94 protein-coding genes and 2 pseudogenes (1 of these 96 running past the window's edge) are annotated in these 113,638 nt (G+C 72.9%); 43 read left to right on the forward strand and 53 right to left on the reverse strand.

Annotated elements, in window-relative coordinates; translation table 11 throughout:
* A protein-coding gene (locus MQE23_RS21285) for a GNAT family N-acetyltransferase (protein ID WP_243379906.1) crosses the window boundary here: on the reverse strand, positions 1–446 show its 5' portion. Its footprint begins 118 nt before the window's first position; 446 of the gene's 564 nt are visible here — the first part of the coding sequence; its start codon is at positions 444–446; the stop codon falls past the left edge of the window.
* Positions 447–583: 137 nt separating this feature from the next.
* On the opposite strand from MQE23_RS21285, the gene MQE23_RS21290 reads away from it, so the two are divergent.
* Positions 584–5,650, forward strand: coding sequence for a caspase family protein (locus MQE23_RS21290; protein ID WP_243379907.1), 5,067 nt, complete (start codon positions 584–586; stop codon positions 5,648–5,650).
* Between the two features lie 10 nt (positions 5,651–5,660).
* Here the strand turns inward: MQE23_RS21290 and MQE23_RS21295 are convergent, their stop codons facing one another.
* From MQE23_RS21295 to MQE23_RS21305, 3 genes are read right to left on the reverse strand one after another with little or no spacing between them, the layout of a single operon-like run.
* Entirely contained in the window at positions 5,661–6,170 is a 510-nt protein-coding gene (locus MQE23_RS21295; protein WP_020271389.1) for an inclusion body family protein, read from the reverse strand.
* On the reverse strand, positions 6,163–8,013 hold the full coding sequence (locus MQE23_RS21300; RefSeq protein ID WP_020271388.1) for a thiamine pyrophosphate-binding protein: 1,851 nt from the start codon (positions 8,011–8,013) through the stop codon (positions 6,163–6,165). The genes MQE23_RS21295 and MQE23_RS21300 overlap by 8 nt, the downstream gene beginning before the upstream one ends.
* The gene (locus tag MQE23_RS21305; RefSeq protein ID WP_243379909.1) at positions 8,010–10,049 is read right to left on the reverse strand and encodes an FAD-dependent oxidoreductase; all 2,040 of its coding nucleotides are present in this window, start codon (positions 10,047–10,049) and stop codon (positions 8,010–8,012) included. The genes MQE23_RS21300 and MQE23_RS21305 overlap by 4 nt, the downstream gene beginning before the upstream one ends.
* 397 nt (positions 10,050–10,446) lie before the next feature.
* Between MQE23_RS21305 and MQE23_RS21310 the strand changes: the two genes are divergently transcribed.
* Positions 10,447–11,367, forward strand: a complete 921-nt coding sequence (locus MQE23_RS21310; protein WP_020271386.1) for a hypothetical protein — start codon at positions 10,447–10,449, stop codon at positions 11,365–11,367.
* A 6-nt stretch (positions 11,368–11,373) separates the two neighbouring features.
* On the opposite strand, the gene MQE23_RS21315 is transcribed toward MQE23_RS21310, so the two are convergent.
* A complete protein-coding gene (locus MQE23_RS21315; protein WP_243379910.1) occupies positions 11,374–15,183 on the reverse strand; it encodes a WD40 repeat domain-containing protein in 3,810 nt (1,269 codons plus the stop codon).
* 302 nt (positions 15,184–15,485) lie between these two features.
* Between MQE23_RS21315 and MQE23_RS21320 the strand changes: the two genes are divergently transcribed.
* From MQE23_RS21320 to MQE23_RS21330, 3 genes are read left to right on the forward strand one after another with little or no spacing between them, the layout of a single operon-like run.
* Positions 15,486–16,325, forward strand: a complete 840-nt coding sequence (locus MQE23_RS21320; RefSeq protein ID WP_243379912.1) for a glycoside hydrolase family 16 protein — start codon at positions 15,486–15,488, stop codon at positions 16,323–16,325.
* Between the two features lie 5 nt (positions 16,326–16,330).
* The gene (locus MQE23_RS21325) at positions 16,331–16,783 is read left to right on the forward strand and encodes a hypothetical protein (protein WP_243379914.1); all 453 of its coding nucleotides are present in this window, start codon (positions 16,331–16,333) and stop codon (positions 16,781–16,783) included.
* Positions 16,780–18,186, forward strand: coding sequence for a hypothetical protein (locus MQE23_RS21330; protein WP_243379915.1), 1,407 nt, complete (start codon positions 16,780–16,782; stop codon positions 18,184–18,186). The genes MQE23_RS21325 and MQE23_RS21330 overlap by 4 nt, the downstream gene beginning before the upstream one ends.
* Here MQE23_RS21330 and MQE23_RS21335 read toward each other — a convergent pair.
* Both MQE23_RS21335 and MQE23_RS21340 read right to left on the reverse strand, forming a co-directional pair.
* Entirely contained in the window at positions 18,096–18,623 is a 528-nt protein-coding gene (locus MQE23_RS21335) for an ABA4-like family protein (protein ID WP_243379917.1), read from the reverse strand. The genes MQE23_RS21330 and MQE23_RS21335 overlap by 91 nt on opposite strands.
* Positions 18,620–19,540 (reverse strand): hypothetical protein, encoded by a 921-nt coding sequence (locus MQE23_RS21340; RefSeq protein WP_243382700.1) that lies wholly within the window; start codon positions 19,538–19,540, stop codon positions 18,620–18,622. The genes MQE23_RS21335 and MQE23_RS21340 overlap by 4 nt, the downstream gene beginning before the upstream one ends.
* A gap of 190 nt (positions 19,541–19,730) precedes the next feature.
* On the opposite strand from MQE23_RS21340, the gene MQE23_RS21345 reads away from it, so the two are divergent.
* Positions 19,731–20,384, forward strand: coding sequence for a MerR family transcriptional regulator (locus tag MQE23_RS21345; protein WP_020271380.1), 654 nt, complete (start codon positions 19,731–19,733; stop codon positions 20,382–20,384).
* Between the two features lie 147 nt (positions 20,385–20,531).
* Here MQE23_RS21345 and MQE23_RS21350 read toward each other — a convergent pair whose 3' ends face one another.
* The 3 genes from MQE23_RS21350 to MQE23_RS21360 all read right to left on the reverse strand — a co-directional run bounded on the left by MQE23_RS21350 (position 20,532) and on the right by MQE23_RS21360 (position 24,777).
* Positions 20,532–21,212, reverse strand: coding sequence for a response regulator transcription factor (locus MQE23_RS21350; RefSeq protein ID WP_243379919.1), 681 nt, complete (start codon positions 21,210–21,212; stop codon positions 20,532–20,534).
* Positions 21,209–22,462, reverse strand: a complete 1,254-nt coding sequence (locus tag MQE23_RS21355; RefSeq protein WP_243379920.1) for a sensor histidine kinase — start codon at positions 22,460–22,462, stop codon at positions 21,209–21,211. Before MQE23_RS21355 ends, MQE23_RS21350 begins: the two co-directional genes overlap by 4 nt.
* A gap of 107 nt (positions 22,463–22,569) precedes the next feature.
* Positions 22,570–24,777, reverse strand: a complete 2,208-nt coding sequence (locus tag MQE23_RS21360; protein ID WP_243379921.1) for an MMPL family transporter — start codon at positions 24,775–24,777, stop codon at positions 22,570–22,572.
* A gap of 349 nt (positions 24,778–25,126) precedes the next feature.
* Between MQE23_RS21360 and MQE23_RS21365 the strand changes: the two genes are divergently transcribed.
* Positions 25,127–25,330, forward strand: a complete 204-nt coding sequence (locus tag MQE23_RS21365; protein WP_010032345.1) for a cold-shock protein — start codon at positions 25,127–25,129, stop codon at positions 25,328–25,330.
* A 157-nt stretch (positions 25,331–25,487) separates the two neighbouring features.
* A complete protein-coding gene (locus MQE23_RS21370; RefSeq protein WP_020271374.1) occupies positions 25,488–26,921 on the forward strand; it encodes a DEAD/DEAH box helicase in 1,434 nt (477 codons plus the stop codon).
* A gap of 58 nt (positions 26,922–26,979) precedes the next feature.
* Here MQE23_RS21370 and MQE23_RS21375 read toward each other — a convergent pair whose 3' ends face one another.
* The 3 genes from MQE23_RS21375 to MQE23_RS21385 are packed head-to-tail and all read right to left on the reverse strand — an operon-like array spanning position 26,980 to position 31,225.
* On the reverse strand, positions 26,980–28,599 hold the full coding sequence (locus tag MQE23_RS21375) for an SMP-30/gluconolactonase/LRE family protein (RefSeq protein WP_037668057.1): 1,620 nt from the start codon (positions 28,597–28,599) through the stop codon (positions 26,980–26,982).
* On the reverse strand, positions 28,596–30,401 hold the full coding sequence (locus tag MQE23_RS21380; RefSeq protein WP_243379922.1) for an NAD(P)/FAD-dependent oxidoreductase: 1,806 nt from the start codon (positions 30,399–30,401) through the stop codon (positions 28,596–28,598). Before MQE23_RS21380 ends, MQE23_RS21375 begins: the two co-directional genes overlap by 4 nt.
* A 53-nt stretch (positions 30,402–30,454) precedes the next feature.
* Entirely contained in the window at positions 30,455–31,225 is a 771-nt protein-coding gene (locus MQE23_RS21385; RefSeq protein ID WP_020271288.1) for a glucose 1-dehydrogenase, read from the reverse strand.
* A gap of 158 nt (positions 31,226–31,383) precedes the next feature.
* Here MQE23_RS21385 and MQE23_RS21390 point away from each other — a divergent pair, with 158 nt between their 5' ends.
* Positions 31,384–32,004, forward strand: coding sequence for a TetR/AcrR family transcriptional regulator (locus MQE23_RS21390; protein WP_243379923.1), 621 nt, complete (start codon positions 31,384–31,386; stop codon positions 32,002–32,004).
* Between the two features lie 18 nt (positions 32,005–32,022).
* On the opposite strand, the gene MQE23_RS21395 is transcribed toward MQE23_RS21390, so the two are convergent.
* From MQE23_RS21395 to MQE23_RS21415, 5 genes are read right to left on the reverse strand one after another with little or no spacing between them, the layout of a single operon-like run.
* Positions 32,023–33,528 (reverse strand): FAD-dependent monooxygenase, encoded by a 1,506-nt coding sequence (locus MQE23_RS21395; protein ID WP_243379924.1) that lies wholly within the window; start codon positions 33,526–33,528, stop codon positions 32,023–32,025.
* Positions 33,471–34,490, reverse strand: a complete 1,020-nt coding sequence (locus tag MQE23_RS21400; RefSeq protein ID WP_243379925.1) for a hypothetical protein — start codon at positions 34,488–34,490, stop codon at positions 33,471–33,473. The genes MQE23_RS21395 and MQE23_RS21400 overlap by 58 nt, the downstream gene beginning before the upstream one ends.
* Complete coding sequence (adfB, locus tag MQE23_RS21405; protein WP_020271291.1) at positions 34,487–34,792, reverse strand: actinodefensin-associated protein B; 306 nt, start codon at positions 34,790–34,792, stop codon at positions 34,487–34,489. Before adfB ends, MQE23_RS21400 begins: the two co-directional genes overlap by 4 nt.
* A complete protein-coding gene (locus MQE23_RS21410) occupies positions 34,785–36,743 on the reverse strand; it encodes an asparagine synthase-related protein (RefSeq protein ID WP_020271292.1) in 1,959 nt (652 codons plus the stop codon). The genes adfB and MQE23_RS21410 overlap by 8 nt, the downstream gene beginning before the upstream one ends.
* Position 36,744: 1 nt before the next feature.
* On the reverse strand, positions 36,745–37,194 hold the full coding sequence (locus tag MQE23_RS21415) for a lasso peptide biosynthesis protein (protein ID WP_020271293.1): 450 nt from the start codon (positions 37,192–37,194) through the stop codon (positions 36,745–36,747).
* Between the two features lie 631 nt (positions 37,195–37,825).
* Here MQE23_RS21415 and MQE23_RS21420 point away from each other — a divergent pair.
* Genes MQE23_RS21420 through MQE23_RS21430 form a run of 3 tightly spaced genes read left to right on the forward strand, consistent with a single transcriptional unit; the run spans position 37,826 to position 40,538 of the window.
* Positions 37,826–38,713 carry a phytanoyl-CoA dioxygenase family protein gene (locus MQE23_RS21420; protein WP_020271295.1) on the forward strand — a complete coding sequence of 296 codons (888 nt, stop codon included), beginning with the start codon at positions 37,826–37,828 and terminating at the stop codon, positions 38,711–38,713.
* On the forward strand, positions 38,710–39,678 hold the full coding sequence (locus MQE23_RS21425; RefSeq protein ID WP_243379926.1) for an ATP-binding cassette domain-containing protein: 969 nt from the start codon (positions 38,710–38,712) through the stop codon (positions 39,676–39,678). Before MQE23_RS21420 ends, MQE23_RS21425 begins: the two co-directional genes overlap by 4 nt.
* On the forward strand, positions 39,675–40,538 hold the full coding sequence (locus tag MQE23_RS21430) for an ABC transporter permease (RefSeq protein ID WP_243379927.1): 864 nt from the start codon (positions 39,675–39,677) through the stop codon (positions 40,536–40,538). Before MQE23_RS21425 ends, MQE23_RS21430 begins: the two co-directional genes overlap by 4 nt.
* A 42-nt stretch (positions 40,539–40,580) precedes the next feature.
* On the opposite strand, the pseudogene MQE23_RS21435 reads toward MQE23_RS21430, so the two are convergent.
* Positions 40,581–43,388 (reverse strand): annotated as a pseudogene (locus MQE23_RS21435) (AAA family ATPase); the annotation flags it as partial.
* A 308-nt stretch (positions 43,389–43,696) separates the two neighbouring features.
* Here MQE23_RS21435 and MQE23_RS21440 point away from each other — a divergent pair.
* Positions 43,697–43,885: a helix-turn-helix transcriptional regulator gene (locus MQE23_RS21440; protein ID WP_020271300.1), complete on the forward strand. Its 189-nt coding sequence runs from the start codon at positions 43,697–43,699 to the stop codon at positions 43,883–43,885.
* Positions 43,886–43,941: 56 nt separating this feature from the next.
* Here MQE23_RS21440 and MQE23_RS21445 read toward each other — a convergent pair whose 3' ends face one another.
* Positions 43,942–45,078, reverse strand: a complete 1,137-nt coding sequence (locus MQE23_RS21445; protein WP_243379928.1) for a glycosyltransferase family 4 protein — start codon at positions 45,076–45,078, stop codon at positions 43,942–43,944.
* A 6-nt stretch (positions 45,079–45,084) separates the two neighbouring features.
* Positions 45,085–47,214: an FkbM family methyltransferase gene (locus tag MQE23_RS21450; RefSeq protein ID WP_243379929.1), complete on the reverse strand. Its 2,130-nt coding sequence runs from the start codon at positions 47,212–47,214 to the stop codon at positions 45,085–45,087.
* A gap of 180 nt (positions 47,215–47,394) precedes the next feature.
* On the opposite strand from MQE23_RS21450, the gene MQE23_RS21455 reads away from it, so the two are divergent.
* Both MQE23_RS21455 and MQE23_RS21460 read left to right on the forward strand, forming a co-directional pair.
* Positions 47,395–48,648: a sensor histidine kinase gene (locus MQE23_RS21455; protein WP_243379930.1), complete on the forward strand. Its 1,254-nt coding sequence runs from the start codon at positions 47,395–47,397 to the stop codon at positions 48,646–48,648.
* Positions 48,645–49,322, forward strand: coding sequence for a response regulator transcription factor (locus MQE23_RS21460; RefSeq protein WP_020277458.1), 678 nt, complete (start codon positions 48,645–48,647; stop codon positions 49,320–49,322). The genes MQE23_RS21455 and MQE23_RS21460 overlap by 4 nt, the downstream gene beginning before the upstream one ends.
* A 54-nt stretch (positions 49,323–49,376) precedes the next feature.
* Here the strand turns inward: MQE23_RS21460 and MQE23_RS21465 are convergent, their stop codons facing one another.
* Positions 49,377–50,372, reverse strand: coding sequence for a LacI family DNA-binding transcriptional regulator (locus tag MQE23_RS21465; protein WP_020277459.1), 996 nt, complete (start codon positions 50,370–50,372; stop codon positions 49,377–49,379).
* A 314-nt stretch (positions 50,373–50,686) separates the two neighbouring features.
* Here MQE23_RS21465 and MQE23_RS21470 point away from each other — a divergent pair, with 314 nt between their 5' ends.
* On the forward strand, positions 50,687–52,741 hold the full coding sequence (locus MQE23_RS21470; protein WP_020277460.1) for a glycoside hydrolase: 2,055 nt from the start codon (positions 50,687–50,689) through the stop codon (positions 52,739–52,741).
* A gap of 86 nt (positions 52,742–52,827) precedes the next feature.
* Here MQE23_RS21470 and MQE23_RS21475 read toward each other — a convergent pair whose 3' ends face one another.
* The 3 genes from MQE23_RS21475 to MQE23_RS21485 are packed head-to-tail and all read right to left on the reverse strand — an operon-like array spanning position 52,828 to position 54,905.
* Positions 52,828–53,508, reverse strand: a complete 681-nt coding sequence (locus tag MQE23_RS21475; RefSeq protein WP_020277461.1) for a 2-phosphosulfolactate phosphatase — start codon at positions 53,506–53,508, stop codon at positions 52,828–52,830.
* A 27-nt stretch (positions 53,509–53,535) separates the two neighbouring features.
* Positions 53,536–53,949, reverse strand: coding sequence for a glutaredoxin domain-containing protein (locus MQE23_RS21480; protein ID WP_037674214.1), 414 nt, complete (start codon positions 53,947–53,949; stop codon positions 53,536–53,538).
* A gap of 38 nt (positions 53,950–53,987) precedes the next feature.
* On the reverse strand, positions 53,988–54,905 hold the full coding sequence (locus MQE23_RS21485) for an amidohydrolase family protein (protein WP_020277463.1): 918 nt from the start codon (positions 54,903–54,905) through the stop codon (positions 53,988–53,990).
* 211 nt (positions 54,906–55,116) lie between these two features.
* Between MQE23_RS21485 and MQE23_RS21490 the strand changes: the two genes are divergently transcribed.
* The gene (locus MQE23_RS21490; RefSeq protein ID WP_243379931.1) at positions 55,117–55,770 is read left to right on the forward strand and encodes a class I SAM-dependent methyltransferase; all 654 of its coding nucleotides are present in this window, start codon (positions 55,117–55,119) and stop codon (positions 55,768–55,770) included.
* 32 nt (positions 55,771–55,802) lie between these two features.
* Here MQE23_RS21490 and MQE23_RS21495 read toward each other — a convergent pair whose 3' ends face one another.
* Together MQE23_RS21495 and MQE23_RS21500 are read right to left on the reverse strand one after the other, a co-directional pair.
* A complete protein-coding gene (locus MQE23_RS21495; RefSeq protein WP_020277466.1) occupies positions 55,803–56,090 on the reverse strand; it encodes a hypothetical protein in 288 nt (95 codons plus the stop codon).
* Between the two features lie 103 nt (positions 56,091–56,193).
* Positions 56,194–56,700: a hypothetical protein gene (locus tag MQE23_RS21500; protein WP_243379932.1), complete on the reverse strand. Its 507-nt coding sequence runs from the start codon at positions 56,698–56,700 to the stop codon at positions 56,194–56,196.
* 107 nt (positions 56,701–56,807) lie between these two features.
* Between MQE23_RS21500 and MQE23_RS21505 the strand changes: the two genes are divergently transcribed.
* The gene (locus tag MQE23_RS21505; protein WP_243379934.1) at positions 56,808–58,160 is read left to right on the forward strand and encodes a BTAD domain-containing putative transcriptional regulator; all 1,353 of its coding nucleotides are present in this window, start codon (positions 56,808–56,810) and stop codon (positions 58,158–58,160) included.
* Positions 58,161–58,405: 245 nt separating this feature from the next.
* On the forward strand, positions 58,406–58,855 hold the full coding sequence (locus MQE23_RS21510) for an SRPBCC family protein (RefSeq protein WP_243379936.1): 450 nt from the start codon (positions 58,406–58,408) through the stop codon (positions 58,853–58,855).
* A gap of 81 nt (positions 58,856–58,936) precedes the next feature.
* Here the strand turns inward: MQE23_RS21510 and pip are convergent, their stop codons facing one another.
* Positions 58,937–59,905: a prolyl aminopeptidase gene (gene pip / locus MQE23_RS21515; protein ID WP_243379937.1), complete on the reverse strand. Its 969-nt coding sequence runs from the start codon at positions 59,903–59,905 to the stop codon at positions 58,937–58,939.
* An 88-nt stretch (positions 59,906–59,993) separates the two neighbouring features.
* Positions 59,994–61,019, reverse strand: a complete 1,026-nt coding sequence (locus MQE23_RS21520) for an Lrp/AsnC family transcriptional regulator (RefSeq protein WP_037674212.1) — start codon at positions 61,017–61,019, stop codon at positions 59,994–59,996.
* A gap of 114 nt (positions 61,020–61,133) precedes the next feature.
* On the opposite strand from MQE23_RS21520, the gene MQE23_RS21525 reads away from it, so the two are divergent.
* The 4 genes and pseudogenes from MQE23_RS21525 to MQE23_RS21540 form a co-directional block, all read left to right on the forward strand.
* The gene (locus MQE23_RS21525; protein WP_037674217.1) at positions 61,134–62,687 is read left to right on the forward strand and encodes an AbgT family transporter; all 1,554 of its coding nucleotides are present in this window, start codon (positions 61,134–61,136) and stop codon (positions 62,685–62,687) included.
* A 56-nt stretch (positions 62,688–62,743) separates the two neighbouring features.
* Positions 62,744–63,925: a M20 family metallopeptidase gene (locus MQE23_RS21530; RefSeq protein WP_020277474.1), complete on the forward strand. Its 1,182-nt coding sequence runs from the start codon at positions 62,744–62,746 to the stop codon at positions 63,923–63,925.
* A 99-nt stretch (positions 63,926–64,024) separates the two neighbouring features.
* Positions 64,025–64,765 (forward strand): methyltransferase domain-containing protein, encoded by a 741-nt coding sequence (locus MQE23_RS21535; RefSeq protein ID WP_020277475.1) that lies wholly within the window; start codon positions 64,025–64,027, stop codon positions 64,763–64,765.
* Between the two features lie 179 nt (positions 64,766–64,944).
* Positions 64,945–65,325, forward strand: a pseudogene (locus MQE23_RS21540) (VOC family protein); the annotation flags it as partial.
* Positions 65,326–65,329: 4 nt separating this feature from the next.
* Here the strand turns inward: MQE23_RS21540 and MQE23_RS21545 are convergent.
* Entirely contained in the window at positions 65,330–65,833 is a 504-nt protein-coding gene (locus MQE23_RS21545) for a hypothetical protein (protein ID WP_020277476.1), read from the reverse strand.
* A 353-nt stretch (positions 65,834–66,186) separates the two neighbouring features.
* On the opposite strand from MQE23_RS21545, the gene MQE23_RS21550 reads away from it, so the two are divergent.
* The 5 genes from MQE23_RS21550 (at position 66,187) to MQE23_RS21570 (ending at position 74,181) form a co-directional block, all read left to right on the forward strand.
* The gene (locus tag MQE23_RS21550; protein WP_020277478.1) at positions 66,187–67,845 is read left to right on the forward strand and encodes an alpha/beta hydrolase; all 1,659 of its coding nucleotides are present in this window, start codon (positions 66,187–66,189) and stop codon (positions 67,843–67,845) included.
* Between the two features lie 188 nt (positions 67,846–68,033).
* Positions 68,034–70,016: a glycoside hydrolase family 97 protein gene (locus MQE23_RS21555; protein WP_243379939.1), complete on the forward strand. Its 1,983-nt coding sequence runs from the start codon at positions 68,034–68,036 to the stop codon at positions 70,014–70,016.
* 111 nt (positions 70,017–70,127) lie between these two features.
* A complete protein-coding gene (locus MQE23_RS21560; protein ID WP_243379940.1) occupies positions 70,128–72,332 on the forward strand; it encodes an MMPL family transporter in 2,205 nt (734 codons plus the stop codon).
* A gap of 5 nt (positions 72,333–72,337) precedes the next feature.
* Positions 72,338–73,546, forward strand: coding sequence for a sensor histidine kinase (locus MQE23_RS21565; protein WP_243379941.1), 1,209 nt, complete (start codon positions 72,338–72,340; stop codon positions 73,544–73,546).
* Positions 73,543–74,181: a response regulator transcription factor gene (locus MQE23_RS21570; RefSeq protein WP_020269845.1), complete on the forward strand. Its 639-nt coding sequence runs from the start codon at positions 73,543–73,545 to the stop codon at positions 74,179–74,181. The genes MQE23_RS21565 and MQE23_RS21570 overlap by 4 nt, the downstream gene beginning before the upstream one ends.
* Positions 74,182–74,193: 12 nt before the next feature.
* On the opposite strand, the gene MQE23_RS21575 is transcribed toward MQE23_RS21570, so the two are convergent.
* From MQE23_RS21575 to MQE23_RS21585, 3 genes are all read right to left on the reverse strand, one after another.
* Positions 74,194–75,474, reverse strand: a complete 1,281-nt coding sequence (locus MQE23_RS21575) for a VWA-like domain-containing protein (RefSeq protein WP_243379942.1) — start codon at positions 75,472–75,474, stop codon at positions 74,194–74,196.
* Positions 75,471–76,718, reverse strand: coding sequence for a MoxR family ATPase (locus MQE23_RS21580; protein WP_243379944.1), 1,248 nt, complete (start codon positions 76,716–76,718; stop codon positions 75,471–75,473). Before MQE23_RS21580 ends, MQE23_RS21575 begins: the two co-directional genes overlap by 4 nt.
* A gap of 64 nt (positions 76,719–76,782) precedes the next feature.
* On the reverse strand, positions 76,783–78,171 hold the full coding sequence (locus tag MQE23_RS21585) for a hypothetical protein (RefSeq protein WP_243379946.1): 1,389 nt from the start codon (positions 78,169–78,171) through the stop codon (positions 76,783–76,785).
* Between the two features lie 251 nt (positions 78,172–78,422).
* Here MQE23_RS21585 and MQE23_RS21590 point away from each other — a divergent pair, with 251 nt between their 5' ends.
* From MQE23_RS21590 to MQE23_RS21605, 4 genes are read left to right on the forward strand one after another with little or no spacing between them, the layout of a single operon-like run.
* Entirely contained in the window at positions 78,423–78,830 is a 408-nt protein-coding gene (locus MQE23_RS21590) for a Tat pathway signal sequence domain protein (protein WP_243379947.1), read from the forward strand.
* Positions 78,827–79,468 (forward strand): class F sortase, encoded by a 642-nt coding sequence (locus tag MQE23_RS21595; protein WP_020269840.1) that lies wholly within the window; start codon positions 78,827–78,829, stop codon positions 79,466–79,468. The genes MQE23_RS21590 and MQE23_RS21595 overlap by 4 nt, the downstream gene beginning before the upstream one ends.
* Positions 79,465–79,956, forward strand: coding sequence for an RNA polymerase sigma factor (locus MQE23_RS21600; RefSeq protein WP_010032387.1), 492 nt, complete (start codon positions 79,465–79,467; stop codon positions 79,954–79,956). The genes MQE23_RS21595 and MQE23_RS21600 overlap by 4 nt, the downstream gene beginning before the upstream one ends.
* Positions 79,940–80,479 carry a hypothetical protein gene (locus MQE23_RS21605; RefSeq protein ID WP_020269839.1) on the forward strand — a complete coding sequence of 180 codons (540 nt, stop codon included), beginning with the start codon at positions 79,940–79,942 and terminating at the stop codon, positions 80,477–80,479. Before MQE23_RS21600 ends, MQE23_RS21605 begins: the two co-directional genes overlap by 17 nt.
* On the opposite strand, the gene MQE23_RS21610 is transcribed toward MQE23_RS21605, so the two are convergent.
* Together MQE23_RS21610 and MQE23_RS21615 are read right to left on the reverse strand one after the other, a co-directional pair.
* A complete protein-coding gene (locus tag MQE23_RS21610) occupies positions 80,452–81,198 on the reverse strand; it encodes a methyltransferase domain-containing protein (protein WP_020269838.1) in 747 nt (248 codons plus the stop codon). The genes MQE23_RS21605 and MQE23_RS21610 overlap by 28 nt on opposite strands.
* Complete coding sequence (locus tag MQE23_RS21615) at positions 81,185–82,195, reverse strand: cytochrome c oxidase assembly protein (RefSeq protein ID WP_243382702.1); 1,011 nt, start codon at positions 82,193–82,195, stop codon at positions 81,185–81,187. Before MQE23_RS21615 ends, MQE23_RS21610 begins: the two co-directional genes overlap by 14 nt.
* Positions 82,196–82,373: 178 nt before the next feature.
* Between MQE23_RS21615 and MQE23_RS21620 the strand changes: the two genes are divergently transcribed.
* Entirely contained in the window at positions 82,374–83,936 is a 1,563-nt protein-coding gene (locus MQE23_RS21620) for a carbohydrate-binding protein (RefSeq protein WP_243379949.1), read from the forward strand.
* Between the two features lie 190 nt (positions 83,937–84,126).
* Positions 84,127–85,005: a putative RNA methyltransferase gene (locus MQE23_RS21625; RefSeq protein WP_243379950.1), complete on the forward strand. Its 879-nt coding sequence runs from the start codon at positions 84,127–84,129 to the stop codon at positions 85,003–85,005.
* 8 nt (positions 85,006–85,013) lie between these two features.
* Here the strand turns inward: MQE23_RS21625 and MQE23_RS21630 are convergent, their stop codons facing one another.
* From MQE23_RS21630 to MQE23_RS21645, 4 genes are read right to left on the reverse strand one after another with little or no spacing between them, the layout of a single operon-like run.
* The gene (locus MQE23_RS21630; protein WP_243379952.1) at positions 85,014–85,703 is read right to left on the reverse strand and encodes a DUF4328 domain-containing protein; all 690 of its coding nucleotides are present in this window, start codon (positions 85,701–85,703) and stop codon (positions 85,014–85,016) included.
* Positions 85,704–85,724: 21 nt separating this feature from the next.
* A complete protein-coding gene (locus MQE23_RS21635) occupies positions 85,725–86,090 on the reverse strand; it encodes a DUF952 domain-containing protein (protein ID WP_243379953.1) in 366 nt (121 codons plus the stop codon).
* Between the two features lie 35 nt (positions 86,091–86,125).
* Positions 86,126–87,076, reverse strand: coding sequence for a class A beta-lactamase (bla, locus tag MQE23_RS21640; RefSeq protein ID WP_020269832.1), 951 nt, complete (start codon positions 87,074–87,076; stop codon positions 86,126–86,128).
* A 40-nt stretch (positions 87,077–87,116) separates the two neighbouring features.
* Positions 87,117–88,751: a penicillin-binding transpeptidase domain-containing protein gene (locus MQE23_RS21645; RefSeq protein WP_243379954.1), complete on the reverse strand. Its 1,635-nt coding sequence runs from the start codon at positions 88,749–88,751 to the stop codon at positions 87,117–87,119.
* Between the two features lie 85 nt (positions 88,752–88,836).
* On the opposite strand from MQE23_RS21645, the gene MQE23_RS21650 reads away from it, so the two are divergent.
* Positions 88,837–89,811, forward strand: coding sequence for a LysR substrate-binding domain-containing protein (locus MQE23_RS21650; RefSeq protein ID WP_243379956.1), 975 nt, complete (start codon positions 88,837–88,839; stop codon positions 89,809–89,811).
* Entirely contained in the window at positions 89,808–90,713 is a 906-nt protein-coding gene (locus tag MQE23_RS21655; RefSeq protein WP_020269829.1) for a serine hydrolase, read from the forward strand. Before MQE23_RS21650 ends, MQE23_RS21655 begins: the two co-directional genes overlap by 4 nt.
* A 39-nt stretch (positions 90,714–90,752) precedes the next feature.
* Here MQE23_RS21655 and MQE23_RS21660 read toward each other — a convergent pair whose 3' ends face one another.
* The 4 genes from MQE23_RS21660 to MQE23_RS21675 form a co-directional block, all read right to left on the reverse strand.
* Positions 90,753–91,313 (reverse strand): TerB family tellurite resistance protein, encoded by a 561-nt coding sequence (locus MQE23_RS21660; protein WP_020269828.1) that lies wholly within the window; start codon positions 91,311–91,313, stop codon positions 90,753–90,755.
* A 191-nt stretch (positions 91,314–91,504) separates the two neighbouring features.
* Positions 91,505–93,406, reverse strand: a complete 1,902-nt coding sequence (locus MQE23_RS21665; protein ID WP_243379958.1) for a glycine-rich protein — start codon at positions 93,404–93,406, stop codon at positions 91,505–91,507.
* Positions 93,407–93,479: 73 nt separating this feature from the next.
* On the reverse strand, positions 93,480–94,820 hold the full coding sequence (locus MQE23_RS21670; RefSeq protein ID WP_020269470.1) for a serine hydrolase domain-containing protein: 1,341 nt from the start codon (positions 94,818–94,820) through the stop codon (positions 93,480–93,482).
* Positions 94,821–94,981: 161 nt separating this feature from the next.
* Positions 94,982–96,220, reverse strand: coding sequence for a glycosyltransferase 87 family protein (locus MQE23_RS21675; RefSeq protein ID WP_347710141.1), 1,239 nt, complete (start codon positions 96,218–96,220; stop codon positions 94,982–94,984).
* A 459-nt stretch (positions 96,221–96,679) separates the two neighbouring features.
* On the opposite strand from MQE23_RS21675, the gene MQE23_RS21680 reads away from it, so the two are divergent.
* Positions 96,680–97,042: a DUF1304 domain-containing protein gene (locus MQE23_RS21680; protein ID WP_037666690.1), complete on the forward strand. Its 363-nt coding sequence runs from the start codon at positions 96,680–96,682 to the stop codon at positions 97,040–97,042.
* A gap of 9 nt (positions 97,043–97,051) precedes the next feature.
* Here the strand turns inward: MQE23_RS21680 and MQE23_RS21685 are convergent, their stop codons facing one another.
* Together MQE23_RS21685 and MQE23_RS21690 are read right to left on the reverse strand one after the other, a co-directional pair.
* A complete protein-coding gene (locus MQE23_RS21685; protein WP_243379959.1) occupies positions 97,052–97,465 on the reverse strand; it encodes a DUF5994 family protein in 414 nt (137 codons plus the stop codon).
* Between the two features lie 133 nt (positions 97,466–97,598).
* Positions 97,599–98,450 (reverse strand): hypothetical protein, encoded by an 852-nt coding sequence (locus MQE23_RS21690; protein ID WP_243379960.1) that lies wholly within the window; start codon positions 98,448–98,450, stop codon positions 97,599–97,601.
* A 169-nt stretch (positions 98,451–98,619) separates the two neighbouring features.
* On the opposite strand from MQE23_RS21690, the gene MQE23_RS21695 reads away from it, so the two are divergent.
* Both MQE23_RS21695 and MQE23_RS21700 read left to right on the forward strand, forming a co-directional pair.
* A complete protein-coding gene (locus MQE23_RS21695) occupies positions 98,620–98,994 on the forward strand; it encodes a DUF6479 family protein (RefSeq protein ID WP_037674367.1) in 375 nt (124 codons plus the stop codon).
* A 4-nt stretch (positions 98,995–98,998) separates the two neighbouring features.
* Positions 98,999–99,475 (forward strand): hypothetical protein, encoded by a 477-nt coding sequence (locus MQE23_RS21700; protein ID WP_243379961.1) that lies wholly within the window; start codon positions 98,999–99,001, stop codon positions 99,473–99,475.
* Here MQE23_RS21700 and MQE23_RS21705 read toward each other — a convergent pair.
* Positions 99,469–100,206 carry a carboxypeptidase regulatory-like domain-containing protein gene (locus MQE23_RS21705; protein ID WP_243379962.1) on the reverse strand — a complete coding sequence of 246 codons (738 nt, stop codon included), beginning with the start codon at positions 100,204–100,206 and terminating at the stop codon, positions 99,469–99,471. The two genes, MQE23_RS21700 and MQE23_RS21705, sit on opposite strands and share 7 nt — an antisense overlap.
* 133 nt (positions 100,207–100,339) lie before the next feature.
* Complete coding sequence (locus tag MQE23_RS21710; protein ID WP_020277596.1) at positions 100,340–102,001, reverse strand: glycoside hydrolase family 13 protein; 1,662 nt, start codon at positions 101,999–102,001, stop codon at positions 100,340–100,342.
* 316 nt (positions 102,002–102,317) lie between these two features.
* Here MQE23_RS21710 and MQE23_RS21715 point away from each other — a divergent pair, with 316 nt between their 5' ends.
* On the forward strand, positions 102,318–103,259 hold the full coding sequence (locus tag MQE23_RS21715) for an LAETG motif-containing sortase-dependent surface protein (protein ID WP_243379963.1): 942 nt from the start codon (positions 102,318–102,320) through the stop codon (positions 103,257–103,259).
* 54 nt (positions 103,260–103,313) lie between these two features.
* Here the strand turns inward: MQE23_RS21715 and MQE23_RS21720 are convergent, their stop codons facing one another.
* Positions 103,314–104,279 carry a nucleoside hydrolase gene (locus MQE23_RS21720; RefSeq protein ID WP_037674364.1) on the reverse strand — a complete coding sequence of 322 codons (966 nt, stop codon included), beginning with the start codon at positions 104,277–104,279 and terminating at the stop codon, positions 103,314–103,316.
* A 138-nt stretch (positions 104,280–104,417) separates the two neighbouring features.
* Positions 104,418–105,965: a threonine--tRNA ligase gene (thrS, locus tag MQE23_RS21725; protein ID WP_347710166.1), complete on the reverse strand. Its 1,548-nt coding sequence runs from the start codon at positions 105,963–105,965 to the stop codon at positions 104,418–104,420.
* A 23-nt stretch (positions 105,966–105,988) separates the two neighbouring features.
* Between thrS and MQE23_RS21730 the strand changes: the two genes are divergently transcribed.
* Positions 105,989–106,792: a hypothetical protein gene (locus MQE23_RS21730; protein WP_037674359.1), complete on the forward strand. Its 804-nt coding sequence runs from the start codon at positions 105,989–105,991 to the stop codon at positions 106,790–106,792.
* Between the two features lie 52 nt (positions 106,793–106,844).
* On the opposite strand, the gene MQE23_RS21735 is transcribed toward MQE23_RS21730, so the two are convergent.
* The 4 genes from MQE23_RS21735 to MQE23_RS21750 all read right to left on the reverse strand — a co-directional run bounded on the left by MQE23_RS21735 (position 106,845) and on the right by MQE23_RS21750 (position 111,102).
* Positions 106,845–107,636, reverse strand: coding sequence for a GAF and ANTAR domain-containing protein (locus MQE23_RS21735; protein ID WP_037674357.1), 792 nt, complete (start codon positions 107,634–107,636; stop codon positions 106,845–106,847).
* A 310-nt stretch (positions 107,637–107,946) separates the two neighbouring features.
* On the reverse strand, positions 107,947–108,678 hold the full coding sequence (locus MQE23_RS21740) for a TIGR03943 family protein (RefSeq protein WP_020277590.1): 732 nt from the start codon (positions 108,676–108,678) through the stop codon (positions 107,947–107,949).
* Positions 108,675–109,688 (reverse strand): permease, encoded by a 1,014-nt coding sequence (locus tag MQE23_RS21745; RefSeq protein WP_037674355.1) that lies wholly within the window; start codon positions 109,686–109,688, stop codon positions 108,675–108,677. Before MQE23_RS21745 ends, MQE23_RS21740 begins: the two co-directional genes overlap by 4 nt.
* Positions 109,689–109,758: 70 nt before the next feature.
* Positions 109,759–111,102 carry a helix-turn-helix transcriptional regulator gene (locus tag MQE23_RS21750; RefSeq protein ID WP_037674353.1) on the reverse strand — a complete coding sequence of 448 codons (1,344 nt, stop codon included), beginning with the start codon at positions 111,100–111,102 and terminating at the stop codon, positions 109,759–109,761.
* 115 nt (positions 111,103–111,217) lie between these two features.
* On the opposite strand from MQE23_RS21750, the gene MQE23_RS21755 reads away from it, so the two are divergent.
* Both MQE23_RS21755 and MQE23_RS21760 read left to right on the forward strand, forming a co-directional pair.
* On the forward strand, positions 111,218–111,370 hold the full coding sequence (locus tag MQE23_RS21755) for a hypothetical protein (RefSeq protein WP_243379965.1): 153 nt from the start codon (positions 111,218–111,220) through the stop codon (positions 111,368–111,370).
* A 144-nt stretch (positions 111,371–111,514) separates the two neighbouring features.
* Entirely contained in the window at positions 111,515–113,515 is a 2,001-nt protein-coding gene (locus MQE23_RS21760) for an Ig-like domain-containing protein (RefSeq protein WP_243379966.1), read from the forward strand.
* Positions 113,516–113,638 lie beyond the last annotated feature (123 nt).

Below are 113,638 nucleotides of genomic sequence, written 5' to 3' on the forward strand. Positions count from 1 at the left end.
TTGTGGCCGACGACGCGGTAACCGGCGTCCCGGTAGTAGGCGTTGAGCTGTGCGTTGCCCGCCAGGCAGTCCAGGCGGACCCGGGTCCGTCCGGCCTCGGCCACCCGGTGTTCCGCGGCCTCCAGCAGCAGTCGCCCTGTCCCGGGCGGGGCGGTGCTCCGGTCCACCATGAGCCGGTGCACGTACCCGGCCACGGGCGGCTGCGGCCCCCAGGCGGTTTCGTCCTCCCACCACAGCTCCCAGGCTCCGCCGACGCGCCCGCCGGCCTCCGCGAGCCACACCTCGCCATGCGCCATGACCCGGCGGAAGTGCTCCTCGCCCAACTCCCCCGGCCGCCACTGCCCGGTGATACCGCGGGCCAGCATCCAGCGGGCCGCGTCGTCACGGAGGCGGACGAGGGCGGCCAGGTCGGCCTCGGTGGCCGGGCGGAGGAGCAGGTCATTCACCCGAGGATCGTCGCACAACCGTCCGATGACGATCCGTGAGGACTGCTGCCCGTAACGCACTTGACCGATCCGACCCCGCCGCGTCCTCGCCTGATGGAAACTCTTGGGGCAGGTCGGAGGGGGAACCGGGGGAACGAGTGGCGGACGACAGGCGTATTGCCCTGCTCATCGGGGTGGGCGAGAACCCGGGGGCGGAGCGTGTGCTGCCCTCGCTGGCTGCGACGGTCGATGCCGATCTGCATGTCCTGCGCGCCTCCCTGGAGGGCAGCGGCTACGAGGTGCAGGCGCTGGCGGATCCCACCCGGAACGAGATCACCGAGCGCGTCTCCGAGGTGTCCGCGAGCGCGCCGCCCGGCAGCACCCTGCTCCTCTACTTCACCGGGCACGGCGTGCGGATCGGCACCACCGACTACCTGGTGCCCGCCGACGCCCGTGCCCCCGCCGACGACGGTGACGATGCGGCCGGGTGGGAGCGGCCCCACGTACGGGAATCGCTCCTGGAGGCCGACATCAGCCGGTATCTGGCCAACTGCCGTGCCGGCACCGTGCTGTGGCTGATCGACGCCTGCCGCGCGGCGGACGCCGGGCGAGGCGGTGTCTTCGGCAGCAACGTCGTCAAGGGGCCCCCGCACAGCGGCTTCGCCATGATGACGAGCTGCGGCCCCGGCGAGCTCAGCGGCGGCGCGAAGACGGGCAGTTTCTTCACGGCGGCGCTCGCCCGGGCCTTCGACCCGCTGACCGAGGCCACAACGGTCGAGCAGGTGTACGAGAAGGCCAAGCACGGCACGCGGGCACTCGCGGTCGAGGCGCAGGCCGGACCGCAGCAGGTTCTGATCCACTACGGCACCGACCTGGCGGAGCGCACCAAGTCCCTGGTGGTCGCCGAGGGCAGAGGGCTGCTGGAGGCGTGGCAGGACGCCGTGCGCACACCGGCCCTGTGGGAACGGGTCCAGGAGTGCGACGCGGGCACCGTGGCGCATTTCCAGGACTGTCTGTCCGCGCTGGCCACGCAGGCCGCCCGACACGTCCACCACGCCCAGCGGCGGCTGCCCGACCCGTGGACCGACGACGAGTATCCGGTCCGGCTGCTGAGCGACCGCCTCCCCCTGCTGCTGCCCAAGGGCGCCGAACTGTCCGCCCTGGAGGTCACCGCGCTGATCGCCGGTGTCCTGTTGCACGAGACGGCCTGGGCGGAGCGGCTGGGCCAGGCCGCCGGATTCCGTCCGCGGCTGGTGTGGCGTGACGACGAGGCCGACGACCAGCGGCGGCACTACGAGCAGATCACCGAGCACTATCCCCAGATCACCGAGAAGCTCACGGACTCGTACCGCTGGCTCGGGGACCCCGCGGACGACCGGCACGCCGTCACGCTGTGGCTGGTGCACCGCTGGATCGAAGAGCGGTTCGCGACGGACGAGGAGGCCGTGCCCGCGCTGTTCGCCGACCGCTTCACGGCCCGGCTCCTCGACGTTGCACCGCCGGCCGCGGGTGAGCGGCTCGGCGGCCGGGCGGAGGCGCTGTCCCAGGCGCTGCGCACGGTCGCCGCGGGCCTCGCCCTCGGGGCCCCGCCGGAGGACGAGCGGCTGCCGCCGGACCGGCACGTCGTCCGCAGGACACCGTGGCGCCTGCGCGTGCGGCCCCTCGCGGCGCTGCTGCGGCTCGCGGGGCTGCTCGCCTTCGACACCCGGTGCCTGCCCGAGGTCCTGGCCGAACATCTCGCCGTCTCCGACCCGGTGCTGCCGCGCGAGGTGATCACCGTGTTCCGGGACGCCTACTGGGTCCCCGACCGGGACGGAAGCGCTGCCTCGTATCTGCATCTGGACGCGGTCTGCCCGCATCCGGCGCTGCACGCCGCACTGGCCGCCGTCGTCGAGGACGCCGACGACCTCGGTCACCTGCTGCGCGAGTCGGCCCGCCGCCTTCCGCAGGACGAGGCCGAACTGCTCCGGGGACTCCCCGCGCGGCTGTCCGACCACGGCCTCCGGCCGGACCGCCCGGACGGCACGGACGCCTACGACGTGCCGCTCGCCCGTTTCTCACTGGCGCAGACGGAGATCCGCCGCCTGCTGATGGGCGACAAGCTGTACGACGGCGAGCCCGAACTCGCCCTGCGGGAGCTGTACCAGAACGCCATGGACGCCTGCCGTTACCGGGAGATGCGCGTCCGGTACCTGCGGGACCTCGGCCGGGATCCGGTGCCCTGGGCGGGCCGGATCCGTATCGAGACGGGCGAGGACAGCCGCGGACGCTACGTCGAGTGCGTCGACAACGGCGTCGGCATGACCGTCGACCAGCTCAAGAACACCTTCACCCGGGCCGGCCGCCGCTTCGACCAGTCCCACGCCTTCCGCCGGGAGCAGGCCGCCTGGCTCCGGCACGACAGCTCGCTGCGGCTCTACCCCAACAGCCGTTTCGGCATCGGCGTCTTCAGCTACTTCATGCTCGCCGACGAGATGACCCTCGTGACCCGGCCGGTCGGCACGGACGGCCGCCCGGCCGAAAAGGCGCTGCGCGTCGAGATCCCCGTCAGCGGCAGCCTCTTCCGGGTCCGGGAGGAGGACGAACGCGACGGCACGGCACTGCCCGAGGGCGGCACGCGCGTCCGGCTGCACCTGCGCCGTGCCGGGGCGCTGCCCGGGGGCTCCGCCGTGTCGGTGCTGCGCTCGCTGGTCCTGATCAGCGAGTTCCTGCTGGAGGTGCGCGACCAGGACGGCACCGAGGAGATCTGGCTGCCCGGGGACCTCAAGTCCGGTGAGGAACCCGGCGCGTTCTCCACCCGGTTCGCCGTCGAGGCGGTGCCGGGCACGCTGTGGTGGGTCTCCGACAAGGGAGCGATCGTCTGCGACGGCATCGCCACGGACCAGCGGCCCTTCGGGTACGTGCTCAATCTGTCGGGCGCGCACGCGGGCGAACTCAGCGTCAACCGCAAGAAGCTGGAGAGGTACGACGTCCTCTGGGCGCAGGAGCAGTTCCGGCAGGGTGCCCGGGCGTTCCTCGGCCAGGAGACGCCAGGTCTGGAGTGGCTGTGGAGCATGGAGTCGCGCGAGTCCTCGATCGCCCGCGTCCTGTGGGAGGTTCTGCGGGGCCACGGGGTACGCGCGTCGCTCGGCCACGGCCGGCGGATCGACCTTGACGAACTCGGCTGGTTCAGGCTGGACGGCGGCGTGCACGGCGGGCGCGGCCACAGGGAGGGGGAGGAGGCCTCCAGGCTGGTCCGGCCCTGGCGGCTGGCCGCCCTCGGTTCCGAGCACCGCGACCGGCACACAGCGCCGCCGCTGTCCCTCTCGGGCCACCCGGTACCGCAGCCGGGCTGGGCTGACATCGCGGAGAAGGTCGAGGGCGACTGGCGGGTCGCGGTCCGGATGGCCGACGCGCAGAACACGACCGTGGCGGAGGTGCTCCGCGCGACGCGAGGCCTGCGCATCGCGCATCCGCAGCTGGCCGGGCCGGCCGTCCTCGGTGACGGCGACCTGGACTGGGAACCCGGCATCACCGACTGGTACGTCACGACCGGGCTCCTCGGCAGGAAGCGTGATCCGCTGGACGGCTTCGCCGCCCCCTGGGGGAGCCGTGTGGCCAAGCGGCGGGCGGGCGACGACATTCACTACCGGCACCCGCCCGAGGACCTCTCCGGCATCGCCCGCGCCTCCGCCATGTTCCAGAGGCCGCTCGGCGAGCTGGCCGAGGTGTGCGCCCGGTACGCGCCGTTCGTGGGCAGGCCGCTGGGCACCGTCCCGGACCACCACCGGGACCACGTCTGCACCGACGACGAGCTGAAGCTCCTCTACCTCCGGGAGGACAAGTACGACTGGCGGCCCGCCGTCCACCCCTGGGACGTGCCGGTGGTGGCCGACGCCACGGGCCTCGACACGGGCGAGGCGCAACGGCGCATGGCCGGCTTCGGCTGGCTGGGCCGCCCCGTACCCGACCCGGTTCTGACCGCACGCTGGGGCGCCGTACCGGCCGAGCTGCTCGGCGTCCTGCGCACCTACCTCGTCCCCCGCGCCGGCGGCCGCCCCGTGCTGCCCTGGGCCGCCACCATCGAAGTGGCCGCGGAGCACGATCTCTCCGTGTGGGAGGCCGAACGCCTCCTGGCCCGTGAGACGGAGAAGCTCGGAGTGGACCACCGACGGCGCTACACCAGGCGGTCGCCCGGACGGGACGTGTTCCCCTCACCCGACGTCGCCCAACTCGTCCGGTGGCTCCACCAGTCGGACATCCGCCTGGAGAACGGCGTCTCGCTCCGGGACCTCGCGTCGGTCCGCTCCCACAACACGCCGTGGGAGGAAATGTCCTGGTACGCGGACGAGTTGCGAGAGGCAGGGGTGGACATCCCCGACGCCGGAAGCCTGCTGCGCGCCTGGGACGAGCTGCCCACGCCCAGCAGATACGCGTTCTCCGGGGAGGATCCCAACTGGGACGGTGCCGACTATCCCGTGCCGGCCACCTCGGCCGTGCTGTTCACCGCCAGCCAACGGCTCCGGCAGCGGCTGTCGGTCCTGTGGGACACCGCGCACCGGGAGGCCCGCAACCTGGGGCTGGACGCCGGGCTCGTGGCTCCGCGCCCGCCCGAGGCGCTGCGGATGTTCGTCCCGACGTACGACGAGATAGCGGCGCTGGTCGACGCGGGCCCGCACGAGGACGTCGACTACGAGTGGTTCGAGACCCCTCGCTGGATCCCGCTCACCGCGGCGCGTCTCGTGGGCTACGCCCGCGCACGCAATCTCGGTGCGCGGGCGGCCTACCGGGCGCTGGCTCCCCTGCGTGCCATCGGGGCGCTCGTGCCGGAGCTGTCCGCGGAGGCGGAGGCCGCCCTGCCGGACGACGTGCCCACCGCCCACGACGCCGTGGCGGTCGACCCGGCGTACCGCGTCTCCGCGCCCGGGGATCCGCTGCACCCGCTCGACCTGGTCGGCATCGCCGGCCGCCTCGGTGAGCCGGTACGGCACACCTGGGAACGGCGCATCACTCCGTACCTCGCCCTGGAGGCGTCACCCCCGTCGGTCACCGACGTACCGGACGTCGTGCCCGGCTGGCAGGACCTGGCGATCCTCTCCGAGGGCCTCGACGGGCGACTTCCCGCACTGACCGGCCCGGTCGGGCAGGACCGGATCGAACGCTGTGCCCGTGCGGTGGGTGAGACGCCCGAGTGGGTATGCCGGCGCCTGGAGATCTACGCGGGGCTGTTCGGTCTCCGGCTCTGATGCGCCGGCGTCAGGAGTCCTCGATGGTGATGAAGGGATCCCACTGGAAGTAGCCCTTCAACTGGCGGTGGCGGTCCAGGATCTGGAAGTAGAAGTGGTAGGTGACCTTGCCGGGCTGTTTCACGGTCGTGCGCCAGTAGTGGTCCTGGTAACGCTGGGTCTCGAACTCCGGCCTGCCCTCGGTGCCCTCCTTCGGCAGGGGGTAGATGCCGCTGACCACCTCGATCGTCGGCGGCTTGATGAGCTGGTACTGACTGTCGCTGCTGACGTACCGGTAGAGCAGGGCCTTGTACTCGCTGCCGAGCGACAGGGTCGTCTCGCGCCACTTGATGAAGTCCCCTGGTTCGGCGCGCAGGTTCAGCTCGGCGCCCGACGTGCCGATGATGTGATCGTGGCGGGTGGTCATGTAGATCAGGCGCGGGTCGACCTGCGTGGGCGCGTCGGGGTTGCGGGACGCGTTGGGGTTCCGTTCGACGATGGTGGCCGCGTCGAACGAGATCAGTACGTTGAGTTCAGCCATGCTGCTGCTCCTTCTTCGTGGGCACCTTGTAGGCCATCGCCCTCGGGTAGTCGTGGCGGTGCAGGTGGACGCGGACCAGGAGCGGGCCCGCGTTGAGCGGGTCGGACGGGTCGGTGAGGCGGTCCAGGAGGTCGTCGAGTTCCGCGGTGTGCGCGACGGTGACGCCGTGCGCCGGGGTGTGTTTGCCGGCGAAGACGTCCGCGAGACGGTCGTAGTGCCAGGGGTGGAGGACGTTGTAGAAGTCCGCTTCGGTGGCGTCCTCGTCGGCGTAGTACCGCGGATGCACCAGCATCTGCTCGACGCCGTAGAAGTGGCCGTTGTCCATGACGAACACCACCGACCGCAGCCCGTGCCGGGTGTGCGTGGAGATTTCCTGGCAGGTCTCCTGGAAGGCGCCGTCGCCGACGAACACCATCGGGCGGGCGGCGCCGCGCTCGGGGGCGAGCGCGGCGCCGGTGGCCGCCCCGACCGACCAGCCGATGGACAGCCAGCTGACCTGCGAGAGGAACCCGCCCGCGGGCAGGGACAGGTTCATCGAGCCGATGAGGGAGAACGCGGCGTCGGAGACGACCGTCCAGTCCTCCCGTGTCTCGTGGTTGAGGAAGTGGTTGACCCGGTCGAAGACGGCGTCGTAGGTGAGGCGCCGGCCGGCCCCGTGCGGGGCGGCCGAACCGGCGGCGCGGAGTGAGGCGCGGTGGTGTTCGAGGGCCGCGGGGCGGTCGCCGCGCGGCCCGTGGTGGGCGTAGGACTCCGCGTAGTAGTCGGCGGCCAGGCCTCCTGAGCCGTACGTCTTCACCAGCGCGTCCTGGAGGGCGGGCAGCAGCCAGGTGAGCTGGACGTCGGGGAAGTAGGAGGTGCCGACGCTGATGCCGCCGTGCGCGGCCATCACCCAGTCGCCGCCGACGCACTGCTCCCCGCCGAGGTTCTTCGACGTGGACCAGGCGCCGAGCCCGATGCGGCAGGTGGCCCAGTCCTTGAAGACGGCGTGCACGTCCGGGTGACTGGCGCCGCCGTTGTAGACACCGTGGAACTGCTGCAGGTCCTCGTCGACGACGGCCTTGGCGCCGACGGTGGTGCAGAACGGCACGCCCGTCGCCTCCACCAGGTCGGTGAGCTGCCCGCCGAGGCCGAACCGGTCGATCTCCTCGCCGGCCCAGACGATCGGGCGTGGCCTGCCGTCCGGGCCGGGGTGCTCCTCGACCAGGCCGAGGACCGCCTGCACGGCGTGGTCCAGCATGGGCTGGTTGCGCGCGCTGAACGGCCGCTCCCGGGGGACGATCGGCGCCTCAGGGCCGGGGCAGGGCTCGTCCCAGAGGTCCTCCATGACCTCCAGGTAGACCGGCCGGCGCTCGGAGAGGCACGCGGTGAGCGCGGCGTCGATCTGGCCGGGGGCGAGACCCGGGTTGGAGATGACCTGGGCGTCCACGGTGACCTGCCGGTAGACGTCCAGGTTGCTCTCCGGGCGGGGGCTCATGTGCGAGGTGAGCAGGCCGACAGCCCGGTAGTTCTGCCACTGCTCGTAGGGCGGGGAGGCGTTGACGGCGACCAGCGGGACCTGTTCGACGTAGGCGCCGCCGCAGGCGTTGAGGAGGTTGAACGCGCCGACGCTGTAGGTGACGGCGGCGGCGCCGATGCCGTGGATCCGGGCGTAGGCGTCGGCGGCCTGGCCGGCGCCGCCCTCGGTGGGGGTGCCGACCCACTCGATGTCGCCCTCGGCCCGCAGGGTGGTCAGGAACGGGCCGAGGTGGTTGCCGGGGACGCCGAAGAGGTGGGTGATGCCCAGTTCGGCCAGGCGCAGGGCGAGGTAGCGGGCGACCGTGCACCCGGGGTCGATCGCGCTCACGAGTGGCCCCCGTCCCGGTCCGCGCCCGGGGTGGTGACCGGCGGGGCCTGGTGGACGGCGAGGGCGGCACGCACGGCGCTCTCCAGGGCGCCCTCGATCCAGGCGTGCTTGAGGGAGGTGTGCTCTCCGGCGAAGTGCACGGGGCCTTCGGGCCGGGAGACGTCGAGGTGGAAGCTGGTCATCTGGTGCGCGGTGTAGATGGCGGCCTCGCCGAAGGCGTACGGGTCGCGGGCCCAGCTCTGGGTGGCGCCGCGTCCGGTGAAGAACACCTCGATGCGGCGGCCGTGCAGGGCCTGGAGGTTGCGCAGGGCGTAGACGTAGCGCTCCGAACTGCGCATGGAGTCCCAGCGGGCGGCGTCGTCGGACCAGCAGTACGAGGCGAGCACGACGCCGCCGGTGCTGCCCTCGACCCGGTGCGACGGGTAGTACATGAACCGGTTGGGGTTGTCGGTGGCCGAGCCCCCTCCGAAGCAGTGGGTGGCGGGGCGGACGGCGGGGCCGCGCAGCGGCAGGGTGCTGTTGAGCTGCCGCATCTCCTCGGTGACGCTGCTGTCCTTGACGGCGGCCGCCAGCAGGCCGGTGCCCGACCCGGCGAACGTGAGGTCGGGTTCTGCGTCCGCCTGGCCGCCCGGTCGGTAGTACTCGTACAGGCCGGGCGCGATGCGGTCGAGTTCGTCGCGCCAGTCGGCCTCGGTGAACTCCCACCAGCGGTGGCTGAACTCCAGCAGCACCTTGGTGGCCTGGTCGTAGTGGGTCTCGATGATCGCGCGGCGCTTCTTGTACGACATCGAGGGGACGATCTCCACGAAGCGCAGGGCGGAGAACGGGATGGTGACGATCGCCAGGTCGGCCGTCCACAGGCGCGGCGGGGCCTGTGGATCGTTCTCGGCGACGGTCTGCACGGCCACGCCCCAGCCGTCGGGTCCGACCGCGCCGGTGCCCTCGGGGTCGGTGTCGCGGCTGGGGTCGTGGTACTCCAGGCGGATCATGCGGTGGCCGAGCCGCACCTCGTCGCGCAGGCCCTGGTGGAGGGCGTGCGGCAGGCGCCAGCTGCCGCCGGGTATCTCCCAGTAGCGGACACCCGGGTTGATGTCGCTGCGGCTCAGGAAGCTGTGGAAGAACGAAAGGTGCAGCCGCGAGGACATGTTCTCCAGCGTTCCGACGGCCTCGATCGCCTCGTCGCTGAGCCCCGCGTGGTCGCGCAGGAAACCGCCCATCGAGTAGCCGTCGAAGTCGCGGATCACCCGGGCCCAGCCCTCGACCCACTCCTCGAAGGGCTTGTTGACGCGCCGCCCGTCGACGACGTCGGAGTAGTAGTCGCGCACGCACTCCAGGGCGTCGTCGACCATCTTCACGACGGGGGCGCGGACCTCGTCGTCGGTGAGGTGGAAGCCCTCGTTGATCCGCTCTGGACCGGCGGCGTAGTCGGCGCGCCTCACCTGGGTGCGGTTGGTGCGGATCCAGGAGTTGCCGCGCTTGTCGGGTTCGCGGAAGCCGGGGCTGTCGTCGCCGTAGGTCCAGGTGCGGCCGGTGAAGGAGGTGTACGTCACCGGGGGCACGGGGACGTCGGGGCCGCTGCCGGTGCCGGGGGCCACGTCCACGTTGTAGAACTGGCGGCGGCCGAGCCCGAGTTTGTCGACCAGGGCGAGGACGAGCGGGTGGAAGTCGGGCAGCCGCATGGCACCGGCCTCGGCGTACTGGGCCGGGTCGTCGAAGGGCTGCTGGTGTTTGGTGGCGCGGAAGGTCTTGATGCGTCCGCCGACCCGGCCGGCGTTGGCCTCCAGGATGGTGACGTCGTGTCCGGCGTCCTTGAGCAGCCGGCCGGCGACGAGGCCGGTGATGCCGGCGCCGATGACGAGGATCTTCTTGCGCGGGTGCGGGGTGGGGCCGAGGCGGCCCGTGTCGATCAGGGTGTGCAGATAGCCGAGTTTGAGGTCGGTGCCGTCGGGCCCGACGAGGAGGAGTTCACGGGCGAGCCTCAGGCAGGTCTGCCAGCGGGCACGGGCGGCCGAGTCGTCCCGGGGTAAGTCGGTCATAGCTTGCGATCGTAGATATGCCGAAACGATTTCGCGGTTTTTATCGCGCATAAAGTCCGGAAAACAGCGATCGCGTTTCCTGACGGGATTTCGACTTGCTCGAATTCCTTTGCGAAATACGGGAGATTCGTCAGGGACGGAAGGTAAAGGGGCGCAAAAAGGCCCCCATCACCAATTCACTTGCGGAATGCGGAAATCCGAGTTGAGGTCGGAGAGGCCGCCGAGCCGGCCCATGCCCTGGCCCGCCCCGGCGAGCAGGGCGGAGGCGACGAGCAGGAACCGCCACCGACGACCGACCGGACGCGTTGTTCGGGCAGCGGACCGGGTGGCTGAACAATCCGCGCCGCGACTGAACTGGGCTCTCTGGAAGGGCCGCAGCACGGAGAGGGGTCGTCGGATGGGCAGGAGCAGGAGCGTCGCGGTCATGGTCGCCGGGCTGGTGCTGGCCGTCGGGGGTTGCGGGGAGGGCGGGACGGACGAGAAGACCGCCGGGTCGTCGGCCGAGCCGAAGCCGGCCCGGTCGCCGTCATCGTCGCCGTCGCCGTCGTCCGAACTCGTGGAGTGGGCCGGTGACATGTGCGAGTCGACGGTCGCGCTCCGGAACCTGCGGAAGGAGAGCGCCGCGGATCTGAAGGAGATCCGGGACTCGGACGACGAGACCGGGATGCTCGCCCACGCCCGCGCCCTCAGTTACCTCTCCACGACACCGGCGGACGTGGACACCGTGGCCGGCGACCTGGAGGCCATCGGTGCGTCGGGCGTTCCCGCGGCCGACCGGCTCCGCGACGCCCTGCGGAAGAAGGTCAGGAGTGTCGCGAACGAACTCGAAGCGCAGTCACCGGCGGTGGGCCTCGAGTACGCCGAGAGCACTGTCGCGGACGTCGACAGGCGGGTCCAGTCCCTCACCCCGCCCCAGCCGGACCTGCCCGCGCTGGCCAAGAGGATTCCGCGGCTCGCGGCGGCGTACGAGCAGGCCGAGCAGTGCGCGCCGGGCTGGAAACCCGACGGGGCGTCCGGGGAGGGCGACTCGCCCGCGCCCGGCGCCACCGGCCCGCTGCCCAAGGCCGCGGACGGCAAGAACTACGCGGCCTGCTCGGACGGTGCGTGCGAGGTCCTGGTGACCTCCACGGCGGACATCACGGCGAAGGGCACGAAGGTGCACGTCATCGTGGCGGACGACTCCATCACCTTCCAGTCGGGGGGCGGCCTGATGCAGTTCGGCGGCGCGGGCGGTGAGGCCGGGTTCGGAAACGGCCTGAAAGCGACCGTCGTCGCCCACGACAAGGACGGTGCCGTACTGAAGTTCTCCCGTCCGTGATTACCTCTACCGCCCTCCGCAAGCCTCCCGGTAGGGGAGTTGCGGCAGATGCTCCTCCCAATCGGCCCGGGTCAGGACGCCGCCCGTGTGCGCACAGACGTACTGCGCCGCGCGGTCCGCGTCCAGCGTCCACACCCGGGCCGTCAGGTCGTAGCCGGCGGAGGCGAGGGCGTCGCCGCGCGGGCTGAACGCGACGGTGGTGACGGTGTCGAGGTGGCCGGTGAGTTCCTGGCCGGCCGGCTCGGCCCGGGCCGGGTCGGACACGTCCCACAGGCGGACCGTGTGGTCGCCGCTGCCGGTCGCCAGCGTCCTGCCGTCCGGCGCGAAGGACAGGGCCCGGACCGCCGCACGGTGTCCGGCCAGCTCCTTCCCCAACGGGCGTGTGCGGTCACCTCGTTCGACGTCCCGTACGTCCCACAGCCGTACCGTGCGGTCGTCGCTGCCGGTCGCCAGGGTCCTGCCGTCCGGGGCGAAGGCCACCGCTTCGACCGACTCGTTGTGTGCGGTGAGGGCGGCGCCCGCGGGCCGGGCCCGCGTCCCGTCGCCGTCCACGTGCCACAGGCGAACCGTGGCGTCCTCCGCGCCGGTGGCCAGGAGGCGGCCGTCCGGCGCGAAGGCCACGGAGGTGACGGCGTCCGTGTGGCCGCGCAGGCGTGCGCCCAGCGGCCGGGGGCGGTCCGCTCGCCGTACGTCCCACAGCCGTACCGTGTCGTCCTCGCCGCCGGTGGCCAGGGTGCGGCCGTCCGGCGCGAAGGCGACGGCGAGGACTCCCCCGTCGTGTGCGTGCAGGGGTGCTCCGAGCGGGGCGGGGCGGTCGGGCGTGGAGACGTCCCACAGGCGTACGGTGCCGTCCCCGGATCCGCTGACCGCCGTACGGCCGTCGGGCGCGAACGCGACGGCCAGCACCCGGTCCTCGTGGGCGAGCGGCCGCGGCAGCCGGCGCGGGCGGTCCGGGCGGCGTACGTCCCACAGGCGGACCAGGCCGTCGTCGGTGCTGGCGGCGGCGAGCAGGCGGCCGTCGGGGCTGTAGGCGACGGCGGTCACCGGGTTGGTGAAGTCCGTGAGGACCGCGGGCGGCCGGTGCCAGAGCAGGACGCCGCCGTCGGCGCCGGTGCTGGCGAGGGTGCGGCCGTCGGGGCTGAAGGCCACCTCCCACACGGGCTCCGTGTGCCCGGTCAGCGGCTCCCCGAGCCGCTGTGGATAGGCCGGGTTGGCCACGTTCCACAGCAGCGGCGCGTCGTCCTCGCCCGCGCTCGCCAGGGTCTCCCCGTCGGGGCTGAACGCGACCGACATGACGGGCGCGGTGTGCCCGGTGAGCGGTTCGCCCAGCGAGGTGAGCCGGTCCGGGCGGGACGCGTCCCACAGCCGTACGGTCTCGTCGAAGCCGGCGGTGGCCAGCGTGCGGCCGTCGGGCGAGAAGGCCAGGGTCCAGACCGGCTCGGTGTGGGCGCGCAGGGGCTTGCCCAGCGGTGTGATGCCGTCGCTCCCGCCGTACCGCCACATGCGGACGGTGCCGTCGTAGCCCGCCGTCGCCAGGGTGTTCCCGTCCGGGGCGAACGCGACCGCGCGGACGCTGCGGTCCTGCGAGTCGTCGGCCGCGGCGGGCTTGCCGACGGGCGCGGGGCGGGCCGGGTCGGTCAGGTCCCACAGGCGTACGGTGCCGTCGTCGCCGGCCGTGGCAAGGGTCTGGCCGTCGGGGGCGAAGGCGACGGAGACGATGTTCTCCTCGCCGTGGCTCACCAGCGGGCGGCCGAGGGCACGGGGGTGCTTTCGGTCCCGCACGTCCCACAGGCGAATGACGCCGCCCTCGCCGGTGGCCGCCAGCAAGGTGCGTTCCCCTGGCGCGAAGGCGACCGCGCCGACCCGGTCCGTCCCGAACCGCAGCGGTGCGCCCATGGCCCTGCCGCCGGTGTCCCACAGCCGGACCGTGCCGTCGTGGCCGCCGGCGGCCAGGGTGCGGCCGTCGGGCGCGTACGCCACGGAGCTGCCGCCCCCGTCGGGGCCGGGCAGCCGCGTGGCCAGGACCCGGCCCGCGTCCGAGGCCAGCCGGGTCCGCAGGTCCGGGGTGGAGCGCATGCGGTACGCGGCCACGTCGAGCCGGGCGGCCAGCCCGGCGTGGGTGTCGCGGACCCGGTCCGCCTCGGCCGTGAGCCCGCCGAACACGGCGTCGTCCCGTTCGGCCTGTGCGGTGGCGCGGGCCTGGAGGGCGACGACCGCGGTGCCGGTGGCGAGCAGGGCGAGCGCGGCGAGTACGGCCACGACCGTGCGGCGCAGGAGGGCGGCGCGGTGCCGGCGGCGGAGCGAGGCGGTGAGGAACCGCCGTTCCAGCGGGGTCAGTTCGTCACTGCCGGGGGCGGCGGCGTCCGCCGGGAAGGCGTCGCGGGCGGCGGACAGCCGGGAGCCGGCGTAGAGCGCGGCGTTCTCCTGCCCGAGGTCCCGCCAGGTGCGGGCCGCCTCGGACAGTGCGCGGTGGACGCGCAGCCGGTCGCGTTCGGCGTGGATCCAGGCGCGCAGCCGGGGCCAGGCGGTGATGAGCGCCTCGTGGGCGAGGTCGGCGGTGCCGTCGTCGAAGGTGATGAGGCGGGCCCGGGCCAGCCGTTCCAGGACCACCCGGGTGTCGGCGGGGTCGCCGAAGTCCAGCTCCGTGTGGTCGGTGGGGCGGCGCGTGTCGGCGGTCCCGTCGCCGGGCGCGACGAGGCGCAGCAGGATCCGCCGCGCCAACTCGGCTTGCTGTTCGGTCAGTTCGCCGTACACCTGCTCGGCCGTCCGTACGACGGCGCCGTGCAGTCCCCCGGCCGCCTCGTACGCCGCCTCGGTCAGGGCCCGGCCGCTGCGGTGGCGCCAGGTCTCCAGCAGGGCGTGCGACATCAGCGGCAGCCCGCCGGGTGCGCCCTCGACCTCGTCCAGGAGCCGGTCGGTCAGGGCGCGTTCGACGATCAGTCCGGCCGCGGCGGCCGGGCGGACGATGGCCTCCCGCAGTTCCGCCCGGCTCATCGGCCCGGCGAGCAGCGTGGCGTCCTGCAACGCGGCGGTCAGACCGGGGTGTTCGGCGCACCGGCCGAGGAAGTCGGCCCGCACGGCGATGACGACGCGCAGCCTGCTGTCGGCGGCGGTGGCGGCGACGAGCCGGTCGATGAAGGCGTCCCGGTCGGCCGGGTCGGCGCCGAGGGTGTACAGCTCCTCGAACTGGTCGACGATCAGCCAGGTGTCGGCGTCGGTGTCCGGTACGGGCACCAGCCGCTCGGCGTGCGTGCGCAGCGGGTCCGCGCCCGGGGTGAGGATCCGTACGGCCGCGGGCGGCGCGTCATCGTCGTCGGGCGCCCGCAGCCGGGGGATCAGGCCCGCCCGCAGCAGCGACGACTTGCCGCTGCCGGAGGGGCCGAAGACGGCGGTGAAGCGGTGCTTGCGGTTCAGCTCGGTGAGCCGCTCCACGAGCCGGTCGCGGCCGAAGAACAGTTCGGCGTCGCCCGGTTCGAAGCGGGTCAGGCCCCGGTAGGGCGGCCGGGCGGTGTCCTCGGCGGCGCTCTCGGCGGCCAGTTCCTCCGACGCCTCGCGCCACCGCCGCTCCCACTCGGCGAGGTCCCCGCCGCAGGCCCTGACGTAGGCGAGCGTCACCGCGCGGGTGGGCAGCTGCTTGCCGGCCGCCGCCTGCGACAGCGTCGTCACCCCGTACCGCGCCCGCCGGGCCATCTCCCGGTAGGTGGGCCTGCCCGCGGCCTCGCGCAGCGCACGCAGCCCGGCGGCGAACCGCTGCACCGGCCCTGCTTCCGGATCCAGCTCCCCCTCGGCGCGACCCGGCCCTGTCTGTCCCGGCACCTGCCCGCCCCCCCTCGCCTCGTACGCCCTCCACGACCTTCGACCGTATCGGCGTCCGTGACACGGGCGTTCACTTGATCCTCACGCTTCCTCCGGGCCACACGGTCCGTTTCACGCCTCGGGGTTGTTCGGTGCCGGGAGAGGGCCAGCCGAACAACGGCGCACGGCGGTCGAATGGCCGAAGGACGGCCGGGACGTCCATGGGGCGGCGGTCCGAGCCCTGCGAGGGGAGGGTTCGGGCCGCCCCGCGTCCGCACGGGCCGCCCCGCGTCCGCACACCCGCGACAAACTGGAGGAGAGCCATGTACGGACGACATCGCACCCGTCGCCTCGCCGTGGGGCTGGGCGCGGCGGCACTCACCATGACGCTCACGGCGACGACAGCGCCCCGGTCCGCGAGCACCGCGGCACAGCGGTACGACTGGGGCGACCCGCTCCCCGCGTGGTCGGACGAGTTCGGCTACGGCTCCGAGGCCGCCCCCGCCGTACCGGACCGCGCCAAGTGGCGCCTGGCCGGCGGCGGCCCCGGCAAGTGCTGGCCGGGCCACAGCGACAACGGCCGCCGCTGCGACGCCAACACCCGCGTCGTCGGCGGAGTCCTGCGCATGACCGGCGAGGCGGACGGCGACACCGGCTGGCTCGCCTCGCAGTACGGCCAGAAGTACGGCAGATGGGAGGCACGCGTGCGCTCCCGGGCCACCGCTCCCGACAACGGCCGGCAGTACCACCCGCTGCTGATCCTGTGGCCGGACTCGAACCAGCACCCCGAGGACGGCGAGTACGACTACCTGGAGAACGGCGCTCCCGGCGAGAAGTGCGCCGAGGCGTTCCTGCACTACCCGCACCCCGAGGACGTGCCCGTACAGCAGGAGCACGCCTGCAAGTGCGGGGTGGACCTGTCGCGGTGGCACAACGTGGCCGTCGAGTGGACCCCGGAGCACCTGCGCGGCTTCATCGACGGCGAGGAGTGGTTCCGCTTCTCCGGCGGCGCGAACGCAGACCGCGACTGCATCCAGTGCGCCCCGTCGATGCACCAGACCATCCAGCTCGACAACTTCCACGGGGACGGCCTGCAGAGCGCCGTCTACGAAGTGGACTGGGCGCGGGTCTACGACCTGCCGGACAACGAGAGTGTGAGGTGACCGCGATGCCGGACTCCACGACGACGCGCATGCCGAAGTCCCTGATCTTCGTCCTCGTCCTGGCCGGCGGACACGCGCTCGGCAACGTCTTCGGCGGCTGGGCGGTCATCGACGAGAACCAGAGCAAGCTGGACCACGGGCAGGACCTGCTGATGCCGATGGCCATGGCCTGGTTCCTGGCGCTGATCTGCTGGGGCCTGGCGGCACTCCAGGTCGCCTGCGTCGTCCTGGCGCGGGGCCGCCGCCTCTGGGTCCGTGTGGCGCTCATCGTGTGCCTGTCCTTCGCCGCCCTGGGGATGCTTTTCGCCTCCCTCGGCTCGCTGGTCGCCGGGGCACCCAGCCTCCCGGCGTTCCTGATCGCCTTCGCCGACCTCGCGGCCCTGTGGACCGTGAGCGGCGAGACGGGCCGCCGGTACTTCTCGGTACGCGCCCCGGCTCCGGTGGTGACCACGACATGACCTATCCCGCGTACGACCCACCGCGGCCCCCGGTCCCCGCCGACCCCTGGGCGGTCGCCCTCGGCAACGCCACGCTGCTCGGCATCGGCTATCTGCTGCTGCGCCGGTGGCGACTGGCCGCGATCGCCGTGCTCGGCACGGCCGTGCTCCTCGACCTCACCGCCTCCACCGCCCGGACGCGGTACGAGATCCTGCTGCTCCTGTGGTGGGCGGCGGGCACCGCCCACGGCTGGTTCCTGGCCCGTCGCCGCCCGGAGCAGGCCGTACGACGCGGGCAGCGCGCGGGCACGCTCGGTCTCGCGCTCGCCGTGGTGCTGACCGCCGTACTGCTCCGCGCCGACGCGTACGGCATCGAGAGCCGTGTGACCGAGGCCCGCGAGGACGGCGACTGCGAGGCGGCCGTCGCCGCGCAGGGCGAGGTGTGGTGGGGCCATCGCCTGGCGGGCGCGCCGGTGGTGGAACCCGGCGACGCGGTGGTGCAGGCGTGCCACCGGCTGGACGGGGCGGCGGCCACCCTGGCCCGCGCCGCGCGCCGGGGCAGCACCGAGGACCTGGGGCGGGGCTTCGGCACGCTCGCCGGCGTCCTCAACGAGCCCGGCAACGAGCGGACCGTAGGGACGGTCCTGGACGCCTTCCTCGACGGCCTGCCCACCGACGACTCCTGCGACACCGCCGCCCTCACCGCCTGGCTCCGCGACCGCGGCCCCAGCCACGACGTCCTGGACCGCTCCGCCGGTCCGGCGGCACGCACGGAACCCGCCGCTCTGGTGGGCTGCGCCGACCACCTGATGACCGAGGACGCCTGGCAGCAGGCGCGGACCCACTACCAGCGGCTCCTCGACACCTACCCCGACGACGCCCGCGCGGACGAGGCCCGCGACGGCGTGCGCGAGGCCACCCTCGCCATCGAACTGGACCACGTGCGCGGCCTGGTCGAGAACACGTCCGGCGCCGACTCCGGATACTGCTCCAGGCCCACCAGGTACAGCGGAGCCCCGCCGTACCGCAAGGGCAGCCACCGCGCCCTGTTCCTCGGCGACTCCGAGTACACGGACAAGCTCCCCGGCTCCTGGCGCACCGGCGACCCGGCCAGGGCCGCGCTCGTGGTCTGCGCGGGCGCGGCGGAGAACGGGGCCGCCGTGCAGACCTGCTCCTACGAGAACGACAAGTCGAGGTACCTGCCCCACCAAGTGACCTTCTACAAGGTCAAGATCCCCTTGAAGGTCTACGAACTGCGCACCGGCAAGCGCCTCGACCCGCGCTCGGTCCAGATCGGCGGCGGCAGCTGCCCGAGTGTCCTGCGCTACGAGTACTACATGTACGACCTGGGACCGGGCGACCAGTTCGTCTCGACGTCCAAGTCCGGCGTACGGGACGCGTTCCGGCCGGTCGTCCGACGGTGACCATCCGTCCCTCGCCCCGCCCGCCGCACCCGCACCGCACGCAGCCCCAGGAACACCAGCAACCCGAACGGCGAGAGCAGGACCGTGAGAACCAGCAGGGGTCCCATCAGCAGGGCGGAGATCTCCAGCCGCCGGCCCTCCCGGTACATCCACTGCCCGATCAGCAGGTCCCAGGCGATGACCTGCGCCCAGACGGCAGCGGCACCGTCCGGCAGGGCCGTCAGCTCGCGGAAGCTGCCGAGATCCGGACTGCTGACCGCGGTCCACAACACGGGGAACACCGGTACCGCGAGCGCGAGATACACGAAGAGCACCGGCAGCACGGTCAACGGTGACCCGGCGATACGAGCGGTCGGGCCCCACGCCGGCGCGAAGATCATGAGCAGCCAGACGGGCGCGGCCAGGAGGAAGGAGAGCTCGAAGAGGAATCCGGTCATGACACGAGATCCTTCGATACGGGAGCACTCGTCGCGTCCGTCGCCCCGTATGCACGGGACATCCGGCCCGTCCGCAGAGCCCCGTACACCCCGAGAGCGACGGCGACCAGAATCAGCCCGGCCGCTCCCAGCGTCGCCCCGTCCGGACGGATCAGCGACTGACCGCGCAACGCCTGCCAGAGGACCAGCGCGAACACGGCGGCGTACGCAGCCGAGGCGACCAGCACGAGACGCAGCCGGATGCGCTCGTCGGCGAGATAGGCGAAGCGCGGCGCGAGGACGGTCAGCAGCATGAGCAGCAGCGGCAGGAGCTGCAGCGCGTGCATGCCGAAGAAGTGCGGGATCCGCAGATCACCGCCGGTCGTGGACCAGCCGGTCAGCGGCATCGAGGGACCCCCGTCCGGCACGCCCACACTGTGCGCGCCGACCACCTTGGAGACACCGCGCCGCTGTCCCGGCGCAGGCTGGGTCATCAGGAAGCCGACGGCGGCCCCGGCCAGCGCCAGCAGGACCCCGGAGCGCATCGCCCAGGCGGACGCCCGGTCGGCGATCCGGGCGCGCAGCAGCAGCACGGCGACGACGAGCGTGCCGGCCCACAGGACGACGACCGTGACGGCCATCGCGTTGAACAGCGCCTCGTCGAACGGTGTCTCGTGGTTGAAGTGGCTGCGCTTGCCGCGGACGACCTGCCCGGTGATGATCACCATCTCGACGAGGCTCGCCAGCGCGACGACGGTCCCCGCCCACCAGCCCACGCGCCGCCGGTCGGGGAGCAGCGACAGCATCCAGGCGAGCGACAGGCAGTACGCCACGAACGACACCGCGAACTTGAACGGCTTGGCCCAGATCGGCGCCCCCGCGAGGACGCGGTCATCGACGAGGAGCCCCACCGCGGACCCGGCCGCCGTGAGAGCCATCGCGGCCGCGAACACCACCAGCGGCCGATGCCAGGACGTTCGTAAGAACACCATGCCCCACCCCTGAGTTGGACGACGTGAACGGATAGCGGCACTATCCGCTATCAGATAGCCCCACTATCTATCATGGGAGCCGAGTCGGCAAGAGCCGGCGCGACGGGCAGGGCGAAGGGCGAGGAGTGAACCGACATTGCGCATCGGAGAGTTGAGCCGGAAGACCGGGGTGCCGGTGCCGACGATCAAGTACTACGTCCGCGAAGGGCTGCTCCCCGCAGGCGAGTTGACCAGCCGTAACCAGGCGAGCTACGACGAGACACACGAACGCCGGCTCCGGCTGATCCGCGCCCTGCTCGACGTCGGCGGCATGAAGGTGGCGGAGATCGCGGACGTCCTGGCGGCCGTCGACGACCCGGAACGCCCCCTGCACAAGGTGCTCGGCGCGGCAGCGGACCGCATGGGCGGCACGGCCGACGGCCCCGACGACGCCGAAGCGGCGGCCGCCCGCACCACCGTGACCGACCTCATCTCCCGACGCGGCTGGCGCACCCACGAGTCGAACCCCGCCGCGACCGACCTCGCCCGGGCCCTGGCCGCCCTGACCCGGCTCGGCCACGGAACCTTCGCCGAACTCCTCGACACGTACGCCGAAGCCGCCGAGCAGGTCGCCCGGGCCGACCTCGCGTACGTGGACCGGCGGGTCGCCGTCGAGGACATGGTGGAGGGCGTGGTCATCGGAACGGTCCTGGGCGAGGCGGTGTTCAGCGCACTGCGCCGCCTGGCCCATGTCGACGCGTCGGCCAGGCTGTACGGGGCGGAGGGGGCACCGGGGGCCGAGAAGAGCTAGCCGGGGCGCGGAGCCCCGACCGAAACCGAACCCTTCGGTAATGTGTTCGCCCGGGGCGGCCCGAACTGCTGCTGTCGGACGGACCCGGGGGGCACTTCAAAGCGTCAACTCCACGGAGGACACGGGCGGCGGCCGAAGCCCCCGCCCTCACGCCGTCGGCGGCATCGCCCGAACGAGGCCCGACTGGTAGGCGATGACGACCAGTTGCGCACGGTCGCGGGCGTTCAGCTTGGTCATGGCCCGGTGGATGTGCGTGCGGACGGTCAGCGGGCTGAGCGTGAGGTCCTCGGCGATCTCGGTGTTGGACCTGCCCTCCGCTGCCAGGGCCATCACCTCGCGTTCGCGGACCGTGAGGTCGGCGAGGCGCTCCGGGGACGCCAGGTGGGTGTCGGGGGCCGGGGCCATGAGGAAGCGGGTGATGAGGGAGCGGGTGGCGCCGGGTGAGAGGAGCGCCTCGCCCGAGGCCACCGTGCGCAGGCCGGCCAGCAGGGTGTCGGCGGTGACGTCCTTGCCGAGGAAGCCACTGGCACCGGCCCGCAGCGCCTGGGCGACGTAGTCCTCGGTCTCGAAGGTGGTGAGGATGAGGACGCGGGTGGCGGACAGGTCCGGGTCGGCGCAGAGCATGGCGGTGGCGGTGAGGCCGTCGGTGCCGGGCATGCGGATGTCCATGAGGACGATGTCGGGGTGGTGGGCGCGGGTCAGCTCCACCGCCTCCGCTCCGTCGGAGGCCTCGGCGACCACCTCCATGTCCGCGCAGGAGTCAATGAGGATCCGGAAGGTGGCCCGCAGCAGTGCCTGGTCGTCGGCGAGCAGCACCCTGATGGTCATGGCGTGGTTCCTTCTGCGAGGTGGGTGGTGGGTTGCAGCGGCAGCGCGGTGGTGACCTCGAAGCCGCCCTGGGGGCGGGGGCCGGCGCACAGTTCCCCGCCGATGGAGTGGGCCCGTTCACGCATGCCCATGAGGCCGAAGCCGCGGCCCTGAGGGGCCTCGGCCACCGGTTTGCCGGTGCCGTCGTCGGTGACCGTGATCAGCAGGCGGGAGCCGGTGTATGCGAGGCGCACTCGGGCGGCCTCGGCGGTGGCGTGCTTGGTGACGTTGGTGAGCGCCTCCTGCACGATCCGGAACGCGGTCAGATCGACGCCGGGTGACAGCGGCTGCGGCTCCCCCTCCGTGATGACGGTGACCTCCAGGCCCGCCGACGCGCACGCCGACACGAGCTCGGGCAGGCGTGCCAGGCCGGGGGCCGGTTCCAGCGCCGGGGAGCCGGGGCCGGTGTCGCCCTCGTGGTCGTTCTGCCGCAGCAGGCCCAGGGCGGCCTTCAGCTCCCGGAGCGCGGAGGACGTGGTGCCGGTCAGGTCGGTGAGGATCTTCCGGGTCTGCTCGGGGTTGCTGAGGGCGAGGTGCGCGGCCGTGCCGGCCTGGGCGTTGGCCAGGGCCATGTGGTGGGCGACGACGTCGTGCAACTCGCGGGCGATGCGCATCCGTTCCTCGGTGACGCGCTGCCGGGCCTCTTCCTCCCGGGTGCGCTCGGCGTGTTCGGCCCGGGCCTGCACGGCCTGGAGGTAGGCGCGCCGCAACTGGGTCGTCTTGCCGGCGGCCAGGGGCAGCATCAGCCAGAAGACCGGGCCGATCGTCCTGAGCAGCAGCGAGACGTGGTTCATGGAGTCGGAGAACACGGCAGCGAGCGTCACCGCGACCAGGGTGGTGAGGCCGTAGGCGCGGGTGGACTTCCGGTCGGTGAGCGCGGCCAGCCAGTACAGCGCCGCCATGACCGGGGCCAGCAGCAGCGGCGTGACCAGATAGCCCAGCGTGACCGCGGCCACCGTGCAGCCCCCGGCCACGACGACGACGGTGCGCGGGTGGCTGCGGTGCTTGAGCAGGACGAGACAGGCGACCCCCGTGAGGACGGTGGCGGCCTTGTCCTGGTCCGGAGGTTCGGCGCCGGGCAGGGTGAGCGAGCCGCCGAGGGCCGAGCAGCCCGTCAGCGCCAGGACCATCGCCAGATCGACGAGGAACGGGTGGCGCGCCGAGAACTCCTCCAGGCGATCCGCGTAGCGCCGCTCCAGGGTGATACTCATCGAACTCTCCGGGGGATGGGCTGAGGACCATGGTGGTCGACGTCGGGCGGGAAGGCCCGAGGGGCCGCCCGTGTCCTTCGCCACGGGCGGCCCTGGTGCGGGGTGGGTCAGGTGCGCGCCGGCTCCAGGTCCGGTGCGGGGTCGGGGGCCCGTTCCCGCTCCGGCCGGCTGAGGGCCTCGCCCTCCACGTCGACGCGGGGCAGCGCCCGGTCCAGCCACTTCGGCAGCCACCAGGCCTTGTCGCCGAGCAGGGCGAGGACAGCGGGCACGATCGCCATCCGGACGACGAAGGCGTCGAACAGGACGGCGGAGGCGAGCCCGAACCCGATCATCTTGATCATGGAGTCGCTCTCGCCGATGAACCCGGCGAAGACCGCGACCATGATCAGGGCCGCCGCCACGACCACCCGGGCGCTGTGCCGGAAGCCGGACGTGACCGCCTGCGCGGGCGACTCGCCGTGGACGTACGCCTCCCGCATCCGCGAGACGAGGAACACCTCGTAGTCCATCGCGAGGCCGAAGACGATGCCGACCTGGAAGATCGGCATCAGGCTCATGATCGGGCCGGTCTGCTCCACGCCGAAGAGTTCGGCGCCGTGGCCCTGCTGGAACACCACGACGACCGCGCCGAAGGAGGCCAGCACCGACAGCAGGAACCCGAGGGCCGCCTTGAGCGGGACGAGCAGGGACCGGAAGACCACCAGCAGCAGCACGACCGCCAGGCCGACGACCACGGTCAGGTACGGGACCAGCGCGGCCTGCACCTTCTGCGCGATGTCGATGTTCATCGCGGTGGTGCCGGTGACCTCGAAGCTCGCGCCGGTGGCGGACTCGATGCCGGGCCGCTCGCCCCGGATGGTCGTCACCAGGTTCTTGGTCTTCTCGTCGGTCGGCGCGGTGGACGGCACGACGGAGAAGACGGCGGTGTCACCGACGTCGTTGAAGCGGGCCGGGGAGACGGACACGACGCCCTTCGTCGAGCCGATCTCGCGGGCGATCTCATCCGCCGCGCCCTTGGGGTCGGTGACACCCCTGCCGTCCACGACGACGGTCAGCGGCCCGTTGAAGCCCGGCCCGAAGCCCTCGGCGAGCGCGTCGTAGGCGCGGCGTTCGGTGGTGGAGACCGGCTTGGCCTCGTCGCCGGGCATACCCAGTTGGAGGCCCGCCGCGGGCAGGGCGAGGGCGCCGAGACCGACGACGCCGAGGAGCAGGACGGGTATGGGGCGGCGCAGGACGAACCGGGCCCAGCGGCTGCCGCCGTTGTCGCCGTCGCTCCCCTCGATCCGGCCGCTCTTGCGGGCCCGCCGGGTGAGCACGGCGTTCGGCCAGAAGCCGAGAAAGGCCGGGACGAGCGTCAGCGCGATCAGTACGGCGACGACGACCGCGCCGGCGGCGGCCAGGCCCATCTTGGTGAGCATCGGGATGCCGACCACGGCGAGCCCGGCCAGCGCGATGACCACGGTGAGCCCGGCGAACACGACCGCGGACCCGGCCGTGCCGGCGGCGAGTCCGGCGGCCTCCTGCGGGGCCCGGCCCTTGGCGCGTTCCTCCCGGTAGCGGGAGACGACGAACAGGGCGTAGTCGATGCCGACGGCGAGGCCCAGCATCATCGCCAGGGTGCCGGTGGTGGTGGACAGGCCGAGGGCCTGGGACAGGGTGAGGATCGTGGCCATGCTGACGCCGACGCCGATGAGGGCGGTCAGCAGGGGCAGCCCGGCGGCGGCCAGGGAGCCGAAGGTGATGAGCAGCACGACGGCGGCGATCGCGACGCCGATCACCTCGGCCGTGCCGCCCGGGCCGGCGTTGCCGGCCAGCGCGGTGCCGCCCGCCTCGACGGTCAGCCCGGAGTCCCGGGCCTGGTCGATGGCGCGTTCCAGGTGGGCCCGGCTGGCGTCGGTGAGGTCGTCAGCCCCGACCTTGTAGGTGACGGTCGCGAAGGCGGTCGAGCCGTCCTTGCTGACCGTCTTCGCCCGGAACGGGTCGACGGCGCTCGCGACCTGCGTGCCGTCGCCGAGGCCGGTCACGGCCTTCTCGATGGCCTGCTTGTTCTCGGCGGCGGTCACCTTCTCGCCGCCGGGCGCGATGAACACGACCCGGGCGGTCGCCCCGTCGGCCGTGGCCCCGGGGAAGCGCTGTTCCATCAGGTCGAACGCCTTCTGGGACTCGATGCCGGGCATCGAGAATCCCTCGTCGGCGGCGCCCGGGGCCTTGAGGGCGCCGAGCCCGACGGCGGCCAGCACGGCCGCCCAGACCAGGGCGACGTACCAACGTCGCCGGAAGGCCAGTCGGCCCACTCGATACAGAAAAGTCGCCACGGCAGCAGGTCTCCACATCCGGGTGTCGATCGTCTGCCAAGGCTCTCCGGCGGCGGGCCGTCCCGTCGTCGTGCGGCTGCCGACAATCCGGGCTACTCGCAGCGCAGTACGAGCGGGCCGCCCGTACACCTCGGGTACGAGATTTCCGGGCCATCCGGCGCGGCCTGTGCTACCGTCGTTGTTGTTGCAGTTTTGGTTCCCAGAGACTTCGAGTGCTCTATCGACCTTCGTCGACGAGCACTCTTTTTAGTTTCCGAGGATTTTCGGATCTCTCCGAGGGTGATCATTTCAGCGACTCCGAGTCCGTAAAGTGCGGGTCTCGGGTTTGTCCCCCTAAGGGAGATTCAGCATGGCATCTGGCACTGTGAAGTGGTTCAACGCGGAAAAGGGCTTCGGCTTCATCGAGCAGGAGGGTGGCGGTCCTGACGTGTTCGCCCACTACTCGAACATCGCCACCTCCGGCTTCCGCGAGCTTCAGGAAGGCCAGAAGGTTACCTTCGACGTCACGCAGGGCCAGAAGGGCCCGCAGGCCGAGAACATCGTGCCCGCCTGACGCTGACGCGTCCGTCGTGACCGGGGCCCGCACCGTGAGGTGCGGGCCCCAGCCTCGTTTTCATCCAACACCCGGCTCAGTGTTGCGAATCCTGGTGCGGCCCTTGCCGGCCGCCGGGAATTCCCCGATACGTGTGCCGCATCGAGGAAGGATCCCCTTGGATCGCACCGCTCGCAAGAACAACGGCTCGCCCCACTCCCGTAAGGCGGCGGGCCGAAGCGTCTCCGCCCGTACGGCCGGCGCGGGCCGCGGCGGCCCCCGGCGCCGTACCGCGCCCGGCGGGGAGTTCGCGCCCCCGGCCACCCTCACCCCGGCGCTGCCCGCCGTCCACGACTTCGCCGGACTCGGCCTGCCCGACCGGCTGCTCGCCGCGCTGCGCGCCGAGGGCATGACGGTGCCGTTCCCGATCCAGGCGGCGACGCTGCCCAACTCGCTGGCCGGCCGGGACGTGCTGGGCCGCGGGCGCACCGGGTCGGGCAAGACGCTCGCCTTCGGTCTCGCCGTACTGGCCCGCATCGACGGGCAGCGGGCCGAGCCCCGGCAGCCGCTGGCCCTCGTCCTCACCCCCACCAGGGAACTGGCCCAGCAGGTCACCGCCGCGCTCACCCCCTACGCCCAGGCGCTGCGCCTGCGGCTCACCACGGTGGTCGGCGGTATGTCGATCGGCCGCCAGGCGAGCGCGCTGCGCGGCGGCGCCGAGGTCGTCGTCGCGACGCCCGGCCGGCTCAAGGACCTCATAGACCGCGGCGACTGCCGGCTGGACCGCGTCAGCGTCACGGTCCTGGACGAGGCCGACCAGATGACCGACATGGGCTTCATGCCGCAGGTGACCGCCCTGCTCGACCAGGTACAGCCCGGGGGCCAGCGGCTGCTGTTCTCGGCCACGCTGGACCGCAACGTCGACCGTCTGGTCCGCACCTACCTCCACGACCCCGTGGTCCACTCGGTCGACCCGTCCGCCGGCGCGGTCACCACGATGGAGCACCACCTGCTGCACGTGGAGGACGACGACAAGCACGCCACCACGACGGAGATCGCCGCCCGCGACGGCCGCGTGATCATGTTCCTGGACACCAAGCACGCCGCCGACCGGCTGGCCAAGAAGCTGCTGGCCGTCGGGGTGCGCGCCTCGGCCCTGCACGGCGGGAAGTCGCAGTCGCAGCGCACCCGGACCCTGGCCCGGTTCAAGGACGGCGAGGTCACGGTCCTGGTGGCCACCAACGTCGCGGCCCGCGGCATCCACGTCGACAACCTCGACCTGGTCGTCAACGTGGACCCGCCCGCCGACCACAAGGACTACCTGCACCGCGGCGGCCGGACCGCCCGCGCCGGCGAGTCGGGCACCGTCGTCACGCTGGTCCTGCCCCACCAGCGCCGCGAGACGGCCCGCCTGATGGCCGACGCCGGGATCACCCCGCGTGTCACCCGGGTCCGCTCGGGCGCGGCCGAACTGAGCCGCATCACCGGCGCCCAGGCACCCTCGGGCGTGCCCGTGGTCCTCACCCCGCCGCCCTCCGAGAGCGGCCCCGCGCGCCCGGGTTCCACCCCACGCGCCCGGCGCGGCAGGCCCGCCCGGAGCCGCCGCCGCTGAACCGCATCCCGGATTGCTCCCCGGATAGCTCCCCGGAGCGGTGGCCGCGCGGTCCGCGTCATGGGTCGGTCCGCGCGGGAGTCAGCCGTACCACCGTCCCCTCCCCGTTGGACGACAGGAGCAGGGAGCCGTCCGGGGCGGCGGTGAGTCCCGCGAAACGGGGGGCCACGCCGGGGAGGCCGTGGGCGAAGAGGGCGGGGGTCTGGCGCGGTGCGGCCCCCGGCGGGGTGCCGACCGCCAGGTCTTCCGCCTCGATACGGGTGTCGCCCGTCGTCAGGGAGACCGACCAGAGCCGGCGGTGAGCGGTGTCCACGGTGAAGAGCTCGTCGCCGCGCACCGCCAGACCCTGTGGGGCGCCGAGGCCGTCCGCGACCGGCACCGGCTCGCCCTCGTCGTCGATGCGGAGTACGGCCCCTCGCCGGTCGTCGCTGACGTAGCAGCGGCCCTCCGCGTCGAGCGTGACGTCCACGGGGTGGTCGATGCCTTCGGCCAGGACCGTGACCGTGTCCGTACCGTCGATGGCGAGGACGCGGCCGGCGCCCGTCTCGGCGACGACCAGGGTGCCGTCGGGCCGGGCCGTGATGCCGAGGGGCTGGTCCAGGCCGGTCGCCCTGGTGCGGGTGGTGCCGGCGGCGGGGTCGTAGGTCTGGACCGTGCCGAACTGCGAGGTCGTGTGCAGGACTTCGCCGTCGGCCGTGATGCCGTGGACGAAGGGCTGGAGGATCTCGGTGGTGACGTCGCCCGACGCGCCGGGGTCGGGCTCCTCCGGGCGGGCCACGCGGTAGTGGTCGGCCGCGTACACCCGGCCGCCGAGGTCGATCGTCACGCCGTACGGGCCGTCCAGGCCGCGCGGGACGACGGGCCGGGTGCGGCCGTCGGGGTGGAGCTCCGTGATGCCGCCGCTCGCGAAGCTGGAGACGAACATGCGGTTCTCCCCGTCGAACGCGGCGTTGTCCAGGCCCGTGACCCCGCTGGTGACCAGCGAGCGGGAGCCCGTGCCGTGCAGGTCGACTCGGGTGACGATGCCCTCGGGGCCGCGCGACAGGACGTGCAGGACGCCGCCCTGGTCGAAGCGGACCGCGACCGGGTCGTGCACGTCCTCGGCGACGACCTCGGGCACACCGCCGCCGGTGGGGATGCGCCAGACCTGGTTGCTGACCATGTGCGGGTAGTAGAGGCAGCCGTCCGGGCCGAGCTGCATGGCGTTGCCGAGCGCCAGCCCGTCGGTCAGCACGACCGGGTCACCGCCCTCGGGGAAGAGCTCCAGCAGCCGGCCGTTCATCCGCATCTCGTTGACGAACAGCCGGTCGCCCACGCACGTGATGCCGTTGGGCACCTTCACCTCGTCGGAGACGAGGCCGTACTCGCCCCGGGGACTGCGGCGCCACACCCGGCCGGGGACCAGGTCGGCGATGTACATCGACCCGTCCGCCCCGAAGGCCAGGTCGTCGGGCGACTGGACCGGGCCGTCCGGCGGGACCACGACCTCGACGTCCCCGGTGGCCGGGTCGACGGCACTGATCTGCCCGGCGAGGAACTGCGCGACGTACAGCCGCCCGTCGGGGCCGAATGCGACGCCGTTGGAACCCCACAGCGGGTTCGGTGAGTTGAGGCGCCGGGCCTGCCAGCGGGTGCTGCGCACGCCACTCGTTTCGTGCCTGCTCGGACGCCCCGTCACGAGCCCAGCACCTCGTCCATGCCGCCCTCCGCACGCCAGCGCCGGATCAGCTCGTAGAACGCGATCGGGCCGTCGCCGTACGACTCGCTGCGGGGTCTCGGCATGCCCTCGGCGTTGTAGTAGCCGGGGGTGCACTCGGACTGGAACTTGTACAGGTCCACCGACTTGGCGCGGATCACGGCCCCCCAGGCGGTCTCCGCCTCGGCCGTCGGCTCCACGCACCGGACCCCGCGCCGACGCGCCTCGGCGATCACCTCGGCGACGTGCGTGGCCTGCTCGTCCAGGACGTGCACGTAGTTCACGGAGCTGGCGGACTGCACCGAGCCGAGCATGAACAGGTTGGGGAAACCGCGGCTGTAGAAGCCGTGCAGGGTCCTCGGGCCGGTCTTCCGCCAGGCCTCCAGCAGGGCGACGCCGTCCCTGCCGTACGCGGGAAGCTGCCCGGACAGCAGACCGGAGACGCCGACCTCGAATCCGGTGCCGAAGATGACGCAGTCGGCCTCGTACTCCACCCCGCCGACCACGGCGGCGCGCTCGGTGAAGCGCTCCACTCCCCCGTGGTCGGCCGTGTCCACGAGGGTGACGTTTGGCCGGTTGAAGGTCTCCAGGTAACCGTCGCTGAACGTGGGCCGCTTGCACATGTAGCGGTACCAGGGCTTGAGCTTCTCGGCGGTCTCCGGGTCCTCGACGATCGCGTCCACCCGGGCCCGCAGTTCGTTCATCTTCTGGAAGTCGGCGATCTCCTCCAGGCGTTCGCGTTCCTCGGGCGTGAGGCCGGTGAAGCCGTCGGTGGGGATGAGCTTCTGCTGGAGGCGGGCGGTGCCGGTCCAGCCGTCGGCCACCAGGTCCTCGTCGGCCGGGCCGCCCGTGACGACCGCGAGGAAGTTGTCCCGGCGCCGCCGCGCCCAGCCGGGCTCCAGCGAGCCGGCCCACTCGGGGTCGGTGGGGCGCTGTCCGCGCACGTCGACGGAGGACGGGGTGCGCTGGAAGACGTACAGGTGCTGGGCGTCCCGGCCCAGGTGCGGCACGACCTGGATGGCGGTGGCGCCGGTGCCGATGAGGGCGACGCGCTTGTCGGCGAGCTTGTGCAGTCCGCCGTTCGCGTCGCCGCCGGTGTAGTCGTAGTCCCAGCGGCTGGTGTGGAACATGTGGCCCTTGAAGGTCTCGATGCCTTCGATCCCGGGCAGTTTGGGCTGGCTGAGCAGCCCGGTGGCCACGACGACATGGCGTGCGGTCATGCGGTCGCCGCGGTCGGTGGTGACGATCCAGGCGGACTCGCCCTCGTCCCAGCGCAGTTCGCTCACCTGCGTCCGGAAGCAGGCGTCGTCGTAGAGGCCGAAGTGCCGGGCGATCGCCTGCGCGTGCTGCCGGATCTCCTCGCCCGGCGCGTACTTCCACTTCGGGACGTAGCCGAGCTCCTCCAGCAGCGGCATGTAGACGTACGACTCGATGTCGCAGTGGATGCCCGGATACCGGTTCCAGTACCAGGTGCCGCCGAAATCGGCGCCCTTCTCGATGATCCGGACGTTCTCCAGGCCGGCCTGGCGCAGCCGGGCACCGGTCAGCAGGCCGCCGAAGCCGCCGCCGACGACCACCACGTCCACGTGGTCGTGCAGCGGCTCCCGGCTGAACCCGGACTCGGCGTACGGGTCCTCGTCGAAGTGGCCGAACTCGCCGGTGGTGCGCCGGTACTGGCGGTTGGCGTCCGGGCGGATCCGCCGGTCGCGCTCGGCCCGGTACCGCTCGCGCAGGGCGTCCGGGTCGAAGTCCAGGGCCGGGGCGGGGGTGTGGGGGGTGGACATGCGTGTCCTCTTCCTCTCGCGGATGGGGCGCGGTACGGGGAGGCCGGGTGGGGTCAGACCGCGGCCCAGGCGTTGTCCACCGGCAGGACGACGCCGTTGACACCGCTCGCCGCGTCGGAGGCGAGATAGACGATGGCGGCGGCCTGCTCCTCCGGCTCGCAGATGCGGCCCATGTTGACGAAGTACCGGCCCACGACGGCCGGTCCGTGGGCCTCCCGGTCGATGTGGACGTCGGCGGTGATGTCGGTGGCCGTGCCGCCCGGGGCTATGGCGTTGGTGCGGATGCCCTGGTCGCGGTACATCACCGCGAGAGAGCGGGTGAGCCCGAGGACGCCGTGCTTGGAGGCGGTGTACGCCGTGCCGGCCGCGCTGCCGCGCAGCGCCGCCTCGGACGCGGTGTTGACGATGGCGCCGCCGCCCGCGGCGATCATGTGCGGCAGCGCGGCCCGGGTCAGCAGGAACGGCGCGGTGAGATTGATCCGCAGGACTCGCTCCCACTCCGCGTCGGTGACGTCGGCGGCGGCCGACATGCTGTCCATGACGCCGGCGTTGTTGACCAGCACGTCGATGCCGCCGAAGGTGCCGACCGCGGCGGCCACGACCGCGTCGACGACGGCGCTGTCGCTCAGGTCGCCCGTGACGGCGACGGCCGTTCCCCCGGCGGACTCGATGGCCCCGACGACACTCTTGGCCCCCTCGGCGTTCAGGTCGGCGACCACGACCCGCGCTCCCTCCGCGGCGAACCGCAGGGCGGTGGCGCGGCCGATGCCGGAGGCGGCTCCGGTGACGATGACGCTCTTGCCTGACAGACCCGTGGCACCCATGGCGCTCCTCTGCTCGTCGCGTTGGCCCGGCGTGCGGGCACAGTACTGGTTTTTGTCTCAGTGCGACATAAAGACGCGTCGTGCCAACAGGTCGTTTCACGCCAGGAAGGCAGGGCGCGACGTAAAATAGAGTGGGCGCGGCAAGTCGAGGAGGGCGCATGGCCGGACGATCGGGTGGGGCCACGGGGCGGCCACCGCTGACGGAGCGGCGACGCGCCGAGACGCGTATGGAGATCGCCGAGGAGGCGGTCCGGCTCTTCGCCGCGAAGGGCGTCGCGGCGGTCACCGCGGAGGACATCGCCTCCGCGGCAGGCGTGTCGACGCGCACGCTGTGGCGGTACTTCCGCTCCAAGGAGGAGTGCGTACGCCCCCTGCTCACCACGGGCCTGGAGCTCCTGACGGAGCATCTGCGGGACTGCCGGGGCGATCACGAGCCGCTCGCCGAGGCGATCCTGAGCATCCGGTTCGACGACGAGACCTCACCGCGCGTGCGGGCCCTGCGCGATCTGCTGCGGCTCGGCCGCGACGAACCCGGGCTGCGGGCGGTGTGGCTGGAGGCGCACTACGACGCGGAAGCCGCCTTCGCCGCGGTGATCGCCGAGCGCACGGGCCGGCCGTCCGGCGATCTCGCGGTCCGGGTGGAGGCGGGCGTGCTGAACACCGCCATGCGCATCGCGGTGGAGGACTGGGCCCTGCGGCCCGACCGGCCGTCGGGGCCGTCCTTTGCGGAGACCGTCACGCGCGCGCTGCGGATGATCGACGTCGTCGAGCGGCGCTGAGGATTCGGGCCGGCCCCCTCAGTCGCCGACCAGGGGCGCGCCCAGCCAGCGGCGCAGCGCCGTGACGAAGGTGGTGCCCGGGCCCGCCTCGGGAGTCCAGGCCACGTAGCCGTCGGGGCGCACCAGCAGCGGAGTGGGCACGTCCGGCGAGACCCGCTCGGCGGCGAGCGGATCGACGCGGTCGCGCCAGCCCGCGGCCAGGGACACGAACTCGGCCTGGCCGGCGGTGTGGACCAGCACCGCCCGGCCCTCCTGCTGGAGCGTGGCCAGGCGCACCGTGCCGCCGCCGTCCCGCCGCGGGCGTTCCAGGAGGAGGTCGGGGCAGGCACGGCCGAGGAGACCGGCCGCCGGCTCGGCTCCGGTGCCCATCGGGTAGAACACGTCCTTCATGGCGTACACGTCGTGGAGCCGCTGCTTGACCGCCGGATCGGTCATCAGCTCCTTGAAGAACAGCTCGTACGGGGCCGTGTTCTCCGGGCCGGGGTGCAGGATCCGGGTGGCCGCCTCGGAGTTGCGCAGCACCCGGGCGGCGACCGGCCGGCGTTCGCTCTCGTAGCTGTCGAGCAGCCCGTCCGGGGCGTCGCCGCGGACGGCGGCGGCGAGCTTCCAGCCGAGGTTGACGGCGTCCTGGAGACCGAGGTTGAGGCCCTGCCCGCCGAACGGCGGATGGACGTGGGCGGCGTCACCCGCGAGCAGGACGCGGCCCCGGCGGTAGCGCTCCGCGAGCCGGCAGGTGCCGGTGAACCGGGCGAGGGAGACCGGGTCGCGCAGGGTGACGTCGACCCCGCTGGTGCGGCGCAGACTGGCCTCGACCTCGTCCAGGGTCACCTCGCTGTGCCGGTCGACGGGCGGGGTGTCGAACTCGACGCTGACGATCCGGCTGGGCCCGTGCGCATAGGCCGCGATGCCCCGGGGCGTCCGGCGCCAGGTCCGCTCCAGAGCACCCTCCGGCTCGACGGTCACCACGGCCTGATACCCCGTCACCTCCGGTCCGCCGCCGGGGAACCCGATGCCGAGCGCCTTGCGGACGGCACTGCGCCCGCCGTCGCAGCCGACGGCGTAGCAGGCCCGGAAGGTGTGTTCGGTGCCGTCCTCGTCGGTGGCGGTGACGACGGCACCGTCCGTCCCGTCCCTCAGGCCGGTCACCGTCAGACCCCGCCGCACCCGGCCCCCGAGCTCCACCAGACGGTCGTACAGCACCTCTTCGAGGATGCCGGCGCGCACCGGGAGCATCTCGGGCGCCCGGCCGTCCCCGTCCCGCTCGGTGCGGTACGCCGGTTCGGCCTCGGCCGTCGCCTTCATCAGCTGGTCCAGGACACCGCGCCGGTCCAGGGCCTGGATGCTGCGCGCGGTGATGCCCGGGGCGCGCAGCCGCCGGTCGAAGTCCGCCGCCCGCTCCAGGACCAGGACGCCGACGCCCGCCACCGCCAGTTCGCAGGCCAGCATCAGGCCCACCGGACCGGCTCCTACGACGATGACGTCCGCGTCAGGGGCGGTCGTTGCCGGTGTGCGGGCTGCGGGCATGGTGAGGGGTCTCCTTGCAACTCGTGCGGTTCCGGCGTCCGGCCCGGGCCCGGAGTCCCCGGCACCGACACCGACACCGACACCGACAGGGACTGGAGCAGCAGATCGGCCAGGGTCGCGTGGTAGCAGGACCGGAAGAGCGTGGTGTCGTCCGGCCGCGACCCGGCCAGCAGGCGTGCGGCCGTCTCGTCCAGCGGCGTGCCGCCGTCGCAGTGGACGGCCAGCGACTCGCGCCGGGCCGCCCAGGCCTCCTCGGCGGCCGGGTCCCCGGCACCGACGCCGCGCAGCGCGATGAGCGTCTCGACGAGCAGGTCCCACCGCCCGGCGCGCAGGGCGTGCCCGTGCAGCCGGTGCAGCAGCGCGGCGAGCCGGTCCCGCTCGACGGCGGACAGGACGAGCGGGGCGCCGCCCAGGTCGGTGGCGTAGAACACCGCGTGGGTGACGCGGTAGGCGTCCCGGGTCAGGTCCTGGTCCGTCCAGTCCCGGCCCAGGACCGCCCTGCGGCACAGCCCGGCCCAGTCCGGGCCCGTGCGCAGCAGCCCGGCGGCCTCCAGGGCGTGCAGGACGCCCGGTGAGCCGGGGCGCACTCCGGCGCGGGCCCGCTCGCGCAGGACCTGCTCGCAGTCGTCGACGACGTGGCCGGCGGCCCGGAGCCACAGGTAGGGCTGCATCAGGTAGAGGGCGTCGCCCGGTTCGGCTGCCGCCGCCCGGGCCGCGAGCCCGCCGGCGCACGCCTCGACGAGGAAGTCCCGCCAGCCGCCGAGCTCCCGGACCCTTGGGCCGAGCCGCCCGGCCAGCCAGTGGTGGGCGAGGGCGAGTTCGCTCAGCGGCTTGAGGCGGTCGCGCCGGGCGGCGGGGTCCGGCGGCGGCAGGAACGCCGGCAGCCGGTCGCCGACCCAGGCCAGTGCGCGGGTCAGCGGCTCGGGCAGCGTCCCCGCGCCGCTCGCCGGAGCGGAGCTCACCTCCGCTCCCCCGGGGCCTCACCGGAACCGGCCCGGCGCACCATGCCGCTCGACACCAGCCGGTCCAGCAGCTGCCGCCGGAGCCGCTGTGCCGTCTCCTCGTCGCCGTCGGGGAGCAGCGGGGCGTACGGGTTGGGGGAGCCGGGGTCCAGCGCGCTCCGCAGGACGTGACTGGCGCGGCGCGACAGCCGGTGCACGGTGAACCGGCGGGTGTCCAGCAGGACGCCGCAGAACGGGAGTTCCCGGAACACGATGTGGTCGGCGAGTTCGACCTCGGCCTCGGCGCGGGTCGCGTCACGCATGGTCCAGTCCTTCCAGCCAGCGCTCGATCACGCAGAGTCGGGCGATCTCCTCCCCGTTGCGGTGCACCCGGGCGGGCGTCAGACCGTCGACGAAGGTCCGGCTCAGCACGCCCAGCCGGCACAGCAGCGAGTCGGGGGTGAGCAGGGCACGGCAGGCCTCGAAGTTCTGGTTGACGAACATCGCGGAGATCGAGTCGATCCGGGCCTGCTGCATACGGTGGCCGATCCCGGCGGGCACGGCCCGGTCGGCGTAGGCGAGCCGCAGCGCGAACTTGTCGACGGTGAGGCCGTGTCCGAAGCCGATGCGGTGCCGGGCGGGCAGGGCGAGGGCGTACTCGACGACGTCCCGGTCCGCGAAGGGCGTGCTGATCAGCCGGTGCTTGGGCAGCGCGTAGTTGATCCAGGCCGCCTGGAGGTTGGCCGTGCTGAGGGACTGGCCGAGCATGAACAGCGAGGTGATGCCCTGCGGCAGGCCGCGGCGGGACCAGCCGCCGCGCCGCAGCGCCGAGTGGAGGCTGTCCCGGGCCCGGTCGGCGGCCTCGCGCAGGGCGAGGGTGACGCGGGCACCGGCGTCCTCCGTGAAGCCGACGGGGTGCACGATGGCGTCGCGGTCCGGCAGCGCGGTGGTGGGGTCGCCGCTGAGCAGCCGGTAGAGGTAGCGGGCCGTGGCCAGTGCCCGGCCGCCCGGCCGTCCCGTGCTTCCGGCGCCCGGCCCGTCTCCGGCCGGGGCGCCGCCCGCGAACGACGTCCGTGCTGCGGCGGCGAGCGTCTGCCAGACGGGCTCACCGGCCACCCGGGGGTCGAGGATCGCCGGGCCGGCCACCGAGAACAGTCCGCGTTGCAGGTCGTGGGCGAGGATCTGGTCCGCGAGCAGCCCGGAGAGCACGAACCGGGCGCCGGCCGCCTCCGCGAGGTCGACTGCCGCCGCGATGCCCCGCAGCGGCACATGGGTCTGCGGCAGCGCGCCGGTGGCGGGGATGTCGATGTAGTCGCCGCCGGCCCGGGTGTGCTTGGACATGTCGTACGGCATCCAGGACAGCCCGCAGGCCCGGGCCACGGACTCCGCGGCCTCCCGGTCGGAGTCGAAGCCGGGGAAGCCCTCCAGGGTGAAGTGCAGCCCCATGCCCCGGCCCGGACCGGTGCCGATCTCGTGGGCGACGGCGGCCGAGTCGATGCCGCCGCTGAGCATGAGGACGGCGTCCGGCTCGTGCGCGAGCATCCGGCCGCAGGCGCGGGCCAGACGCTCGCGCAGGCCGTCGGCGGCCTCGTCGATGGTGCGGGGCGGGTTCTCGTGCGGGCGGAACTCGTCGAACGTCTCGGACCGGGGCCGCCGCCCCTTCTCCAGCACCAGCGCGCTGCCCGGCGGGAGTCTGCGCACCCCGGCGAACCAGGAGCGGTCGTCCGGCATGCCGCGCTCGGCGATGAGCATCGGCAGCACGTCGGTGTCGACGTCGGAGAGCCGGGGCGGCCGGTCGCCCAGCAGCCGGGCCGGGTCGGCGGCCCACAGCAGGCTGTCGCCGTCCTGGGTCCAGAACAACGGGGTGAGGGCGTTCACCGCCCGGTACAGCGTCAGCCGCCCTCCGTCGGGCGCGACATGGGCGAGGACGAAGTCGCCGCGCAGCCGGCGGACCGCCTCGGCCCCGCGCAGGTCGAGCAGGCGTTGCAGCGCGGTGAGCGCGGCACCCGGCTCGCGGCCGGTGTCGAGGAGCAGGAACTCGGGCAGCGCGGACAGGTCGAGCCAGCCGGTGAACTGGAGCCGGCCGGCCCGCTCGGCCCGGGCCGCGTCCAGTGCGGCGCCGTTCTCGTAGACCGGGCCCTGGAGCAGACAGGGACGGTCGCCGGCGGCCCGGGGGGAGGCCGTGCCGGTGGCGTCGTGGGCGGTGGTCGTGTCCAGGAGCGCGCCGCCGGGGACGTGCGCCCGGCCCGCCATGCCGAAAGCGGTGAGCAGCATCTCAGCCCTCCTGCGGGTAGCGGAGCAACTCGACGTATCCGAGGGGCCGTTCCCCGCCGCGCCCGACCAGCGGCAGGTCGCCGAGGGCGGGCCAGGCGTGCAGTTCCTCGCTGCCGTCCGAGTGCTCGATGACGGGGTAGCCGATGACGACCTCGGCGTCGAAGCCGAGCCCGCGCAGGGCGGCGCAGACACCGAGCGACTCGTGCAGGCACAGATGGGCGCCGGCGACGGTACGGGCGAGGCCCTGGATCTGCCAGGCGGCCGCGCGGGCGCAGAAGGCGGTCGCCTCGTCCCGCAGGGCGCGCCGCGGCCGGCGCGGGTCGACCGGGGGCAGCAGCGGGAGGGCGGCGGCCAGACCGCCGGCGCGGAAGGCGCGGCCGATGCGCAGGTAGTCCGCCACCGCCCGGGGCAGCTCACGGCCGCGCACCGGGACCTCGGCGGGCACCGTCACGCCGGCGAGCGCGGAACGGACCAGGCGGCGCCGCAGCTCGCGCGGGGTCTCACGGGGAGACCGGGCGGCCGGTCCACGCCCGGTCGACCGGAAAGCTGGTGGGGCGGAAAACACGATCTCCTCTTTCCTGCTCGGCGGGCTGCGGTTTTCCTTTGTGGGGATTTCTCTGCGCAGGTAATACCCAGGCGTGGCAGATTTTCCTGAGAAGCGCCGGGCGTGGCCTCCCCGAAGGGAAGGCCACGCCCGGGTGTGTCACCGGGAGGGAATCACTTCCGCTCCTCGGAGGACAAGGAGACTCACGGGGTCCAGTCGCCGTCGAACGTGTCGTCGGTGGGACCGCTCCAGCCCATGGTGACCTCGTCCAGCTCGCCGACGAACTCGAAGTCGTCGACCGTGATCTCGATCTTCTCCATCGTGCACCTCCTTGATATGTGGGTGAACACATCCGGTCCGAACCCCCTGGGGAGTTCGTCCCATGGCCACAACTCTGACCCATGACGAGCCGCCGCGACATTCCGACGAATCACCGCGTTGTTTTCCCCTGCTGCATTTCCCGTAGGGGAAATCACCTACACCTGAATACCCGCCGAGGCCGTTACTGTGAGCCATGGAGAGAGGCCAGGAGGCGGATATGCGTATCACGGACGAGCACCTGGATAAATTCCAGCGCGACGGTTATGTCCTGGTGGACGGATTCCTCGGCGGCGAGGAACTGGAAAAGGCGCGCGCGGCGACCTTGCGTTACTTCCCGGAGAGCGACGAACGGCTGCGGACGCCGGAGCGGTACGCGTCCCTGCGGAGGTCGGCGGGATTCCCGTACGAGCCGGTGGAGCTCAACCACCTGTCGCTGCACCCGGAGCTGATCTCGTTCGCGGAGCGGGTGACCGGCACCCGGGACGTCCGGCTGGGCGACTCGATCCTCCAGGCCAAGTACGGCAGCCGGATCGCGCCGGCCAACGCCCAGCGGCTGCACAACGAGGCCTGGGGGCGCAACACCCTCGTCCCGCCCCGCGGTGACGGGGTGTTCCAGCGGGTCGTCGCGCTGGTCTACCTCTCGGACGTCACCGAGGACCTCGGGCCCACGTGCGTGGTGCCGAAGAAGCACACGGCCGGCCTGCCCCTGCTGTCCTCCGGGTACTCCGCGTACAGCCAGGAGGAGTACCCGTGGCTGTACGAGCTCCAGGAGCCGGTGACGGCCCGGGCCGGCTCGGTGCTGCTGCTGGCGGGGACGACCGTGCACCGCTGCTCCGCTCTGCGCGACGCCACCGGGCACCGCTTCGCCCTCCATCTCACCTTCCACGCCGCCGACTCGGTCTGGCTGGACAAGCAGACCTGGGTGGGCTCGCCCGCCTCGGCCAACGGCCCGGCCGCGACCCGGTTCGTCGTCGAGGCCTCCCCGCGCCAGCGGGAACTGCTCGGCTTCCCGCCGGCAGGCTCGCCCTACTGGAACCGGGAGACCGTGGCCGGGCTGACCGAGCTGTACCCGGGCATGGACGTCACGCCGTACTCCGCCGCATGACGGCGCCGGTGATCGAGGCCCGCCGGGTCGGCCGGACGTTCGGCCCGGTGCGGGCCCTGCACGACGTCAGCCTCACCGTCGGCGCCGGCTCCGTGCTGGGGCTGCTCGGCCACAACGGGGCCGGCAAGACGACCCTGGTCAACATCCTCACCACCGTGCTGCCGCCCACCTCGGGCTCCGCCACGGTGGCCGGGCACGACGTCGTCGCGCAGGGGCGTGAGGTGCGCCGCCGGATCGGGCTGACCGGGCAGTTCGCCGCCGTCGACGACCGGCTGACCGGGTACGCGAACCTGCTGCTGGTGGCCCGGCTGCTGGGGGCGAGCCCACGGCAGGCGCGGCGGCGCAGCGAGGAACTCCTCGCCCTGTTCGGCCTGGAGCACGCGGCCCGGCGCCCGGCCCGGACGTACTCGGGCGGCATGCGGCGCCGCCTGGACCTGGCGATCGGTCTGGTCGGGCGGCCCGACGTGCTGTTCCTGGACGAGCCGACGACCGGCCTGGACCCGGAGAGCCGCATCGGGCTGTGGGAGATCGTCGAGGGCCTGGCGGCGGACGGAGTGGCGGTGCTGCTGACGACGCAGTACCTGGAGGAGGCCGACCGGCTCGCGGACACCATCGTCGTCCTCGACTCCGGCACGGTCGCCGCGACGGGCACGGCCCGTGAACTCAAGGCGCGGGTCGGCACGCTCACCGTGCAGCTGTCCTTCGCCGGGCCCGGGGAACGGGCGACCGCGCTGGACGCGCTGCGCCGCTCGGGCCTGCGTCCGGGCCCGGGCCCGGACGACACGGGTGTCGGCGTGCCCGTGGAGTCGTCCGCCGAGGTCCCGGCGGTGGTCCGGGCCCTGGACCGGGCCGGGGTCGTCGTGACCGCGCTGGAGCTGAGTTCGCCGACGCTCGACGACGTCTATCTCGCCCTCACCCGGAGCGGTCACCGCGCCCCGGCCACGGCGGGGAAGGAGCAGCGATGACGGCCCCGGCGCACGGAACGGCCGCACCGGTCACCGCCCCGGACGTGCCGGCGCGGGACGCCGACGGGGAGAACTGGCGGGGCAGCGGCCCGGTCACCCAGGTCTTCGTCCTGACCCGGCGCGCGCTGTGGTCGCAGTTCGCGGACCGCCGGGTGCTGGTGATCAAACTCCTCCAGCCGCTGCTCCTGCTGGTGGTGCTCGGGCAGCTCTTCGGCAGCATGGTCGACCCCGGGCTGCTGCCCAGCGGAGTGCCGTACATGGAGTTCCTGCTGCCGGCGCTGCTGGTGACCAGCGGGATCGGCTCGGCCGCGGCGTCCGGCGCGATCCTCAGCCGGGACATGGAGAACGGCATGACGGCACGCCTGCGTTCGCTGCCGATCGCGCTGTCCTCGGTGCTGTTCGCCCGCTGCTGCGCCGATGTGGCGCGCGCTTGCGTCCAGATGGTGATCATGGTGGTCTGCGCCTGGGCACTGTTCGGCTACAGCCCGCCCGGCGGGGTCGCGGGCACGGCCGCCGCCCTGGCGCTGGCCGCCTTCGTCATCTGGGCGCTGACGTGGGTCTTCCTCGCCCTGAGCTGCTGGCTGCGCAGCCTGGACGCCATGCAGAGCATCGCCGGTGTGGCCACCTTTCCGCTGATGTTCGGGTCAAGCGCATTCGCCCCGGTGGACGGCATGCCGTTCTGGCTTCAGCTCATCGCCCGGGCCAACCCGCTCAGTTACGCCGTCGACGCCGCGCGGGGGCTGTGCCTGGGGACGCCGGGCGCGGCCGGGCTGCTGGGCGCGCTGGCCGCGAGCGCCGGCGTCGCGGCGGTCGGGATCCTGCTGGCCGTGCGCGGCTTCCGCCGGCCGCTGGTGGGCTGAGGGCCGGCCCGCCGCCCGGGCCAGCGCCGGGACCAGTTCACGGCGGGAGCGGACCCCGAGCTTGCGGTACACGTGGCTGAGGTGCCACTCGACGGTCTTGACGGAGACGTACAGGCCCCGCGCGATCTCGCGGTTGGACAGCCCGGCGGCGGCCTGTTCCGCCACCCGCCGCTCGCTGGGTGTCAGCCGGTCGCCCCCGCCCCGCACGGCCCGTGCGCCGAGGACGCGCAGCTCCGTGTCGGCCCAGTCCGCCAGGACACTCGCGCCCCGCTCCCGGGCGATCTCGCGCCCCCGGCACAGGGACCGCCGGGCCGCGGCACGCTGGCCGGCCCGGCGCTGGGCCGAGCCCAACTGCACCAGGGCGACGGCCAGTTCCAGCGGCTGTTCGGCGGACTGCAACAGCTCGACGGCCCTCTGGAGCTCCTCCAGGCCCCGGCCGCCGCCGCGCAGTGCACCGCTCACGCGGTGGACCAGCGCCAGCGGCACGGCGGCGCCGAACTCCTGCGCCGTCTCCGTCTCCCGCTGGAGCACGTGCCGGGCCTCCTCCTCGCGGCCCGCCACGATCAACGCCAGGGCCACGTGCTGCCACCCCCCGGTCACCCGCAGGCCGAGCCGCCCGTCGGACGTCAGCCGGCGGGCGTGCCGCCACGCCTCCAGCGCCTCGTCCAGCCGCCCCAGTTCCGCACAGAGCCGCACCCGGGCCTCCAGGGCCGGGGCGAAGAGCAGATGGCCGGGCGGCTTCCCCGGCGGCAGGCCGTCGCACAGGACGCGCTCCGCGGCCTCCGTCTCGCCCCGGTCCAGCAGCACATGGGCCAGCACGGACGCCGCCACCGCGACGCCCAGCCCCGGCGGCCAGCCCCGGGACCGTAACGCCAGCACCGCGCGGGCCTGGCGCTCCGCGTCGTCCAGCCGGCCCAGGCCGTACGACAGCAGGGCGTGCAGCGCCACGGAGTCCGGCTGGTGTTCGGCGGCGCGGATGTCGGTGCTGTGCGGCAGGGTCTCCAGGAGCAGCCCGCGCGCCTCGGAGAGCCGGCCGGTGGCGGCCAGCACACAGACGACGAGGTGGACGGAGGGCAGCCCGGTCAGCCCGTCGACGGGGAACCGGGTGATCCGCAGCATGCTGCCGACCTGCCGCACGAGGGTGCTCGCGGTGGCCCCGTTGTCCCGGTCGACCACCAGGCGCAGCGCCCGCAGCAGGGTCGCGTCCGGCCCGGAGGCGTTGCGGGCGGGATAGCGGGAGTGGACCAGGGCACGGGCACCGGCCCGGGTCTCCACCTGGCCCAGGGACAGCAGCGCCGTGACGGCGTCGAGCCGGGTGCGCAGCCGCTCGTCCCCGGCGGGAAGGGACGCCGCCAGCTCGCCGAGCAGGGACAGCGCGGCCGGATGCCGGTGCTCCCTCGCCAGGGCGTGCGCGTAGTGCAGACCGGTGGCGACCCGGGTCGCGGGGGTGGGTGCCTTCTCCAGGGCCTGGCGCAGGTGCACGAGCGCCTCGGGGCTGCCGGCGGACAGGGCCGCCGCTCCGAGTTCGGCGAGCAGGTCGTACTCCCGCGTGTGCGGGGCCTGTTCGCGCAGGGCGCGCCGCAGCAGCAGCACCGACCGGTCCGCACGGCCGTCCGTCAGGGCCTGCCGCGCGGCGCCACGCAGCACGGACTCGGCCCACGGGTCGCCGGCGGGCGGGGTGTGCAGCAGGTGTTCACCGACCAGCGGCAGCGGCGCGTTGCGGGCCGCGAGGGCCCGTGCGGCGGCACCGTGGGCGCGCTCCCGCACCGCCTGTGGGGTCAGGGCCAGCACGGCGGTCCGCAGCAGGGGCTGGGCGAGCCGCAGATGCTCCTCGTCCCGCAGCAGCCCGGTGGCGACGGCCTCCGCGGTGGCCTCGTGGGCCACGTCCGGCGGCAGATCCGCGGCCCGGGCGGCCTCGTCGACGGTGGCCCCGGTGTCGCCGAACACCGCCACGGCCTCCGTCAGCAGCGCCGCGTCCGGGCTCAGCCCGGCCAGCCGCAGCCGGGTCCGCCGTACGACGCCGCGGGGCAGGGTCGTCCGGAGCCGGCCCAGGTGGGCGGGGTCCGGCTCGATGCCGTCGTCGACAGCCTGTGCGCACAGCTCGCGCAGCAACAGCGGGTTGCCACCGGTCAGTTCGTGGCACACCGCGGCGAACCGCTCCCGCGGCGGCTCCGGCCAGTGCCCCCGCACCACCGTCTCGGTCCCCGCCGGGGTGAGCGGAGCCAGCCACAGCGAGGCGGTGGGCCCGAGCCCCGCGAGCAGGTCCGCCGCCCGTGCGGCCGGCCCGTCGGTGTGCGGTGCGGTCATGGCGACGGCCAGCAGCACACAGCGGTCGTCCAGCCGGTTCGCCAGGTACGTCAGAAACCGCAGGGACGGCTCGTCCGCCCACTGCATGTCGTCGACGACCAGGGCGAGCGGCGACCGGGCGGCGAGCCGCAGCGTGAGCCGGTGCAGCTCGCGGACCAGGGCGTCCGCCTCGGCCTCCGCCGGTCTCCCGGCCGGTTCCAGCAGGCCCCGCACCCGCTCGGCCGTCCGGTCCCCGGGCGGGTCCTCCTCCAGCAGCGCCTCGAAGAGCTGGAGGCAGATCCCGTAGGGGACGGCGCTCTCCTCGGTGCTGCCGCGCGCGGTCAGGACGAGCAGCCCGGCGCCGCGCGCGCTCTCCCGTATCCCGCCGAGCACGGCGGACCGGCCCGATCCGGGGTTCCCCTCGACGAGCAGGGCCCGTCCGCGCCCTGCCGCCACGTCCGACAGAGCGTCGCGGACCCGCTCCGCTTCTCGTTCTCTCTCCACAAGGTCGGTCCAACCACTTTGCACACGCTCCCCCGTTCCGACAGAACAATCCTTGATCATCCGGTGTGCGAGCGCACAGCACACCGCGTCATTCGCTCATCCGTCTCCACCCGCTCCTCTCCGCGCCATAACGCCTCACAGGTACGTACGAGCGACAAAGAGACCACTGGGATCGCCACAAATCGGTCCCCTGTCGCCGGGGTTCCCCGGGGCCGTCTCCGGCGCGCAACGGCCGAACACACGTCAGGATCTTGTGCGGCCGCAAGTTCGCAGTCCGGGCCTTGCCTGTCACCCCCACATCGGAGAGGCAGAACACGTTGAGCACGCCAGCAACGCAGCACGGTGGAGCCGTTCGGCACAACGACGCCATGCGGCTCAGCAGACGTCAGGCCGAGATCGTCGCCCTCATCGCCGAGGGCTATTCCGGAAAGGAGATCGCCCGCATCCTCCGGATGTCGCCCAAGACCGTGGAATCCCACATGCAGCGTCTCTTCGACCGTTACGGCGTGCGCTCCCGCGCCGCCATCGTGGCGAAGTGGCTGACGAACTGCGCGTAAGGACGACCGGCTTCGGCGGGGCGGGCCCTGTGCCCGGCCCGTCGGCCCCGCCCGCCTCAGCCCACCCCGAGCAGGGACGTCAGGTGCCCGTGGGCCCGGTCCCACCCCCATTCCCCGCGCACCCACGCACGGCCCTTGCGGCCCATGTCCCGGGCCAGTTCCGCATCGTCCAGCAGCAGCGTGAGCCGGTCGGCGAGCACCCCCACGTCACGGCCGTCGACCACGAACCCGGTCTCCCCGTCCCGTACGGTGTCCGGCGCGCCGCCCGAGTCGCCGACGACGACGGGCAGTCCGGCGGCGGCCGCCTCCAGGAACACGATCCCGAGGCCCTCCACCTCCATGCCCGCCCTGCGGGTCCGGCACGGCATCGCGAACACCTGCGCCGCGGCGTAGAAGCCGGGCATCTCCTCGTGCGGGTGCCCGCCCGCGAAGACCACCGCACCGGCCAGACCCTGCTCGGCCGCGAGCCGGCGCAGGGCCCGGGCGTGCGGCCCGTCCCCGACCAGCAGCAGCACCGCGCCGGGCACACTGCGGCGCACCAGGCGCAAGGCCCGTATCAGCGCGTCCTGTCCCTTGCGCGGGACGAGCCGCGCCGCACACAGCACGACCGGCCGGTCGCCCAGGCCGTACCGCTCCCGCACCCGGGCCGCCGCCTCCTCGGAGCCCTGGAAGACGTCGGCGTCGACGCCGGGCGCCAGCCGCCGCATCCGCGCCGCCGCATCCGGTCCGACGGCGGCGGCGATCCGCGCCCGCGTGTACGAGCCGAGATACGTCACGCTGTCCACCCCGGCACCGATGCGGCGCAGCAGCGCGCGGGCCCCGGGCGTGCGCGCCCACCACACCTCGTGCCCGTGCGTCGTGGCGACCAGCCGCCGCACCTCCGTACGGCGCCGCAGCTCGCCCGCCATCAGCCCGAGCGGGGCCGCGGCCCCGAACCAGACGCTGTCGCAGTCGAATCGGCGGGCCAGCTCCACCGCCCGGGCGGTGACCCGCCGGGTCGGCAGCAGCATGTGGGTGCGGTCCCGCACCACCGGGAACGGCAGCCGGGCGTCGTAGGCCCGGTCGCCCGGCGTGCTGGAGGTGTAGACGGCGACCCGGTCGGGCGGGAAACGGACCGTCATGGCGTGGACGAAGGTCTCGATGCCGCCCTGCCGGGGCGGGAAGTCGTTGGTGACGACGAGCGTGCGCGGCATGGTCGGTCAGTCCTCCAGCGGCTTCACGGTGAACAGGTAGTTGCGGTGCGCCTCGGTGACCCGGTCCACGGGACGCCACCGGCCGTCCCGCCACAGGAACATCGAGTAGCCCGCGGACCGCAGTTCCTCGACGAGCCGCTCGGCGCGCGCCCCGTACTTGGCCAGGTGCCGTTCCTCGATCTCCAGCAGCAGCGTGGGCCGGTCCCGCAGCAGCGTCCCGGCCGCGCCGGCCAGCACGAGCGGCTCCGCCCCCTCGACGTCCGCCTTGACGAAGTCGACGCGCGGCAGTCCGGCCGCCGCGACGACCTCGTCCACGGTGCCCACCCGCACCACGGGACGCCGTTCCCCGGCGAACTCGCTGTTGGGGCCGGGCCCTCGCGCCCCTTCGGTGAGGAACGCCCTTCCGTGCACGGGCAGTCCACGGCGGTAGGGCAGACTCATCACCGCCGCGTCCCTGGGCCTCTCGCCCAGCGCCATCCGGTGCGCGTGCGCCCGCCCGCCGCACAGCAGCCGCACCCCGGCGCCGAGGACGCGGTACGGCCCGGGCAACGGCTCGAAGCCGTGCACACAGCCCTTGGGCCCGGCCACGTAGGACAGCGCGTACGTGTACACCCCGTACTCGGCCCCGATGTCGAGGCAGACGTCCCCCTCCTCGACCACGTGCCGCAGCCCGTCGATCTCGTCCTCCACGAACGAGAAGCGGCGGCTGAGCGCACACAGCAGGGAGTACGTCCAGCGCAGCGGACGCCCGGCGTCCTGGGACGACGCGACTCGCGTGGGCATGGCACCTCCTGGCCGGGGCGCACGGCGGCCGGCCGGCACGAGCCGGAACCAGCCGAGCAGCACCAGCGGGTAGACGACGTATCCGAAGCGGGTGGCGGGGATCAGGCACATGGCGATCCCGAGGCCCAGCGCGAGCCGGTCCGCGGCGGCGACGGTGGTGCGCGGCGGGCGCCTCACGAGGGACCCGGCCACCGCGACCGCGCCCAGCACCAGCGCCGCCACGGCGAGGGCGAAACCCCCCGGCACGTACGTCGCCAGCAGGTACCCGGGCAGCGGGCTGGTCGCCGGGGATCCGGTGCCTCCCTCACCGAGCGGGAAGAGCAGCACGTGCTCGGCGAACGCCCGCGGGTCGGCGAGCGCGACCGGCAGCACGGCGAGCACGGCGAGGGTGACGGCCGTGACACCGGCCCGTACGGCGGCCCGCCGCCCGGCGGTCACGGCGAGCAGGGCGAGCCCGACGGGCAGCACCGGCCAGGCCGTCCACTTCAGCGACGCGGCGGCACCGAGCGCGAGGCCGGCGGCGACGGGGCCGCCGCGGCCGGCCAGGGCGAGGGCGAGGCACATCAGGGCGATGACCGGCAGGTCGACACCGCCGACGGCGAGCGGGAGGGCGACGGCGGGGGTGGCGGCGAGCCAGAGGAGTGCCCGGGCCGGGGAGCGGTCCGGGCCGGTGCCGCGCGGGGACGGCCCGGCGCCCCTGCACACCACGGCGGCCAGCCCCATGGCCCCGAGTGACACCAGCGCGAACCACAGCCGGGCGTCCGCGAGCGGGACGTCACCGAGGACGGCCCGGGGCAGCCCGAAGAGCGCCATGCCGGGCAGGTACGGGTTGTAGTCCCGCAGTTCGGCCGGGTCCGGGACGTACGGCGTGCCGGTGTCCAGCAGCAGCCCGCCGGACCGCTCGACGACCGTGACCTCCAACTGCCGCGCCCCGTCCGCGACCAGGAACACCAGCGGCACCAGCACGGACCCGACGGCGGCCACCGCCGCGCTCGCCGGGCCCCAGGGCCGCGCGGAGAGACGGGCGACGAGCGCGGCGACGCCGTATCCCGCGGCGGCGCAGGCGCCCCACACCTGGTGCGGGGCGATGGTCGTACGCAGACACAGCAGCAGCGCGAAGACGGCGCAGGCCGCCCAGCACAGCGTCTCCCAACGGCGACCGGTGCCGCGCCGGGACGGCGGAAGGGGGGCGGTGGCGGGGGACACCCACCCCACCTGACGGGGCGCAGACACCACGCCCGCCGCACGGCCCGAAGACACCGCGCGCCCCGGTGCGGTGGTGCGCGCGGCCGTCGCCGAGGCCGGCACCAGCGAGCCGAACAGCGGCAGCAGCCCTCGCGAACGCCCCTGCATCCCCGCTCCCCCTGTCCACCGCCGGCCGGCCTTCCTTCCGTCCGGCAAGTCTTCGCAAGGGGCGGACGAGAAGCGTCACACCGGGCACCGATCCTGGGAGTCAACCCGTGGTACTCGTCCGGTCTCCGGATCAACCCGTACGGTGACGCGGGCCGGACACCTCCGGCCGACAATGTGGGGATGCGTCAGTCGTCCCTGCGCCCCACCGCCTGGCCGCGCTCCCCCCGCTACCCGTACGTCAGCGGCGTCCTGCTGGTCGTCCTGGCAGCGGCCGAGGTCCTGCACTCCCGCATCACCTCGACGACGGTCCTGGCCACCCTGCCCCTCGTGGTGCTCCCCCTGCTCTGGCGCCGGCGCGAGCCCCGCATCGGGCTCCTGGTGGTACCGGCGGCGCTGCTGAACTTCCTCTTCCGCCCGGAGCTGCTGATGACGGTGGCGGTGGCGGGAGTCATGGGCCTCTACACGCTCGCCCGCCACCGCGTCCTGCACCCCGCACTGCTGAGCGCGGCCGCGATCACCGGCTCGCTGCTGGTCAACGTGGGCCATGTGGCGATGGGCGTGTACGACCTCGGCGGCCGGGCACCCGCCGTCGGCGCCGACGGCTCGCTGTCGTACTTCACGGAGTCGTTCGTCCTGGCCGTGGGCGTGGTGGCGACCGTCGGTGTCGCGGACGCCACCCGCAGCCGGGAGGAGTCCCGGCAGGCGCGCGAGGCGGCCCAGCGGGAACTGATCGCCATGGAGCGCAGGCATGCGGCCGCCCAGGAACGGGCTGCCATAGCACGGGAGTTGCACGACATAGTGGCGCACTCGGTGTCCGTGATCGCCGTCCAGGCGGAGAGCGCCACGTACACCACACCCGACCTCTCCCCGCCCGCACGCGACGGATTCCAGCAGATCGCCTCATCGGCCCGCTCGGCACTGACCGAGCTGCGCAGGCTGCTGAGCGTGCTGCGCGCGGACGAGGCCGGATCCGAGGAGGCGGCACCCGTCGTACCACAGCCGACGCTCGACTCCCTGGGGGCGCTGCTGGAAGCCCACCGGTCGGGCGGCGGAGAGGTCACCCTGCACACCACGGGCACCCGCCCGGCGGTGCTCCCGCCCTCCCTCGAACTCACGGTCTACCGCATCGTCCAGGAGGCCCTGACCAACGCCCGCCGCCACGCACGGGGCGCCGCGGTCGACATCCTCCTCACGTACGAAGAGGACGAAGTCCGGCTGCGTATCACCGACGACGGTCCCGGCCCCAAGACCGGGGCCGGGGGCCCCCGACTCAACTCCGGCGGGCACGGGTTGAGCGGCATGCGGGAGCGTGCGAACCTACTCGGCGGACGTCTGACCTGCGGGCCCGCCGGTCCCGGGGGCGGTTTCCTGATCGAGGCCGAACTCCCGGTGCGGGCCGGCGCGAAGAGCTTCGCGGAAGGTGTGTACGAGTGACGGCGGGGGAACCGATACGGGCCATCGTGGCCGACGACCAGGCGGTGGTGCGCACGGGGTTCGTCAACCTGCTGTCCACCCAGGACGACATCGACGTCGTGGGCGAGGCGGAGGACGGCGAACAGGCCGTCGCCCTCGCCCTGGACCACCGGCCGGACGTGGCCCTGCTGGACATCAGGATGCCCAAGCTGGACGGCATACAGGCCGCGCGCACGATCCTGAGGGAGACCGACGGCGCCACCAAGGCGCTGATGCTCACCACGTTCGACCTCGACCAGTACGTCTTCGACGCACTGGCGGCCGGTGCCAGCGGCTTCCTCCTGAAGGACGCCACCTTCCCCGAACTCCTGCACGCGGTACGGGTGGTGGCCGCCGGTGACGCCATGCTGGCCCCCGGCATCACCCGCCGCCTCATCGCCGAGTTCGCCCCCCGCCGCCCCGTCACGGCCCCCAAGTCCCTCCTCGACCGCCTCACCGCCCGCGAGGTGGAGGTCCTGCTCCTCATCGCCCAGGGCCTGTCCAACGCGGACATCGCCGAACGCCTGACCATCACCGACCACACGGTCAAGACCCACATCAACCGCCTGTTCACGAAGCTGGGACTCCGCGACCGGGCCCAGGCGGTGATCGTGGCGTACGAGGCGGGTCTGGTGACGCCGGGGAAGGGCGGCTGAGGTCGCCCGCTCCAGGCCGACCGGGCTCACCGCGGTGCCCGCGGGCGTGAGCCCTCAGCCGGTCGCTCGCCCCGGCGCCCCCGTGCTCTCCCGCCGCACCAGCCGCGTAGGCACCAGCGTCGTCCCGTGCTCCTCCCCGTCCTGCCGCATCTTGCTCAGGACGCCCTCCACGCACAGCCGCCCCACCTCGGCGAAGTCCTGGTGGATGGTCGTCAGGGGCGGGAGGAAGGACGCGGACTCGGGGATGTCGTCGAAGCCGATGACGCTGATGTCGCCGGGGACGCGCAGGCCGCGCTCGTGCAGGGCCCGGAGCAGGCCCAGGGCCATCTGGTCGTTGGCCGCGAACACCGCCGTGCAGTCCTGCTCGTCGGCCAGCCGCAGCCCGGCCCGGTAGCCGGACTCGGCCGACCAGTCGCCCCGGACCAGGGGCGGCGTGACGCGGCCGGCCGCGGTCAGCGTGTCGCGCCAGGCGTTGGCGCGGCGCTGGGCGGCGAAGGAGCCCTCGGGGCCGGCCAGGTGCCACACCGTCTCGTGGCCGAGGTCCAGCAGGTGCCGTACGGCGTCCCGCGCGCCGCCCGCCTGGTCGGTGTCGACCACGGTGTAGCGGTCGCCGGCGTCCGAGTCGGCCACCACGACCTGCACGCCGGGCGGGAGCGAGACCGTCGCCGCGTCCAGCAGATGGATCTCCATGATGACGATCACGGCGTCCACGGCGAGTTCTCCGAGGCGGGAGAAGGCGCCGTTCACCTCGTCCTGGGTGGGGACGGCGACGGGCAGCAGCGTGACGGCGTAGCCGTGCCGGGCAGCGGAGGTGGCGATGGCCTCCAGGGTGCGGATGTTGCCCATGGTGGAGAGGGAGAAGGTGATCACACCGAGGGTGCGGAACTCGCCGCGCTTGAGCGCCCGTGCGGCACTGTTGGGGCGGTAGCCCAGCTCCCGCATCGCGGCCAGGACCTGGCGGCGGGTGTCCTCGGTGACGCCCGGAAAGCCGTTGGAGACGCGGGAGACCGTCTGGGAGGAGACGCCGGCGAGCTGCGCGACGTCGGCCATGGAGGCGCCCTGGCGCGGACGGGCCGGACGCCTTCTCGTACGGCGCGTGCCCTCGGGTTCTCTCGCACCCTCCACCGTGCCCACATTCCCCTCCCCGCGCAGCCGCCGCAAATTTCGGTCCGGAACGACTCCTTGACCCCTGAGATTCGGACAGTGTAGACATCCCGCCAGTGGATGTTTACGTAAACATTGCCTGGTCCCAACCGTACGAAAAGGCATCGAACAGCACCAGAGCTCGCACCAGTCGCACCACGTAGGCCCCGATCTCTGCGCCCGCCGGGACGCGCGGACGCAGAAGAGTTGGAGTACTCGAGATGGCACACCGCACCCGCAAGAGAAGGCTCCTCGGGGCCATCGGCGTCACCGCCGTGGCGACCGGAACCATCCTGGCCACCACCACCCTGCCCGCCGCGCACGCCGAGCCCACCGCGCAGGCGGCCGGGGTCACCGTCCGCCCCGACCCGTCCTACCAGCAGGAGAAGTTCGAGGGCTGGGGCACGAGCCTGGTCTGGTTCGCCAACGCCACCGGCGACTACCCGCCCGCAGTGCGCGAGAAGCTCTACAAGCTCCTCTTCGGCGACGAGGGCCTCGCCCTGAACATCGCCCGCTACAACATCGGCGGCGGCAACGCCCCGGACGTCAAGGACTACCTGCGGGCCGGCGGCGCGGTCGAGGGCTGGTGGAAGGCCCCGGCGGGCACCACCCGCGAGGACGTCGACTGGTGGGACGCCGAGGACCCCGCCGACTGGAACAAGAACGCCGACAAGACGCAGCGCTGGTGGGTCGACCGCATCAAGAAGGACATCACCCACTGGGAGACCTTCAGCAACTCCCCGCCCTGGTTCATGACCGAGAGCGGCTACGTCTCCGGCAACTTCGACGCGGGCAAGGACCAGCTGAAGCCGGAGTCCGTCGAGGACTTCGCCAAGTACCTGGTGGGCGCGACCGAGCGGCTGGAGAAGGCGCACGGCATCAAGGTCGACACGCTCGACCCCTTCAACGAGCCGAACACCGACTACTGGGGCACCAAGCTCGGCCCCGACGGCGAGCCGACCGGAGGCCGCCAGGAGGGCGCCCACATGGGCCCCGAGCTCCAGCAGAAGGTGCTGCGCGCGCTGGCACCGGTGCTGAAGAAGTCCAAGTCGGACGCGGAGATCTCCGCGATGGACGAGACCAACCCCGGCACGTTCGCCACCAACTGGAACTCCTACCCCCAGGAGGTCCGCGACCTGGTCGGCCAGATGAACGTCCACACCTACGGCACCGGCCAGCGCACCACCGTCCGCGACCTCGCCAAGGCCGCCGACAAGCCGCTGTGGATGAGCGAGGTCGAGGGCGACTGGGGCGACGGCCAGAGCTTCACGGACATGCGGCCCGGCCTCGGCCTCGCCCAGCGCATGGTCGACGACCTGCGCGAACTGGAGCCCAAGGCCTGGGTGTTCTGGCAGCCCGTCGAGGACTACGACAACATGAAGCCGGGCGGGGAGTCCGCGAAGGGCGGCAACTGGGGCGAGATCCAGCTCCCCTTCAGCTGCACCTCGAAGGACACCCTGAAGTCCTGCCCGATCTACACGAACACCAAGTTCGACACGGCCCGCAACTTCACGCACTACATCAAGCCCGGCGACCGGCTGATCAAGACCAACGACACGTCCAGCACCGCGGCGATCTCCCGCAAGGGCGACGCGGCGACGGTCGTCCACGTCAACAGCGCCACCGAGTCCCGTGCGGTCACCCTCGACCTGTCGAAGTTCGGCCGGGTCTCCTCGCACGCCACCGTCACCCCGGTGGTGACCAGCGCCGACGGCAAGCTGGAGAAGCAGAAGGCGATCCGGGTCTCCGGCAAGCAGGCCACGGTCACCGTGCCCGCCCAGTCGGTGACGTCCTTCCTCGTCAAGGGCGTCTCCGGCGTCGCGAAGGACGCGGCCGAGCTGCGGAAGGACCACACCTACCGGCTGACGGGCGTCCAGAGCGGCAAGGACCTCACCATCGCCGGCAACGGCACGGGTCTGGTCATCAAGAGCGCCAACGCCTCGGACCCGAGCGGTCAGCAGTGGCGGGTGGAGCAGATCCGCGGCAAGGACAACCGCAAGCGGTACGTCTTCACCGAAACCGCCTCGGACAAGCGCCTGGCCGTCCGCGACGGCGCCCTGGTCGCCGAGCCGGACGAGGGCCGCCGCGACAAGGCCACCGAGTGGATCATGTCCTCGACCGGCGACGGCACCTGGACCCTGGTCAACGCCGCCACGGGCCAGCTCCCGGACGTCGGGGGCCAGTCCACGAACGAAGGCGCCCCGGTCGGCGTCTGGCAGCCGAACTCCGGGTCCAACCAGCGCTGGAAGGTCACGGAGGTGACGGACACCCCGTAGTCCCGCACCCGCCCGCTAGGACGCCCTCGGTCTGCCGCACCCCATGGTGACGGCGAGGCCGGGGGCGTCGTGCCGGGGTGTGTGGTTCACGGCACCGCAACGGGGCGGAGCACCGTCAGGGACTCTTCCTGGCGAGCCACCATCGCGAAGGAGAACCGGTCGATTTCCAGGCAGAGATCGACATCGTCCGGGTGGTATCCGCTCCGCCGCCCACCGGCGAGGTCTGCGGCAGCACCGGAATTCCTCGCGCGCTGGAGGTACGGGTCCGCCTCGACATCGCCCCCGGCCACGGATCGACCGATGTATTCAGCACAGGCCAGGTCCTCGTCGGCCCGGCCACCTTCGCCGGTGACGACGAACGTCACCGGACCGGAATCCCCCCTGGCCTGCAGGAACCGCGCGGTCGGGCCGGCCACCACGAAGCTCGCGCACAGGACGAGCGGCGCGTTCGCGACGGCCAGCGCGCCCACGGTTCCTGCCGTCGTCTTCTGCACCAGCGTGCGGCCGGCGAAATCGCGTGACCTGAGCAGGCCGGGTGAGTTCACCGCGTCGAAGCCCGCCGCCGGAGCTCCGTCCTTCAGAGCCAGCCAGCCCGGGTGGCTCTCCTTCAAGGCAAGTGCCTCACTCTCCGTTTCGGCCAGGACGATCCTCTCGACGCCACGCGAGAAGGCCCAGGCAGCCACGGTGAAGGCACGCATGACGTCGATGACGACCGCGACACGGGGAACGCCGGTCAACTCCGGTATGCCGACGAAGTGATGTTCCATCGGGCCATTCTGACGCCCCGTGTGAGATCACGCGGAAGAGGACAGCTGTTCCCGCACCCATTCAGGATCGGGGTTGGTGTGCGGCCGGCCCGCCACGACGACGGTCGGCACGGTCTCGTCGCCGTCGTTGACCGCCCTCACCGCTGCGGCACCTGCCGGGTCACGCCAGATGTCGACCCAGTGCAACCGGCGGGCGCTGCGGCCCAGCCGGATGCGCAGTCGCATGCAGTACGTGCAGCCCGGCCGCCAGTAGACGACCGGCCGTCCGTCGACCGCGCTGCGGCGCTGTGCCTCCAGCGCACCGATCGACCTCGGGAAGACGAGGGGCGAGTTCACGCCCGCCAGCACCAGGAACACGAGCAGGACTGCTGTGGCCGCCCCGCCGCTGTCCGCGGAGATCAGCCCAGCCGCGACGGTTGAGCCGCAGAGCATGAGCAGCATCGGCAGGATCCAGGCGCGCACAACGCTCCGGAACAAGCTCACAGCCCGAACAGCCCTGCCGCGTTGTCGTGGCACACCGCCCGCAGCCAGTCCTCTCCCAGGTCCAGCCGTTCCAGGGCGTGGAGCTGGTGCTCGTACGGATAGGGGATGTTGGGGAAGTCGGAGCCGAGCAGGACGCGGTCGCCGAGTCCGGCCAGCCGGGGCAGGGCCCTGCGGGGGAACGGCATGAAGCTTTCGCTGAAGTCGGTGAACGCCATCGTCGTGTCCAGCCGGACCTCTCCGTACCGCTCGGCCAGGCCGAAGAACTCCTCGTACTCGGGCATCCCCATGTGCGCGACGACCAGCCGCAGCCGGGGGTGCCGCGCCAGCACCCGGGCGATCGGCTCGGGGCCGGTGTGCTTGCCGGGCGCGGGTCCGGAGCCGCAGTGGATCACCACGGGGATCCCGGCCTCGGCCAGCAGCCCCCACGCCGGCTGGAGCAGTTCGTCGGCGGGGTCGTACGCCCCCACCTGCACATGCGCCTTGAAGACCCGCGCACCCGCCTCGACGGCCTCCCGGACGTACGCCTCGACGCCCGGCTCGGGGTAGAGGGTCGCGGTGTGCAGACAGTCGGGTGTGCGGCGGGCGAAGTCGACAGCCCAGCCGTTCAGCCAGCGGGCCATGCCCGGCTTGTGCGGATACAGCATCGCGGTGAAGGCCCGCACCCCGAACTCCCGGAGGACGTCCGCCCGTTCCGCCTCCTCCTGCCGGTAGGTGATCGGCCACTCCAGCCCGCCGGTCATCGCCCCGAGCGCGTCGAAGTAGTCCCACACCTTGTGCAGCACCCGCTCGGGCATGAAGTGCGTGTGCACGTCGATCAGCCCGGGAAGCCCGAGCCGCCCCCAGAAACGACGAACCTCCTCCGCTTCCGTACCCGGACCGGCAGGGTCGACTGGCGCCACACGGTGATCATCCATGCCGCCCACGATCGGCCCGGGCGAGGCGGTCGGTCCACTCCCTTGCACGAGAGAGCGGTGAGGGATCCGTCACGGCCACGTCCGTCTCTCCTCGCGGGGCGTCAGCACGGTCAGGCGCATCCTCGCCGGCTGCTCTCATGGCAGCGACGGCAAGCGCGCCTGCCGCACAGTGCACTCCAACGGCGTAGTTCCCCGGTCTAGGGTCGCCCGCATGGCCGAGCCCTCCTTCCTGACCGCCGTGCGTGAGTCGTACGACACGGTTGCCGTCGACTACGTCGAACGCGTCCCGCCTCCAGCCGAGATGGACCCGCTGTCACGCGCGATGCTGGCGGGGTTCGCCGAACTCGTGCGGACGGCCGGTCCGGGGCCGGTCGCGGACCTGGGATGCGGCCCCGGCCGCGTGACGGCGCACCTGGCCGGGTTGGGGGTGTCCGCCTTCGGCGTCGATCTGTCACCGAAGATGATCGGACTGGCCCGCCACGCCTATCCGCACCTGCGGTTCACCGAGGGCTCGATGACCTCGCTGGAGACGGGGGACGACGAGCTCGGCGGCATCCTGGCCTGGTACTCCACCCACCACACGCCCCCGCAGTGGCTGCCGGCGGTGTTCGCCGAGTTCCACCGCACGCTCGCACCCGGCGGCTACCTGCTCTGGGGAGACTATGTCGGCGACGAACACCTGCATCCGACCCAGGGCTATGGCCGTCCGGTGTCCTACGAGTCGTACCTTCTGCCGCTGGACCGCATGGCCGGCCTGCTGGAGCAGGCCGGACTCGTTGTCACCGCGAGACTGGAGCAGGAGCCCGGCGGACGGCTGAGGAGACCGCACGCCTGCCTCCTGGCCCGCAAGCCCGAAAGGCCCTGACGGGTGGGCAGGGACCGATTCCGGTCACGGCACTAGATGGGGTGCGGGCACAGCCAGATCCAGGTGGAGTTCAGAGTCCCCACCTTGGCGTGGACCAGCTTCAACGGCCTGTCGCAGAAACCGGGGTCGGTGTCGTCGCCCTGCAGACGCCTCTCGACGACGACGCGATTGACCGTGAACCCTTCACTTTCGAGGAAATCCTTGGCGAACTGCTCGGGGGCCGACCGAAACAATTCCTTTTCTGCCTCGCTCAAGTCGACGTCGAAAAGCTCGATCTCCTTGATCGACTCGTTCTCGGTCTCCCGCGTGATCCTGGCCATGAAGAGGTCACCTCCACTCGAACCTTCCCTTCAGTCTGGGCACTCTTTCGGCCACCGCAAGTGCAGCGAGCCCGGGTCCGGGCATCGGGGAGGGCGGGCCCGTTCAGCCGATGTGCGCGCACAGGTCGTCCGTCGTCCCGTGCAGGAGGTGTACGGACTTGTAGCCGGTGGGGCTGATGTCCATCGTGTAGACGCCGTCGACGAGGTAGAGGCCGCGCGGCAGACTGCCCTGGTCCTGGCCGACCCCGACGAGCACCGATCCGTGCACGGCCCACAGCTGGGAGCCGTCGGGCCGGTGTTCGACGACGGCCGAGCCGCTCGCGTCGGCGTCGTAGGAGGCGCCGGTCTCGGTGTTCGTGACACGAACGACCAGATCGCCCTGGTACGCGACCCGCCGCACGGAGCCGTCGGGGTAGGTGCTCAGCACGCGCCGCACCACTTCGTCGACGACCGGGTCGCCGTGGACGGGGAAGTCGCATCGCGCACCGGCGCCGACGTCCCACGGCGCGGAGGGTGCCGGTTCCCAGCCCGGCGCCGGCTCCGCGGACGCGGGCTGCGTCCCGACGAGCACGGCGGCAAGTACCAGCGTGGCGAGAGCTGTTCGGCGCATGGTTCTCCCTGGGCAGAGACGGGTGGAAGGAAGGGGCGTGCGCCAGTCTCTCCCCGGCCTCTGACCAAAGCCTGACCATCGACGTCCCGTTAGGCTGCCGGACAGCCATGGAGTTCCAACTGCTCGGTCCGTTCGCCGCCCGCCACGAGGGACGGCAGGTCCTGGTGGGCAGCCGCCGCCAGGAGCGGTGCCTGCTGGCGGTCCTGCTGCTGCACGCGGGCCGCGCGGTCACGACGGACCGCCTCATCGACCTGCTGTGGGACGACGAGCCGCCCGCCTCCGCCCGCGCCACCGTCCACACCTACGTCGGCCGCCTGCGTGCCGCGCTCAGGCCGCACGGGGTGTCCGTCGAGACCCGGCACGACGGTTACGCCGTGGAGCAGGGCCCCCATGGGATCGACGTCCAGGAGTTCGCCGGGCTCGTCGGGCAGGCGGCGGACTGCGCTGATCCCGCGGAACGGATCCGCCTGTACGACCAGGCCCTCGGACTGTGGCGCGGCCCGCTGCTCGCGGACGTGGCCGACGAACGGCTGCGCACTCGCCTCGGCGGCACGCTGGGCGAACTGCGCCTGTCCGCCGTGGAGCGGCGAGCCGAGACCCAGCTCGCCTTGGGGCTGCACGACCGTGTCGTGGCGGACCTGACGCCGCTGCTGGAAGAGCACCCGACCCGTGAAGGGCTGGTCGGCGCCCAGATGACCGCCCTGTACCGCACGGGCCGCCGGGCCGACGCCCTCCGGCTGTATCGCAGCACGCGTACGACACTGGCGACCGAACTCGGCGTCGAACCGAACGGCGAACTCCGCACCCTGCACGAGCGCGTGCTGCGCGCCGACCCCCGGCTCGACCGGCCCCCCGGGCCCGTCTACGCGGTCCGGGTCGGCGACCAGTGGCTGCCGTGGAGTACGAGCGGACACCCCGCGCTGGAGTTCTGCAACACCTACGCCGGGTGGAGCGGGGAGCCGCTGCCCGGGTCGGAGTGGCTGCGCGGCTACGCCACGCTCGCCGTATGGGCCGGCCACCTCGACCTGATCGAGGACGGGCAGGTGACCCGGCTGCGGGAACAGGCCCTTCGGCAGCCGGCCGAGGCCGCCGCCGTCCTCGACGAGGCCCGGCGGTTGCGTACGGACCTGTACGCCTGTCTGACGGATCCGCAGGACGGCCGGGCGTTCAAGTCGGTGGCCGGGGCGGTGGAGGACGCCGCGCGGCTGTCGGTCTTCACGCGTGGCGAGGACGGTCTCGGACGCTGGCAGCCCTCGCCCGCCGCCGGACTGCGCCTGCCCGTCTGCGCGGTGGCCCGCAACGCGGGCGAACTGCTCGCCGACCCGCGGCGCTTCACCGTCCGCGGCTGCCCCAGTCCGGACTGCGGCTGGCTGTTCCTCGACGAGAGCGGGCGGCGCCGGTGGTGCAGTCTGGCGACCTGCGGCGCCAAGCGGTCGGCCTGGGATCTGTCTGACAAATGACCTTGGGTGGGTTCGCGGAGCCAGAGGATGAGTGAGGCGAGGTGGGCTCCGGCCTTGAGTGATCATGACTGGCCAGCGCAGTGATCGTTCCCGGACTGGGGTTCGATGAAAGATCGTCGATCATGGGCGGCAGGGCCAGGTTCCGACGTGGTGCCGCAGGCGGCTCGCCGGGCCGCGGCGACCTATGGTCGCTCACCCCAGCCCATGGGATCATTTTGTTCTAGAGACTACCGGAAGGGGGCGTAATGTCCCGCATCGAAGAAACCATCGACATCTCCCGTCGCCCCGACGAAGTCTTCTCGTACCTGACGGATCCGAAGCACATCGCTGAGTGGGAGGAGAGCGCCGCAGCGGTACGCACCCTGAGTGAAGGGCCGCTCGGTGTCGGCTCTCGCTTCCAGGTGCAGCGGCGGATCGGGCGCCTGAAGGTCCCCATGACCATGGAGGTAACCGAGTTCAACCCGCCGCGCAGCTGGCACTTCCACGGCGTCAACGGCCCGGTCCGCAGTGACCTCCAGGGCACGATCGAGCCGCTCGACGACGGCGAGCGGTCCCGACTGACGCTGTCCGTCGATCTCGAGCCGCACGGCATCGGCAAGGTGCTCGTTCCGCTCGTGGTCAAGCCACTGGTCCGCAAGGAGATTCCGCGGGACGAGGCGCACCTCAAGGAACTGCTTGAGGTGGGCGCGTCCTAGGTGTGCTGATCGCACAGGTTGGTGACGGTGGTTCGCTCCGAAACCGGGAGTCGGCATCGGCACCGGCACCGGAAGCCTCTCCTATGGGATGTCGACCGGCCGGAACCGGTCCGTGGCCGCCAGCACGGCCTCCGTCGTGGCATCCCCCGACAGCCCGTGCCCCTCTTCGCCGATCAGCACGAGGTCCGCGTCCCGCCACACCTGGGCCAGCCGCCACGCCACATCCGGAGGCCCGCTGATGTCCAGCCGCCCGTGGATCAGCACGCCGGGGATGCCGGCGAGCTTCCCGGCGTCGCGCAGCAGCGCCCCGTCCGCCAGGAAGCCGGCGTGCCGCCAGTAGTGCGTGACGAGGCGGGCGAAACGCAGCCGGAAGTCCGGGTCCTCGAAACGGGGATCTGGCCGGTGCCCGGGGTGCGTGGACACGTGCACGTCCTCCCACCGGCACCACTCCCGCGCGGCCCGCTCCCGTACGGCCGGATCAGGGTCGGCGAGCATCCGGGCGTAGGCGTCCACCAGGCTGCCGTCGCGCTCCCCCTCGGGGACGGTGTCACGGAACCGGGCCCACTCCTCGGGGAAGATCCGGCCCATGTCCCGCGTGACCCACTCCACCTCGCGGCGGGTGGTGTTGGTGACGCTGAAGAGGACCAGCTCGGACACCCGCTCGGGGTGCTGCTCGGCGTAGGCCAGCGCGAGGGTCACGCCCCAGGAGCCGCCGAGGACGAGCCATTCCCCGATGCCGAGGTGGCGTCGGAGCAGCTCGATGTCGGCGATCAGATGGGGCGTCGTGTTGGCGTCGAGCGAGGTACTCGGATCGGCGGCGTCGGGTGTGCTGCGCCCGCACCCGCGCTGGTCGAGGAGCACGATGCGGTACACCGCCGGATCGAACAGCCGACGCCAGAACGGCCCCGCCCCGGAGCCGGGCCCGCCGTGGAGTACGAGCGCGGGCTTGCCCGCCGGATTCCCGCAGCTCTCCCAGTAGACACGGTTGCCGTCGCCGACGTCGAGCATGCCGTGCTCGTACGGCTCGACGGGGGGATGGAGCTCGGCCATGCGCGACGCACTCTCCTCGACTCTCGACGGATACGACAGCATCGCTCGTACGACAGCATCGCCCGTTTCTGCCCGGCGAGCCCTGCGTTCACAGCAACGACGGCGCGTGGAACTCGCCGAGCCCTGAGGCCAGGTCCCGGTCCAGCCAGTAGCGGCGCGGTTCGGCGAGCATGACGTCGACGCTGACGGTGAGTATGCCGGGGATCCGGGCGAGTTCGCGGTCGACGAAGAGCGCCAGGGCGGAGCGGTCGGTGACCAGGCCGGTGGCGAGGACGGACATGTCGCTGGCGACGTGGGCGACGAGCCGGGTCTGGGGGAGCCGGTCGATGCGGCGCATGACGTCGGGGGTCTCGCCCGGGGCGACGCGCAGGCGAAGGATGAAGGGCGTCTGGAAGCCGAGCCATTCCGACACGATCTCCAGGCGCGGTTTGACCCACCCCTCGTCGAGGACCCGGCGGACGACCCGGTGCGCGGTGGAGGTGGCCAGGCCCGCGGCCCGGCCGATGCTCGCGGCGGAGGCCCGGCTGTCCTGGATCAGCAGGGCGACGACGGTGCGTTCGGCCTCGCTGAGGGGTTTGGCGGGGGGTGTCGCGGTCGCGGCGCCCTCGGGATGAGCGCCGGCGAGTTCGAGCAGGGCTGCCCGTTCGCCGTCGGTCAGGAACTGCGGGTCCCAGGTGATGCCCCGGCGCAGGGTACTGAGCGCGGGCAGGGCGTTGACGCGGCGGACGCCGGGGACGGAGAACATCCGGTCGATCGCCTCGCTGGTGGCCGCCTCGGAGGGGGCGTGGACGACGGCGTAGAGCGGGTAGTCGCCGGAGATCTGCGCCAGGAGCTGAAGGTGGGGCAGGTCACGGAGCCGGTCCAGGACGGCCAGCGGGGTTTCGCCGGTGATGTCCAGGAAAACGTGGACCGGCATCGCCGTCGTGTGCATGCCCCAGTCGGCCTGCCCGATCACGCGGATCATCCGGGCCTCGTGCAGCCGGTCGTAACGGCGTTTGAGGGTGCTGGCGTCGGCGGACAGGATCCCGCCGATGTCGTCCCAGGTGGCCCGGGGTGCCAGATGCAGCGCTCCGATGAGGCGCCGGTCGAGCTCGTCGAGGAGAGGGCGGGTCATGGCGCCCACCTTAGACCGCCGATTAATCCCACTGTTACAGCCAGGGACTAGAGAATCTCTCACTTCAGTGCCATTGTTCGCGGGAACATCCCTCGAATGCACGAAGAGGTACCGATGAGTGCCACCTCCGCCCAGCCTCAGCCGACCGAGCCGCAGTCGAGACTCCTGCGCACCGCGTTCCGCGGTTTCGCGGCGATCGAGAAGGTCGGCAACAAACTCCCCGACCCGTTCTGGCTGTTCTGGATCCTCGCGGGGGTCGTCGCCGTCCTCAGCGCCGTACTGGCGGCGGCCGGTGTCAGCGCGGTGCATCCCGGCACGCACGAGACCATCACGGTGGAGAGCCTGCTCAGCAAGGACGGCCTCACCATGGCCGTCGAGGGGGCCGTCGACAACTTCGCGGCCTTCCCGCCGCTGGCCACCATCCTCACCGTGATGTTCGGCATCGCCGTCGCCGAGAAGAGCGGACTGTTCTCCGCACTGCTGCGCCGCATGGTGGCGCGGGTGCCGGGCAGGTACCTCACCTTCGCCCTGTCGATGACGGCCATGGTCAGCCATGTCGCCGGCGACGCCGCCTACGTCACCCTCATCCCGCTCGGCGCCCTCATATTCCGCGCCGCGGGCCGCAGCCCGGTGCTCGGCTGCATCGTCGCCTACGTCTCCATCTCCGCCGGCTACGACGCCTCCCCGTCGCTCACCACCACCGACGTCCTGCTGTCGTCGATCTCCACCGCCGCCGCCCACACCATCGACGCGCACCACGTCGTCACTCCGGTCGCCAACTACTTCTTCGGGCTCGGCTCGTCCGCCCTCGTGGCCCTGGTGATCACGCTCGTCGTCGACAAGGTCCTGGCCCGCCGCTCGGACCTCCAGCCCGACGAGCCGGTCGCCGCGCTCGAGGCCGACGAACTGGAGGCGATCGAGGTCACCGGGCAGCAGCGCCGCGCACTGCGCGTGACCGGGCTGGTCGCTGTCGGCTTCCTCGCGTTCCTGGCCCTGGCCATGGTCCCCGCGTCCTCACCCCTGCGCGGCGAGGGCGGCGGCATCGTCGACTCCCCGCTGATCGGCGGGATGGCACTCGTCCTGGGCGTGTTCTTCGCCGTGCTCGGCACCGTCTACGGCCGGCTGACCGGCACCTTCTCCGCCTCCCGCGACATCATCGCCGCGATGGTCGACGGCACCCGGTCGATGGCGCCGATCCTCGTCCTGTTCTTCGCCATCTCCCAGTTCCTCGCCTACTTCAAGTGGACCAACATCGGCGACATCCTCGCCGTCACGGGCGCGGAGACACTGCGCGACCTGCACCTGCACGGCTGGGCCGTGCTGGTCGGCATCGCCGTGCTGATCACGTTCATGAACCTCGTCATCACCAGCGGCTCCGCCCTGTGGGCGCTGGCCGCTCCCGTCCTCGTGCCCATGCTGATGCTCATCGGCATCGAGCCCGAGACCACGCAGGCCGTCTACCGGGTCGCCGACTCGGTCACCAACTGCGTCACCCCGATGAGCCCGTACTTCGTCATGGCGCTGGGCTTCATCCAGCAGCACCGCAAGTCCGCCGGCATCGGCACCCTCGCCTCCTTCACGATCCCGATCGCCGCCGTCGTCTGGGTCGTCTGGATCGCGTTCTTCGTGGCCTGGTACCTGCTGGGCATCCCCTTCGGCATCAACTGACGCCCCCGCCTTCCGCCGAGGAACGCCGCCCCCGCCCCCGTACGAGAAAGCAGACCATGACCGCATCACCCGCTGCCGCTCTCACCGCCCGTGCCCAGGACGTCTCGCCGGAGATCGTCACCGACATCCTGACCCTCGTCCGCCACGAGACCAGCAGCCACGACCTGCCCGCCCTCACAGCCGGCCTGGACCTGCTGCGTGAGCTGGCCGTCCACCGGCTCGGCGGGCCCGACCGCGAACAGCGTCACCCCGGCGGCGCGTGCGGCGACACCCTCACCCTCACCTACGCAGGCACCGGCCCCGGGCACGTCGCGCTCGTCGGCCACTACGACACCGTGTGGCCGACCGGCACCCTCGCCGGATGGGAGCAGCCGGAGGCGTCCGACGACGGCCGGGAGAAGCTCAGCGCGCCGGGCATCTTCGACATGAAGACCGGCCTGGCGCAAGGCATCTGGGCCCTGAAGCTGGCCCGGGAGAGCGGCGGCCCGGTGCCTACCGTCACCTTCCTCTTCAACGGCGACGAGGAGATCGGCTCCCTGTCCTCGCGGCCGGTGATCGAGGAGGTCGCGCGGAAGGCCGACGCCACGCTGGTGCTGGAACCCACCGCCCACGGCGCGGTCAAGACCGCCCGCAAGGGCTCCGGGATCTTCCGGGTCACGGCCACCGGCGTCGAAGCGCACGCCGGGCTCGCGCCCGAGGACGGGGCGAGCGCGATCACCGCGCTGTCCGAGTTCGTGGTCGCCGCCGCGGCCGTCGCCCGCCCCGACCGGGGCACCACCATCAACACCGGGCTCATCGAGGGCGGCTCCGCCACCAACGTCGTCGCCGGGCAGGCCACCGCCCGCGTCGACATCCGGGTCGGCAGCGAAGCCGAACAGGCACGGGTCGACGCCGAACTGGACGCCATCGAGGTCAGCGACCCCCGCGTCCGCATCGACATCGAACACGCCTGGAACCGGCCGCCGATGACCCTCAACGCCGCCTCCGCCCCCCTGCTCGGCCTCGCCCGGGAGGTCGCCCGCGCCCAGGGCCGCGACGACCTGCCCGATGCCGCCGTCGGCGGCGCCAGCGACGCCAACTTCATCTCCGCTCTCGGCCTGCCCGTCCTGTGCGGCATGGGCGCAGTCGGCGACGGCGCCCACGCCCGGGGCGAGTTCATCCACCCCGACACCGTGCCCGCCCAGACGGCCCTGGTCGCGGGCCTGCTGACACGACTGGCCGGGCCGTTGCGGGGGTGAGGCATGGCGTCGACTGGGTGACCCGGTGGGCTGCATACGGGGTCGAGGGGCGCCCTAATCGTGTTGACCGCCCCCGGCAGGCGGTGCTGGAGTCGGCACGTGGACAGCATCCCCGCCAACCGGCGGCTCTGGAACCGGATCAGCACCGCCTACCAGCACGAGCACGACCCGCAAATCGGCGCCGCACCCCGGCTGTGGGGCATGTACTCCATCCCCGACGCGCACCTGCACGCCCTGGGCGACGTCACCGGCAAGCGCGTCCTCGAACTCGGCTGCGGCGCCGGCCAGTGGTCCAGGGCGCTTGCCGCCGAGGGCGCCACCGTGGTCGGGCTCGACCTGTCCGAAGCCCAACTCGCCGCGGCGGCCCGCGCGATGGGAGCGGCCCGCTACCCGCTGGTGCAAGGCGCCGCCGAACAACTCCCCTTCGCCGCCGACAGCTTCGACCTGGTGTTCTGCGACTTCGGTGGGCTCAGCTGGGCGCCCCCGCACCTGGCCGTCCCGCAGGCCGCACGCGTCTTGGGCCGAGGCGGGCGCCTGGTGTTCAACGTCGCCAGCCCATGGTTCGAAGCTTGCTACGACGAAGCCGCCAGCCGCGTGACCACGACACTGCAGCAGGACTACTTCGGGCTGAACACCATCGCCGAAGGCGACGGCGCGACCAGCTATCAGCTCACCTACGGCGACTGGGTCAGGGTCCTGCGCGGGGCGGGTCTCGTCATCGACGACCTCATCGAGCCGCGGCCCGAACTCGGAACACCCAACGGCTACAACGAAACCGACCCACCCGACTGGGCACACCGCTGGCCGGCGGAACTGCTCTGGGTAACCCACAAACCGTAAGTCCCGCCGCGCCGAGACGTGAAGGCATCCCCTCGCCGGTGCCGAGCTCGCCGCCATGCCAGAAGGCCGAGATCACGGGACCAACGATCTGCGCTCCTGCGGCGATTCTCCCCTGAACGACTGATCGGCGGAGCGCAACACGGTGGCGTTCGGCCTGGAGATCAGGAAGGCTCGCGCGCATGATCTCTGTTGTGCAGAACGTGGCGATTGACTGTGCGGATGCCTACAAGCTCGCTCGGTTCTGGAGCAGTGTGACCGGGCGCCCGCTGCATCCGGAGGACCGGCCGGGCGCCCGGGAGACTCAGGTGCTGCTGGCGGAGGGTCCGGTGCTGTACTTCAACCAGGTACCCGAGGCCAAGACGGTCAAGAACCGGATCCATCTGTGCTTGCGCCCTGAGACCTCGCGCGACCAGGAGGTGGACCGGCTGTTGGGTCTCGGTGCCACCTTCGTCGCGGATCACCGCAATCCCGACGGCTCGGGCTGGGCCGTTCTCGCTGACCCCGAGGGCAACGAATTCTGCGTTCTGCGCAGTGAGTCCGACCGGGCCGCCACGAATTCCGAGGTCAGCCGTACAGCGCCACCCTCGGCTCCACCGTCCCCACCACTCCCGGATTCAGAACAGTCACCCGGTACCGCTCCCTGAGCGTCTCCCCCGCCCCCAACGTCCGCTGCGCGCCGACGAGATCCGTGAACAGCGTCCCCGTCTGGCTGCCCAGCCGCACGGGCACCCAGCAGCCGTGGCCCGTGCGCCGCTCCACCCTGACGTCCGACGGTGACAGGAACGGCCCGGTGTCCGGGGATGTCAGCAGGAGTTGGGGAGCGACGGTCGTGGGTGTCGGTGTGGTGTTGCGGTAGGTGAGTGTGACCTCCTGGCTTCCCTCCGACCGGAGGGGGCTCGTGGGCAGGGTCACGAAGTCGGTGGGTATGGCGGGGTCCTGTGTCTGGGAGGCCGCTGCGGTGGCCGCCGGCGGCGCAGCGACGGCGGGTCCCGCCGTGGTCAGGCCGGCGACCGCGACGGCGACGGCAAGGAAGGCGACTTTGAGACGACTGTTTTTCGACAACGACACGTTGGACGGTCCTTTGAGTGGGGGAGGAATTCGCTCGCGTGAACTCGTCGGCCGGCCATGACACTTGCCGGGAGACGTCCTCAGACTACGCAGCGGATCCTGGGCAGTGGCCCGGGCCCCGCGGATCAGCCGAACGGCCGAGGCGCCCGGAATCGGTGCCGCGCCCCCTCCACCGTTCCGCGAGTGAACGGCACCGCAACTACCGCCGGGTAGTGGGGAGATCACGTGGAAGACAGCCCACAAGAGTGATCCCCATTCCCTTCCCCCGCCCGGTGAGCTAGAAACTTCAACGACCCAGCCGCACCACAGGGTGCTCGACGGCACACGCGCGCGCCCGAGGGGGAATCACCACAGTGACCGAGCAAGCTCATGGACCGAGACGGTCCCGCACCCGCGCAGGCAGACGCTTCCCGCGTCTGAGGATCGCCCTCGCCGCCGCCGTCTCCTTCGCCGTCGCCGGAACCGCCGCTCAGGCGATGGCCACCCAGCCCGAAGGCAGCGACGGGCAGCCGACCGTGCCGTCCCTGTCCTGGTCCGACTGCCAGGGCGGCTTCGAGTGCGCGAACGCCGACGTGCCGTTGGACTACCGCGACCCGCAGGGCAAGACCATCACCTTGGCGGTCATCCGCAAGAAGGCCCCGGACCAGGCCAAGAAGAAGGGCACGCTCTTCCTCCAGCCCGGCGGGCCCGGCAACTCCGGCGTGGACTTCGTGCGCAACAACCACGCCGGCCTGCCCGCCACCCTGCGCGACTCCTTCGACGTCTTCGGCTACGACGTACGCGGCGTCGCGCGCAGTTCGGCGGTCACCTGCTGGGACGACCCGACGTACACGCAGGCCGTCACCGCCGCCAAGGGCGCCCCCGGCCCGGACGCCTACGAGCCCGCCGTCCGCCAGGGCGCCGCGTTCGACCAGGCCTGCAAGGACAACGCGGGCGAGCTGACGCCGTACGTGGGCACCGGGTACGTCGCCCGTGACATCGATCTGCTGCGTCAGGCCCTCGGTGAGGACCAGCTGACGTACTACGGGCGGTCGTTCGGGAGTTACATCGGGACGGTCTACGCCGCCATGTATCCCGAGCGGGTGCGCGCCCTCGTCCTCGACGGCGCCTACGACCCCGAGCACTACGCGAACCAGCCGTACGCCTACGACCGGCCCCAGTACCTGGCCCTGGACGGCGCGATGAGCCGCTTCCTCGACTGGTGCAAGGCGAACCAGGAGACGTGCGGGTTCGGGGACGGCGACCCCCGGGCCGCGTTCGAGAAGCTCAAGGCCGACCTCGACGCCAACCCCGTACCGACCGCGAACGGCGGTCAGGCGAACGGCTACACCGTCGTCTACCGCCTCATGTTCAACATCAACGAGGGCAAGGTCATCTGGCCCTCCCTCGGCCAGGCTCTGCGCAAGGCCCAGCAGCGCGACACCACCTCGTTCCTGCTCCGGCCGCCGTCCCCGGCCAGCTTCGACTTCCTCAACCCCAACATCGTGGTCGAGTGCGTCGACAAGGACTACCCGCGCAGCCCGGCCCTGCTGAAGCGGCAGGTCACCACCAACGCCAGGCTGGCCCCGCTGCTCGGCCCGGCCATGGCGTACGGCCCGCCGCTCTACGACCACCAGCACGCCACCACGTGCGCCCAGTGGACCGGCGAGAAGCCCAGCCGCTACGACGGTTCCTTCCGGGCGAAGGGCTCCGCACCGATCCTGGTGCTCGGCACGACCGGTGACCCGGACACCCCGTACCAGGACGCGGTGGCCCTGTCCCGCAAGCTCGACAACGGCCGGCTGCTCACCTTCCAGGCCGAGGGCCACACCGCCTTCGGGCGCAGCGCCTGCGCCACGGACGCCGTCACCGGCTACCTGGTGGACCTGAAGGTCCCGGCGCGCGGCACGACCTGCGCGGACGAGACCCAGCCGCCGACCGCCACACCGAAGGTGGCCCCTCCGGGCACGACCCTCGGCGAGCTCCGCAACGGCGTGAACGACCGCCTGGACCGCCTCGGCTCCCTGCGCTGAGCAAGCCGCTGGCCGATGCTCTGACCGACCGCACCACGGCACCCCGGGTGCCGGGCCTCACCGGGCCCGGACCCGGGGTGTGCGCGTTTCCGGTGCTTCCCGCCTCTTGACCTCCTCTCGCGCGGACCCGTAGAACTGCACTCGCAGAAACCGGTTACTACCACTTACCGCAAGGGAAGGTCGCCACGATGAGAGCCTCTGGAGACCGCGAAGAGCCCGCCGCGGACAGAACCGCCGGCCACCCGGCGCCCGCGTCCCGCCGGGTCGTGCTCAAGGGCGCGGCCGTCACCGCCGGGCTGGCCGCGGCCGGGATCGCCGCGACCCGGCCCGCCCACGCCGAGGACGACCGGCCCGGCCGCCCGCAGAGCGTCACCGCCCGCATGGGCGGCACCTCCGTCACTCTGTCCCTGCTGGACGGCGCACTGCGCTGGTCCGCCCGCCGCAACGGCCGCACGGTGGTCGACGCCTCGGCCCTGGGCCTCAGGCTCGGCGACGGCACCGTCCTCGGCGCCGACGTCCGGGTGGTCAGAGAGCGGTACGGCACTCACCGCACCACCTGGACCCCGGTCTACGGCCGCAACGCGACCGTCACCGACCACTACCAGGAACAGCGCTGGGACCTGGTGGACCGGGCCTCGGGCATCCGCTTCGGCGTCCAGATCCGCGCCTACAAGACCGGCGTCGCCCTGCGCTACCTGCTCCTCGACCAGGGCACCGCCACCGTCGCCGACGAGCTGACCACGTTCGTCTTCCCCGACGGCACCACCGTCTACAGCGCCCGCGACGAGAACGCCTACGAGCCGGTCGCGCCGGGCTCCATACCCGTCACCGGCACCTCCACCACGGACAACGGCCCGCTCACCGACCTGCCCCTCACCGCCACCCTCACCGGCGGGCTCATCGCCTGCGTCTGCGAGTCCTCACGGGTGGACTACCCGCGGCTGATGCTCGGTTCGGTGGCCGGTGAGCCGAGCACCCTCGCCGCCTTCCTGATGGAGCACACCGCCCGCGGCACCGGCCCGGTGGAGACGACCTCCACCGTCACCACGCCCTTCGCCACGCCGTGGCGCGCGGTGGTGATCGGGGCCACCCACGCCGAACTCGTCGACAACGCCGAGCTGGTGCTCAACCTGGCGCCGCCGAACGCCCTCCCCGACACCTCCTGGATCAAGCCGGGCAAGGTCTTCCGCTGCGAGCTCTCCACCGCCGCCGGCCTGGCGGGCGTCGACTTCGCCGTGGCCCGCGGCCTGGAGTACATCGAGTACGACGCCGGCTGGTACGGCCCGGAGTTCACCACCCCGGACGCCACGAAGCCGATCACCGCGATCGACCTGCCGTCGGTCATCTCGTACGCCACGAGCAAGGGCGTCGGCGTCTTCCTCTACGTCAACCGGCTCGCGCTGACGGACACCGACTCCCTCTTCGGCCTCTACAAGAGCTGGGGCGTGCACGGCATCAAGCTCGGCTTCATCAACGACGGCACGCAGACGATGACCGACCAGATCATCGACTGGGCGAAGACGGCCGCCAAGTACGAGCTGCTGATCGACATGCACGACGACGTCCGGCCGTTCGGCTACGAGCGGACGTACCCGAACTGGATCAGCCTGGAGGGCGTGCGCGGCAACGAGCAGTTCCCGACCGCCACCCACAACGTGACGCTGCCGTTCGCGCGCAACATCGGCGGCCCGATGGACTACACGATCTGCTACGGCCAGTCCCGCGACAAGACGACCAACGCCCACCAGATGGCGATGGCCGCCGTCTACTACCAGCCCCTCAACTTCCTCTTCTGGTACGACAAGCCGTCCAAGTACGCCAACCCGGCGAACTGGCCCGGCCTGCCGTGGTTCAACGCCGTGCCGGTGACCTGGGACGAGAGCCGCACCCTGGCCGGCGCGATCGGCGAGTACATCGCGGTCGCCCGCCGGAGCGGCTCCACCTGGTACCTGGGCGCGATGACGAACGAGTCGTCCAGGACGCTGTCGCTGCCCCTGTCCTTCCTCGGCAGCGGCACCTACACGGCGACGGTCTACGCCGACGGCACCCCGGGTTCCAGCCCGTTCCGGACCCCGGTCGTGGTCGGCACCCGGACCGTCACCGCCGCCGACACGCTCGACGTGGCCATGGCCCCGGCGGGCGGCCAGGCGGTCGTCCTGGCCCCGAGCTGATCCGGGAGAGGGTGGGGCTACCCCCAGGGCCCGGTTCCACCGGCTGGTGGACGGCAGGTTCAACCGAGTACCTCTGTCCGGCAACTGCCCAGCTCAGCCAGGCTCTTGGGCATGAACTCATTATCTGTGCGGGTGGCTCGCTGGAGTGCGCGGCACCCTTGGCGGGCGATCGCCGGCTGGCTGGTGTTCGTGGCCGTGTGCCTGGGGGCCGGCAGTGCCGTCGGCACGAACAGTGCGAAGACGGCGGACTACCGGGTCGGCGAGGCCGGCCGCGCCGAGGCCATGGCGGCCGAGGCGCATCTGGAGCGCAGGGCGGCCGAGCAGGTGCTGATCTCCGCCCGTTCGGGCGGTGTCCTCGACGAGGGCACCGCCAGGGCCGCCGCGGACGATCTGACCGACCGGATGCGGCGGCTGCCCGATGTGGCGGATGTGGCCGACCCGTTGCTGTCCGAGGACAGACGGATCCTGATGGTCGAGGTGGCGCTGAAGGGCGAGGAGCGGGACGCGAAGGACAAGGTCGACGCGCTCGTGGCGCAGACCGCGGCGGTGCAGAAGAGCCACCCCGGGCTGCTGCTGGAGGAGACCGGAAGTCCCTCCGTCAGCAAGGGAGTCGACCAGCAGCGCAGTGACGACCTGGCCCTGTCCGAGGCGATCACCCTGCCGGTCACCCTGCTCACGCTGCTGGTGGTGTTCGGGTCGGTCACCATGGCCGGGGTGCCGTTGCTGCTGGCGCTGTCGTCGATCGCGGCCGCGGTCGGACTGTCCATGGTCGTCTCGCACGTGTCGCCCGACGCCGGGGTCGGCACGAACGTCATCCTGATGATCGGCCTCGCGGTCGGCGTCGACTACACGCTCTTCTACCTCAAGCGGGAGCGGGAGGAACGGGCCCGCTCCGGCGGGCGGCTCTCCTCCGAGGCGCTGGTGGAGCTGGCCGCCGCGACCTCGGGCCGGGCGGTCGTGGTCTCCGGGCTCGCGGTGGTCGCCTCCACGGCGACGCTGTACCTGGCCTCCGACGTGATCTTCTCCTCCCTCGCGACCGGCACCATCGTGGTCGTCCTGGTCTCGGTGGCCAGTTCGCTGACGGCCCTGCCCGCGCTGCTGGTCAGGCTGGGGCGGCGGGCGGAACGCCGGGCGCTGCGGCGGGCCGAGCGCGGAAAGCCCGTACGCCGGATGCGCGGCGGGACGAGCGGCGGCCGGGTGTGGAACGCTCTGCTGCGGCCGGCCGCCCGGCATCCCCTCGCGACCCTGTGCGTCTCGGTCCTGGCGCTCCTCGCCCTCGTCGTCCCGCTGGCCGGACTGAAGATCACCGAGATGAGCCGGGACACGCACTCCCGCGACATCCCCGCGATGCAGGTCTACGACCGGCTCAACGAGGCGTTCCCGGAGCGGCGGGTGACCCACCAGGTCGTCGTGCGTGCCGACGCCTCGCGGTCGGAGGAGGTCTCCGCCGCCCTGCGCGAGGTGGCCGGGCGTGCCGGAACCGACCCGCTGTTCACCGAGGGCTCGCGCATACAGTCGTCCACCGACGGGCGCACCCACACCCTCGAACTGAAGGTGCCGTACCTCGGCAACTCCGACGAGGCGTACGACTCCCTGGACCGGCTCCGGGACGACTTCCTGCCCGCGACCGTCGGCCGGATCACCGGCGCCCAGTACGGCGTGTCCGGGGACGTCGCCCGCTACGCCGACTATCCCGCCCACCAGAACGGCAAACTGCCCCTGGTGCTGGGCGCGTTGCTGCTGGTGACGTTCGCGATGACCGTGTACGCCTTCCGTTCGGTGGTGCTCGGGCTGCTCGGCGTCGCCCTCAACCTGCTGTCCGCCGCGGCGGCGCTCGGGCTGCTCGTGCTGGTCTTCCAGGGGACGTGGGCCGAGGGGCTGCTGGACTTCGAGTCCACCGGGTCGATCGGGTCGCGCGTGCCGCTGTTCCTCTTCGTGATCCTCTTCGGTCTTTCCATGGACTACCAGGTGTTCGTGGTGAGCCGCATCCGGGAGGCGGCGCTCGCGGGCGTGCCCACGCGGCAGGCCGTGCTCGACGGGATCCGTTCCTCGGCGAGCGTGGTGACCAGCGCGGCGGTCGTGATGACGACCGTGTTCACGAGCTTCGTCTTCCTGCACATCATCGAGATGAAGCAGATGGGCTTCGTCCTGGCGGCGGCCGTGCTGATCGACGCGTTCGTGGTCCGGGTCATGGTGCTGCCGGCGGCGATGCTGCTGCTGGGCGAGGCGAGCTGGTGGCCCTCGCGCCCGGGACGCCGGGCGACGGCCGCCCCGGAGAAAAGGTCTCCCTCCCGCCCGGCGGTCGACGTACGTTGACCGGCATGACCGCTCTCGCCGGGTCCACCCCCGACGCCCTCTGGGCCACGTCACTGCGCCGCTGGAACAAGGTGTGCTGGCTGCTGTTCGCCGTGATGGCCGTCGGCCTCGTCGCCATCGACCGGCCCGGCGAGAGCAAGTACGTGGCGCTGGTCCTGCTGGGCGGGGTCGTGCTGTCGTACGGGGTCCTGGACCGCTTCCCGGCCAATCCCGTCGTACGGCCGCACGTGTACCTGTCGGTGCTGGTGGTCGCGCTCGGCGGGCTGGCGTATCTGCGGGGCAACTACGCGGCGCTGTTCATGGTGACGCTGCCGCACTACTGGATGTTCGGGCGGACGCCACGGGCCTCGACGGTGTTCCTGGGGCTCGCCGCGGCCGCCACTCTGGCCGCGAGCGTGCTGCGGCAGGACGGCTGGACGGTGGAGTTCTTCACCGAGACGCTCGTGTCCACGGTGCTCGTCGTCGCCGTGGGGGCGCTGATCGGGCTGTGGGCCCATTCGGTGGTCGGGCAGAGCGCCGAGCGGGCCCGGCTGATCACCGAACTGGAAGAGACCCAGGCCGAGTTGTCCGAGGCCCACACGCGGCAGGGCGCGGCGGACGAGCGGGAGCGGATGGCGCGGGAGATCCACGACACCCTCGCCCAGGGCTTCGCCTCGATCATCGTGCTCGCCGAGGCGGCCCGGGCGGGCCTCGATTCCGACGACCCGGCCCGCAGCGCCCAGCAGTTGCGGTCGATCGAGTCGACGGCCCGGGAGAACCTCGCCGAGGCCCGCGAACTGGTCGGCTCGCCCCGGCGGCCCGGCCAGGCAGCCGCCGGGTCCGTGGCGCAGACCCTCCGCCGGACCCTGGACCGTTTCGTGGAGGACACCGGCATCACGGTCGACGCCGACCTGGCGGACCTGGAGTGCGACCAGCAGACCCGGATCGCGCTGCTGCGCTGCACCCAGGAGTCCCTGGCCAATGTGCGCAAGCACGCCCGCGCCTCCACGGTCGGCGTGGTCCTGGCCCGGCAGCCCTACGGAGTGGAGCTCGAGATCACCGACGACGGGACCGGGTTCGTGGTGGAGTCGTCGTCGGGCTTCGGCCTGGACGGCATGCGCAAACGGCTGGCGGAGCTGGGCGGGAGACTGACGGTGACGAGTTCGGTGGGCGACGGGACGCGGGTGCTGGCACTGTTACCGCCGACCGCCTCGGAGAGCGGGGCGACGGCATGACCGGCGGCCCCCTGCGCATCATCGTCGTGGACGACCACACCGTCATGCGGGCCGGAGTGGTGGCCCTCCTCGCCTCCGAGACCGGCATCGAGATCGTCGGCGAGGCCGGCGACGGCCGCGCGGCCCTCGGCCTGGTCGAACGCCACGAGCCCGATGTCGCCCTGGTCGACCTGAGGATGCCGGTGCTGGACGGAGTGGCGACCACGACGGAGATCGTGGCGCGCTTCCCCCGCACCCGGGTGTTGATCCTGACGACGTACGACACCGACGCGGAGATCGAGCGCGCGGTGGAGGCCGGGGCGATCGGCTACCTCCTCAAGGACACCACCCGTGAGCAACTGGCCGACGCGATCCACGCGGCGGCGCGCGGGGAGACGGTGCTGGCGCCCCGGGTCGCCGAACGCCTGGTCGCCCGCATGCGCCAGCCCGCCCAGATCCCGCTCACCGCCCGGGAGGCTGACGTCCTGAACGCGGTCGCGGACGGCCTGACCAACGCCGAGATCGGCCGCCGCCTCGTCATCGCCGAGGCCACGGTGAAGACCCACCTGCTCCGTCTGTTCGCCAAGCTGGACGTCAACGACCGCACGAGGGCGGTGGTGGTGGCGATGGAACGGGGGCTGCTGCACAGGCCTTGAGCCGTTGGACCGTCATGATCCGATGTCCACCACGCGGGCCCAGGCCGGGGGTGAGTCCGGGACGTACTCGGGGTTCGTCTCGTCGTAGGCATGGCTCTGATAGCGGCGCGGGAACAGGCCGATCACCGTCCGGCACGGCGGACGGGTGCCGGGCCAGGGGGTCTGGCCGTCGGTCAGGGCCACGATGACGTCCGGGGCGGGGCGGGCGCGCAGGGCCCGGGTGAAGCCCGTGCGCAGGTCCGTGCCGCCGCCGCCCGTCAGCGGGATGCCCTCGGCGCGGCACAGCGTGTGCACGAACCGGGCCGACGCGTCGCAGGGCACGACCGTGACCAGGTCGCGCCGGCCGCCCACGGCCCGGGAGATCGCGGCCACTTCCAGGAGCGCGCTGCCCAGTTCGGCGTCGCTGACCGACCCGGACGTGTCGATGATGACGGACACCCGGGGTGGCCTGCGTCTGATGCTCGGCAGCACCGCCCCGGGCACGCTCGCCGAGCGGCGGGCCGGACGGCCGTAGGTGTAGTCCTCGCCCGCGCCGGGGCCGGACGCCGCCGAGCGGACCGCCGCGCCCAGCAACTCCCGCCACGGCTGGGGCGGGTGGAAGGCCTCGTCGGCCCAGCGCCGCCAGCCCTGCGGGGCGTTGCCGGGACGGCCCGTGATGCCCTGCGCCACCCGGAAACGCACGCCGTCCCGCTCCTGCTCGCTCAGGCCGTGCGCACCCTCCGGGCCGAGCTCCCACTCCCTGTCCAGGCCGTCGGCACCGCTGCCGCAGTCCAGCCAGGCAAGGTCGCTCATCCGCGGGCCGAGGCGGAACTGCCTCAGGTAGTCCTCCATCAACTGGCCCTCAGGCAGCCCCAGTGTCTCCGGACGGACGGCGCCCTCCGGACGGGCCAGCCCCTCGCCGTACACGTCGTCGTTGATCTCCAGGTCCGCGGCGATGTTCATCCGCAGCCGCTCCGCCGGGCCGCTCAGGCCGCGCTCGCGCGCGACCCGGTCTCCGCGCCCGTGGTGGTCGCGCAGCAGGTGCGACACCTCGTGCACCCACACGCCCGCGAGTTCCTCGACGGGCGTACGGTCCACGAACGCCGGTGACGCGTAGCACCGCCAGTACCGGTCGACGGCCATGGTCGGGACCCGCCGCGACTCGACGACGTGCAGGGCGAACAGGGCCGTCGCGAGGTAGGGGCGGACCCGGGCGGCGTGCAGGCGGGCGGCGAAGAGTTTGGCGCGGTCGAGCGCGGCAGGAGTTCCGAGAGTGTCCGGCGCCGGGGGTGTGTCCGGTTCCTGCCCGGTCATCGGCCCGCCCTCGCCGTGGCCGACGGCTTCGTCCGGGCCGCCGCGTCGTCCGCCCGGCGGGACAGGGACACCACCCCGGCGAGACTCTCGATCGTCGCCGGTACGTCCCAGTCCTCCCGGCGCAGTGCGGCGAGCGTGGTCGCGGGGACGACCACCACGTCCGGCGGCCCGCTCTCCACCGCCCTGACCAGGAGCGCCCACGCCGCGTCCCAGCGGGACTTCTCCGGACGGCTCCGGACCGCGGCGACGACGCCGTCCAGGGCGGCCTGGCGCAGATCCCCCCGCTCGGGCAGGACCGCACCGGCCGGGTCGGCCAGGAGCGTCTCGGGGTCCGGGAGGTCCATCCGGTCGATGCTCGCCAGCAGTTCCAGGCCCGGCCCGTCCCCGACGGTGCCCCGCACCAGTAGCGAGAGGACGTCCCGGGAGGAACCGGCAGCGGTCGCGAAGGCGATCAGGTGCAGGGTCATCTCCCAGCTCCGGGGCGACGGCCAGGGCCCGCCCCGGCGGGTCTCTCCGCTGGGCAGCCGGTGCACGAGCCCGGGGCGTGCGGAGAGCAGCCCGCACACGGCACGCCGGGCGAAGGCCACGGCCTCCGGCAGCTTCCCGGGATCGAGCCGGGGCAGGGTCGCCCGGGGCCAGGTCCCGCCGAGTCCGCGTACGACGACCTCGGTGTCGTGCGCCCACTGCAGATGGACGAAGCGGTTGGCGAGCGGCGGGCTCAGTTCCCAGCCGTCGGCGGCCGAGGAACGCGGGTTGGCGGCGGCCACGATCCGCACGCCGGGCGGCAGCCGCAGTGCGCCGATCCGCCGCTCCAGCACGAGCCGGAGCAGGGCGGCCTGGACGGCGGGCGGCGCGGTGGAGAGTTCGTCGAGGAAGAGCAGCCCCCGGCCGGCCCGCACCAGTCGTACGGCCCAGTCCGGCGGGGCCATCGGGACGCCCTGTTCGGCGGGGTCGTCGCCGACGATCGGCAGCCCCGAGAAGTCGGACGGCTCGTGCACGCTGGCGATCACCGTGGTCAGCGGCAGATCCAGGGCGGTGGCGAGCTGGGTGAGGGCCGCCGTCTTGCCGATGCCCGGCTCACCCCACAGCAGGACGGGCAGGTCCGCGGCCACGGCCAGGGTCAGCGCCTCCAGTTGGGTGTCGGGACGGGGTTCGGTGGTGGTGTCGCGCAGCAGGGACAACAGGTCGCCGGCGGTGTCGAGTTGGGTGGCGGTGTCGGCCGTGGACGTGATGCGTGAGGGCATGTGTGATCACCTGTGGGTCTGGGAGGGGCTGAAGGTTTTCGGGGGAGCGTGGGGCAGGACGAGGTCACATGTGGCGTGGGCGCGGGCCGTGGTCACGGGAACGGCGGCGGTCCCAGGGGCGCAGGCTGCCGGGCGAGGGCCCGTCCAGGCCCGCCCGGAACAGTCCGTAGGCGATGCGCCGCCGCGCCGCCGTCTCCAGCGCGTCCCGCAGCGGGCCGTTGCGCAGCACCGCCTCGGGGCCCAGCAAGCCCTCCACGACGGCCAGCGCACCGGCGACGTCGCCGTGGTCGAGGCGCTCGCGGACGCCGGTGAGACAGTCGGGGCGGCGGTGGGCGTCGTCGATGGCCCGCAGGCAGGGCAGCGGGGGTCCGCCGAGGGCGACCAGCAGCTCCTCGCGCCGGATCTCGGCCGGCTCGTGGTCCAGCGCGGCGAGCACACCGTCGGCCAGGCCGATCCGGTGCCGGGCGCCCCGGCACTCCACCAGCCGTGGATCACCGGCCCGTTGCGGCGCCCGGGAGGTGCCGGCCGGCACCCGTTCCACCCCCAACGCGGAGGCGACCAGCGGATGCAGCCGTCCGGCGTCGATCGCCCCGGCCCGGAGCAGTTCCAGGTCGGGCAGCACCCAGGTCGCGGCATCGGGCAGGACGGGCAGCGAGGCGTCACCCCTGTGCCCGTACGCCACCACGGCCCCGTCGGACACGTCCAGCACGAGCCGCTTGCGCCCACCGAGCCGCACGCAGACCCTGCCGCTCGAACGCCCTTCGGCATGCAGCAGGATCGCCGCCTCGGCGGCCCAGCGGTCGACGGCACAGTGGTGCCCGGGCGGCAACAGGCCGGCCAGTTCCGTATTCATCGCCACGGCCGAACGGTCGTCACCGGGCAGCCGTTCGGCCCCGCACCGCACCCCCAGCTCACCGGCCCGGCGCGCGTCCCACAGGTGGCGGTGCAGGTCGAGACGGAACCGCCGGCTCGGACGGGGATGCGGATGACGGCGGTCGGCGGCCTGCGCGTGGGACGCGTCCCACAGGGCGAGGCTGATCCGCTGACCGGCGTCCGCCCAGGCCGGCGGCGTCCGCACCACGAGGTGCAGCGGACCGACGCCGTCCCGCCCGGCCGCGTCGTACCGGGCCAGGGGGATGGTCAGCCCCGGCCGCAGCAGCCCGTCGGGCGCGATCCTCGGCAGGTGCCAGCGCAGCAGGTCGGGGGCCAGGTGACGAAGGTCCTCCCGGAGCCGGGCGGCGAGTTCCCGGCCGTGGGCCCTGGCCACGGCACGCGGCTGGAGGTCGACGTCGACGCCCGCGGCGGCGCACGCGCCCGCCCAGTCCCCGACACGGCGCCGGGCCGTCGCGGTCTCGATCATGGAGGGCGGCACGGCGAACTCGCGCACGCGCGGCCAGAAGGAAAGCGGCCCGATGGAGAGCGGGGAGCCCTCGTTCGCGGTGTGGGTGAGCATCAGCACTCACCTGGCGCGGACGGGACCCCCAATCTGTCAACAGAGTGAGTCGTCATCGCCGGGATGCTATCGCCGCCGACTCCCTTGCGCAGCCGATTATTTCGCGGCTCGGACCACGTGCGGGTGAGACCACACGCGATCCGGGCTTTGCCATCTCTTTACAACCTGCCCCACGGCCGCCTCGTCTCTCCGCTCGACCCGTCACGCACCCCGCCCTTCACCGGGCGGGACCGACGAAGGAGAGCGTTCCCATGCGCCGAACCGTCCTCACCGCCCTGGCCCTCGCGGGCACCGCCGTACTCCTGGGCACCGGCCCCGCGTTCGCGAGCGAGGCGACGACCCCGAGCCCGGTCCCGACGGCCGCCGCGCCCACCCCCGAGCCGGCGGAGAGCGCCGAACCGACGGCCGCCCCCGCCGAGCCGACGCGCGACCAGTCCGGCGCCCGCCCGGCGGAGAGCGCCGCGCCGACTCCCGCACCGGCCGATGACGACGACCAGGTCTCCGTCGTGCCGAGCGGCGCGCCCGACACCGGTGTGACTGAGTCGTCCTCCGACTCCGGCGTCGGCGGCACGGCGATCGGCGCGGGCGCCGCCGCGGTGCTCGCCCTGGGCGGCGGGACGTTCGTCGTCGTGCGGCGTCGCCGGGCGACCGGGGCATGACCGCGTTCTCCAGGCGCGCGTTCACCACGGCGGCGCTGGCGTCCCTGCTCACGGCCTGCGCAGGCCAGGGGACCAAGGGGACGGCGCCGGAGTCCGGGAGCACCGCACCACAGCCGCGGTCCCCGCACCGGACCGTCCCGGCCGAGCAGGCGCGTCCCCTGGCCCGTTCGGTCCCGGTCCGGCTGCTGATCCCCGCGATCGGGGTGGACACCCCCGTCATCAGTCTGGGCCTGGCCCCGGACGGCACGGTGCGGGTGCCGCCGGTGACGGCGGACGACCGGGCGGGCTGGTACCGGCACTCGCCGACGCCGGGCCGGACCGGGCCGTCGGTGATCCTCGGGCACGTCACGGTCGGCAGGTACGGCGACGGCGTCTTCCGCCGCCTCACCGAGCTGCACCGCGGCGACCGGATCGTGGCGCGCCTGGAGAACGGCACGGCGGCGGAGTTCGCCGTCACGGCGGTACGGACCGTCCCCAGAACCCGCTTCCCGGTGGACGACGTCTACGGGAACGTGGACCGCCCGGAACTGCGGCTGATCACGTGCGGCGGAGCGCGTACCGGCGACGGATACGCGGACAACGTGATCGTGTTCGCGGCGCTGAGCGGCGCCGAGTCCCCCACCTCTGGAGAGCGTTGAAACGGTCCCGTGAGAAGGCCGCGTCCGAGCTGTTCGCCGCCCTCTACCCGCGCCTGGCCGGCTGGTGCCGCCGGCTCGTCGACGACGACGAGACGGCCCACGAGATCGCCTCGGAGGCGTTCACCCGGCTCTGGGCCCGCTGGACGTCCGTGGCGGAACCCCGCGGTTTCCTCTACGTCACCGCGGCCAACCTCGTCCGGGACCACTGGCGCAAACTGGAGCGCGAGCGCAGGGCCATGCACCGCGTCACCTCGGAGGCCGCCGTACGGGCCCATCCCGAGCAGGCCGACCCGTCGGTGCGTCTGCTCGTGCAGTCGCTCCCGGAACGACTCCGCGTCCCGATCCTCCTCCACTACTACGCTGACATGCCGATCCGGGAGGTGTCCGTGCTGACCGGGCGCAAGGAAGGAACCGTCAAGGCCGACCTGCACGCGGCCCGGGAACTGCTCCGCGTCCACCTGAGGAGAAGCCTTGACCACACGCCTTGACGACGACTGGGACGACCGGGAGTCCGGCCCCGACGACCCGCTCGCCGTGATCCTGCGGCCCTCCTCCCCCGACTACCTGGGCGTGCCCCCCGGCCAGTACGAGGTGATCCGCCGCAGGGCGACCCGCCGACGCGTGCTGCGCGCCGCGGCCGGGGCCGGCCTGTGCTGCGCGGCGGCGGCCCTCATCGCCCTCCCCCTGCGCCTCACTGCCCCGGAGCACCCCCGTTCCCCGACGGTCCCGATGGCCCCGCCCCCCGCGACCACGGCACCTCCGACCCCGGCACCGACGCCTTCACCCTCGGCGCCTTCGCCTTCGTCAACGCCTTCGCCTTCGCCTTCATCGGCGGCTCCGTCCGAGGCCCCGGCCCCGGCAACGACCCACCCCCGCACGGACGCCCCGGCCGACGCCACGCGCCCGACGGCCGTGCCCCGCACCCCGTCGGCCGCCCCGACCCCGGCACGACCGGTCCCGTCGGCGAACCGCCCGGACACGGTTCAGAGTTCGGCCACCACGAGCCGGTAGCCCATGTCGGCGGCGTCGAGCGCGAGCAGCCCGGCGTGCCGGGTGTGCCAGCGGCCGCTCGTCAGGTCGTCCGCGAGCCGGGCCAGGCCGGGGGCGATGACGTCCTCGCCGGTCTGGGCGAACAGGGAGATCCCCGCCCGCACCCGCGGGTCGAGGTAGGCGTGGGGACGGCGCCAGTACGCGGCGGCGAACCCGTCCGCGCAGTCGTGGGGGACGGGGACCGTCTCCTGCCGTGCGCCGCCGAGCAGGTCGGCCAGCCGACCGGCGGGGACGGCACGGGTGTCGTCGAACGCCGCCGCCTCGGGGAGGTACTCCCGTACCAGCCAGAACCGTTCACGGAAGACGTCCTGGTCCCAGGTCAGGACGACGACACGGCGGCGGGCCACCCTGCGCAGCTCCCTGATCCCGGCCGCCGGGTCGGACCAGTGGTGGACGGTCAGCAGTGCCATGGCGGCGTCGACGGCGCCGTCCCGCAGCGGCAGGTGTTCCGCGACGGCCCGCACGCCGGGTGCGGCTCCCGGTGGCCGCTGGTCGAGCATGACCCGGCTGGGCTCGACCGCGAGGACCGTCTGCGGCGGTTCGTACGAGCCGGTGCCCGCTCCGACGTTCAGGACGTTCGTGATGCCGTCGCCGAGCGCGGCATGGATCCGCGCGGCGATCCGGGGGTCGGGCCGCCGCGTCCGGGCGTAGGCCGTGCCGAGGGAGTCATAGGTCGCCATACGGTTCAGCCTGCCCGGCGCCGTGCCCCTGGCGTCGCACCCTTTCCGCCACCTCGCCCTTCTCGGTCTCCCACCAAGGGCGCACCAGTTCGGGTGCCGGACCGCCCGCGGACTCCGGGGCAGCCGGGGCGAGTTCGCCGTCCAGCCGACGGTCCAGTGCCGCCGACTGGGCGCGCTCGGCGCGGGCCCACTGGGCGAGGATCGTCAGCAGGAAGGGCAGCGCGGCCAGTTCGGCGATGCCGAGCATGGCGCCGCCGCCGAGCTGCTGGTCGTGGTGGACGTCGGAGGACCAGGGCGGCGCGTGGTGCAGGTACCAGGCGCCCGCGATCAGGGTGCCGTGCGTCATGACGACCAGCCCGGGGACGGCGTCGACGATGCCGTCCAGGAAGACCAGGGCCGCCCGGACGGGGTGGGTGCACCAGGCGGGCAGGGCCTCTTCGCGGGTGAGCACCGGCAGGACGAACAGACAGCCGGCCAGCAGCAGATGCAGGTACATCAGCTCGTGCAGCCAGCCCAGGCGCAGCGCCGTGGCGAAGTACGGCGTGAAGTAGACGGTCAGTTCCGTGGCCAGCACCAGGACCGTGCTGACGAGGGGGAACGTCAGTGTCCTGACCAGCCGGCCGGTCATGATCCGCCGTACCCGGCCCGCACCGCCCTCCGGCAGCGCCTCGACCGCGAGCCGCAGCGGGTCGCCGAGGGCGAGACCCAGCGGCGCGAGCAGATCGAGGGCGACGTTCTGCACGGCGGCGGGCCAGAACAGTTCATGGTCGTAGACGGCCAGCCCGGACATGGTGGCCACGACGATCGTGCCCAGCCCCAGCATGACGAAAGCGGCCAGGCGCGCGAACGGCCAGGAGCCGCCCCGGCCGCGGACGCGCGCGACGCCCCAGCCGTAGAGCGCTCCCAGGACGACGACGAGCAGCAGCGCCGGAACGTCCAGCCGCCAGGAGCCCAGCAGCCGCCCGGCGGTCAGCTCCGGCAGGTACACAGCCGACAGTTCGTTCACCGGGCGGACGGTAGCCGTCGAAGTTAAGGAGACGGACAACCGATTGTTCATGAGTGTGAATGGAAATCATGTACACGTCTATTGACGCGTCCACGGCAAACTCCTACGTTCCCAGAAAGCGCTTACTCCAGCCAGTCCCCTGCGTCTGATCTCACCTTGGAGACGAACGATGCACCTGAGACCAGTGATCGCGTCCGTCGGCCTCCTGGCCGGCAGCCTCGTCGCACTGTCCGGGAACACGGCACAGGCGGCGACCGTCCGGTACGAGGCCGAGACGTCGCCGGCCGTCTGCGCCGGCGCCATCGAATCGAACTGGGCCGGATACTCCGGCAGCGGCTTCTGCAACGGCGACAACGGAACCGGCGGCTACGCCCAGTTCACCGTGACCGCGTCCGCCGCCGGAACGGCGACCCTGAAAGTCCGCTTCGCCAACGGCGCGACCTCCGCACGAGCCGCGAACATCGTGGTCAACGGCACGACGGCCGGCACGGCGTCCTTCGAGGGCACCGGCGCCTGGAGCACCTGGGCGACCAAGACGCTGACCGTGCCGCTGCGCTCGGGCAGCAACACCGTCCGGCTCGCCCCGACCACCTCCGGCGGCCTGCCCAACATCGACTACGCCGACGTCGAGACGAGCGGCAGCGACCCGCAGCCCACGGGCCCGGTCCTCTACGTGTCCCCGGGCGGCACGGACGGCGCGGCCGGCACGGAGTCGAACCCGACGACCCTCACCTCCGCGATCAGCCGCATCTCCACGGGCGGCACGATCTACCTGCGCGGCGGCACCTACCGCCACTCCCAGACCGTCACCATCCCGGCGGGCCGGAACGGCACGTCCGGCGACCGCACGGAACTGTTCGCCTACCCGGGCGAGACCCCCGTGCTGAACTTCTCCGCCCAGAGCGAGGACCCGGCCAACCGCGGTCTCGCCGTCAACGCGTCGTACTGGCACGTCAAGGGCATCGTCGTCGAACGCGCCGGGGACAACGGCATCTTCATCGGCGGCAGCAACAACGTCATCGAGCGCACGGTGACCCGCTTCAACCGCGACTCGGGGCTCCAGCTCTCGCGGGCGCTGTCCAGCACGCCCAAGGACCAGTGGCCGTCCCACAACCTGATCCTGAGCGCGGAATCGCACGACAACGTCGACTCCGACGGCGAGGACGCCGACGGCTTCGCCCCGAAGCTCACCGTCGGCCCCGGGAACGTCTTCCGCTACACCGTGGCCCACAACAACATCGACGACGGCTACGACCTCTACACCAAGACGGACACCGGCCCCATCGGCGCGGTGACCATCGAGGACTCCCTCGCCTACGACAACGGCACCCTCAGCGACGGCTCCCAGGCGGGCAACGGTGACCGCAACGGCTACAAGCTCGGCGGCGACGACATCGGCGTCAACCACGTCGTCCGGCGCAGCATCGCCTACCAGAACGGCAAGCACGGCTTCACCTACAACAGCAACACCGGCGCGATGCAGGTCTCGGACAACGTGAGCATCGGCAACGAGCAGCGCAACTTCAACTTCGACTCGGGCAGCACGTCGGTGTTCCGGAACAACACCTCGTGCGACAGCGGCTCGAACGACCGGATCATCGGTAACTCCGACAGCTCGAACCAGTTCTGGTCCGGCTCGAACGGCTCCCGCTGCTCCTCCTACGCCGGGGCCCTGCGCTGGTCGTTCGGCTCGGACGGGCGGCTCGTCGTGACGTTCGGCGGCAACCGGTAGCCTGGCCGTATGGCATGCACCGGCATTCCGCACTGCTTCCTCTGACACCGCGGTGAGGACGGCGACGTGAGCCGATCACGTCGCCGTCCTCGGCGTGCCCGCCGTCCGCGGGCACCGACGGCTCTCCGTTCACCGCCTGCATCCAGCTCGGGACAGGGCCTTCGTCCTGCCGAGCTGTCGAGGAGCATTCATGCCGACCACCCCTGCGGGAACCGGCCGACACCGCCCGTCCGACCGGCTGCTGACCGTCCTGACCTGCCCCCTGTGCCCGTCGGGCCTGGAACGCGCCGACGGTGCGCTGCGGTGCGCGGCCCGGCACACCTTCGACATCGCCCGGCACGGCTACGTCAGTCTGCTGACCGGCCACCGCCGGGCCGCGAGCGCCGACTCCGCCGACATGGTCAGGTGCCGCGGCGCGTTCCTCCGGGCCGGGCACTACGACCCGCTCGCCCGTACCCTCGCGGGGTTCGCCACGGAACTCGCCCCGCCCGACGCCGTCGTACTGGACGCCGGGGCGGGCACCGGCCACTACCTCGCGTCGGTCCTGGACGCGCTCCCCGGGGCCCTGGGGCTCGGGCTGGACAGTTCCACGCCCGCCCTGCGCGCCGCGGCCCGGGCCCACGCCCGCGGTGAGGCCGCCGCGTGGGACGTCTGGCAGCCGTGGCCCGTCCGGTCCGGCTGCGCCCACCTCGTGCTCAACGTCTTCGCGCCCCGCAACGGGCCGGAGTTCCACCGCGTCCTGCGGCCCGACGGCGCCCTGCTCGTCGTCACGCCCAGCGACCGGCACCTGCACGAACTGCGCGGCTCCATGGGGCTGCTGGCGGTCGACCCCAGGAAGGAGGAGCGCCTGCGCCGGACGTTGGCGGACCGCTTCCGGCACGAGCGCGCCGAGTCCCTGGAGTACGCCATGAGCCTCACCGCCGAGGACGTCGCCGGTCTGGTGACCATGAGCCCGGCCGCGCGTCACGTCGATGACGGGGAACTGCGGCGCCGGGTGGCGGAGTTGGCGGTGCCGGTGCGGGTGACCGCCTCGTTCGTGGCGTCGGTGTACCGGCCTCGGGAACGGTAGCGGACCGCTCAGGCGGCGGGGCGTGCCGCCTCGTCCATGCTCTGCTGCAGTGCCGTGGTGAGCGTGCGGATCATGAGGGCGGCGGCCCCGGCCGCCGCCACGATCACCGCGTCGGCGGCGAGCAGGGGCAGGACGTCGGTGTAGGCGCGGGCGATGACCTCGTCCGTGGAGTCGGCGTAGACGAGGCCCACCCCGCCGGCCAGACCGGCCAGCCACAGGCCCCACCACCAGTTCACGACGGCCGGCAGCCGCCGGTCGGGGAAGACGGACCGGTGGGCGTCCGCGACGATGCCCCGGGGTATCCACAGGTTCACGACGGGGACGACCCAGCCCAGGAGGAGCCAGAGAGACGCGTACCGCGGCTCCGCGCCCGACAGGGCACGGGCGTTGTCGCGGACGCGGTCCAGCCAGGACAGGAACGCGAGCGCGCAGACCACGATGACGGCGGCGCCGACGGAACTGACCAGGTGGTAGGAGTCCTCCAGGGCGGTCAGCGGGCGGTGGGTGCCGCCGCCCTGGTCCGGCGGGCCGGAGGCCGGCTGCCCGGTCATGGCCAGCCGGACGTGCCAGACCGCCCGGGCCGCCCAGGCCAGCGCGGCGAGGCCGAGCGCGACGACGGCGCAGCGGGCCGCGCCGTGGACCGGGCGCAGGGCGGGGAGGGGGGCCTTGGGGGTGTCGGGGGTTTCCTGTTCGCTCACCGGGTCATCCTGTCGTACCGCTCACCCGTTCGTGTTCCCGAGCCCGACGGCCCGGCCCTCCTCGTCCCACCGCACCTCCAGGACGTGGTCGACGGCGTCCCGGTCGAGGGGGCCGTACACGTGCGGGAAGAGGGTGGCCTCGTCGACGCCGGGCGGCGGGGCGGGGTCCGCCGCCTCCCACTCCACCCGCGCGGTGAGGCGGGCCTCGTCGAGGGCGAGCACCAGCAGGGGCCGGGGCGCGGCCCGGTAGAAGGCGTTGACGACGGCGAGCGTGGTCGGCTCGTCCGGTGAGCAGTGCACGAAGCCCTCCTCGGCGAGGGAGGCGGGCGCGTACGGCCCGTCGGGGGCGGCGTGCCACTCGGTGAGCGGTATGCAGTGGTAGATCATGGCCCCGTTATAGGCCACCGGGGGCCCGGGGGCCTCTAGAACCCCAGGGCGGTGACGGTCCGTGCGGTGGCTTCGGCGATCAGGGCGTTCGAGGGTTCGGCGTCGTAGCCGGGCCGGTCGGTCATGACGGCCAGGACGAGCGGTGCCGTGCGGGGCGGGCGGACGATCGCGATGTCGTTGGCCCGGCCGTAGTTGCCCGTGCCGGTCTTGTCGGCCACCTGCCAGCCCTTGGGGAGTCCGGCCCGGATGCGGCGGGCGCCGACCGCGGTGGCGTTGTGCGAGAGCCAGTCCGTCAGCAGGGCGCGTTCCCCGGCGGGCAGGGCGGTGCCCAGGAGCAGCTCGCGGAAGTCGGCGGCGACGGCGCGGGGTGTGGTGGTGTCGCTGGGGTCCTTGGGCCGTACGTCGTGCAGTTCGGGTTCGTAGTGGTCCATGCGGCTGACGGTGTCGCCGAGTCCGCGCAGATAGGCGGTGAGCTTCGCGGGGCCGCCGAGGTCGCGCATGAGCAGGTTGCCGGCCGTGCCGTCGCTGTAGCGGACGGCGGCGTCGCAGAGTTCGCGCAGGGTCATGCCGGTCGCGACGTGGCGTCCGGTGACCGGCGCGGTGGACTTGAGGTCGGCCCGCGTGTAGGTGACACGCCGGTCCAGGCCGCCGAGGGAGCGGTGGTGCAGGACCGCCGCCGCGGCCAGGGCCTTGAAGACCGAGCAGAACGCGAAGCGCTCGTCGGCGCGGTGGACCGCCGTGGCGCCGGTGCCGGTCGCGAGGGCGTAGACGCCGACGCGGGCGCCGTACTCGCGCTCCAGGTCCGCGAGGCGCGGGCGGTGGACGGGCGGGGCGGGGGTACGGCGGCTCGGCCTCGGGGCGGGCCGGGTGGTCGTGGCGGCTCGGTCCGCCCGGTCGGTGCCGGCCGTGCCGCAGCCGGCCAGGGGAAGTAACGCCGCGGCGGCCAGTAAGGCGCGGCGGGACGAGGCGGGCCCGTCGACGGGCATGCGTGGTGCTCCTTTCACTCGGATCACTGGGTTGCTCAGCTCACTCGGAGTCGGCTGGGGCGGCGGCCAGCAGAGCGCGGACGACCGGCCCGGCGGAGCCGCCGCCGGTGACGCCCTCCTCGACGACGCAGGCGACGGCGATGTTGCCGCGGTGCGCGACGAGCCAGCCGTTGTTGTCCTGGTCGTCGGAGACCTCGGCGGTGCCCGTCTTGGCGCCGATCTCGCCGGGCAGGTCGGACAGGACGCGCGCGGTGCCGCCGGTGACGGTGGCGCGCAGCATCTCGCGCAGCTGCGCGACGACGCCCCGCGGCAGCGGGGTCGTGCGGGTCGTGTCCTCGTTCCCCTCGGTGAGCGAGGGCTGGTGGAAGGTGCCGGAGACGGCCGTCGCGGTGACGGACGCCATGATCAGCGGGTTGGCCTGCACCCGGCCCTGCCCGATCATCGAGGCGGCCTTCTCCGTCTCGTCCTTCGGCACCGGCACGGAGCCGTCGTACGAGGGCGCCCCGACGTGCCACTCCTGCCCGACGCCGAAGTACTCGCGGGCCACCTCGCCGAGCTCCCCGTCGTTGAGCCGGTCGCGCAGGCTGATGAACGCGGTGTTGCACGACTCGGTGAAGTCCTTGCGGAACGTGGCGCCCGGGTGCTCGGACAGCTCCACGTTCTGGAACCGCTTCCCCACCGTGAGGTACTTGGGGCAGTCCACCACGTCGTCCGGTGCGACGGCGTCCTTGAGCAGCAGGGCGCTGGTGGTGACGATCTTCCAGGTGGAGCCGGGCGCGTAGGTGCCGGACAGCGCGCGGTTGAAGCCGGAGGACGGGGAGTTCGCCACGGCCAGGATCTCGCCGTCGTCGATGCGCAGGGCGACGAGCGCGGCGTTCTTGCCGTCGGCGTGGGCGGCCAGGGCCTTCTCGGCGGCGGCCTGCCAGCCGGCGTCGAGGGTCGTGCGGACCGGGCCCTCCTCGCGAACCGTCCGCGCGCCGAACCTGGCCTCCGTGCGCTCGACCTTCCCGGTGGCCCGGTCGACCAGGTGGATCGCCCCGCGCGGGCCGGTGCCCCCGCCGCCTCCGCCGAGCTGCGCCATGACCGGCCCGAGGGAGGGGAACTTCGCACCCGACAGGGTTGTGCCCTCCCGGTCGGTGACCTCGGGGGGCTCGGTCTCCTCGCGTTCGAGGCGGAACTTCTCGGTGTCGCTCAGGCGCGGGTGGACGACGGACAGCGTCCAGTCCACCTTCCAGCTGCCGTCGCTCTGCTCGCGCAGCGGCAGCTTCGACTCGTAGGTCCAGGTGCCCAGGCCCTCGACGGGCATCCGGGCGGTGAACGGGACGGTGACCGTGCCGTCCTCGGCCTCGGCCGCCGGCTCGGCCGTGAGCTTCGGTCCGCTGATGTCGAGGCCGGCGGTGAAGCTGTCCAGCACCCGCTGTGCCGTGCCGGGGCTGGTCGTACGGCCGGCCGCGCTCGGCAGCCGGCCGGCGGCCCAGTCGGCGAGGAAGGCGCGGGCCTGTTCCGCGGCCGCGGGGTCGGGCCCGGTGTCCCGCTCGAAGGGGCCGAGACCGGCCGCGTACGCCCCGCCCGCGGCGACGGCCAGCACCACCGCGCCCGCGGTGACGGCCCGCACGGCCGTCCGGCGCGGCCTGCGGCCCCCGGTGATGACGCTGGAGTGGTCGTGGTGATCCATGCACCGAGAACAGCAGCGGGCCGGGCACCTTGTCCAAGTCCGGTATCGATCTCGGACCGATATCGAACGGATATGCTTCCTGCTCGTGGACCTGGTGCGGCACTTGGAGTGCTTCGTGGCTGTTGCAGAAGAGTCACACTTCGGCCGTGCCGCGGCTCGTCTGGGCATGGCGCAGCCGCCGCTCTCGCAGCGCATCCAGCGCCTGGAGCGGCACCTGGGCGTCCGGCTCTTCGAACGCACCAGCCGGCAGGTGGCCCTCACCGAGCCCGGGGCGCTGCTGCTGGCGGAGGCCCGGGAGGTGCTCGCCCGCTCCGAGGCGTTCATGGCCACCGCGCGCCGCATCCGGGACGGCGAGACCGGCCTGCTGCGTGCCGCGCTGCCGCCGGACCTCTCCGGGGAGACCGTCGCCGCGCTGCTGGCGGGCTTCACCGGCGCGGGCACGAGCGGCCTGGAGCTGGAGCTGCACGAGCTGTCCACCGCCCAGCAACTGGAGCGGTTCGCCGCGCACGAACTGGACGTCGGGCTCATCCACCACCCGTGTGACGTCTCCGGGCTGGAGCTGGGCCCGGTGCTGCGGCGCGAGCTGGGGGTGCTGCTGCCCCGCCGAGCGGCGGCCGGGCTCGATGAGGTGCCGCTCGCCTCCCTCACCGGCCGTGACCTGATCCTCTTCCCCCGCGCCGGCGCCCCGGCCGTCTACGACGACCTCCTGACCACGTGCGCCCGCAACGGCTACACCCCGCCCGCCGTACGCCACGCCCAGGGCGCCAGCTTCGTGCGCGGGCTGGTGCTGTCGACCGAGGCGGTGGCGCTCAGCCCGCGGGACACGCACGGGCTCGCGCAAGAGGACGCGGCCCCGGAACGGGGCGTCGTATGGCGGCCCCTCACCGGCGCACCGCTGGCCCTGCGGCACTCCGTGGCCTGGCCCGCGGGGCGCGGGGACGCCGCCGTGTCCGCGTTCGCCGAGGCCGCCGCGCACGCGCTGCGCAGCACCGCCGGTGCGGCCCCCGACCTGCCCTCCCGCCCGCTGCACCTGCGCCCGGCATCGGAGTACTGGCTGTGACCGACGCCCTCGACCGCATCCACGCGGCCTTCGCCGACGCCGGGGTCACCGGCCGGCTGCACGCCCTCGACATCGACAGCGGCGCGCAGCTCGACGCCGGGGCGGACCAGCCGGTCTGCACCGCCAGCGTCCACAAGCTGTGTCTGCTCGTCACGCTCCACGAGCAGGCCGCTGCGGGGCTGCTGGACCTCACCGAGCAGGTCGAGTGCCCGCCGGAGAGCCGCACCACCGGCCCGACGGGGCTCGCCGCCATGCTCGACGGCGCCCGCCTGTCGCTGCGCGACCTCGCCTATCTGATGATGTCCGTCAGCGACAACGCCGCCGCCGACCTGCTGCTGGCACGCGTCGGTCTCGACGCCGTCAACCGCACCACGGCCCGCCTCGGCCTCACCCGCACGTACGCCGTCCACACCTTCGGCGAGCTCCTCGCCACCATCAAGGAGGACGCCGGTCCCGGCGGCGCGCGGTCGCTGGCCGACCCGCACGTCGTCGCCCGGCTGCGGGCGCTCGACCCGGCCCGCACCAACCACAGCACCCCGCGCGACATGACACGGCTGCTCGCCGCCGTCTGGCGGGACGAGGCGTGCATACCCGAGCACGGCGCGGCCATCCGCCGGATCCTCGGGCTCCAGGTGTGGCCGCACCGGCTGGCGTCCGGCTTCCCCTTCGACGACGTCCATGTGGCGGGCAAGACGGGCAGCCTGCCGACCGTGCGCAACGAGGTCGGCGTCGTCGAGTACCCCGACGGGGGCCGCTACGCCGTCGCCGTCTTCACGCGCACGGCCCGCACTTCCGCCCTCCAGCCCGCCGCCGACGCGGTCATCGGCACGGCGGCCCGCCTGGCCGTGGACGCGCTGCGCGCTCCCCAGGCGGGCCCGCGGGGGACCGAGCCGGGCCGCTGATCAGAACTGGGCTTCAGAGCTGTGCTTGCGAGCCGGACGTCAGAGCTGGAACTCCGCCGGAGACAGCCCCAGCGCCGCGCAGGCCTCGCGCAGGACCTGCGCCTCGGCCTGGGAGAAGTGACCGTCGGCACCGGCGATGACCATGCCGGTCTGGATCACGGCCCTGGCCTCGGTGGGCTTCTTGGCGGTCTTGGCGATCTCCTGCATGGCCTCGGCCTTGCCGTGCTGGAAGTTCATCGTCAGCTGGTCCACATGCTTGTTGAAACGCTGCCGCAGCTGCTCCGGCGGGAAGTTCTGCAGCACGTCGTTGCTGAGGATCATCGACTCGACCTGCTGCCGCTCGGCCGGGTCCACCTGCCCGTCGGCGGCGGCGACCAGCGCGCACATCGCCATGCTCGCGTCCCGGTACGCACCGCTCTTCAGCTCGGTCTTCAGCGAGCCGAGCTGCGTCTTCAGCACACCGATCAGCTGGGCCTTGCTGCCGCCGCCGGACCGCGTCCCGCCGCCGTGCCCGCCGCTGTGGCCGGCGGTGGCGCCACGCCCGCCCTGATTCTGCTGGAGAGCCTTGGCCTGGTCCTTGAGCCGGTCCCAGACTGCCATTGAGTCACCTCGGTAATCGTCGGAAGTCATCTCGCGAACCCGCTCCCGCGCGCTCACTGGACCAACGCCCGACCCCCTGGCAAAGGTTCCGCAAAACCCGCCCCTCTCTCACCGTCTGCTTCTCCGGCCGCCGAAACGGCGACTGGCCCGCACCCGGTGATCGGGTGCGGGCCAGTCGCGGTGAGGTGCTGTCACACGTCGTCGCGCGAGCGGAGCTTCAGGCGCGGGCCGAAGCGGAACGCCACGAAGCCCGCCGTGGCCAGGGCCGCCGCTGCCGCGAGGAGGATGCCGATGCCGCCGGCGCCGGTCGAGGCGAGGCTGCCGCTGTCGAGGTCGGTCGACGTGCCGCCCGTGGTCGAGGACCCGGTGCCGCCGGTCGTACCGGACGTGCCGGACGAGCTCGCGCTGGGCGACGGGCTCGGGTCGGCCGAGGCGGTCGGATCCGCCGAGGGGCTCGGGGACGGCGAGGCCGACGCGTCGCCGGCGACGACCTCGACCGCGAACTGGGTCATGGCGTCACCGACCGACGCGGCGACCGTGTACGTGCCCGTGCCCTCACCGGCGGTCAGGGTCGGGGCCGTGGCCTTGCCCGAGTCGTCGGTCTTGACGCGGACGACCTGCTCGCCGTCCTCGAAGCGGGGGGCGTCGTCGCTGTCGTCCTCGACCCGGAACTCGACCTCCGTACCGGCCGGCGCCGTTGCACCCGACTTGACCACACGGGCCTGCAGGGCCTTCTCGAAGGCCTTGCCCTGTTCGGCGCGCTGGTCGTCGCCGCCCGCGACGCTCACGGTGTAGGCCGACTTCTTCACCTTCACGGTGAACACCGTGGAGGCGCCCCCGGCTTCGGCGCGGACGACGAACTCGCCCTCCTTGCCGATGCCCGTCTCGAGCGGCGCGGACTGGGCGCGGCCCCGCGCGTCGGTCGGCACGGCCAGCTTGGTGGTGTCGGCGCCGTCCTTGATGAAGAAGAAGGCGCCGAGCTTGTCCGGGTCCTCGACCGTGAAGGTGACGGAGGCGTTCTCGACCGGGTTGCCCGCCTTGTCCCGGACCACCACGGCCACCGGGTCCGCGCCGCCGCCCGGCTGGGTGGTCTGGCCGGCTCCGGAGACCTGGGTCAGCTCCGCGATCGCGGGGGTCTTCCACTGGAACACGATGCGCCCGTTGCCGGAGCGGTCGGTGTTGACGCCGCCCTCGGCGATGCCGCCGCGCACCGGCTCGTCGGAGGCCTGCCAGAAGGGGTCCGTCCTGGCCGGGGCCACCGTGCGGTTGCCGCTGAGCAGCCGCGCGCCGGTCACCCGGTCCGCGTCGACGTAGCTGCTGCCGCCCGCACCGCTGCCGACCGCGCCCCGGTCGTCGTCCGTGCCGCCGCCACCGCCGCCGCCCGCATAGCCGGCACCGCCGCCTCCGCCCGCGCCGCCCGAACCGGAGCCGCCCGCACCGCCCTTGCCGCCCCCGGACGCGTCGGCGCCGGAGGAGCCGTTGCCGCCGCCCGCGCCGCCGGTGGCACCGGCCGCGCCCTTGCCGCCTCGCTCGGACTCGGTGTCGTCCTGACCGCGCTCACCGCCACCGGGGCCGCCCTGGCCGGCATCCATGCTGCCGTAGCCACCGCCGCCACCGCCGGCGGCGATGAGCAGCGGCTTGCCGTCGCTGGTGCGGACGCCGCTGCTGTTGCCGCCGACGGCGCCGTACTTGTCGCCGCCCGCGCCGCCGAGCGCGTCACCGAAGCGCTGGACGCCGACCGCGAGGGTCAGCCGCTCCCCGGGCGTGACGCTGAGCGTGCCCGCGGTGTAGCCGCCCGCGCCGCCGTTGGCGAAGGGGGTGCCCTCGCCGCCCTGACCCCAGGCCCGCACGTCCAGCGCCGTGACGCCGGCCGGGACCTGGAACTCCTCGCGGGCGCCGGTCGGATCGAACAGCCGGCAGCCGGAGAAGCCCTCCGTCGGCGTGCAGGTCTTCCCGGCGAGGACCGCGCTGCCGGCGGCCGTGGCGGCCGGCGCGCCCGTCAGGGCGGTACCGGCGGTCAACGCCACGAAGCCCAGGGCCGCCGCGCCGCGCCGGAATCTGGCGCGGCGCAGCACGACGGAATCGCGATGCATCAAGGAAACTCCCCAACTTGTCACAAGCTCCCCCCCAGGGAGCCATGAAACGCTCGATCAGAATCGAACACGATCAGTGGGACAGCTGACCAAACTTGAGGCTGCTGGTCAACTGAGAATGGTCGATTCCGGGCAACCGCTTGCTGAGCCCGCCACGAGCGTCTTCCGGGCTCACGAGACCGGCCCCGGGAGCGGACCCGGCAGCGGACCCGGAGTCGGCCGGGCAGAGGGCGCGGACGACGTACGCGTAGAGGGCGTTGTCGATCGCGTGCGGCTCGATGTCGCCGTTCTCGTCGACCCTCTGGTACTTCATCAGGTTCTGCGCGAGAGCCACCTGGCGCTTGCCGTCCCGGCTGGACAGCGCGGTCGTGCCGGCGCCGAACACCGCGCCGTCGTGGCCCCAGAAGCGGCCGCACGGCATCTCCAGCGCGTAGATGCCGAGGCCGTAGTCGAGGCCGCTCACCGGGACCGTGCGCGTCATCTCGTCCAGGGCGGCCTTGCCGATCAGCTTCCCGCCGAGCAGGGCGCGGTAGAAGCGGTTCAGGTCGTCGGTGGTGGAGACGACCGCGCCCGCGGTGTACGCCCAGGACATGTCGTAGACGCTGTAGTCGCGCGGCGGGTCGATCAGGCCGTAGAACGACTCGTACATCCGCGGGTGCGGGCCCTTGATGTACGGGGTGCGCGGGAAGGACGTGTGGCGCAGCCCGGCCCGGTCGATGACCTTGCGGGTGATGTACTTCTCGGCGTCCTGGCCGGTGACCTTCTGCAGGAGCAGCCCGGCGATGACGTAGTTGGTGTTGGAGTACGAGCCGGGCAGCTCGCCCGGGCGTCCGGTGGCGGGGGCGGCGAGGCCCAGCCGGACCAGTTCCCCGGGGCGGATGGAGCGGAAGCGCTCCTCGTCGAGGCTGGCGGTCGAACCCTCGACGAGGGAGGGGAAGGCGCCCGCGATGTAGTCGCCGATATGGCTGGTGTGGTTCAGGAGCATGCGGACGGTGATCTGCCGGCCGCGCTCCCCGGGTATGAGGTCGGGGAGGTAGTCGCCGATGGGCGCGTCGAGCCGGAGGCGGCCGCGCTCCACCTGCTGGAGCAGGGCGACGGAGGTGAAGGTCTTGCTGATGCTGCCCACGCGGTGTCGCATGCCCGGGGTGACGGGGCGGCCGGTCTCCACGTCGGCGACGCCGGAGGCTCCGGTCCACCGCTCGCCGCCGTCTCTGACGGACGAGAAGACGCCGTACATGCCCGCCTCGTGGATGGCGTCCAGCGAGTCGCGCAGAGCGGCTCTGTCGAGGGACGTGCGGTCCACGGACCCTGCGGGCGGCGCGGCCGGGCCGGCGTGAGCGGGTGCGGTCAGTACGGCGGTGGTCGTCAGCAACGTGGTGCCCAGGACGGTTCCGAGAAGCCGGGCGATACGCAACGGCCTTCCCCTTCCTCGGTGTTCGAAAAGGTCGGGGTCATCGTCACGGGAAGCGGATGCGCCTTACATCCACCCACGGGATGATCGTTTATCGGCCGGTCGATGGCAGAAATGACCACAACTGCCCTTGATTCCGGGGGACTTCACGTGCGAGTCGGCCGTCAGGGCGTTCGGGCCGCACGGAGGTCGTCGCGGCGGAACCACCCGGCCAGCACCAGCGGGTAGACGAGATAGCCGAAGCGTGTGGCGGGCATCAGGCACATGGCCAGGGTCAGTCCGAGCGCCACGCGGTCCGCGGCGGCGACGACCGTGCGCGGCGGGCGGGCCAGGAGCCAGACCGCCATCCCGACGGCCGTCGCCGCCAGCGCCGCGACCGCGACGGCGCGTCCCCCGGGCACATGGGTGGCGAGCAGATGGCCGGGGAGCGGGCTGGTCGCGGGCGATCCGGCGCCGGCCGCGCCGAGCGGGAACAGCACCACGTGCTCGACGAACGCGTGCGGATCGACGAGGGCGAACGGCACGACGCCGGCTGCGGCCACCGCCATAGCCGTCACCACGGCGCGTACGGCGGCCCGGCGCCCCGCCGTCACCGCGAGCAGCACCAGCCCGACCGGGAGCAGCGGCCAGGCGGTCCACTTCAGTGCCGCCGCTGCCCCCATCGCCGCGCCCGCGCCGACGGCACCCCCGCGCCGCCCCGCCAGAGCCAGCCCCAGACACATCAGCCCGATCACCGGCAGATCGACCCCGCCCACCGCCAGGGCGAGAGCGACGGCCGGGCAACTGGCCAGCAGCAGGGCGGGGTTGGGAGGGGTCGCACCTACGCCGGTACGGGGGCCGGACCTCCGACGCGCGGCCTGCAGCCGGTCGGCCCCGGGCCGGGCCGCCAAGGCCAGTGCGCCGAGGAACACCGTCGCGAACCACAGCCGGGCGTCCGTGGGCGGGGTGTCGCCCAGCAGGGCGTGGGGGAGGCCGAGCAGGGCCATGCCCGGCAGGTACGGGTTGAAGTCGTCCACGAGCGACGGGTGCGGGGCGTAGGGGCTGCCCGTGGCGAGCAGCAGGTCGCCGGAGTGCTCGACGACGCCGACCTCCGGCTGGGCCGTGCCCAGCACCATCAGCACGGCCAGCGGCAGCAGCACCGAGCCCGCGACCGCCGCGAGCGCGCTCGACCGGCCCCAGGCGCAGGCGCTGCGGCCGGCCAGGACGGCGGCCACCGCGTAGCCGACGGCCGCGCACACGCCCCACACCCGGTGGGCGGGCAGCGTCGTCATGGCGGCCAGGGCGAGCGCGAACACCGCCGATCCGGCCCAGTAGAGGCCGTCCCAGCGCGCTCCGCGCGGGGTGCGCCGCAGACCGTCCCGGTGGCGGAGCGCGCTCGGGGCGGGCTGGAACTGAAGGGCCATGGCCGTACTCCTGTGACCGTGCGGAGGGACGGGCCCTCTGCGCTGTCACGGAGTCGAGGACCGGCCCTCAATCTCCCGCCCGGACAGGCCCGGCCACCTCGGCCGAACGGCCACCGTTCACGGCCCTGCACGCCCTCCCTCGGCCGAACGGCGGACCCGGAACCGGAGTTCACCCGTCCGCCCTACCGAACTGCGTTCGGAATTTCGAACGCGGCACGGCCATGGACCGTGCGGGCGCGACGTTCCGGATCGGGTACTGACCACACCCCCACCGGACGACACCGGCGAGCGGGAAGGCCGGGCCGGGCTCCCGAGCGGCACACGCGGGGACGCGACGGCCCGGACCGGCCTTCCACTGCCCGCAATCTGCCACCCGGCGCCCCGCTCCGCCTCCCGGGCGGGCCCGAACGAGGACGGCCGGGCGAGGACAGGCCGGGCGTGCCTGCGATGATGCGGCGCATGTCGACCCTCGCCACCCTCGCTGTGCTGGCTCTCGCCGCCCTCCACGCCTACATCCTGGTGCTGGAGATGTTCCTGTGGACCACTCCTCGGGCCCGCGCCGCCTTCGGCACCAGCGCCGAGTTCGCGGAGGGCACGAAGGCCCTGGCCGCCAACCAGGGCCTCTACAACGGCTTCCTCGCCGCCGGACTGCTCTGGGGCGCGGTGGCGTCCGACCCGGTGGGCTTCCAGGTCTCGGTGTTCTTCCTGGTGTGTGTGGCGATCGCGGGGGCGTACGGCGCGGCCACCGCCAGCCGCAAGATCCTCTTCGTGCAGACCGTCCCGGCGCTGATCGCCCTGGTCCTGGTGCTGCTCGCGCACTAGCTCAGGGCGTCAGTCGTCCTGGGTGACGGCCTGTTCCATGAGCGCGACCGCCTCCGCCTCCGTGGTCGCGGGCGGCACCACCAGCAGGTCCCAGCGGCCCCGGCCGGGCGTGAGCAGGCAGACCGTGTCCGGCGTGGCCGGCGACTCCCTGCGGCCCACGTGGACCTCCCGGCCGGCGACGTCCAGCCGCTCCGGACAGGGCAGCCAGGTGTCCCCGTGGACCAGGACGCTGCTGACCCGGCCCCAGGCGCCCGGCAGCACGGCCAGCAGCCCGGGCAGCTCCGCGGCCAGGTCGTACGACCGGGGCCACCACGCCCCGTCGATACGGCGGGCCGTGCGGCCGAGGCGGGGCTGGGCCGCGAGCCTCAGCCGGACCTCGGAGGGGGCCGGGAAGGGCGGAGAGGGCGAGGAGGCGGACGTCATCGGGACTCCTGCTGCGAACGGGGGGCATGGCCGGGAGACCGCCGGTCACCGGTTGCGGAATACCCCCGGTTCTTCCACCGTACGCCGGAGAGCGGCACGGGAGCCGGGTCCGCCCGCACCCGCCCGCTGCCGTTCAGAGGCCGTAGCGGCTCTTCATGTGGCGCCAGAAGTCACGCAGCATCCACTTGTCGAACTCGGTGATCTGCGTGGCGCTGCCCGCCTTCATCAGGAAGCAGCACTGGCCGGTCGGCGACCAGTCGTAGAAGTCGTCGAGGCCGAAGGTGTGGCCGACCTCGTGCAGGTAGATGTGGATGTTCTCCTGGTTCAGGGCGCCGGTGAAGTATTCCTGGCCCATGCGCTGGCCCCAGTCACCGCCCGCGCCGCCGCCGAAGCCCTTGGTCAGCCACAGCGACTGGTCGTAGTGGCGGGCGGCACCGCCCGGGCACTTCGAGTAGTCGCCGTCCTGGTGGAAGAAGCGGCCGCAGTCCGGGGCGCACTGCGGGGCGCCGCCGCTGTCGAGGATGCCGGTGTAGATGTCGACGGAGTTGTCGGTCCACTGGAGGGTGGAGCGGTTCTTCACCGCCCAGCCGACGATGTTGACGGGGACGGTGGTGTACGGCCAGGCGTTGTGCCCCTTGCCGTTCTCGGTCATGGCCGTCATCCACTTGCCGAACTGCTTCTTCAGCGCGGCGTGGATCCGGTCGCGCAGGGCGGCGCTGACGGGGGCGTCGGATTCCCAGCGGACGCAGTAGTTGACGCTGCCGCGGTTGGCCAAGACCTGGTCCCAGCCGTAGTTGCGGAAGCCGTACAGGTTGCCGTAGGTCGACTCGACGTGGTTCCACACCTCGTTCAGGGGCTGGACGAGGTTCGCGGGCGGGTTCCACTCGTCGGCGGCCTGCGCCTTGCCGCTCGCCGTGCCGGGGGTGGCGAACGCCGCCGCCAGGACGGCGAGCACGGTGAGCAGCCGTGCGAGGTGTCTGCGCATGGTGATCTCCCTCGTGTGGGGGACGGGGTATCACCGTCAGGTCGTCGCAGACCCCGCAGAGGTTGCCCGCACGCCCGGGGCGGACGCTCAGGCGTGGATGCGCAGGCGTGGATGCCGAGGGTCGGACATTGCGGGCGCTTTATCGCATTACGTCGGCGATAATCGGAGCATGACTACGGCAACGTATGAAGTGCTGGCGGCGTCGTCAGATCACGCGGTCGCCGTGACCATCGCCTTCGTCGGCGGGGCGATCATCGCCCTGGCGCTGATCTGGGCGGTGCTGGTCGGGATGCGCGTCATGGACAAGGACACGCACCACCCCAGCCCCGAGGAGCAGCCGCACCTTCCGGACGGCGGGCCGGTCCATGAGATGCGGGAGATGCGGGAGCCCGACGAGATGCCGGTCGTGACGCGCGACGGCGAGCGGCTCCTGCCCCATGAGCTGCACCACTCGAGCACCAGGACGGGCAAGGACCAGAAACCCCGCCGCTGGCTGCCCGGGTCCAGCGGCTCCTTCGGCGGCGGCGGCCTCGGCCACACGTGAGGCCATGGGACGCGGACGCTGGGCGACGGGCGGGGCGGCGCTGCCGCTCGCCCTGGCCGCCGTGCTCACCGGCTGCAACGGCGACAGCCCGGGGGACGCCGCCCGCGAGGCGGAGTCGGCGGTCGGGTCGTTCGCCTCACAAGCCTCCGAGGCGCTGGAGTCGGCCACGGCGGAGGCCGGACGCCGCCTCGACGACATCCGGGGCGGCATCGACGCCAAGGGCGACGTGAAGGCCGGCTCGCCCACCGTCGGCGCCGACGGCCGGGCCCGGGCCGAGGTCACCGTCACCAACACCGACGACTCGGAACGGTCCTTCGCCGTCCAGGTCGACTTCACCGACGCCGGGGGCCGGCTGACCGACACGGTCATCGTCACGGTGGAACACGTGCAGGCGGGCGACTCCGCCACGGCCACCGCCCGCAGCACCCACGATCTGTCCGGCGAGGTCCGGGCCGAGGTGGCCCGGGCCGTGCGCTACTGACCGGAGCCGTCGTCCGCCACCGAGATGTCGATCTGCTCGCTCATGGCGCTCACCCCGTTCAGCGTGGCGACCGCCTGGAGCCGGTTGACGCCCGCCCGGAGCGCCGTGCCCGGGGTGCAGGCCCAGGTGCCGTCGGGGGCGGCGGTGGTCGCGCAGGCCTCGCGGTCGTCCTTGTCGCGGACGGTGACCCGGGCTCCCGGGTGTGCCGTACCGGCGATCCGGGGCCGGACGTCCAGCGGCACGCCGGAGAGCGGGCGGGTCAGCGTCGGCCCGGCCAGGCCCACGGTCACGGCACACCGGCCGGCCGCCCGCCGCACGCCGTCCGCGTCGGTGATCCGCAGGACGCAGCCGCGCAGCCGCGTGCCGGGCACGGCGCCCGCGGGGACCGCGAGCACGAAGGGGAGCGGACGGTCCCGCCACGACCGGCCGGCCGCGTCGCCGGTGACCGTGTACGTGCCGCTGCGGCCGTCGGCGGCGACCCGGCCGAGGTAGCCGGGCGCGGCGAGCGGCGTGGCCGTCACACGGGTGCCCCGGGGCGCCGTCAGCGTCAGCGTGGCGCCCGGCGCCGCCCCCGCGGGGCCGGTGATCCGGAGGATGCCCTCCCGGCCGGGTGCGATGGTCGCGGCACCCCACGGCTCACCGTCCCGGGCCGCCGCCGGCGGGCCGGGGAACGCGAGTACGCCGGCGACCACGGTCCCCGCCACGGCTGCTGTCTTCCTGGACCTCTTCATGGCGGGCGGGGCTCCCTGTGCGGACGTCGACGGCACTCCGCCAGCGATTCTCGCGGGGCGTTCCCGCAGATGGCACGTACTGCTGGGCCGTGCGGGTGGTGGACGCCCTCCCGGACGCCCACCGGGGCCGGGGCTAACGCCCGAGCCACACCGTCGTGTCCGGCCCGAGCCGGCCGTCCTCCAGTGGGGAGCTGCTCAGCAGCACCTCGCCGGCCGGCAGCGGGACCGCCGTGCCGGACAGGTTCGTCACGCACCGCCAGCCCTCGCAGCGGTCGAACAGGATGACACCGTCCGGGGTGTCCTCCGCCCAGGTCAGCTCCTCGCCGTCGAGCAGCTTGCGGCGCAGCCTGAGGGCCGTGCGGTACAGCTCCAGGGTCGAGCCCTCGACGCCGTCCTGCGCCTCGACGGCGTAGGCGGCGAAGCCGGGCGGCTGCGGCAGCCAGGCGCCGCCCGGCCCGAAGCCGTACGACGGTCCGGTCGTCGTCCAGGGCAGGGGCACCCGGCAGCCGTCGCGGCCCTTGCGGACGTGGCCCGTCTGCTCCCAGATCGGGTCCTGGAGCACCTCGGTGGGCAGGTCGGCGACCTCGGGCAGGCCGAGTTCCTCGCCCTGGTAGACGTACGCGGAGCCGGGCAGCGCCAGCATCAGCAGGGTGGCGGCCCGGGCCCGGCGCAGCCCGGCCGCCTCGTCGACGGCCGGGGCGTGACCGCCGGAGAGCAGCCAGGCGTTCTCGTCGGTGCCGGGCGGGAGCATCAGGCGGGAGGCGTGGCGGACGACGTCGTGGTTGGACAGCACCCAGGTGGCCGAGGCGCCGGCCGCCCGGGCGGTGGCGAGCGAGTCGGTGATGACGTGGCGCAGCTCGTCCGCGTCCCAGCCGGCCTCCAGGTACTCGAAGTTGAAGGCCTGTCCGAGTTCGTCCGGGCGGGCGTACAGCGCGCGCCGGGCGCCCGGCACCCACGCCTCGGCGATGGCCATGCGGGGCGGGCGGTAGGCGTCCAGGATCTTGCGCCAGTCGCGGTAGATCTCGTGCACGTCGTCGCGGTCGTAGAAGGGGTGCGTGCCCGGCGGCATGCCGGTGAGGGCCTCCTCGCGGCTCAGCTCGGGCGCGCCGAGGTCGCGCAGGGGTTCGCTCAGGTCCTTGACGAGGGCGTGGGCGACGTCGACCCGGAAGCCGTCGACCCCGCGGTCGGACCAGAAGCGCAGGGTGGTGCGGTAGTCGGCGCGGACCTCCTGGTTCTCCCAGTTGAGGTCGGGCTGCTCGGGGGCGAACAGGTGCAGGTACCACTGGCCGTCGGGCACCCGTTTCCAGGCGCTGCCGCCGAAGACGGACTGCCAGTCGGTGGGCGGGAGTTCGCCGTGCTCGCCGCGGCCGTCGCGGAAGACGTACCGGTCGCGCGCCGCCGAGCCGGGCCCGCAGCGCAGGGCCTCCTGGAACCAGACGTGCTGGTGCGAGGAGTGGTTGGGCACGATGTCGACGATGACCTTCAGACCGAGCCGGTGGGCCTCGGCGACCAGGGCGTCGAAGTCGTCGAGGGTGCCCAGGCGCGGGTCGACGTCCCTGGGGTCGGCGACGTCGTAGCCGCCGTCGGCCAGCTCGGACGGGTAGAACGGGCTCAGCCACAGGGCGTCCACGCCCAGGGCGGCGAGGTGACCGAGGCGGCGGGTGATGCCGCGCAGGTCGCCGAGGCCGTCGCCGTCGGCGTCGGCGAAGCTGCGGGGATAGACCTGGTAGACGACGGCCTGGCGCCACCAGTCGGGATCCCGGGACGACAGGTCGAGGGTGGAGCGATCGGTCACGCGGTCTCCTCTGCAGGGCATACGGGCAACAGCATTAAATCTGTCCAGAATGCCGGAAAAAGGAACCATCGCGTTGATCGGAGTGATCCATTCCTGCTGTGATGGAAGTGTGATGGTCGAGTAACTTCCTTTACATACCCGCAGGTTGACAGCCTGCTGCGGCCCGGCCACGATGGGGGCGCACTGAGGCGCATGTGACCAATGAGCCCAGTGTTTCTTCGACCACTCACCCCCGGTGCGGCCCCGGCAGCCGTGCGCCGCGCGCTGCCCGCATGCCGTCACCCGGGTTCCTGCACAGCCAAGAAACGGGATACCCATGTCCATAGCGAGACGTGTCACCGCGCGCCGCCTCCTGGGGACGGGCGCCGCGGCCCTGGCCCTCTGCGCCGCCTCCGCCACCACCGCGTTCGCCACCGGTACGCCCGGCGGCGACGGCTGGTCGTCCGGCGGCACCTACAAGCCCGGGACCGGCGCGGGCACGGAGACCGGGACCGATCGCTGCCAGTTCTCGCTCGACGGCGTGAACTTCTTCGACTCGGTGAAGGTCGACGACCAGAACCTGAAGCCGACCGAGGACGGCAAGGTCCACATCAAGGTCCGCACGGCCGGCGACGCGACGACGTGCACGGCCTCCCTGGCCTCCTACCTCGCGCACGGCGCGACCTTCGCGACCTCCGGCGAGCAGGTGTTCGTCGACTTCGACACGGTGACGGTCAAGCCGGGCGCCACCGACTCGCTCGACATCGCCATCCCCGACAAGGACTGCTTCGGGCAGATCGACCTCTACCGGGGCGCGACGAAGTTCGACGGCGAGCTCGACGCGAAGGACGGCTTCGAGCACGGCGAGCTGCCCAAGGGTCCCGACCGCCCGGTCATCAAGGACAAGCTGATCGCGGCCTGGAACGGCGGCACGAAGGAGTGCGAGCTCACGCCTCCGCCGGCTGAGTCGCAGCCCCCGTCCACCCCGCCCGCGAGCCCCTCGGAGCCGGCCGACGAGACGACGCCCCCGGCGCCGTCGGAGCCGTCCGAGCCGTCCGAGCCCTCGTCGCCCCCGGCCACGGACACGGACACCCCCACCCCGTCCGCCTCCGAGTCGACGACGCCCCCGGCCCCCAAGCCGAACGGCGGCGGCGGCGACCTCGCGGAAACCGGCGCCAACAGCAGCACGGGCCCGATCGCCATCGGCGCGGGAGTGCTCCTCGCGGGCGGCGCGGCCATGGTGGTCATGACCCGCAGGAAGCGCGCGACGCGTTCCTGACACCTTGACGGGCCCGGGACTCCGACAGTCCCGGGCCCTTTCGCCGTACCGGTGCTAGGCCCCTTCCACCGCCGTCAGCCACAGCTTCACGTACCGCTGCACGTCGACGCCCAGCGCCACGTCCACCAGGGGCTGGGCGCGGGTTCCCTCGTGGATCTCGGACTCGCCGGGGAGCGGGCGGCGGTCGACGATCGTCTGGCCGCGGCCGGGCCCGGGGGCCAGGGCGACCTCGACCGGCAGCCGCTCGGTGGTCAGGCCGCCCGGATCGACCACCGCGCACACCGCGCCCGCGTCGCCGAGACCGCCCGTCGGCGTGGGGTCTCCCGAGGTGGCCGGGTCGCGGTGGGCGAGGAGTTCGCCGGCCAGGCGGAGGCTGGGGTCCGTGCCCGCGCGCAGCCGCTGGACATCGGCCGCGGGCACCAGGACCTGCTTGAACACGTCCAGCCCGTACATCGTGATCGGCACCCCCGCCGTGAGCAGCACCGCCGCCGCCTCCGGGTCGTGCCACACGTTGAACTCAGCGACCGGCGTGGCGTTCCCGGTCGCCACCGCGCCGCCCATGAACACGATCCGCTCGATGTTGCGGGTCACCTCGGGGTGTGTCCGCAGCAGCAGCGCGATGTTCGTCAGGGGCGCCATGGGGATCAGCGTGACCGGCCTCGGCGAGGCGAGGATCTCGCGCCGCAGCAGCGTCACCGCGTCCACGTCCACCGGCACCCGGGTCGGCGCGGGCAGCCCCAGGTCACCCATCCCGTCCTGCCCGTGCACATGCCGAGCCGTCCGCACGGGTTCGATCAGCGGACGCTCGGCGCCCCGGGCGACGGGAATGTCACCGGCACCGGCCACCTCCAGCACGGTCAGGGTGTTGCGGACCACGCCGTCCACGTCCGTGTTCCCGGCCACGCAGGTGATCGCCCGCACGTCGAGCGCCGGATGCCGTACGGCGAACAGCAGGGCGAGGGCGTCGTCGACGCCGGTGTCGCAGTCGATGATCACCGGAATACGCTGACCGTCCGTCACGGTGGCTCCTTCCACTGTTCCCGCACTGGGCTTTCGAACCGGGCTTCGAACCGGGCTCCGCACGAGCGACCCTACGGCCTGCGGCACCCCCCAACGGGACGGGCCCCCGCCCGGACGGACGGGGGCCGCGAACCGCTCCTACGCCGCCTCCCACAGCTCGGTGCCGCGAGCCGCCACCCGGTCCGCGACCTCCCGCAGGAACTCCGCGGCGGGCAGGGCCCCCAGCCGTCGCCCGTCCCGCAGGCGCGGTGCCACCTGGTCCGCTTCGGCCTCCCGACCGCCGGTCACCGCCTGGTACGGGACCAGTCGAGCAGCGCGGATGCGGGCGGCGAGGGTGCCCTGGCCGGGGCCGGACACCTCGGCGCGCAGGCCGAGTGCACGGGCACGCCCCACGAGCTCGTGGGCGTGGCCCGCCTGTTCGTCCCCCACCGGGAGAACCACCAGCTGCACCGGGGCCAACCAGGGCGGGAAGGCCCCGCCGTGGGCCTCGACGAGGTGGGCGACCGCACGCTCCACGCTGCCGATGATGCTGCGGTGCACCATGACCGGGCGGTGCTTCGCCCCGTCGGCGCCGATGTAGTGCAGGTCGAAGCATTCGGGCTGGTGGAAGTCGATCTGGACGGTGGAGAGGGTGGCCTCCCGCCCGGCCGGGTCGGCGATCTGCACGTCGATCTTCGGGCCGTAGAAGGCCGCCTCGCCCTCGGCGGCCTCGTAGGGGATGCCCGAGCCGTCCAGGACCTCGCGCAGCAGGGCGGTGGCCCGCCGCCACAGGTCCGGGTCCGCCACGTACTTGCCGCCCTCGCCGGGCAGGGAGAGACGGTGGCGGTGCGCGCGGATGCCCAGGTCCGCGTAGGCACGGCCGATCAGCTCCAGCGCGGCACGCGCCTCCTCGACGGCCTGCTCCAGGGTGCAGAAGATGTGCGCGTCGTTGAGGGTGATGGCCCGCACCCGGGTCAGACCGCCGAGGACGCCGGACAGCTCCGAGCGGTACATGCCGCCCAACTCAGCCATACGGAGGGGTAGTTCGCGGTAACTGTGGGAGCGGGAGCGGTAGATCAGGGCGTGGTGCGGGCACAGGCTCGGGCGCAGCAGGACCTGTTCCGAGCCGAGGTCCATCGGCGGGAACATGTCCTCGCTGTAGTGGTCCCAGTGCCCGGAGATCTCGTACAGCTCGCGTTTGCCGAGGACGGGCGAGTACACGTGCCGGTAGCCGGCCCGCTGTTCCGCCTGGCGGATGTACTCCTCCAGGGTGTGCCGCACGATCGCGCCGTCGGGCAGCCAGTACGGCAGTCCCGCGCCCATCAGCGGGTCGGTGTCGAAGAGGTTCAGGTCACGGCCGAGCCGTCGGTGGTCGTGCATGGCGGTCTCCTCGGGTCTTGAGGCGAGCACCACGCGACGAAGCCCCGGGGCACTCGCCCCGGGCTTGAAGACATCTGCGTCAGCTGTCAGCGCGCCGGGACATTCTCCGGCGTCGTCGTGAGAGACGGGAACGGCTGGGCGCGCTTCATGGGCGTGACGGTAACAAGGGCGGGGCGCGCGGGACCACGGCTTTTTCACGGAGGCCCGCCGTGCGTACTCCTCCCTCACCCGAACAGCCCGTCGCGCTGGTGTGCCGCTCCTCGCGGTGGTGCCGTAAGAGCACGTACCCGATCTTGGAGAGCCCGCCCCGTCGGCAGACACCTCCATGAACTCCCGCAGGAGGCCCACCGATGCCCCATCCTCCGGCCGGCCGACGTGGCCCAGGTGCCCGCGCCCTACTCGCCTCCGCGCTGTCCATGACCGCCCTGCTGGCCACGGCCGCCTGTTCCGTGCGGGACGAGCCGCGGCCGCGGTGGTTCTCCGCCTCGCCGAGCGCCACCGGCGCGTCACCCGTCGGCGAGCGGTCCGCGGGCTCCGGGGCCGGTCTCACCGAGGCCCAGGCCCAGGCGTCGCTGATCACCGGCGCCGATCTGGGGGAGCCCTGGGGGCCGACGCGGGGGGCCAGTACCTGGCGGGACGGGCTGCTCAAGGCCACCACGCAGGACCGTGACTGCCAGCGGCTGCTCGACGCCCTCTACACGGAGGAATTCTTCGGGGTCCCGGCCGGCCCACGGGCGACGGCCGCGTTCGATGCCGCCGACACCGACGCCCAGTTGCGCTACCAGGTCGCCGCCCATCCGCCGGCGGACGTCGACCGCACCCTGGCCTGGCTGAAGTCGCTGCCCGGGAAGTGCGGCGAGTTCACGGCGACGACCACGCGCGGCGGCGTCCAGGCCGTCCAGGTCAGCGACATGCCGCTGCCGCCGGTGGGGGACGCCCGGCAGGCCCTGCGGGTCACCCTGGCCGGCGAGACGGAGGAGGGGGAACTGACGTACCTCACGATGGACCTCGCGGCCGTGCGGGTCGGGGAAGAGGCGATCACGCTCACCCACGCGGGCCTGGACGAGGTGCACGAGGAGGTCACGCAGCAGACCGCGGAACTCGGGGCACAGCGCCTGACCGAGATCACGAAGCGGGGGCGGGCACAGATCTGACGAGTGCCTGCGGGGTCTCAGGACCGGCCGCCCCCATACGCGGTACCGGGTTTCAGTACTGGTCGAAACGCCTGCGGTGGGCGATCACGTCGCGGGCCACGTCGAGGGCCGTGCTGCCGCGCGCGAAGGCGTCCGCCCGCAGCCGCGCGAGCGCGTCGTCGGCGCCGACGCCGAGCTGCGCCATGATCATGCCGACGGCCTGGTAGACCTTGTCGTGGTCCGCGGCCAGCCCGCTCAGCCAGGGCTCCTCGTCCCGCGGTTCGGCCTCGGTCTCGCGGGGCAGCGCCATCAGGGCCACCGTCATGACGCCGGCCACGAGCCGGGCCACGTGCAGCTGGCGGTCGGTGAGCCCGCCGGGGCTGTCGCGGTACAGGTCGAGGGTGCCCACGCACACCGCGTCGCTGCCCAGCGGCACCGCGTACACCGCCCGAACCCCGGCCTCCGTCGCCTGCTGGGCGAAGACCGGCCAGCGGCCCGCGTCCCGGCCGGTCGTCAGATCGCAGGCCAGCACGGGCGCCCCCTCCTCCAGCACGCTCTGGCAGGGGCCGTCGCCCAGCGTCGCCTGGAGCTGCGCCAGGTGCGCGGCGTGGGCGCTGCTGGCGCTCAGCTGGACGGGCATGCCCTCGCTGCGCAGCGACACACTCGCGCCGATCACCGGCAGCAGCTCGACCGCCACCTCGCACAGCCGGCCCGGGACGTCTCCGGGTTCGACGCCGCGCACGCCCCTGGCGATCACATCGGCGGCCCGGATTCCGTCCAGGTCCAGCTCACCGCCCCCGGTGCGGCGTGGACCGGGATCGCCGCCGGGGGCATCTCGGGGATCGTCCCTGGGCCGCACGACCACCGCCTCCTTCAACACCGGCCTTCGCCATCGACGCTCTTCCGGGCACCCTGCCGCGGATGCGAGGTGGGCCGGCGCACACCACCCGCCCGGGACGGCCCGCTGCCCGACGTCCGCGCGGCCGGCCGCCGTACGGCAACCGGCCCGGTCAGCCGGCTTTCGGCGGCTTACCCGGTGCCGTGCCCGGTGCCTCCCGGGACCCGGGCCCGGCGCCCGCCCGGATCATGCTCCGAGCCCTCCCGGAATCGTCGCCCGACTACCCGTCGCGGGTGGGGCGAAACCCGCGCGCCGGGCCGCCGCCCCGGCCTGACCCTCAGCGCTTCTCGTACGGGTTGTCCGGCTGCGGTGTCCGCCGTACGGAGGTGGCGTCGAGGACCGGCGGCCAGGCGGCGTCCGAGCCCGGCTCGCCCTCCGGGTGCCAGGTGCCGGTGACCGTGATCCAGGTGTCGACGGGCGGGGCGCCGACGCCGCGCACCTCGGCCTTGGCGGCGCCGGCGTCGGCGGCGCAGCAGGAGACGAGGAGGCGGGTGACGTACCAGGTGCCGTCGGCGTCGCGGGTGACGAAACCGGTGAGCCGGACCGTGCGTCCCGTCAGGGAACGGCCGCTGTCGTAGACCGCCCGGGAGCCGAACTCCCCGAGGGTGAGGTCGAGCGGGTTCCCGGCCGGCAGCGCCGGGAAGGTGCCGACGCCCCGGGCCGCACGCCGGTCGGCCTCGCGCTCCGCGCTGTAGGAGCCGAGGGCGGGCGGCGGGAACAGCAGCAGGGCCAGGGCGGGGAGGGTGAGGAACCAGGCGACGCGAGGGCCTGCGGGGCCGTGGGTGTGCCCGGCGGGGGCCCCGAGGTCCTCCTGCGCCTCCCCGTCATCTGCCGTCCGCACCAGCACCCCCACCGCCACCCCCAGCAGCACGAGCACCACCCCCGACACCACCAGATACGGCCGCAACCCGGGCTGCACGTACCTCAGGTACAGGTCGCTGAAGAGCGACACCCGCAGGATCGCCGCGCCGACGAGGGCGAGCAGTACGGCCGGTCCGTAGCGCCTCACAACAGCCACCACCCCACCAGGACGCTGCTCGCGACGGCCACCAGCCAGGTCGCGGAGGAGAACCGCACCGCGAAGGACCTGCCGAACGTACCCGTCTGGAGCGCGATCAGCTTCAGGTCGACCATCGGCCCGACCACCATGAACGCCAGGCGCGCGGTCGGCGAGAAGCCGCTCAGCGACGCCGCCACGAACGCGTCGGCCTCACTGCACACGCACAGCACGACCGCCAGCACGGCCAGCAGCAGCACCGACAGCCAGGCCGACCCGGTGAACACCTCCAGCAGTGGGCTCGGCACGACGATGTCGAAGGTCGCCGCGGCCGCCGCGCCGAGCACGAGGAAACCGCCCGCGTGCAGGAAGTCGTGCTGGAGTCCGGAGACGAACGCACGCGGCCCGCCGCCCTGCTCGTGCCCGGTGTCCCGTTTCGGCAGCCGCAGCCACTCCTCCCGCCCGAACCGCGCCCACAGCCAGCCCATCACCACGGCCGTGCCGAGCGAGGCGACCAGCCGGCCGAGGACCATCTCGGGCTGCCCCGGGAAGGCGATGGAGGTCGCCACCAGGACGACCGGGTTGATCGCGGGCGCGGACAGCAGGAAGGCGAGGGCGGCCGCCGGGGCGACACCCCGCCGCATCAGGCTGCCGGCCACCGGCACGGACGCGCACTCGCAGCCGGGCAGGACGACCCCGGCCGCGCCCGCGACCGGCACGGCGAGCGCCGTACGGCGGGGCAGCAGCCGCTGGAACACCCGCTGGGGCACGAACGCGCCGATCGCCGCCGACACGACCGTGCCCAGCAGCAGGAAGGGCACCCCCTGGACGGTGATCGCGGTGAACACGGTCCACCAGGCCGCGACCGGCGGGGTGTAGAGATCGATCGCCAGCATCGGCCCGAGCACCGACACCACCGTCACGACGGTGATCAGCGCGGCGCCGCCGAGGACGGTGTGCACGAGGATGCGCAGGGCCGTCCGCAGCCCGTCGGCCACTGCCGCTGTCCGTTGGTTCTCCACGCGCCCCGCCCCGGTCGTTCACACCCCGGAAGGAGGCTATCCCGCCCGACCGCGTGAAGCCCCTGTTCCCTCACAGCGGGGGCTGTGCGGGTGCGGGCCCGAGGGTCGTCGTGCCGGGAGCCGTACGGTGCCCGAGGCCCGTCCGGTAGGCGTCCAGGGCCGCCTCCACCCGGCCCGTGCGGCGCAGCAGGTCGCCCAGCAGCCGGCACAGGTCGGCCAGGTCACCCGCGGCGCCGGCCCGCTCCAGCAGGCTCAGGGCGCGGACGTAGTGCTCCTCGGCGTCCTCGGTGCGGCGGGCGTCCTCGGCGATGATGCCGAGGAGGCGGTGCGCGGCGGCGGAGTGGACGGCGCCGCGCTCGGGGGACAGGTCGTCGAGGACGCCGTGCAGCAGGGCCGCGGCCTCGTCGGACTTGCCGCGCCGGTGCAGCACGTCGGCCAGCTCGACGGCGACCTGGCTGCTGTAGAGGGCGGCGCGCTTGGCCGACAGCATGCCGAGTGCCTCCCGCAACTCCTCCTCGGCGCGCTCCAGTTGGCCGTCCTGGGCGTAGACGTAGCCGCGCATCCAGTGGCAGTTGGCGAGTTCGGTGCGGATCTGCAGGCCCCGGTACAGCTCGGCCGCCTTGGCCAGCGAGGCGTCGGCCTCGGCGAGACGGCCCTCGGCGACCAGGGTGCGGGCGACCGACCGGTGCATGCGCGCGACCAGGGCCGGGTCGCCGGACTGCGGGGCGAGCGCCAGGGCGAACTCGGCGGCCTGGGCGGCGCGGGCGTGCGCGCCCATGTCCATGTAGGGCCCGATGGCGCTGGCGTACAGCAGCAGGAGGGCGTCGGGATCGTGCAGACCGCCACGATTCAGCTCGTCGAGGGTGGTCTCCAGCAGGTAGACCGCGTACCGGAGTTCACCGGCGAGGTAGTGCGCGACGGCCCGCCCGCGCAGCGCCGGGACCCGGGCGGGCAGCGGCGCGTCGGCGAGACAGGCCTCGGCCCGCTCGAAGTACTGCCGCCCCGCCACGAGCTCGCCCGTCTCCAGGGCGCACTCGCCGAGGCCGAGCAGCGCGGCGGCCTGTTCCCCGGCCAACCCCTGTGTCTCGGCCTCGACGAGCAGCTCGGCGTACTGCTCCGCCGCCGCCTCGGCCTCGCCGACGGCGAAGGTGCGCTGGGCCTCGGTCAGCCGCAGCCGCAGCTCGGTCACGAGCCGCGCCGAACGGCCGGTGGCGAGTTCGTCGAAGGCGACGCCGAGCCGTCCGGCGAGATGCCGCAGGGCGTCGTCGGAGGGCCGCACCCGGCCCGACTCCAGGGTGGAGATGTAGGCGGGCGTGTACACAGGCTCCGCCAACTGCCGCTGTGTCAGCCCCTGTTCGACACGCAATCGCTGTACCCGGCGCCCGATGGTCCCCGGATCGTCACGCTCCCCCACGCCGACTCCCCCTGCCCCTCTTGCCGTTCGGCTCGGACAGCCCCTAGGTTAAACCGAGAGTTAAACGTGCTTAACACGCTGCTGTCGTAGCCACCGCCCCAGTTGCGAGGTCGCCGTGCTCGAACGCACACGCTCCGCCGAGCGGTACGCCAGAGGTTTCGCCGCGGCCGTCGTCGCTGTCGCGACCCTACTGCTGGCGGCGAACGCGGGTCCGGCGAGAGCCGAGGAGCCCCAGCAGGGCCCGCGGACGGTCGCGGACAGCCGCTGACGCGACGGTGCCGTCACGCCCCAACTGCCCCTTCAAGCCAGCGTCTTGATATCCGGTTCCGGTGTGTCAGTGGGGTGTTCTAGCCTGCACGGGCTGATCACTTCTTCCTGCTGATCACTTTCGTTCCGGGGGGTTCGAAAAACCGTGCACAGACGCACTCTCTCGACCGCGACGGCGCTCGCGGTCCTCTTCGGCTCGGTCACGCTCGTCGCGGCAGGGGCCGGGTCGGCGGCGGCCGACTCCAGCGCGCTCCTGCCCGTGAAGTCGACCGGTGACATCGTCGTCGACGGGGTCCACCAGCGCGTCTTCATCAGCGATCCGACGGCCGGCCAGGTCGTCGTCACCGACTACGCGGGCAAGGTCGTCGCCACCGTCGGCTCGCTGCCCGGCGTCCAGGGCATGGAGCTGTCGCCCGACTCGGGCACGCTGTACGCGGCCCTGCACGACGGGGACGCGGTCGTCGCGATCGACACGGCGAAGGCCACCGAGACCCGCCGCTGGTCCACGGGCCAGGGCGGCGGCCCGGCGTACGTGGCCCTGGCGGGCGGCCGGCTGTGGTTCAGCTACGGCGACGGCGGCGAGGGCAACATCGGCTCGCTCGACCCGAACGCCGCCGACTCGGCCGTCACCCTGGGCCAGGACACCAGCCGCACCTTCTACGAGGCCCCGATCCTGGACGCCTCCGCGGGCGCCCCGGGCACGCTCGTCGCGGGCTCGCCGGGCCAGAGCCCGGTCGAGCTCGCCGTGTACGACGTCTCCTCCGGGAAGGCGAGCCGTACCGCGTACGCCTGGGACCCGGGCGACACCGGCGGCGGCAACCTCCAGGACCTCGCGGTCACGCCGGACGGCAAGGACGTCGTCACGGCCAGCGGCTCCCCGTACTACCAGCCGGTCTACAAGCTCACGGACCTGTCCGCGGACGGCAAGTACGTCACCAACACGTACCCGAACGCGGTGGACATCGCCCCGAACGGCGACGTCGCGGCGGGCACGTCCTCCTGGTACGACCCGGACGTCCATGTCTTCAAGCCGGGCACCTCGATACCGCTGAAGCAGTACGACTTCCCCAACACCGGCCACAGCAGCGGCGCCGACACCCTGGCGTCGGCGGGCCTGGCCTGGGCGCCCGACGCGAGCAAGCTGTTCGCGATCTCGCAGAACGACGACAACGTCTACTCGCTGCGGGTCCTCGACGCCCCCACCAAGGCCTCCACCACCCTGACGGCGACCGCCCCCGCCACGGCCACCCGCGCCAAGCCCCTCACGCTCACCGGCACGCTGTCCTCGTCGACGGCGTTCCCGGCGGGCACGGAGGTCTCCGTCACCCGCACCGACGACGAGTCCCCGTCCGGCAAGCCGCTCGGCACGGCGGCCGTCGCCGCCGACGGCTCGTACTCCTTCACGGACAAGCCGCCTGCCGGTGGCAAGGTGACGTACACGGTCACGTACGCGGGCGACGCGAACCGCGCGGGCGCCACGGCCTCGGCGTCGACGACCGTGACGAAGACGGCGACCACGCTGACGCTGGACAACGACGGCAAGGTGTACGGCTACGGCCGGGACGTCACCTTCACGGCGCACCTCGGCACGACGTACAAGAACCGCACGGTCGAGATCTGGGCCGACCCGTACGGCTCCGACGAGCCGAGCACACTGGTGAAGAAGGGCAAGGTCGACTCGGCCGGCGACCTGTCGGCGACGGTCGACCTGACCCGTGACACGAAGGTCAGCGCGAAGTTCACGGGCGACACGCGGTACGCGCCGAAGACCGTCACCAACTCGGTCTACACCAAGGTCAAGATCTCGACGTCCCTGAGCGGCTACTACAAGTCGGCGACCGCCTGGAAGCAGAAGTACTTCTACTTCCGGAAGTCGAAGGACCCGGTCCACAACACGACGATGTCGATGTACCCGGGCCGCAAGCACCAGCTCCGGGTCCAGCAGTACTCGGACGGCGCGTGGCGCACCATGACCACGGACTACTTCGCCCTGGACCGCTACGGCAAGGACGCGGTGACGCTCGACGGCACGCCGCCCGTCGGCCCGCGTTTCCGGATCCGCTCGTCCTACATCGACACGAAGTCGGGCGACAACGTCAACACGACGACGTACGGAGCGTGGAAGTACTTCGTCTTCACGCGCTGACGCAATTCGGTGGGTGAATTCGGTGAGCCAATGCAGCGAGCCGATTCACCCACCGAATTCAGTTACCGTGAATTCGCACGGGAGCGCATATAACGCCAGCCGAAATAACACACCCCGACCGCT

It is taken from the genome of Streptomyces sp. HP-A2021 (assembly GCF_022807935.1).
Classification (GTDB): domain Bacteria; phylum Actinomycetota; class Actinomycetes; order Streptomycetales; family Streptomycetaceae; genus Streptomyces; species Streptomyces afghaniensis.

What these genes read in the sequence shown, in the direction of transcription:
- MQE23_RS21340 (WP_243382700.1), bottom strand. Translation starts at nt 19,540, where the DNA reads ATGGCTCTCACGGCGGCCGGGTCCGCGGTGGGGCTCCTCGTCGATGAC.
- MQE23_RS21575 (WP_243379942.1), bottom strand. Translation starts at nt 75,474, where the DNA reads ATGACCGGGCAGGAACCGGACACACCCCCGGCGCCGGACACTCTCGGA.
- MQE23_RS21705 (WP_243379962.1), bottom strand. Translation starts at nt 100,206, where the DNA reads ATGAAGAGGTCCAGGAAGACAGCAGCCGTGGCGGGGACCGTGGTCGCC.
- MQE23_RS21665 (WP_243379958.1), bottom strand. Translation starts at nt 93,406, where the DNA reads ATGCATCGCGATTCCGTCGTGCTGCGCCGCGCCAGATTCCGGCGCGGC.
- MQE23_RS21685 (WP_243379959.1), bottom strand. Translation starts at nt 97,465, where the DNA reads ATGACGTCCGCCTCCTCGCCCTCTCCGCCCTTCCCGGCCCCCTCCGAG.
- MQE23_RS21320 (WP_243379912.1), top strand. Translation starts at nt 15,486, where the DNA reads ATGTACGGACGACATCGCACCCGTCGCCTCGCCGTGGGGCTGGGCGCG.
- MQE23_RS21620 (WP_243379949.1), top strand. Translation starts at nt 82,374, where the DNA reads ATGCACCTGAGACCAGTGATCGCGTCCGTCGGCCTCCTGGCCGGCAGC.
- MQE23_RS21610 (WP_020269838.1), bottom strand. Translation starts at nt 81,198, where the DNA reads ATGGCGACCTATGACTCCCTCGGCACGGCCTACGCCCGGACGCGGCGG.
- bla (WP_020269832.1), bottom strand. Translation starts at nt 87,076, where the DNA reads ATGCCCGTCGACGGGCCCGCCTCGTCCCGCCGCGCCTTACTGGCCGCC.
- MQE23_RS21310 (WP_020271386.1), top strand. Translation starts at nt 10,447, where the DNA reads ATGGGCAGGAGCAGGAGCGTCGCGGTCATGGTCGCCGGGCTGGTGCTG.
- MQE23_RS21560 (WP_243379940.1), top strand. Translation starts at nt 70,128, where the DNA reads ATGAACTCATTATCTGTGCGGGTGGCTCGCTGGAGTGCGCGGCACCCT.
- MQE23_RS21410 (WP_020271292.1), bottom strand. Translation starts at nt 36,743, where the DNA reads ATGCTGCTCACCGCTTTCGGCATGGCGGGCCGGGCGCACGTCCCCGGC.
- MQE23_RS21325 (WP_243379914.1), top strand. Translation starts at nt 16,331, where the DNA reads ATGCCGGACTCCACGACGACGCGCATGCCGAAGTCCCTGATCTTCGTC.
- MQE23_RS21645 (WP_243379954.1), bottom strand. Translation starts at nt 88,751, where the DNA reads ATGGATCACCACGACCACTCCAGCGTCATCACCGGGGGCCGCAGGCCG.
- MQE23_RS21470 (WP_020277460.1), top strand. Translation starts at nt 50,687, where the DNA reads ATGGCACACCGCACCCGCAAGAGAAGGCTCCTCGGGGCCATCGGCGTC.
- MQE23_RS21430 (WP_243379927.1), top strand. Translation starts at nt 39,675, where the DNA reads ATGACGGCCCCGGCGCACGGAACGGCCGCACCGGTCACCGCCCCGGAC.
- MQE23_RS21520 (WP_037674212.1), bottom strand. Translation starts at nt 61,019, where the DNA reads ATGACCCGCCCTCTCCTCGACGAGCTCGACCGGCGCCTCATCGGAGCG.
- MQE23_RS21380 (WP_243379922.1), bottom strand. Translation starts at nt 30,401, where the DNA reads ATGTCCACCCCCCACACCCCCGCCCCGGCCCTGGACTTCGACCCGGAC.
- MQE23_RS21590 (WP_243379947.1), top strand. Translation starts at nt 78,423, where the DNA reads ATGCGCCGAACCGTCCTCACCGCCCTGGCCCTCGCGGGCACCGCCGTA.
- MQE23_RS21595 (WP_020269840.1), top strand. Translation starts at nt 78,827, where the DNA reads ATGACCGCGTTCTCCAGGCGCGCGTTCACCACGGCGGCGCTGGCGTCC.
- MQE23_RS21555 (WP_243379939.1), top strand. Translation starts at nt 68,034, where the DNA reads ATGAGAGCCTCTGGAGACCGCGAAGAGCCCGCCGCGGACAGAACCGCC.
- MQE23_RS21585 (WP_243379946.1), bottom strand. Translation starts at nt 78,171, where the DNA reads ATGCTCACCCACACCGCGAACGAGGGCTCCCCGCTCTCCATCGGGCCG.
- MQE23_RS21565 (WP_243379941.1), top strand. Translation starts at nt 72,338, where the DNA reads ATGACCGCTCTCGCCGGGTCCACCCCCGACGCCCTCTGGGCCACGTCA.
- MQE23_RS21350 (WP_243379919.1), bottom strand. Translation starts at nt 21,212, where the DNA reads ATGACCATCAGGGTGCTGCTCGCCGACGACCAGGCACTGCTGCGGGCC.
- MQE23_RS21680 (WP_037666690.1), top strand. Translation starts at nt 96,680, where the DNA reads ATGTCGACCCTCGCCACCCTCGCTGTGCTGGCTCTCGCCGCCCTCCAC.
- MQE23_RS21695 (WP_037674367.1), top strand. Translation starts at nt 98,620, where the DNA reads ATGACTACGGCAACGTATGAAGTGCTGGCGGCGTCGTCAGATCACGCG.
- MQE23_RS21530 (WP_020277474.1), top strand. Translation starts at nt 62,744, where the DNA reads ATGACCGCATCACCCGCTGCCGCTCTCACCGCCCGTGCCCAGGACGTC.
- MQE23_RS21480 (WP_037674214.1), bottom strand. Translation starts at nt 53,949, where the DNA reads ATGCTGCTCATGCTCTGCGGCTCAACCGTCGCGGCTGGGCTGATCTCC.
- MQE23_RS21455 (WP_243379930.1), top strand. Translation starts at nt 47,395, where the DNA reads ATGCGTCAGTCGTCCCTGCGCCCCACCGCCTGGCCGCGCTCCCCCCGC.
- MQE23_RS21355 (WP_243379920.1), bottom strand. Translation starts at nt 22,462, where the DNA reads ATGAGTATCACCCTGGAGCGGCGCTACGCGGATCGCCTGGAGGAGTTC.
- MQE23_RS21730 (WP_037674359.1), top strand. Translation starts at nt 105,989, where the DNA reads ATGCCCCATCCTCCGGCCGGCCGACGTGGCCCAGGTGCCCGCGCCCTA.
- MQE23_RS21635 (WP_243379953.1), bottom strand. Translation starts at nt 86,090, where the DNA reads ATGATCTACCACTGCATACCGCTCACCGAGTGGCACGCCGCCCCCGAC.
- MQE23_RS21465 (WP_020277459.1), bottom strand. Translation starts at nt 50,372, where the DNA reads ATGGCCGACGTCGCGCAGCTCGCCGGCGTCTCCTCCCAGACGGTCTCC.
- MQE23_RS21700 (WP_243379961.1), top strand. Translation starts at nt 98,999, where the DNA reads ATGGGACGCGGACGCTGGGCGACGGGCGGGGCGGCGCTGCCGCTCGCC.
- MQE23_RS21505 (WP_243379934.1), top strand. Translation starts at nt 56,808, where the DNA reads ATGGAGTTCCAACTGCTCGGTCCGTTCGCCGCCCGCCACGAGGGACGG.
- thrS (WP_347710166.1), bottom strand. Translation starts at nt 105,965, where the DNA reads ATGGAGGTGTCTGCCGACGGGGCGGGCTCTCCAAGATCGGGTACGTGC.
- MQE23_RS21335 (WP_243379917.1), bottom strand. Translation starts at nt 18,623, where the DNA reads ATGACCGGATTCCTCTTCGAGCTCTCCTTCCTCCTGGCCGCGCCCGTC.
- MQE23_RS21525 (WP_037674217.1), top strand. Translation starts at nt 61,134, where the DNA reads ATGAGTGCCACCTCCGCCCAGCCTCAGCCGACCGAGCCGCAGTCGAGA.
- MQE23_RS21365 (WP_010032345.1), top strand. Translation starts at nt 25,127, where the DNA reads ATGGCATCTGGCACTGTGAAGTGGTTCAACGCGGAAAAGGGCTTCGGC.
- MQE23_RS21580 (WP_243379944.1), bottom strand. Translation starts at nt 76,718, where the DNA reads ATGCCCTCACGCATCACGTCCACGGCCGACACCGCCACCCAACTCGAC.
- MQE23_RS21500 (WP_243379932.1), bottom strand. Translation starts at nt 56,700, where the DNA reads ATGCGCCGAACAGCTCTCGCCACGCTGGTACTTGCCGCCGTGCTCGTC.
- MQE23_RS21395 (WP_243379924.1), bottom strand. Translation starts at nt 33,528, where the DNA reads ATGCCCGCAGCCCGCACACCGGCAACGACCGCCCCTGACGCGGACGTC.
- MQE23_RS21390 (WP_243379923.1), top strand. Translation starts at nt 31,384, where the DNA reads ATGGCCGGACGATCGGGTGGGGCCACGGGGCGGCCACCGCTGACGGAG.
- MQE23_RS21715 (WP_243379963.1), top strand. Translation starts at nt 102,318, where the DNA reads ATGTCCATAGCGAGACGTGTCACCGCGCGCCGCCTCCTGGGGACGGGC.
- MQE23_RS21475 (WP_020277461.1), bottom strand. Translation starts at nt 53,508, where the DNA reads ATGGAACATCACTTCGTCGGCATACCGGAGTTGACCGGCGTTCCCCGT.
- MQE23_RS21570 (WP_020269845.1), top strand. Translation starts at nt 73,543, where the DNA reads ATGACCGGCGGCCCCCTGCGCATCATCGTCGTGGACGACCACACCGTC.
- adfB (WP_020271291.1), bottom strand. Translation starts at nt 34,792, where the DNA reads ATGCGTGACGCGACCCGCGCCGAGGCCGAGGTCGAACTCGCCGACCAC.
- MQE23_RS21660 (WP_020269828.1), bottom strand. Translation starts at nt 91,313, where the DNA reads ATGGCAGTCTGGGACCGGCTCAAGGACCAGGCCAAGGCTCTCCAGCAG.
- MQE23_RS21445 (WP_243379928.1), bottom strand. Translation starts at nt 45,078, where the DNA reads ATGCCGCGCACGCTCGTCGTCACCAACGACTTCCCGCCCCGGCAGGGC.
- MQE23_RS21440 (WP_020271300.1), top strand. Translation starts at nt 43,697, where the DNA reads ATGCGGCTCAGCAGACGTCAGGCCGAGATCGTCGCCCTCATCGCCGAG.
- MQE23_RS21385 (WP_020271288.1), bottom strand. Translation starts at nt 31,225, where the DNA reads ATGGGTGCCACGGGTCTGTCAGGCAAGAGCGTCATCGTCACCGGAGCC.
- MQE23_RS21485 (WP_020277463.1), bottom strand. Translation starts at nt 54,905, where the DNA reads ATGGATGATCACCGTGTGGCGCCAGTCGACCCTGCCGGTCCGGGTACG.
- MQE23_RS21330 (WP_243379915.1), top strand. Translation starts at nt 16,780, where the DNA reads ATGACCTATCCCGCGTACGACCCACCGCGGCCCCCGGTCCCCGCCGAC.
- MQE23_RS21295 (WP_020271389.1), bottom strand. Translation starts at nt 6,170, where the DNA reads ATGGCTGAACTCAACGTACTGATCTCGTTCGACGCGGCCACCATCGTC.
- MQE23_RS21510 (WP_243379936.1), top strand. Translation starts at nt 58,406, where the DNA reads ATGTCCCGCATCGAAGAAACCATCGACATCTCCCGTCGCCCCGACGAA.
- MQE23_RS21690 (WP_243379960.1), bottom strand. Translation starts at nt 98,450, where the DNA reads ATGCGCAGACACCTCGCACGGCTGCTCACCGTGCTCGCCGTCCTGGCG.
- MQE23_RS21425 (WP_243379926.1), top strand. Translation starts at nt 38,710, where the DNA reads ATGACGGCGCCGGTGATCGAGGCCCGCCGGGTCGGCCGGACGTTCGGC.
- MQE23_RS21495 (WP_020277466.1), bottom strand. Translation starts at nt 56,090, where the DNA reads ATGGCCAGGATCACGCGGGAGACCGAGAACGAGTCGATCAAGGAGATC.
- pip (WP_243379937.1), bottom strand. Translation starts at nt 59,905, where the DNA reads ATGGCCGAGCTCCATCCCCCCGTCGAGCCGTACGAGCACGGCATGCTC.
- MQE23_RS21490 (WP_243379931.1), top strand. Translation starts at nt 55,117, where the DNA reads ATGGCCGAGCCCTCCTTCCTGACCGCCGTGCGTGAGTCGTACGACACG.
- MQE23_RS21625 (WP_243379950.1), top strand. Translation starts at nt 84,127, where the DNA reads ATGCCGACCACCCCTGCGGGAACCGGCCGACACCGCCCGTCCGACCGG.
- MQE23_RS21420 (WP_020271295.1), top strand. Translation starts at nt 37,826, where the DNA reads ATGCGTATCACGGACGAGCACCTGGATAAATTCCAGCGCGACGGTTAT.
- MQE23_RS21450 (WP_243379929.1), bottom strand. Translation starts at nt 47,214, where the DNA reads ATGCAGGGGCGTTCGCGAGGGCTGCTGCCGCTGTTCGGCTCGCTGGTG.
- MQE23_RS21305 (WP_243379909.1), bottom strand. Translation starts at nt 10,049, where the DNA reads ATGACCGACTTACCCCGGGACGACTCGGCCGCCCGTGCCCGCTGGCAG.
- MQE23_RS21675 (WP_347710141.1), bottom strand. Translation starts at nt 96,220, where the DNA reads ATGGCCCTTCAGTTCCAGCCCGCCCCGAGCGCGCTCCGCCACCGGGAC.